Genomic DNA, 95,412 nt, shown 5'->3' with positions numbered 1-95,412 from the left:
CTCCCCTACTCCCCTACTCCCCTACTCCCCTACTCCCCTACTCCCTGCGAGCATCATGCCCTACCAATCCCCGATCTCCCCCGGCCGGTCCTGGTATGAGGACACAGCCGGTCCGAGACCTGAATACCCGGCGCTGGATGGCGACCGGGCATGCGATGTCGTCATCGTCGGCGGCGGCTTTACCGGTTTGTCGGCGGCGGCGCATCTGGCCAAGGCAGGCACCAATGTCGTGCTGATCGACGCTTACCGCTTCGGCGATGGCGCCTCCGGGCGCAATGGCGGGCAGCTCGGCACCGGCCAGCGCGTCTGGGCCGAGGACCTGGAAGCCGAGTATGGCTTGGCCCGCGCCAAGGCGCTGTTTGATCTTGCCGAAGAGGCCAAGGCGCATCTCCTCGAATTCACTGCCGCCAACCAGATCGATATCGACTATATGCCGGGCCAGCTCTCGGTGGCGCACAAGCCGCGCTATGTCGACGACTACAAGGCGCATGCCGAGATCATGGCGAGCCGTTTTTCCTACCCGCATATCTCGTTCATGGATGCCAGGGAGACGGCGGAGCGGTTGGGCTCGACCGCCTATTTCGGCGGCACGCGCGACACCGGCACCGGCCACATCCATCCGATGAAGCTGGTGATCGGCACGGCGCGGGTGGCAGCGCTTGCAGGCGCGCAGCTGTTCGAGGGGACGCCGTCGACCGGCATCATCTCCAGCGGCGGCAAGGTCAAGGTTTCGACACCGAGGGGGACGGTGACGGCGCAGAAATGCCTGATAGCGGTCAACGCCTATGGCGGCGCGCTCGAGCCGGTTAGTGCGGCGCACATCATGCCGATCGGTTCCTTCATCGGTGCGACCGTGCCTCTGGGAGCGGACTCGAACGTTTTGCCGGGCGGCGAGGCGGTCGACGATTCCCGCTTCGTCGTGCGCTATTTCCGCAGATCGAAGGACGGACGGCTGCTGTTTGGCGGACGCGAGGTCTATGGCGTCAACGATCCGAAGGATATCCACATTCACATCCGCCGCCAGATCGCGGAACTCTATCCGGCGCTCGGGGATGTCGAGATCACGCATGGCTGGGGCGGCTATGTCGGCATCACGGTGCCGAGAAAGCCTTTCGTGCGCGAAGTGATGCCCAATGTGATCTCGGCCGGCGGCTATTCCGGCCACGGCGTCATGCTGTCGAACTACTTCGGTAAACTCTATGCCGAAACCGTTGCCGGCAACCGCGACCGGCTGAAGCTGATCGAGGATCTGAAAATCCCGCCGTTCCCCGGCGGTCGGCGCTTCCGCACGCCGCTGCTGTTCCTGGCGCTCAACTGGTTTGCGTTGCGGGACAGGATCTAGCCGACCGACCTGGTGTAATATTGTAATATTCATTGTAACATTTGTTGCCCGTGCGACGCATTGCGCAATTTCCCGCAAAGGCGCAGAATCCCCTATAATGGCGTACTGATGCCACAATCGCAGGCGAAAGCTGCCGGTTCTGGGCGATTGTTCGGGGATTGTTGCGGGACTGCCCGCGTTGTTTTTTTGACCTATGCGGATCAGACGCCGGACTTCCGGCACCGACCGATAGAACGTCGGCCCGCTTATGGAGGTGGCAAGAGTGAGAGAGCCCTTCAGTTTCGGTACGCCGGAACGTCGGCGCTTTGCCATGCAGTTCGGATACGACATGCGGCCGTCCTTCTGGCAGGAAATCCGTTCGAACTCGCATCTGGTGATCGCCGCGATCGGCACCGCCGCACTGCTTGGCGTCGCCGCCGTGGCGCTGTGGCTGGCATTGCCGGCCAGCGACAGACAAGCGGCAGCGAGCCCCGAGCAGACCATTCCAACGGTTCCGGTGAAGACGACGAAAATAACCCCGGTTGGGGCCGCGGTCGCCGCGGCAGCCGTGCCGCAGGCGCGCAAGTCCGACGCTATTCCGACAACCGTGGCGGCCGCGCAAGCCAACATCCCCGCACTCGCCGCCAACGATCCGCGCTGGACCGGTTCGCAGCCGAAGGACGCCGCCACTTCCGATTCGACTGCTCCCAGCCAGGCAGCGGACAAGCAAGCTGCGGCATTCGCACAGCCGGCAGCCGATACCGATGCCGCCACCGAACTTGCCAAGGTAGCCGCGCCCAGCGCAGCCGCGGGCAACCACCCCGACGGCGCACAAACCGCCGCCATCCCCGCGGTGCAGCCGCAAGAGCCAGCGGCAGAAGGCGATGACAGCCAAGCCAAGGCGAAGCCCAGGAAAGCCGCAGCCGCCGGAACAGGGCGCATCCTGAGGGCCGTGACCATGCGAAGCGGCCCGAAGAAAAATGCCGCCGCCATCGGTACGGTGCCAGCCAAAACCTCGGTGCAGGTGATGAGCTGCAAGAAATGGTGCCAGATCACCTACAACGGCAAGACCGGCTGGATCTACAAGAGTTACATCAAGACTGGCGCGTGACGTACCCCGCTCTGCGTGAGGCAGGCCTGTTGTTCTGATGCATGTCGTTCTCCCAAACCGGGGCCGCTTTCGAGCGACATACATCAGGCTTTCAGATGCAGCGGCCGCCATCGACCTCCAGCGCCACGCCGGTGATGAAGGCGGCCTCGTCCGAGGCCAGCCAGAGTGCGGCGTTGGCGATGTCGAGCGGCGTCGAAAGCCGGCCGAGTGGGATCGATGCGCGGAACTTCTCGCGGATCTCGGGCGTGTCGGCGCCCATGAATTTCTCCAGCATGCCGGTCTCGCCGGCAACCGGGCAGAGGCAGTTGACGCGGATGTTCTTCGGCGCCAGTTCCACCGCCATCGATTTGGTGGCGGTGATCGCCCAGCCTTTCGACGCATTGTACCAGGTGAGGCCGGGGCGCGGCCGCAGACCCGCGGTGGAGGCCGTGGTCAGGATGACGCCGCCGCCCTGCCGCTCCATGATCGGCACCACGGCAAGTGCCGCGTGATAGATCGCCTTCATGTTGACGGCGGTTATCAGGTCGAAGGTGTCCTCGTCGACGTTGAGCATGTCGCCGTTGCGATGGGTGTAGCCGGCATTGTTGACCATGATGTCGATGCGGCCGAAGGCGCTTTTCGCGGCATAGACCATCTCGTCGAATTCGGAGCGCAGCGAGACATCCGTCTGGGTCCAGATCGCCGCTTCTCCGATCTCGCCGGCGACGCGCTCCGCGCCCCTGGCGTTGAGATCGGCGACAACGACCCTGGCGCCCTCCTGCGCAAAACGCCTGGCAATGCCCTCGCCAAAGCCCGACGCAGCGCCGGTGATGATCGCAACCTTGTTTTCCAGACGCATGTTTTTTCCGCTCACTATTGGTGACCATCAACGGGCACGTCATTGGCGCTCATCCGCGCAAAGCCACGGCTTCTGACCGGATTGGCCGAAAGATGTGGGTCCATCGCCGATTTCTCCTTTGGCTTTCGCGTCGATCCCGCTCTATGCTGCAACTGCGAAGGCTTCCGGAGCCGCGCCTTCGACAAGCCTCCGGGTCATCGGACTGTCAAGGGGCCGGCGCATACACCCAGATGTGACACCATGGCACTGGAAAATTTAAATCGATTAGATTATATCAGCCGCGTCACAGCGACCGGCGTCAAAGCGGACAGACCATGACCAGCCAGATCATCCCCGTCGAGCCTTTCGACTTCATCATTTTCGGCGGCACCGGCGATCTGTCGGAACGCAAGCTTCTGCCGTCGCTCTATTATCGCCAGCGCGACCATCAGTTTTCGGAGCCGACACGCATCATCGGCACGTCGCGCTCGAAAATGAGCGATGAGGAATTCCAAGCCTTCGCCAAACAGGCGATCTCCGAGCACGTCAAGCCGGCCGACATCGACGCCAAGGAACTGAAGACTTTTCTGGCGCGGCTGTCCTACGTCTCCGCCGATGCGACGAGCGGCGCCGGCTTCGACAAGCTCAAGAAGGCGATCGGAGACAGCGACCGCATCCGAGCCTTCTACCTGGCGGTGGCGCCGGCGCTGTTCGGCGACATCTCGCACAAGCTGAAAGAGCACAATCTGATCACGCCGAACTCGCGCATCGTGCTGGAAAAGCCGATCGGCCGCGATCTCGATTCGGCACGCAAGCTCAACGACCTGGTCGGCGACGACTTCCACGAAAGCCAGATCTTCCGCATCGACCATTATCTCGGCAAGGAGACGGTGCAGAACCTGATGGCGCTGCGTTTCGCCAACGCGCTCTACGAGCCGTTATGGAATTCAGCCCATATCGACCATGTCCAGATCACAGTCGCCGAGACCGTCGGTCTGGAAGACCGCGTCACCTATTACGACAAGGCCGGCGCGCTGCGCGACATGGTGCAGAACCATATGCTGCAACTGCTGTGTCTCGTCGCCATGGAAGCGCCGTCATCGATGGATGCCGACGCCGTGCGCGACGAGAAGCTGAAGGTGCTGCGGGCACTGAAGCGCATCAACGGCAACGAAGCGCCGAAGCACACCGTGCGCGGCCAGTACCGCGCAGGCGCCTCGGCCAGCGGAGCTGTAAAGGGCTATGTCGAGGAGCTTTCCCACGACAGCAATACCGAGACCTTCGTCGCCATCAAGGCCGAGATCGGCACCTGGCGCTGGGCGGGCGTTCCGTTCTACCTCAGGACCGGCAAGCGGCTGGCAACCCGGGTTTCGGAAATCGTCATCGAATTCAAGCCGATCCCGCATTCGATCTTCGGCGACAGCGCTGGTCCGATCTTCGCCAACCAGCTGGTCATCCGGCTGCAGCCCGACGAAGGCGTCAAGCAGTTCATCATGATCAAGGATCCGGGTCCGGGCGGCATGCGGTTGCGCCAGATCTCGCTCGACATGAGTTTTGCGCAGTCCTTCGATGGCCGCGCGCCGGACGCCTATGAGCGGCTGATCATGGACGTCATCCGTGGCAACCAGACCCTGTTCATGCGCCGTGACGAAGTCGAGGCGGCGTGGAAATGGATCGACCCGATCCAGAATGCCTGGGAAAGTGCCAGGCAGGAGGCGCAGGGCTACACGGCGGGCACCTGGGGCCCATCGGCCTCGATAGCACTGATCGAACGTGACGGGCGGACATGGCACGAGAGCAATTGAACAGCGCCGCCTATAGCTGGAACGGCTTCGCCGGGCGCCAGGAACTGGCGGCCGCCCTTGCCGGCCATGTTGCAGGCAGACTGACCAAGGCGATCGCCGAGCGCGGCACGGGGCTGCTCGCCGTCTCCGGCGGCACCACGCCGGCAAAATTCTTCGCCGCCCTTTCGGCGATACCTATCGCCTGGGACAAGGTGATCGTGACGCTGGTCGACGAGCGTTTCGTGCCGGCCTCCTCGCCACGCTCCAATGCCGGGCTGGTAGCCGCCAATCTGTTGCAGAACGCGGCCAAGGCGGCTCGTTTCGTGCCGCTCTATCACGAAGCCACCAGCATCGAGGATGCGGCCTCGTCCGATGATGCAGCGCTCCGGTCCTTGCCATGGCCGCTCGATGTCGTCGTGCTCGGCATGGGGCCGGACGGCCACACCGCTTCGTTCTTTCCCGATGCCGACGATCTGGCAACGTTGCTCGACCCGTCTGGCGACAGGATCGTGCTGCCGGTTCATGCGGCAAGTGCGGGCGAGCCGCGGCTGACCCTGTCGCTGGCGCGCATCGTCGAAGCCGGCTTCATCGCGCTGCACATAGAGGGTGAGGACAAGCGTACCGCCTTCGACGGCGCGGTTGCGCCCGGGCCGCGAAAGCCAATCCGTGCCGTGCTCGACGCAGCACATAAGCCCGTAGAGGTTTTCTGGGCCCCCTGAATCTCGATTTACTCTGGTCCCGGCAAACGGCGGGAGGATGTTTCCGGGACCTCGCCTGAAAGGACCGACCGCCATGACCGCCAGACGCGACATCGAAGCCATCACCGAACGCATCCGTCAGCGCTCAAAACCAGGCCGCGAGCGTTATCTCGGCCGCATCGTCGAGGCATCGAACCGCACCGCCAACCGGGCTGTGCTGTCGTGCGGCAATCTCGCCCACGGCTTTGCGGTGTGCAGCCCCTCGGAAAAGCTCGCGCTTGGCGCCGACAAGGTGCCGAACCTGGGCATCATCACCTCCTACAACGACATGCTGTCGGCGCATCAGCCGTTCGAGACCTTCCCGGCGCTGATCAAGGACGCGGCCCGCGAAGCCGGCGGCATCGCCCAGGTGGCCGGCGGCGTACCGGCAATGTGCGATGGGGTCACGCAAGGCCAGCCCGGCATGGAGCTGTCGCTGTTTTCGCGCGATGTCATCGCCATGGCCGCCGCGATCGGCCTGTCGCACAACATGTTCGACGCCGCCGTCTATCTCGGCGTCTGCGACAAGATCGTGCCGGGGCTGGTGATCGCAGCGCTCACCTTCGGCCATCTGCCGGCGGTGTTCATTCCGGCCGGACCGATGACATCAGGCCTGCCCAATGACGAAAAAGCCAAGGTCCGCCAGCTCTTCGCCGAGGGCAAGGTCGGACGCGCCGAACTGCTGGAGGCCGAGTCCAAATCCTATCATGGGCCGGGGACCTGCACCTTCTACGGCACGGCGAATTCCAACCAGATGCTGATGGAGATCATGGGCCTGCACACGCCGGGCGCTTCCTTCGTCAACCCTGGCACGCCGCTGCGCGAGGCGTTGACCCGCGAGGCGACGAAGCGGGCGCTGGCGATCACCGCGCTCGGCAACGCCTATACGCCTGTCGGCCGGATGATCGACGAACGCTCGATCGTCAACGGCGTCGTCGGCCTGCACGCCACCGGCGGCTCGACCAATCACACCATCCACCTGATCGCCATGGCGGCGGCGGCCGGCATAGCCATCACCTGGCAGGATATTTCCGACCTGTCGGAGGCGGTGCCACTGCTGGCGCGGGTCTATCCGAACGGCCTCGCCGACGTGAACCATTTCCACGCCGCCGGCGGGCTCGGCTTCCTGATCCGCGAGCTGCTCGACGAAGGCATCTTGCATGAGGATGTGCAGACGGTGTGGGGCGAAGGCCTGCGGCCCTATGCGGTCGAGGCAAAGCTCGGCGCCGACGGAGGCGTGGTGCGCGAGGCCTCGCCGAAGGCAAGCGGCGACGAAAAGGTGCTGGCGCCGTTCAACAAGGCATTCCAGGCGACCGGCGGCCTGAAGGTGCTGTCAGGCAATCTCGGCCACGCCGTCATCAAGACTTCCGCGGTGAAGCCGGAGCGGCGTATCATCGAGGCGCCGGCCAAGGTCTTCGACAGCCAGCAAGGGCTGAACGATGCGTTCAAGGCCGGCACGCTGATCGGTGATTTCATCGCCGTCATCCGCTTCCAGGGGCCCAAGGCCAACGGCATGCCGGAGCTGCACAAGCTGACTACCGTGCTCGGCATCCTGCAGGATCGCGGCCAGCGCGTGGCGCTGGTCACCGACGGACGCATGTCGGGCGCCTCCGGCAAGGTGCCGGCGGCGATCCATGTCACGCCGGAAGCGGTCGAGGAGGGTCCTATCGCCAGGATCCACGAAGGCGACATCATCCGGCTCGACGCCGAAGCCGGCACACTCGAAGTGCTGGTGCCGGCCGGCGACTTCGCTTTGCGCCGGACGGCGGATGCCGATCTCATCGGCAACGAGTTCGGTTTCGGCCGCGAGCTGTTTGCCGGCTTTCGACAACTGGTCGGCCGCGCCGATCATGGCGCCAGCGCCTTCGGCACGGCTTGACGGCAGTTCTGCGTAGTTCACAAAAAAGGGCGGCACATGGCCGCCCTCTTGCGGTTGTGCATACGATTCTATTGCACGGTTAGCTCGGCTCGCTCGCCGGCCTTGACCGTCACGTTGCCTTCTTTGGAACTGTTGTCGGATTTCTCCGAGACGACGGCGTAGTCGCCCGCAGGGATCGCTGCCTGATACTTCTGGTCGAATGCATAGCCAAGCGACTTGCGGTTGCCGTTGATGTCCTTCTTGGCCTCGAAAATCTCGATCTTCGAGGCTCCGGGCGCGGTGATCGCCAGCACGCCGGCATTCATTGCGACCTTCAGATCCTGAAATTCGCCCACCTTGACAGTGAACGGCTGCTCGACGACGGCGAGATCAACCGTCGCAATCAACACATAGTCATCGGGTGGCAGATCGAATTTGCTGTCGGGTCCGTAGGCATAGGTCACCTCGTCCCTGGTTCCATCGATCTTCTTTTTTGCCTTGAGCACCTTGAAGCCGATGCCTGAACCGTCCGCCTTGTCGCCGCCGGCAGCATAGTAAGCATTGGCAACGACATGGCCGACACCGGCAATCATGTCCTTTTCCACGGTCTTGCCGGCAGCCAGCGGGATCGTATCGGTAGCCACGCCCTGCCCGATCGTGACAGTCACCTTCTGGTCGCCGGCCGGCAACACGGCTTTCGTCGTCCCATAAAAGGTCGCGGGCATGTCTGCACCCGGATAATCGATGACGACAGCCGCGCCATCGACGACATCCGCCCCCGCGTTCGGTCGCGGGTGGATGATCAGCGTGCCGGCATTCAAGTTGAAAAGCGGCTTGTAGACCTGGCCTGCCTCGATCTTGACCTTCTGCTCGGTCTTCGCCTGGCCGTCACTGGCCACGACGATATAGTCGCCCGGTTCCAGATTGGCCTTGTAGGCGCCGTATTCGGTGCTGACGTAGTCGCCGCGCGTACCGTCGGGTTTCGCCTTGTAGATTTCCCAGGCGTTGCCGTCGGTGACGGGATCGCCGCCCTCGGCAAGCACTGCTATCGGCTGGAAATTGAAGTCCGGTTTGGCCGGCTCCGGTGCGGGCGCTGGCTCCGGTGCCGGAGCGGGTGCCGGTTCCGGCACCGGCGCCGCCACGGTCTCGGCAAGCGCCTCCTGCAGCGCCTTCTCGTCGGAGGCCTGGATGTATTTGCCGCCGGTGTTGTCGGCGAGGCAGGCGATCTGCTTGCCCTCGTCGGCGGTGAGGCCGAAGCCGACGACATCGGCGGTGAAGTCGACGCCGGATGCCTCGAGCTCCTTGCCAAGCGCGCAGGGGTCGCCGCCGCATGTTTCGAGCCCGTCGGTGATGAGCACGACGGTCGCCTTGTCCTCGGTGTATTTCAGCGCCTCGGCCGCCTGTTTGACCGCCGCCGTCAGCGGCGTCTTGCCGAGGAATTTCAGGCTGTCGGCGGCGGCCGAAATGGCGCTGCCCGAACCTGCCTGAGGCGGCACGATCAGCTGGATGTCGTCGCAGCTGCCCTTTTCACGATGGCCATAGGCCATGAAGCCGATCTCGTCGTCGGTGGGGACCGATTGAAGCACGGTTCGAAGCGACTCGCGGGCGATTTCGAGCTTGGGCTTGCCGTCGATCTGCGCCCACATCGAGCCGGACGCATCGAGAATGATGATGACCTTGTTTGCGGCGAAGCCGAACGTCGTCATCGACAAAAGGAGGACCGCCGCCGCGACACTCCGTGCAAGTCCCGCCATCGAAATCTCCTAAATCCACCCCTGATCCGGGCGGCAAGCTATTTGACGCGGCGCCGGTACACAAGCCCCGGCGCCCGGTGCGTAGGGCTCCGAACCCAGCTTGACAAGGACCTGACGACAGCCAGTTCGGTGGTGCCGGCAGTGCCGGCAGTTTTTGCGATAGGAATTTTTTCTTGACTCTATGCCCTCAGCTATGATACATTTTCGCCCATGGTGCTGATTTGCGCCAAGTGACCCGCCGCACAGGCGGGTTTTTCGTTTGATGCACCGTCAGCCTACGCGGCGAAGGCACCGAAGGAACCCGTTAACCCGAAGTCGCTGCCCTGGCCCGATGCGCCGGGCCGAATGCCGAACTTTTCAGCGGAAGCGGAATTCAATAGGTCGTGCGGCGCTCTTCCGAGGGCGGCCTGCCGAATTGCAGCCGGTAGCTCTGGGCGAAGTAGGAATGCGAGGTGAAGCCGGTCGCGATCGCCACGTCGAGGATCGGCATGTTGGTCTGGCGCAGCAGTTCGCGCGCCCGCTCCAGCCGCAACCGCATGTAATAACGGCCGGGCGTGACGCTGAGATGGCGCAGGAACAGGCGCTCGACCTGGCGCACCGAAAGGCCGGCGGATTTGGCCAGCTGTACCGCCGACAGCGGCTCGTCGAGGTGGTCGGCCATCAGTTCGACGATACGCCTAAGCTTCTCCGACTTGCCGGTCAGGTCGCGTTCCGGCCCGACGCGCTGACGGTCGCCGGCCGAGCGGATGCGTTCGTGCTGGAACTGGTTGGCGACGCCATTGGCGAGGTTCGAGCCGAAATCGCCGCGCACGATCTCCAGCATCAGGTCGATCGAAGTGGTGCCGCCGGCACAGGTGTAGCGCTTGCGATCGATCTCGAAGACGTTGCCGGTGCAGTTGATGTCGGGGAAGCGTTCGACGAAGCCGGCACGGTTTTCCCAATGGATGGTGCAGCGATAGCCTTCGAGCTGGCCGGCCTCGGCCAGCAGATAGGAGCCGACCGACAGGGCACCCAGCGCATTGCCGCGCCGGCCCCAGCTTCGCAAAGCCGCCAGCACCTTGCTCTTGCCGGGGAATTCCGTCGTCAGCCCAACCGAGACGAACAGGATATCGACCGGCGGCAGGTCGGCAACGGCATAGTCGATCTTGAGCGGCAGGCCGTTGGAAGCCATCACCGGATCGCCATCGGCCGACACCGTCGTCCAGCCGTAGAAGTCACGGCCGAGCAACCGGTTCGCCGACCGGAACGTATCGATCGCGGCAGCCAGCGAGAACATGGAGAACTTGTCGACCAGCAGGAATGCGAACTGCCGGCCACCTTGAACGGGGTCCGCGATGACCGGCCGTTCTGAGGGAACACTGGGGTTCGGCAAAGCTGCGGCTTTCTGGCGGGTCAGAAGGACGGCCGTTTCAATCCGGCCGCAAGGTAGGCCGAGGCTAACGTATTGGCCATCAGCATGGCAATGGTCATAGGCCCGACACCGCCAGGCACCGGCGTGATGGCGCCGGCGGCCTTGGCCGCTTCGGCATAGGCGACATCGCCGACGAGACGGGACTTGCCCTCGCCCTTTTCCGGCGCCGGAATGCGGTTGATGCCGACATCGATGACGGTGGCGCCTGGCTTGACCCAATCACCCCTGATCATCTCCGGCCTGCCGACGGCCGCGACAAGAATGTCGGCGGTGCGGGCAAGTGCCGGCAGGTCCCTGGTGCGGCTATGGGCGATGGTGACGGTGCAATTGGCGGCAAGCAGGAGGTTGGCCATCGGCTTGCCGACGATGTTGGAGCGGCCGACGACGACGGCGTTGAGACCGGACAAATCCTTACCGCGCACCCGCTCGATCAGAAGCATCGAGCCGGCCGGCGTGCAAGGCACGAAGGCTGTCTCGAGTTCACCGGTGCCGAGCTTGCCGACATTGATGAAATGGAAGCCGTCGACATCCTTTTCCGGCGCGATGGTCTGGATGATCTTGCCGGCGTCGATGTGGGCCGGCAGCGGAAGCTGCACGAGGATGCCATTGATGGCCGGATCGGCGTTCAGGTCGCCGATGATCTTCAGCAGTGCCGGTTCCGAGGTTTCGGCCGGCAGCGTGTGCTGAACGGAATGAAAGCCGCATTCCTTGGCGGTGCGCGACTTGGACGCGACATAGACCTGGCTGGCGGGATCCTCGCCGACGATGACCACTGCAAGACCAGGCTTGGCCTTGCCCTTGGCGACAAGTTCAGCCGTCAGGGTCTTGACCGTCCCCACAACGTCCCCGGCAACGCTCTTGCCATCAATCACTTCGGCCATGGACTACCCTCAACACCAGAATGCCCAAGTGCGTCGCGTACGAAAACGACGCACTTTTAGATATTTCACAGCGCGGCATTTTCACGAAAATTCCAACATGCAATCCCGCCAAAGCGCCGTCCCATGCCGTTTACGCGAAACCGGCATGTTTTTGTACGGCACCTGGAAGAATTTTCTGGCTCAGAAGTAGCGGCGGCGCGCGCGGCTCTCGGTCAGTTCGCGAACCGCTTCGCGGAATTCGCGCAGGCTGGCGCGGATTTCCTCGATTGGCGCTTGCTGCTCGGCATCCTCCACGGCCCGCGAAGGCTCCGCCGATCGCTGATGAGGCTGAGGCGTCTGCTGCTGCGGGAGGGGCGGCTGTGGATAGGACTCGGAAGCAGGCTGAGCCGGATCGGGCTGCTGCCCGGCATTGGCGGCCGGCATGGATTGCGAATAGGGATAGCCCGGCGGCTGCGCGTAGCCCAATGGCTGCGCGTAGGGATAGAGCTGCGGCCCGGAATATGGCCGCTGCTGCACCATGGGAGGCGGCAGTGGCGGCTGCGCCGCCTGCTGCGGATGGCCGCCGGGCTGGAAAGGCGGCGCCGGGGATGCTGTCGCGGCCGCCTGCCGAGGCTCGAAGGCCGGCGCCGACTGGGGATAAGCGCGGTATTGCGGATCCTGCATTGGTTTCGCGTTTTCGGCAGAGGCCCATTCAACGGTATCGAACGGCTCCTCCCGGGATGGCCTGCGGGAGACGGACTTATGCAGTCTCGACAGCAAGGCACCGATCCGGCCGGGACCTTCGGCCGGCGAGACCTCGGCTTGCTGGACAGGCGGTGGCGCGGCCGGCGGTGGTGATGCAGGCGGGGGTGTCGATGGCTGCGGCGCTGGTGTTTGTGGCGGCGCCGGCGGCGCTGCCCGATATGCCTTGTCTTCGTAAGGCGTCCGGCGTTCGTCCGTGCCATGGTCGCGGCGCGAGCGCGAATTGGCGGTGTCACGCAGGCTCTCATAGGCGCCACGCATGGCTCCGAGGCCAATGCCGGAGGCAAAGCCCAGCAACAGGCCGCCGAGCGCGACCACGACCCGCGACGGCCCGTTTGCCTCGAGCGGCGCGAAGGCCTTCGAGATCACGTTGATGTTGGCTGTGTTGATGTCCTTCTGCTCGCCGGTTTCCTTGGCGCGCAGCAGATACTGTTCGTAGACGGAACGCTTGGCGGTCGCCTCGCGCTCCAGTTCGCGCATCGACACCAGGTCGCTGTTGACGTCGCCGCTGCGGACCTTCAGCTGCGCCAGGCGAGAGGCAAGGTCCTGTTCGAGCTGGACCGCGCGCTTGAGGTCGACCTGCAGCGACGAGCCTATACGGCGCAGCTCCGCGGCGATGCGGTCGCGTGCGCCGGCAATCTGGGCATTGAGCGCCTGGAGTTCGGGATGACGCGGGCCGAACCGGATGGCGGCGCGGTCAGCCTCCTGCTTGAGCGACGCATATTGCGAACGCAGATCGCTCATCGTGTTGGAGTTGATCTCCTCCGGCAAGGTGCCGGTGAGGACCGAATTGACGTCGACCGACCGCGCCGAAGCGGCCCGGGCATTCAGCTCCAGCGTGCGGGCGCGGGCAATCGACAGTTGCTCGTTGAGCTTCAGCATCTCGTCATCGCTGATGAGATGGCCCTGCGCGTCGACAAGGTCGTGCGTGGCCCTGAAATCTTCGACCTTGCGCTCGGCGGCCTCGACTCCCTTGCGCAACTCGTCAAGCCGGGCCGTCAGTTCGTCGGTGGCGCGGCCTGCGGTGTCCGACTGTATCTGGCCGAAAGTCTGCAGAAAGACATCCGTCATCGTGTTGGCGATGAGGGCCGATTTCTCGCCATTCTGCGTGGTGGCACTGACGGTGATGACGAAGGTCTTGCCGCCGCGCTCGACCGAAAGGCTCTCGGCCAGATTGCCGACAGCAAGCGCGCGGCGGCGGGCGTCGTCGACACCGCCCGGCCCGTCATTGCGGGACAGGACGGAGCGGATGAGCGACATGACGCTGAGGCCGCCGCCGCCTTGCCCATTGAATTCCGGATCATTGACCAGATTGAGCTTGTCCACGACCTTGTTGAGAACGGTGCCTGATGTCAGCACCCGGACCTGGTTCTCGACGATGGCCAGCGTTGCATCGGAAGCCACGACCGACTGGGTGAGGTCGCGATCGGTGAGCTTCAGGTCGCGTGGGTCGACGATCAGTTCGGTGGTGGCTTCGTATTTCTTCGGCGTCGACAGCGCGATGGTGATGCCGAGCGCGGCGCCCAGTATCGTCGTCGTCACGATCAGCAGCTTCGACTTGCCGACACCGCGCACGACCTGCATCGGGTCGATCAGCGGCTTCCACTGCTGGCTGTCCATGCCGTCGTTTCGGGATACCGACGCGTCGCCCGCAGCGTAAGGTTCCGATGCATGATCGGCGCGACGGGCGCCAGCGGTTTCGGCGGCACTGATTTGTGTCCGTGGCGTGGTTTGCGCGCGGTGCGGCGATGAAGCCCGCTCCTGATCCCCGTCGGTTGCGACCGGATCCGACAGTTTCGGGTTGCGCGCCTCGCGCTGCGAACGGGCGAGGCGATGACGGGTGGCGGCATCCTCGCGCCATGACGGGTCTGCCCGATCGCCTATCGAGACCAGGGACGCGTCGGGTTCGTCGCCGCGCACAGCCTGGCCAAGCGCCAGCAATGAGCGCTCGCGCTTCCAGTCTTCGCGGTTTTCCCTGTCGACCATCGTCTGGAACTTTACCTTTGGCGACCTGCAAACGGCGATTGGCCATTCGTTAAGCCACGCTAAACAGGCATGGAAAACAAAAGGTTAATTTTCCCGCGCCGAAGCGTCGGTTTCTCGCTTCGGTTGCATCTATTTTCGACACAAGCCCAAGCTCCAGAACGGCACGTTAAGTTTTCCGGCCTAGGCTCTCCTCGAGACATGACGCAGGCCAGTGACATACCGCAAAGGCGGCCCCTCGCCCGGATCGGCAGCTTTTTGGCCGAACGACGGGGGCTGCTTCGCGACTATTTCTCGGCGATCAGCGGCGCCGGCGGGCGACTGGTGTTTTCGCTGGCCTATTTCATCGCGTTGGCCAACACGCTGTCCATTTCCGAATTCGGCATGTTCGCCACCGCATCGGCGGCCGGTGTCATGCTGTCGCGCATCCTCGCTTTCGGGTTCATCTCGGCGCTCTACCGCACCGCCACCATCCGCCCCAATCTGATCGGCATCTTCTCCGCCGGCTTCCTGCTGCTCGGCGTGCTGTCGCTGCCGCTGCTGGCCGCGGCCTCGTTCGGCGTCTATCTGCTTTTCTTCGCCGACACCGTGCCGCTGTCGGTGTTTGCGGCAATCGTCTTTGCCGAAGCGCTGTTGTGGCGGCCGGTCGAGGTAGCACTGATCGTCAACAACGGCCTGGGCAAATTCGGCCGCGCCGCGCTGCTGGCCATCCTGGCGACCGCGCTGCGGGCGCTCGGCGCGGTGCTGTTCATGTTCTCAGCACAACACAGCGTCTGGATATGGTCTTGGTTCTATATCGGCGCCAATGCCGCCTCGCTGCTGATTGCCTTCGGCTTCTTCTACCCGCGCCAGAGGCTGCGGCTGCGGGTCGCTCTGTATCTTCGGCGATTGGCCGATTCCATCTATGTGGCCGGCGCCGAAGTGCTGTTCTACCTGCAGATGGAGTTCGACAAGCTGCTGGTGCTGGCGATCGGCGGCCCGCATCTGGCTGGCATCTACGCCATCATCATGCGGCTGGTAGACCTGACGGCCATTCCGATCCGCACCTTCTCGATGATGCTGGTGCAGCGCATGATGCGCGCACCGGAACTGTTGTCACGGCTGGCGGTCAAGAGCGGCATCGAAGGCGGTGTGTTCGCGGTCTCCACGGCAGCGCTGCTGACGCTTGGCATCGTGCTGCACTTCTTCCCCAACGCACTCGGCAAGAATGTCGCCGAGGCTGCCCCGCTGGTGGTGCTGGCGATCTGCGTGCCGGGACTGCGCAATCTTGTCGAATACCAGGCCGAACTTTTGTTCGCGCGCGGCCAGACGCTGGTACGGGCGCTCAATCTCGGCCTGCTCGCCGCGCTGAAGGCACTGTTGCTGACCTATGTGCTGACGACCATCCTCGACACGCCGAATCTGGTGCTATCGCTCAATGTCGTCTTCCTGCTTCTGTATCTCGCCTCGGCGCTGCTCACCTATTCGGCGATGCGCAAGCCGGCAAAGGCGATTTAGCACTAAGAGCGGACTAGCCCGATCAGTCGGCGGATGCGGCCGATCTCGGTGCCGATAAAGGACTGCATGCCGATCGCCACCTGCTCCGGCGCCATGGCGGCAACGAAGCGGCGGAACTCGTCATCCGAAAGCGCTTCGCCGGTCCAGTGGACGCGGCAGAATTCTTCCGAACCGTGGAAGTGGCCGGCGCCCTCCAGCAGATCGTCGACATAGCGGCCGTAGATCATGCATTCGGAGAATTTGCGCGCCGAGCCGACGACCTCGATCCAGTCGCGGCCATGGACCTTCTCGATCTCGGCGCACATGGCCAGCACGGTGTCGCGCCGCCAGGCGATCAGCGTCGAGATATAGTCATGGATCGACGTCCGGGACGGGTCGATGCCGAGTGCCGATCCCGCATTGCGCGACCAGATGCGATGCTCCTCATGACCTTCGTCCGCCAGGACACCGTCGCGGCGAAACAGGCGCACCTTGCCGTCGCGCCAGAAGGCGCCGCAGTCGAAAGGTTTGAGGAAAGCGACGTCTGAATCGCAGAAGATGAGCACGTCTTGAGATGCATGCCCCGAGATGGCGATGCGGCGCAATTGCTGCACATGCCAGCCGCGCAGCGGCTGGGTCTTCAGGCTGAGCCAGACGCGCCGGCGAAACAGGCTGAGCGGATCGTCGACGGCGTGCAGCCAGCGCGGCAGCAATTCACGCTCGTCGACGACCGTGCGGCGGCCGGTTTCCAATTGGCGAAACAGACTGACGTCGCGATGTTCGACCAGGATGTAATGGTGCGCCGCGCCCGAAACGTGGCGATCAAGTGTCTCGCACAGCAGGCGGCAGCGCTCGAAGTCGGGCGCGTAGCTTGCCGTCACGATTGCCGCCGTCGGTGTCTGCCGCAGCGGGCTTGGCTCGACAGCGGCACCTGGCACGAACCTGCTGTTCACTTGATATCCCTCGCTGCTTCGGGTGTCCGCGAGAATTTCTGCCTGACGACGCGCAGCAGGAACAGGGGGTTGCCGACCACATAGCGGCGCCACAGGCGGCTCGGTTCGACAGCCAACCGGAACAGCCATTCGAGCCGCAGCCGGCGCATCCACAAGGGCGCGCGGGGCACCGCGCCGCTCAGGAAATCAAGCAACGCGCCGACGGCGATCGGCAGCGTGCAATGGCGCGCGTCGATGTGGCGTTCGATCCACAATTCCTGGCGTGGCACGCCCATGGCGACGAGCAGCACGTCGGGCCGAAGCGCGGCGATCCGGTCGACGATTTCCTGCTCCTGCGAAGCAGGGAAATAGCCGTCATGGATCACCACGAAGCTGTGCTGCACCGCCAATGCGGCCAGCTTGACCGACGCCGCTTCGGCATTGACGCGCGTCGCGCCGAGCAGGCCGACGGTGAGCGGCGTCGTTGAGGCCTGCAGGAAGGCCGGGACGAAATCGGTACCGTTGAGATTGTCGGGAAATGGCGCCCCGTAGAGGAGTCTCGCCGCCAGATCGATACCGATGCCGTCGGGCAGGATGAGGAAATCATCGAGTGCCTCGGCGAACACCGGGTCGGTATAGGCGATGTTGGCGTTGTGGGCGTTGAGGAAACTGACCTTGGTGAAGCGCCGCTCGGCAATCAACCGGTTCAGCAGGGCGATGGCATCGTTCCAGCGGACCGCAACCACCGGGATGCCAAGGATCGTCTTCAGCTTGTCGAGCCCGGACGCGGCGCGGGCGGAATGCATGTTCACGCAAACGCCTCCTGCCTGACGGGAGCGAGTTTTTCGAGGCCGAGCCGGATGGCGGCGTCGAGCGCCTTGACCTGCGAGCCCCGGAACGCGCTGCCGTCAACGTCGCGGATGTCGGCCGCCGCGGCCTCGAGTGCCCTGGCGAAGGCGGCGGGATCGTCGGTGACGACGCAATTGGACGGACGGTGGTCGATGCCGCGCAGCGAACGGCTGGTGGCGACGGAAGGCAGGCCGAGCTCGAAGGTTTCGATTGTCTTCAACTGGACGCCGCTGCCTGCGGTGCTGATCAGCGGAATGACGGCAGCACCGCGCACGAACGCCTGCGCGTCGGGCACGCGGCCGACAAATTCAACACCCGGATGCTTCGACGTGACGCCCGAAGGCATGTGGCCGGCGAGGCGGATGCGAAAGTCGGGCCGCAGATGCGGCACGACTTTGCCCAGGAACCAGTCGAGGCCGATGCGGTTCGGCTGCCAGGTCCAGGTGCCGATCAGGGCGGCGTCGCAGTCGATGCGGCGCGGGCCTTTCAGGGTTGGCGCGTGGGCACCGGTCACCAGTGGCAGCACCGCCGAGCGGTCGTGCGAGGCGACACCGAGGGCGGCGCGGTCTTCTTCGGCCAGGGTGAAGACGAAGCGCGCCCGGCGGCAGAGACGCTCTTCGACGATCTTGAGCAGCCTCGCCTCGCGGCGAAACAGCAGGCGCTGGAAGAGGCTGCCAGCGGCAGCGGCATTCTCCCGCGCCGAAAGATGCTCGACATTGTGGGCAACGAAGATCGAAGGCCGGTCGGTGAACAGTTTTTCGAAGGCACCGGCGAACTGCACGGAATTCAGGACATAGCCATCAACCGGTCCAGCGCGCTCAATGGCAGCGAGAACATCGCTGTCGGACACGGCGCGCAGCTTGACCGACGCGAAGGTGAGACCCGAAAGCAGCGCCTTGCCGACCCAGGCCAGCTTTTGCCGCGCGGAGGCATTGTCCGTGCGCACGTCGATGGCACCCAGCACCACGGTGTTTTCGGGGTCGGCCGCGGGCTTCCCCGGCCAGGTGAAGCCGATGACGGTTACGCGCGCGCCAGCGCGCCGCAAGGCAGCGATGATCGCAGCGTTGGCGATCTCGTAGCCCGAGGCGAGTGCGCCGTCGGGCACGATCGATGTGGCGAACAGCAGATGCATCTCACCTATCCTGTGGTGTAGCCGGTAGCAAAGTGCGGTGAACCCTTGATTAAGCCAGCACATTCGACGGCCGAAAGTCCCTGTCTGGCGGGCTTCTCCGTGCAAGGTGATTAACGAAACCTTATCACCGTGGTGCTACCAGAGCCCAACTCACCATGTGGCTGGACACGGATGATCCCTTTGCCATCGGACGGTTCGGTATCGATCGCTGGACGCACGCCGCGGCTTGACGTCGAGGCCGTCGAAGCCGTCGTCACCTTGCCTACCTTCAAGCGCCCCGAGCAGGTGCTGGAAACGCTGGCGTCGCTGCGCGCGCAGCAAACCGGCAGGCGCTTTGCCGTCATCGTCATGGAAAACGAAGCCGAGGCGCGGGCCGGTGCCAAGGCAGCGCTGCCGCTGTTCGAGCGGGGCGAAATGTCGGGCCTGGTGATCATCGCGCATGAGCGCGGCAATTGCAGCGCCTACAATGCCGGCTGGCAGACGGCCATCCTGCAATTCCCGAACTTCAGACACCTGCTGGTCATCGACGATGACGAAATCGCCGATCCGCAGTGGCTGGAGCGGATGTGCCGGGCTGCCGAAACGCTCGGCGCCGATATCGTCGGCGGCCCGCAGGTGCCCGTGTTTGCCGACCCCGCCCATGCGCGATGGGCAGAGCATCCGGTGTTCGCGCCGCCTTACCGGGAAACCGGACGCGTGCCGGCGCTCTATTCGTCCGGCAATCTTCTGGTCGGGCGCAACGTGCTGATCGCCATGGGTCCGCCCTTTCTCGATCTCAGATTCAACTTCATGGGCGGCGGCGATTCCGACTTTCTCAGCCGATCGGCGCAAAAGGGCTTTGTTCTGGGTTGGTGCGCCGAGGCCAAGGTGCTGGAAACCGTTCCGGCGCGGCGTATCGAAGCCGACTGGATCCGTGCCCGCAGCCTGCGCAACGGCGTCATCTCGACACTGGTCGAAAAGAAGAAGCGCGCCGGCACGCCAATGGCCGGCGCCAAAGTGTTGCTGAAGAGCCTGGCACTGCTTGCCGCCTCGCCGTTTCGCGGCCTGATCCGGCTGGCGCGGACCGGATCGCCTGATATCGCCATCTACCCCGTCCATGTGGCGCTGGGCCGCGTGCTGGCCGAATTCGGATATGCCAATGAGCAATACCGCCAGCCTGAGAAAAACTGAGCGCGCGCCGCTCAGCGACGCGTTCACGCGCGAAGGCGTGGCCACCGCCATTGCCGCGCTGCTGTTCACCGTCATCATGGTGTCTTTCCGGCCGTTCCAGCCGGGCGGCGCCGAACTCACCGGTCAAGGCGGCGACATCGTCAACCAGCTTGGCTTCGGTTCGCTCGGCGCCATGTCGATCTTCTCGCTGATGGCCTTTGCCGATCCGCGCGTGGTGCGCTCGCTGCTCAGCCCGTCCTGGGTGCTGATGCTGGGTTTCTTTTTCCTCTCGGTGATCCTGTCGACCGATCCGCCTTCGGCGATGCGCGCCGCCTCCTTCACCCTGATCGGCATCCTGACGATGGCGACGATCCTGGTGCTGCCGCGCGACGCCGAGGCCTTCTCGAAGGTGATCATCTTCACCGCCGTCGTTGTCATGGGCCTTTCCTATCTCGGCCTCATCGTCTTTCCGCACGAGGCGATGCACACCGCCGACTCGCAGGAGCCCGAACATGCCGGCCTGTGGCGCGGCGTGTTCACCCATAAGAACATCGCCGGGCCGATCATGGCCTGCCTCAGCTTCGCAGGCCTCTATCTCTACCGGCGCGGGCAGCGCTACTGGGGTGCCGGGATCTTCTTCGCTGCGATGATCTTCATGCTGCACACCGGCTCCAAGACGACAGCCGGCCTGGTGCCGTTCTCGATCCTGATCGTCATGTTCCCGAGCCTGATAGGCATGCGGCTCGGCACGCCGATCCTGTTTGCGCTGGCGATCGTCGCGACAGCGGTCGGCACGCTGGGCATCGTCTTCCTGCCGCCTGTAAAACATCTGGCGGCGATCTATTTCCCCGGCATGACCTATACCGGCCGCACGACGCTGTGGGAGTTCGCCGGCAGCATGCTGGCGAAGAAGCCATGGACCGGCTACGGCTATGAAAGCTTCTGGGGCACGCCGCTGCTGCTCAACCAAGATCAGCCCTTCGACCGGCCGTGGGACATCAGGGCCATCGTGCACGGCCATGACGGCTATCTCGACATCGCCGTGCTGATGGGCATTCCGGCACTGTGCGTGGCGGTCTACACTTTCCTCATCGCGCCGCTACGCGACTACATGCGAATTCCGTTGCGCAGGGAAAACATCTTTCTCGGCGACTTCTTCATGATGGTGGTGCTGTTCACGGCGCTGAACGCCTTCCTCGAAAGCTTCTTCTTCCATCGCGGCGACCCGGTCTGGCTGTTCTTCGTGCTCGGCGTGCTTGGCCTCAGGCAAGTGTCGCTGCAGCCAATCGCGGTACGCGATCCCGATCGTGGCTCGCGATCTTTCCGTCCATCCTGACAGGGCTTCCCCAGGGAAGCGCCAGCGTCTATGTGATGGCTTCCTTCGGAGGGCTTTCGATGACGATCAGACTTGTTCTCGCCGGCTGCGGCAATATGGGCTACGCCATGCTCTCGGGCTGGCTGAAATCCGGCAAGCTTGCGCCATCAGCGGTCTTCGTGGTCGAGCCCAATGCCGATCTGCGCAATCGCGCCGCAGCGTTGGGCTGCGGCACATCAGCCGATGCCGGCGATATTCCAGCAGACGCCGTGCCCGATCTCGTAGTCATCGCGGTGAAGCCGCAGGTGATCCGCGATGTCACCTCCGCCTACAAGCGTTTCGGCGACGGCCGCACCACCTTCGTCAGCATCGCCGCTGGCACGCCTGCCGCCACCTTCGAGGAAATCTTGGGCAACCGCGCGCCGATCGTGCGCTGCATGCCCAACACGCCCGCGGCGATCGGCAAGGGGATGATGGTGGTGTTCTCCAACAGACTGGTGTCCGACGATACCAAGCGTTTCGTCGCCGACCTTTTGTCGGCGAGCGGCGAAGTGGCCACCATCGACGACGAGGGCTTGATGGATGCGGTGACCGCCGTGTCCGGATCGGGGCCGGCCTATATCTTCCATTTCATCGAGGCGCTGACCGTGGCCGCCGAGAAGGCCGGGCTGCCAGCCAAAACCGCCAAGCTGCTCGCCATGCAGACCGTCTACGGCGCCGCCTCGCTCGCCGCCGAAAGCGGCGAGGAGCCGGGCGTGCTGCGCCAGCAGGTGACCAGCCCCAAAGGGACGACGGCCGCGGCGCTGGAGGTGCTGATGGGCGAGGACCGGCTGACAAATCTGCTGACGCAGGCGGTGGAGGCGGCGCGGTTGCGGTCTGTCGAGCTCGGGAAGTAAGCCGGTAACTCCTTGCGTTGACGCCTTGGCGGAAACGCCCATCGCTTCGTCATCCTATGGCGGAGCAAGGAGCGAAGCGACGCGGCGCAGACCATAGGATCCATGCCGTGACATCCGAGCGCCGCTACGGCGCAGAATTCTGCTCCGCTGCATTCCTCGATCAAGGTCGCGGCATGGATCCTCGGGTCTGCGCTGCGTCGCTCCGCTCCTTGCTCCACCCGTGGATGACGAAGGGGAAGGCCTCGGTCAATCCCGAATGTTTATGCTGATCAATCCAAACGAACGACGAAATCCGGGCCGCCAATAGGCTGTCCAACCCATCAGCCCCGTGTGCCCCTGGTCAGGCCTCGTTCTGGCTGCCGCCCCACATGTCGTCGATCTCGTTCTTGCTCACGACGCGACCGCCCTCACCCGCCTTGGTCCTCAAATCGACGGCAATGTCGGCCAACCGCTCCGCCAGAGGCGCGCGGCCTTCAGCCCCGTACAGCATCTCGTCCTGCAGCCGGCGCAAGGCGCACAGCCTAGTCGACTGGTCGGGCGCCGCATTGTCTGACGTCAGCAACTCACCTTTCCTGACCGGTTTCAGCACCTTGCCGCCCTCGAGCAGGCCGACCGGCACGGCGCGCCGGGCGCGGGCTTCGCCGACGGTCATGGTCCAGGAGCGGTAGCAGGTCTCGCCGATCGCATCGAAGGTCTCGCCGGCGGCAAGGTCGCGCTTGGCGACGGCGCAGACTTCGGCGACCGGCCGCGGCAGCGGCACCATGTCGGGCTTGCCGAAAAGCACGATGCGGGCGGCGGTCAGCGGCACCTCCAGCGACGTCAGATGATAGGGCCGGAACAGGCTGTAATAGGGGCCGTGGCCGATATGCAGATCGTCCATGCGCTCGATGATGCGCGGATGCGTCGCCTCGACGATGACGAAGACGCCAGGCGCGACGCCTTTGCCGACCGTGTAGTCGACGACGCCTTTCTTCAACAGCAGACCGCCATCCTCGCGCGGGATCAGCACCTTGGCGAGATCATCGCGGTCGGCCTTGGGGCCGTGCATACCGGGCACGTCGGGCACCAGCCCGGTGGCGTTGGCGATGGCGCACATCTCGACCATGGTCTTGGAACCGTCGACGAACTCGACCAGCATGCGCGGGTTCATGTTGCGGCGGATGGCTTCGGCGCGATAGTCGTCCGGTACGGCATCGTGGTTGAGCGGGTTGTTCTTGCCCTTGCCGGCCGAGACGATGGTCAGCCCGAGCGCCGACGCGAATTCAATCAGTTCCATGCAGCTCGACGGCTCGTCGCCTGCACCCACCGAATAGACGACGCCAAGCCGGTCGGCCTGCTGCTTCAGATAGCAACCGATGGTGACGTCGGCCTCGACGTTCATCATCACAAGATGCTTGCCGTGCTCCATCGCCATGAGGTCGAAGTCGGCGGCGACACCCGGCTTGCCGGTGGCGTCGATGACGACGTCGATCAACGGATTGGTGACCAGCATCTCGTTCGAGGTGATGGCGATCTTGCCGCTCTCGATGGCGCCGGTGACTTTCGACGCGGTGTCGGCTTCGACCGCCATGGCTTCATCGCCATAGGCGATGCGGATGGCATCGCGCGCGGTGTGCGGGCGGCGCGTCGAGACGGCGCAGATCGAAATGCCTGGCATCAGCATGCCTTGGGTGACCAGATCGGTGCCCATTTCGCCCGAGCCGATGACACCAATGCGCACCGGGCGGCCCTCGGCGGCACGCCTGGCGAGATCACGGGCAAGGCCGGTCAGGGCGACGTTGGTCATGCAGGAATGTCCACAGCTTCGTGATTTGGGATCGGATAGCAGGGAACGGGTTCTATTTGCCAACGAAACCCGGTCGCGACCGGCAATTTCCACGAAATCGCCTCGGAAGGGACGTCCTTCGGGGCTCGATTGGCCGAAGCGCAACCAATTGACATCGCAGCGAACAACCCCAATAAAACATTCGTTTGTCAACAAAGGCAAATGTTCACCGACGCGACAGTCGGGAAGCATTCGCCTCTGGGGCAAATTGGGGAGTGTCTTTGCGCCACGGCGTCAAAGGCTGGATGGAGCATCATTGCGAGGCGTCGAGCGAAGGCTCGCGGCTCCAGGGGAGGAAAAATGGATACTGTTCTCGCGGGCCTCAAAGGGGCCATCGATACGCTTGGCCCGACGATCCTGCTGCCGATCGTCATTTTCATCATCGCCGTGGTTCTGGGCGCCAAAGTGAGCAAGGCTTTTCGCGCCGCCGTCACCATCGGCGTCGCCTTCATCGGCATCAATCTGGTGCTTGGCCTGATGTTCACGTCGATTGGCGACGTCGCCAAGGCCATCGTCACCAACACCGGCATCCATCGCGACATCATCGATGTCGGCTGGCCCTCCGCGGCCGCGATCGCCTTCGGCTCGTCGGTCGGCCTTTGGGTCATTCCGGTCGGCATCCTGGTCAATATCGTGCTGCTGCTGACACGCATGACGCGCACGCTCAATGTCGACGTCTGGAATTTCTGGCACTTTGCCTTTGTCGGCTCGCTGGTGGTCGCCGCAACCGACAATCTGGCCTATGGCATCGCGGTCGCAGCACTTGTCGCAGCACTCTCGCTGCTGTTCGCCGACTGGTCCGCGCGCGCGGTGCAGCAGTTCTACGGCGTGCCCGGCATTTCGGTGCCGCATCTCGCCTCGGCACAGATTCTGCCGATCGCCATTGTGCTCAACTGGATCATGGACCGCATTCCCGGGATCAACCGCATCAACATCAACACGGACACGATCGAGCGCAGGTTCGGCGTGTTCGGCGAACCTGTCGTGATGGGCCTGATCATCGGCCTCGTGCTTGGTGCGATCGCCTTCTACAATGCGGGTGACCTCAGTGTGGTGCTGGCAAAGGTTCTGGGCACCGGCATGACGCTGGCCGCGGTGATGCTGCTGCTGCCGCGCATGGTCAAGATCCTGATGGAGGGGCTGATCCCCGTCTCCGACGCCGCACAGGCGTTCGTGCGCAAGCGCACCGGTGACCGAGAGCTTCTCGTTGGTCTCGATTCGGCGATCCTGATCGGCCATCCGGCCGCGATCTCGTCGTCGCTGATCCTGGTGCCGATCGCGATCATCCTGTCCATCATCCTGCCAGGCAACCGCGTCATCCTGTTCGCCGACCTCGCGGTCATCCCCTTCATCGTCGCCATGACCGCGCCGCTGGTCAAAGGCAACGTGTTCCGCATGGTGGTGATCGGCACGGTGACGCTGGCCATCGGCTTCTACGTCGCCAACGCGCTGGCGCCGCTGTTCACAAGCGCTGCTGTCGCATCGGGCTTCAAGCTGCCGGCGGACGCGCTGCAGATCACCTCGGTGGTCGACGGCTTCCTGTGGGTGCCTTACGTGGTCATCGAGGCGATCCAGGGGATGGGGCTTGTCGGCATCATCGTGATCGCGGTGGTCATCGCGGCATTGTTTGTCCTCTACCGCCGCAATCCGCTCGGCTGGGAGCGGGCCGCGGGCGCCGAGGACGAGCCGGCCGAAGAGACGGCCTGACCTGATAGCGTCCACCCTTTAAACCGATCGTGCGCCCTTTCCGGGGCGCACGATTTCATCGACGGAGCAAAGAATGTCCGACGTCCTCATGCAGCTTCTGGACCCCGACGCGATCGTGCTCGGATCCGATGCCTCGACCAATGAGGAGATCATCCGCATCCTGGCGGGCCGGCTGGAGAGACTTGGCTATGTCAAAAGCAGCTATGCCGACGCGGTCGTGCGCCGCGAATTGACCATCCCGACCGGACTGCCGCTGGAACGCTCCGACAATGTCGCGGTGCCGCACACCGATCCGGAGCATGTGCTGAAGCCTGGCATCGCGATGGGCACATTGAAGCAACCAGTCACCTTCGCCAACATGGAGGATCCCGACGAGATGCTGCCGGTCGGCTTCGTCTTCCTGCTTGCCATCAACGACAAGGACAAGCAGATTGAGGCGCTGCAGGCCGTCATGGCCACCATCCAGAACCCGCAAGCCTTGGATGATTTGAGGTCGGCCAGAACCCTCGAAGACGTGCGAGCCGTACTCGGCTGAAACAAGGAGAAGCAGAGATGTCCAGACAGAAAACCATTCTCTTTGCCTGCGGCACGGGCATCGCCACCTCGACCGCGGTCAATGTCGCCGTCACCGAGGAAATGAAGAAACGCGGCCTCACCTTCAACGCCCAGCAGGCAAAGGCCACCGAAGTGCCTGGACTGGCCGACAATGTCGACTTCATCGTCGCAACCACACCGATCTCCGCTTCGGTGACCAAGCCGGTGATCAAGGGCCTCGCCTTCCTCACCGGCATCGGCAAGGACAAGGTGCTGGACGAGATCGAGGCGCAGTTGCGCAAATGACGGCACAGACGCTACGCGCAGGCTGACGCGGCTTCACACCACCCTGACATAGCTCGTCATTCCCGATTTCTGGTGCTCGATGATATGGCAGTGCAGCAGCCAATCGCCGGGATTGTCGGCGACGAAGCCGAGCTGAACCTTTTCGTTGGGCTGGATGAGATAGGTGTCGGAAATAGCCGGCTGAACCTGGCGCGTCGAGGATGACAGCACCTTGAAGCTCATGCCGTGCAGATGCATCGGATGGGATTGCGGCGTCAGGTTCTCCATGTCGATGACGTAGCTTTGGCCAAGCTTCAGTTCGGCCAGAGGCGCGGTCGGATCCTTGGTGTCGCCGGGCCACGGCACTTTGTTGATGGCCCAGAAACTGTAGCCAAGCGAACCGCAGATGCCATCGCTCGGGACGTTTTCCGCCGTGGCGCTCAGTGCCAGGGAAATATGCCTGGCGCTGGCGAGATCCACTTTCGCCACCGGATTGAGCTCCAGCGGAGCAACATCCCGAATGTCCCGTTTGAGGGATTTTCCTGTCGCGTGCAGGGTTGCCAGGATTTTAGGCTTGGTGCCCCTGACATCCCTCAAGCTGACGATCGCGCCTTCCTCGTCGGGCATGCGTATGGCCAGTTCCATGCGCTGTCCAGGTCCAAGCAGCAAGGCGTCGGGCGAAAAACGTTCAGGCACCGGATTGCCGTCGAGCGCCATGACACTCGCCTCCGCACCGTCGACGCGAAAAGCGTAGATACGCGTCACGTCGGTGATGGCGACGCGCAGCCGCACCAGTCCGCCGGCCGGCGCATCATATTGCGGCTGGTCGAGCCAGTTGGCGGTACGCACCGTGCCGTAAGTGCCGGTTCTTGCGGCATCGCGCGGCCGGAACTGATCGATGAACTGACCGTCGTCGCCGAGGCGCCAGTCGCGCAGGTTGAGGACGATTTCGGCATCGAATTTCGGATCGCTTGGATTTTCGACCACGATCACGCCGGTCAGGCCGTGGCCCATCTGCTCCAGCGTGTTGCAATGCGGGTGGTACCAGAAGGTGCCGGCGTCCGGCGGCGTGAAGGCGTAGTCGAAATGATCGCCGGTGTAGACGTAGGGCTGGACCAGGAACGGGACGCCGTCCATCTTGTTTGGAACGCGAATACCGTGCCAGTGGATCGTCGTCGGATCGTCGATCGCGTTGACAAGGCGTGCGGCGAAGGGCTCGCCTTTTTTCATCCTGAGCACGGGCGGCATTCCGGCGTTGCCATAGGTCAGCACATCCCTGGTCTGGCCGACATCCATCAGCTTCGCCTGGATCTTTGCCGTCTGCAAAACCACCGGCTCAGGCGTGGCAGCGGCCCAGCCGCCAAGCCGACCCATGGCCGAAAGCCCGACCCCGCCCGCGCCGGCTATTGCTGCCGTTTTCAAAAGCCTGCGGCGTGTGAGTAAGGTCATTCGGCGCTCCAACTGCAAAGGCGACTGCCCGCGAAGGTGTAACCGCCGCGCCATGGATCACAAGCCGGGAACCCGCGCAAATTCTGTTGAACGCATGGCGTAAGCCAGACTGCGCCATTCAGCCTCCTCATCCTGGCTGAATTCGAGGATGAAAAGGACGGCAACGGGGCGGCTCGGAACGGAACTTGGTCGACCGGGAAGATGACACCAGGGCGGTTAAGCGCCGTTAGCCACACCTTCAGATTTAGGACCCTTTGCGGACACGTTCCGAGTTGGTAAGGGCTTCACCCAGTCGTCCCACCGTCTGCTTCAAAGCCTTTTCAGCTGAATCAGTGAGCGTTTTTGCTCCGCCTTCGCAGAATCCGCCAGCGTCACCTTGAGCATTTCCTTCGCCTGCAACAGTTGAACCCAAGAGCCGACCTTTAGGTCCATCGACGATAATAGATGCCGCAAGTTGAACTTCTGTTTCCATTCCGGCGGTCCAGAATCCAGGAACGACGCGAAGTCGGCCATCGAGTTCTTCGCCTTTGACGATTATCATGCCCTTGGCACTCTGAGCGGCTAAATCAGCCCGGTCGACGGGCTGTTCAACGATCTGCAATTCCGTGACAAGGGTCTCGAAGGTCTTGGTGACCGAGCCCTTGAAGCCGGACCGCAGATCGAGCGGGAAGGTGTGAGCTGCGCAGTTCATGTCAGATGGCTTGATGTCGCGGCTCAAGGCACTCGGATCCACGTACAAAAGGTATTTGCCCGGTAGCTTGTCACCGTACGACGAATACACGTTGTATGAGGCAATCGGCAGCGGCTCGGCCTTGTATTGGCAGCCGGTGACCGTCGCGGCCAAGGCCGCGAATACAGTAAATCGTAATTTCATGATTATCCCCCCAAGCCCTTTTATACAAAATCAAAGGGCGAGGAGAATGTCTAGAAATCTTTGATCCCCGAAATGTCGGCGGCTCCAAGTAGCTCCGTCAAACTGCAATAACACAAAAGCTATTCAGCCGCCTCGGCATAGTGTGCCGGCACGTAGTTGAGGATGGGGCCGAGCCAGCGCTCTACCTCGGCCAAGGGCATTGCCTTGCGGCGTGCATAATCCTCGACCTGGTCGCGTTCGACCTTGGCGACGCCGAAATAATAGCTTTCGGGATGCGCCAGATAGATGCCGGAGACCGACGAGCCCGGCCACATCGCATAGCTTTCGGTCAGGCTCACGCCTGCATTGCGCTCACCGTCGAGCAGCCGGAACAAAGTCGCCTTCTCAGTGTGATCCGGCTGCGCCGGATAGCCGGGCGCCGGACGGATGCCGCGATAAGGTTCGCCGATCAGCTCGTCCGGTGCCAGCGCTTCATCTGAAGCATAGCCCCAGAACTCCTTGCGCACCTTCTCATGCATCCGCTCGGCAAAGGCTTCGGCGAAGCGGTCGGCCAGCGCCTTGACCATGATCGAGGAATAATCATCATTCGCCCGCTCGAACCGTTCGGCGATAGCCACCTCCTCGATGCCGGCGGTGACGATAAAGCCGCCGATGTAGTCTGGCTTGCCGCTGTCCGCCGGCGCGACGAAATCCGACAGCGCGACATTGGCCTTGCCGTCGCGCTTGGTTAGCTGCTGGCGCAAGGTGAAGAACGTCGCCAGTTCCTGCGACCGCTTTTCGTCCGTGAACAACCTGATGTCGTCGCCGACGGCATTGGCCGGCCAGAAGCCGATGACACCGCGCGGGGCGAACCATTTTTCGGCGATGATCTTTTTCAGCATCGCCTGCGCATCCTCGAACAGCTGGCGGGCGGCGGCGCCTTGCGCCCCGTCTTCGAGAATTTTGGGATAACGGCCCTTCAGCTCCCAGGTCTGGAAGAACGGCGTCCAATCGATGTAGCGCGCGAGTTCGGTGAGATCCCAGTTCTCGAAGATTTTCACGCCGGTAAAGGACGGCTTCGGTGGTTGATAGGCGGACCATTCGATCCGGTGCGCATTGGCCCTCGCCTTGGCCAGCGGCAGCCGCTGCTTGTCGGCTTCGGAGCGGGCATGCGCGTCGGCGACCTTCTTATATTCGGCGCGCACCGTATCGACATAGCCGCCCTTGGTCTCGTTCGACAGCAAGGACGAGACCACGCCGACCGACCGGCTGGCGTCGGTGACATAGACCGTCTGGCCCTTGCTGTATCGCGGGTGGATCTTCACCGCCGTGTGCACCCGGCTGGTCGTCGCGCCGCCGATCAGCAGCGGAATGTCGAAGCCTTCACGCTCCATCTCGGCGGCCATGTGCGCCATCTCGTCCAGCGACGGCGTGATCAGGCCTGACAGGCCGATGATGTCGACATTTTTCTCGCGTGCCGTCTGCAGGATCTTGGCCGCCGGCACCATGACGCCGAGGTCGATGATCTCGTAATTGTTGCAGGCCAGTACGACGCCGACAATGTTCTTGCCGATGTCGTGGACATCGCCCTTCACCGTCGCCATCAGGATCTTGCCCGCCGTCTGGCGCTCGCCATTGTCGATGCCATTGGCGGCGTTGGCCAGCTTCTCGGCCTCCATATGCGGCAATAATCCCGCGACAGCCTGCTTCATCACCCGCGCCGATTTCACCACTTGCGGCAGGAACATCTTGCCCGCGCCGAACAGGTCGCCGACGACGTTCATGCCGGCCATCAGCGGGCCTTCGATGACGTGCAGCGGGCGCTCGGCGGCAAGCCGCGCTTCCTCGGTGTCGGCGTCGATGAATTCGGTGATGCCGTTGACCAGCGCATGGCTGATCCGCTGTTCGACAGTCCATTCGCGCCAGGCGAGATCGCGCTCCTGCGCTTCCTTGCCCGCCGTGCCCTTGAAGCGTTCGGCGATCTCCAGCATGCGTTCGGTGGCGGTGCCGCCGGCCTTGGGCACGCGGTTGAGCACGACATCCTCGCAGGCCTCGCGCAGCGCCGGCTCAATCGTGTCGTAGACGGCAAGCTGGCCGGCATTGACGATCCCCATGTCCATGCCGCGCTGGATGGCATGGTAGAGGAACACGGCATGCATGGCCTCCCGCACCGGCTCGTTGCCGCGGAACGAGAAGGAGAGGTTCGACACACCGCCGGAAATGTGGACATGCGGCAGCGTCGCGGTGATCTCGCCCGCCGCCTCGATGAAGTCGACGCCGTAATTGTCGTGCTCCTCGATGCCGGTGGCGATGGCGAACACGTTCGGATCGAAGACGATGTCCTCGGGCGGGAAGCCGGCCTGTTCGGTCAAAAGCTTGTAGGCGCGGGTGCATATCTCCACCTTGCGCGCTTTGGTGTCGGCCTGGCCATCCTCGTCGAACGCCATGACGACCACGGCGGCGCCATAGGCGCGCACGAGCCTTGCATGATGCAGGAATGCCGCCTCGCCTTCCTTCATCGAGATGGAGTTGACCAGCGGCTTGCCCTGCACGCATTTCAGGCCAGCCTCGATGATCTCCCATTTGGAACTGTCGACCATGACCGGGACACGGGCGATGTCCGGTTCGGCGGCGATCAGGTTGAGATACTCCACCATCGCCTTCTTCGAATCGATCAGGCCTTCGTCCATATTGATGTCGATGATCTGCGCGCCATTGGCGACCTGGTCGCGCGCCACGTCGAGCGCGGCGACATAGTCACCCGCCGTGATCAGCTTCCTGAACTTGGCCGACCCGGTAACATTGGTGCGCTCGCCTACATTGACGAAGGGAATTTCGTCCGTCAGCGTGAACGGCTCCAGCCCGGACAGGCGCATCTTGCGCTCGATGTCCGGAATGACGCGCGGCGGATACTTTTTCACCGCCTCGGCGATGGCGCGGATGTGGTCCGGGGTCGAGCCGCAGCAGCCGCCGACGACATTGACCAGCCCTTCCCTGGCGAAATCCTCGATCTGCGCGGCCATGAAGTCCGGGCTCTCGTCATACCGGCCGAATTCATTGGGCAGGCCGGCATTCGGATAGGCGCAGGTGAAGGTGTTGGCGACACCGGATATCTCGGCCAGATGCGCGCGCATGGCGTTGGCACCGAGCGCGCAGTTGAGGCCGATGGTGAAGGGGCTGGCGTGGCGCACCGAATGCCAGAAGGCCGTCGGCGTCTGGCCCGACAGCGTGCGGCCGGAGAGGTCCGTGATGGTGCCCGAAATCATCACCGGCAGGCGCACGCCCTTCTCGATGAAGATCTCTTCCGCTGCAAAGATCGCCGCCTTGGCGTTCAGCGTGTCGAAGATGGTCTCTATCAGGATGATGTCGGCGCCACCGTCGATCAGGCCGCGCAGCTGCTCGCCATAGGCGAGGCGCAGATCGTCGAAGGTCACGGCGCGATAGCCGGGATTGTTGACGTCGGGCGACATCGAGGCGGTGCGGTTGGTCGGCCCGAGTGCACCGGCGACAAAGCGGCGCTTGCCGTCCTGCTGCTCGGCCCGAACAGCGGCGCGCCGCACCAGCCGCGCGCCATCGCGGTTCAGCGCGTAGACGGCATCCTCCATGCCGTAATCGGCCTGGGCGATCGAGGTCGAGGAGAAGGTGTTGGTTTCGAGGATATCGGCGCCTGCGATGGCGTATTGATAGTGAATCTCCTCGATCGCCTTCGGCTGCGTCAGGATCAGAAGATCGTTGTTGCCTTGCTGGTGGCAGGCGCAGCCGGCGAAGGCCTCGCCGCGAAACTGGTCCTCGTCAAAGCCGAGGCCCTGGATCTGCGTGCCCATGGCGCCATCGAGGATGAGGATGCGTTCGCGTGCTGCTGCCGTCAGCGCGGCAAGCACTTCCGAGCCGTCCGGTTTTGCCGCGACGGGGCCGAACAATGTGTCCAGCGATGCAGAATTCTGCGACATTTTTTATCCCTTTGGCGACAGGCCTTTTCATGTCACATAAGGATATCTTTATGTCAATATACGGTAGGTGCGCGTGATTGTCACCCACCTGTCTCGAAGGCGGGGTCTGTGGCGCCGGTTTTCCGACGGACCTACGCTCTGTCGAAGCTTGCCAGGAAGCGGGCGAAGACCGGATTGAAGCGATCCGGCGAATCCCAGAACGGCGCGTGGCCGGATTTGTCGAGCAGGTGGGCCTTGCCTTCCCACAGATTGGAGAACTTCACAGCGGAGACGAAATCGATGTTGACGAATGGCTCGTCGATGCCGTTCAGAACGGCGATCGGCGGCGTCTTGCCGGCCACGATCTCGCGCTGGTTCCGCCCGGTGCCGGCCGCGAACTTTTCGAACATCAGGCGCCGCGCCCTTCCATCGGTGCGCGCCACCGTGTCGATAAGAAAGGGCTCGAACGGCTCGCCGCAGGTGCTGCGCGCATAGGCCTCGACATCCGCGTCAGTGAAGGTTTCCTGCCCGGCAAGGTGCATATGCGGGCTCGGCTTGAAGCCGTTGCCGACCTCCTCGGGCGAGACGGGCGGCGTGCCGGTGATCATCAGGCCAAGCAGGCCGGGAAAGCGGTCGATCATCTCAAGCCCGATATGGCCGCCGAGCGACCAGCCGAAGACGATGGCCTTGTCGATACCGAGCAGCCCGAGCACTTCGGTCATGGCATCGGCATAGCCTTCCATGCTGTAGGAACGCTCCGGGTCGATCGCATCGCCGGACGCCCCATGGCCGGGCAGGTCGGGAGCGATGAGGTGGTAGCGCTCGCCTAGCGGGCTCTCCAACTGGTTGCGGAAAACGGCGCTGGAAGATGAATTGCCGTGGATCAGCATAACAGCGGTTCCCTGGCCACTGGTTTGGCGAACAGCGATCTTGCCGTGGCTGGTTTCAAGGGTCTTCTGCGAGATCGTCATTGTCCGCTCCGTCGGGAATTGCCCTGTTTTAGTGCAGTTGCGCAGCAAAGCGCCACGGCTTCCATACCTTGCGGGAACCATCTTCCCGGCTAGGTTGCGTTGAAAAATCCTTTTCAAATAAGAACAATTATGCGTAGATTGTCAATTATCCAACTCCCGATGAACGGGAGGAAAACAGGGAACAGCACGATGAAGCCCAAATCCGCCGCAAGTCGAATCCGCCATATGCTGATGAGCACGACGCTGATTGGCATGTTTGCCGTCTCAGGCGCACCCGCCTTTGCCGAAATCGTCAAGATCGGCCTGCTTGCGCCGCTGACCGGCCCTGCCGCGGCGGACGGCCAGGAATTCCAGCGCGGCGTGCAGATGGCCATCGACGAGGCCAACGCAGCCGGCGGCGTTGCCGGGGATACGTTCGAACTGGTGGTCGGCGACGTCAAGGATCAGTCCGCCGGCAACGTCACCAGCGCGGTCGAGCGCCTGCTTGGCGATCCGGGCGTGCACTTCATGCTGACCGGCTATGCCAGCCTGACCAATTTCGAGATCGACAACATGGCCGAAGCGGAAATGCCCTATATGCTCGCGGCCACCTCGCAGCAGACCAGGGACATCATCGCGCCGAGCCCCGATAAATACATGTGCTGCTGGTCGCTGACGCCTTCCTTCGACGCCTACAACACCGACGTCACCCTGTTCGTCGAGAAGCTCGCGGCCGACGGCAAGATCACCTTGCCGACCAAGAAGGTCGCCATCATCTCGTCCGACAACGCTTATTCGAAGACCATCTCCGAAGGCATGAAGAAGACCTTCAAGGAGAAGGGCTGGACCATCACCGTCGACGAGATCGTGCCCTTCGGCGAAGTGACCGACTGGCGTTCGATCCTCGCCAAGGTGCGCGAGAACGTTCCCGACGTCGTCATCAACACCGACTATCTGCCGGGCAATTCGGCGTCCTTCCTCAACCAGTTCCTCGAGCAGCCGACCAAGAGCCTCGTCTTCCTGCAATACGCACCGAGCGTTCCGGAATTCGTCGAATTGACCGGCAAGAAGTCGGATGGTGTCATCTACAACCTGCTCGGCGGCGCGCTGACGACGCCGAAGAACCCGCGCGCCGACGAGGTGGCAGCCAAGTTCAAGGCAAAATACGGCGTCGAGAGCGGCACCTACGGCGTCGGCCTCTACGAAATGACCAATGTCTATTTCGACGCGGTCAAGAAGGTCGGCGGCGCATCCGACCATGCGGCGATCATGAAGGCGCTGTCGGAGACCGACAAGCAGGTCGCCGAAGGGCGGCTGAAATTCGATCCCGCCACCCACCTTGCCACACAGGGCGACGACTACATCCCAATCACCTTCTTCCAGATTTGGGACGGCCAGCGCACGCTGATCTCTCCGGAGAAATACGCCACCGGCGCCTTCAAGATCCAGCCCTGGATGAAGTAGGGAATGGCCCTGCTTGAACTGGACGACGTGTCGAAGGCCTTCGGTTCGCTGAAGGCCGTCGACGGCGTGTCGTTCAAGGTCGAGGCCGGCGAGATCTTCGGCATCGCCGGCCCGAACGGCAGCGGCAAGAGCACGCTGTTCAACATCATCACCGGCATACCGTTCGGCCCCGACCGGGGCCAGATCCGCTTTGACGGCATTGCCATAAACGGCAAATCGGGACACGCCATCGCGCGCCTCGGCCTCGCCCGCACGTTTCAGCGCGAGACCAGCTTCGACGGGCTGACCGTGTTCGAGAACGCGCTGATCGGCGCCAGTTACGGCAAGCAGGAAAAGACAGCGGCCACGGGCCGCAATGCCGCCGCCGAGGCGCTGGAGTTCGTCGGTCTGGGATCTCAGTCGTTCGGCCGGCTTGCCGGCGAATTATCCGTGTTCGAGCGCAAATGCCTGATGCTTGCCACCGCGATTGCCATGCAGCCGCGCATGCTCTTGCTCGACGAGCCGGCATCGAGCCTGACCAAGCCCGAGATCGAGACGTCGATCGGCCTGATCCGCCGCACCGCCGACCGCGGCATCACCATCCTTCTGATCGAGCACGTGCTGACCTTCCTGATGAGCCTTTCGCAGCATCTGCTGGTGCTCAACAATGGCCGTGTCCTGGCCGCCGGCGATCCGGCAGGCGTAATCGCCGATCCGCGCGTCATCGAAGCCTATCTCGGCACGAGGAGGTCGGCGGCGTGAACCCCATTCTCAGCGTCGAAGGCGTCACCGCCGGCTATGGCCGCGTCACCGTGCTGCACGATATCTCGCTGGAGGCCGGCCGTTTCGGCAATGTCGGCCTGTTCGGCCCCAACGGCCATGGCAAGACGACGCTGCTGCGCGCAGTCTCCGGGCTGCTGCAGCCGAAGAGCGGCCGCATCCTGTTCGACGGGCAAGACATTGCCGGCCGCAGTGCACGCGCCATCGTCGGCGCCGGCCTGATCCATGTGCCGCAAGGCAACCGGCTGTTTCCCGATCTCTCGATCGCCGACTGCATGGCGCTTGGCGCCTATTCGCCGCGTGCCCGGCCACATGAGGCCGAGAACCGCGAGAAGGTGATCAAGCTGTTCCCGAAACTGGCGGAACGCTGGCGCCAGCGCGTGCGCACGCTGTCGGGCGGCGAGCGCCAGATGGTGTCGATCGGCACCGCGCTGATGAGCCATCCGCGCCTGCTGATCCTCGACGAGCCGACGCTTGGACTGGCGCCCAAGATCAAGGACGAGCTCTGCGCCTCCGTCATGGACATTTCGCGCGGCGGCGTGCCGCTCATCGTCGTCGAGCAGGACATCGAATTCCTGCTGGAGCTGACGCAGCAACTCTACCTCGTCAACCATGGCGCCGTGGCGACCGAGATCAAGCCGGGCGAAAGCCTCGACCACGGCGAGATCATGTCGATGTATTTTGGCCATTAGGAAAATCCGAAGATGAGCGCATTGGCGGAAATCCTGTTCGGCGGCCTGTTCCAGGGCTCGCTCTACGCCATGATGGCGGTCGGGCTGGCTCTGGTGTGGACAACGATCGGCGTGTTCAATTTCAGCCATGGCGTGTTCATGATGCTGGGCGCCTACATCGCCTGGCAACTGGTCGAACTCGGCCTGCCAGCGGCGGTCGCCTTTCCGATCGCCGTCGTCGTCATGGCCGGCGTCGGCTGGATCCTGCAGGCGAGCGTCGTGCGGCCGCTGATCGGCCGGCCCAACATCGTGCTGGTCGTCGTCATCACCACGCTGGCGGCCGGATCGCTGATCGAGAACGGCGCCTTGACCATCTGGGGACCGCGCTCGAAGCAGATCCCTGCCCTGATCGCCGGCAACGCCACCATCGGCGGCGTCGGCGTTTCCCTGCACCAGATCGCCATCATCGTCATCACGCCGCTGATCCTGGCCGCACTTTGGGTGTTCCTCAACCGCACGCGGCTGGGACTGGCGCTGCGCGCCGTGGCGCAGAACGAAGATGCCAGCCATCTTGTCGGGCTGAACGTCACCGCGCTCTATGGGCTGGCCTTCGCCATCGCCGCTTCGCTGGCCGGGCTCGCCGGCATCTTCATGGGCGGCTACCGTTTCATGTCGCCGGTGATGGGCAGCGACCCGCTGCTCAAGGCGCTGATCGTCGTCGTTTTCGGCGGCATATCGAGCATATCGGGTCCGATCTTCGCCGCCTATCTGATCGGCTTCTTCGAGGCCGCCTGCAGCTATTATTTCGGCTTATACTGGACACCCGCGCTGCTGTTTGGCGTGCTCATCCTGACCCTGATGGTACGCCCCGAGGGCATCTTCGCCAGCCGCTCCCGAGGCCTAGCATGACCAACACGACATCGCCGATCACCCTTGGCCATGCAGAGGCGGCAACCCCGATCGCTCCCGGCCGCACGCCGTGGAAGCAGGAGGCCATCGGCTTCGTGATCGGCTTCGCCTTGCTGGCATTGCTGCCGCTGATCTTCGGCGACACCTATGCCCGCCACATCCTGATCATGGCCTTCATCTATGCGATCGTCGCCTCGAACTGGGATCTTAGCCTCGGCTATGGCGGCGTTTTCAATTTCGGCCATCTGGCGCTGTTCGGCATCGGCGTCTATGCCTACAGCCTGCTGACCAAGCTGGCCGAATTCGACCCGTGGATCGCGCTGTTTGCCAGCGGTGTCATCGCAACCCTGGCGGCGATCCTGGTGACCATCCCGATCCTGCGGCTGAAGGGCATCTACATCATCCTGGTCACTTTCGGCTTCGCGCAGTTGGTCATGCAGGTGATCATCAGCCAGTCCGCCATCACCGGTGGCACGCAAGGGCTGGTGCGCATTCCCGGACTTTACGTGTTCGACCACAATATGGTCCGTGACGGCAAGTCAGCCTATTTCTACATCGCGCTGGCGCTGCTGGTGGCGAGCACGCTGTTCCTGCGCGTGTTCGTGCGCTCACGCGCCGGGGCCAGTATCGTCGCCTTGCGCGACAATGAGGAATACGCCGTCAGCCGCGGCGTCTCGATCGTCCGCCAGCGCATGCTGACGCTTGCCGCGAGCGCCTTCTTCACCGGCATCGCCGGCGCCTTCTACGCCGCCTACCAGCGCAATGCCTCGATCGACGTCTTCGGCATGAGCCTGGCGACCATCATCCTGTCGATGGTGCTGCTCGGCGGCACCAGCACCATTTACGGCGCCATCATCGCCTCCTTCGTGCTGACGATCTTCGCCGAATGGATGGCCGATTTCGGTGCGTGGCGGCCGATGATCACGGCGGTGCTGATCATCGGCGTGATGCTGGCCTACCCGAGCGGCCTGGTCGGCATGATCAAGGCTTCATGGGGCGCCGTCGCCGGACGCCTGAAACGCCCGGCCTGACCGTTTCGGAATAGCAGCTCCGCCTCAGCGGATGCCGCACCAGTCGATGACCGAAGCAGCGATCACCTTGGCGGTCTCGACCACCGATTCGACCTCGACATATTCGTCGGAACCGTGAAAACCGTCGCCCGACGGGCCGAAGATGACACCGTCGACGCCGGCGCCGGCATAGTGCGCGGCATCGCACACAGCGACGAAGCCGCGCGCCTGCGGCGCCTTGCCGACCATGGCCTTGCGCTTCATCAGCGAGGTCACCAGCGGATGATCGACCGGGGTGTTCATCGGCGGGAAATACAGCCCGCCGAGCTCCCATTGGATCGCAGGCGGGTTGTCGCGCAGCCACGCATCGGTCTGGGCGAAATGGTGGACGAACGTCTCGAAATCGCGGCGGTAGTCGGCCGAGTTCTCATCGGGCAGGAATTTCATGTCGAGATCGAGCACCGCGACGTCGGGAATGATGGCCGGGTTGGTCATGACGGTCGGCAGGCCGTGTTCGCCAAGGCCGGTGCCGCCATGCATGACGCCGATGTTGATCGTGTTCATACCGAGCGGCAGCAATGGATGCGATTTCGCCCGCGTCCGGTCCAGTTCATACTGGCGCACGGCGGCGATGAAGCGAGCGGCGATCTCGATGGCGTTGACGCCCGGCTCGAGCCGGTCCTTGTCGTGGCGCTGCGGATAAATCTCGTTGTAGCGCAGCGCCGAATGGGCGTTGCGGCCGCGGATCGTCACCCGCGCCCATTCGAGCCCGCCTTCGACGGGCAGGACATCGCCCCAGGTCGGTTCGGCGACCAGCACCGCCTTGGCGAGCTTGCCCTTCTTCACCGCGTCCATGGCGCCGAAGCCGCCGGCTTCCTCGTCGACGACGGAATGGATGGCCAGCCGGCCCTGCAGCGTGATGCCCGCCTTGCGGATCGCATGTGCTGCGGCGACGCAAGCGGCGACGCCGCCCTTCATGTCGACGGCGCCGCGGCCATAAAGGCGGCCATTGGTGATCTCGCCGCCGAACGGATCCACCGACCAGTCCTTCATCGCGCCGACCGGCACGACGTCGATGTGGCCGCACAGGATCAGGCTGCGGTCCTCGTCTCCCGCCCATTCGCCGACCAGATTGGGCCGGCCGGGCAAGGCATCCCATTGCTCGGTCTTGAACCCGTCCTGCCTGAGGATCGGTTCGAGCAGCGCCTGGACATCCGCCTCGCGGTTGATCGCCGGGTTGGGCTCGAATTTGGGGTTGACCGAAGGGATGCGAACCATGTCGCGGGTCAGGCCGATCAACCAGTCGCGATCGGTCTCGATCTCAGCCTGCACGGCATCGATGATGGTCTGGTTGTCGGGCATTGTCGCTTCCTTCTCTGCGTCGCGGCGCTTTGCAATCGCTGCACTGGGCGCAACGACACTATTTCCTTGTGGTTTTGGATTTGGCGGCGTCGTCGGCCGATGACGACAGGGCGGTATCGAGCGTGACCGCATTGGCGCTGCGGATCCTTTCGATGTCCTCGATGCGCTTGCGCACCCCGGCGCCGTGGCTCTCCAGCGCGTGGGCAAACACGGTTTCCATCTGGGCAACGGCCGTCGCCAGCGTGTCGAACGGCGAGTTGGCGTCGATCGCGGCGACCATGGTCAGGTCCGCTATGTCAGATATCGGCGACAGCCAGACATCGGTGAACAGCAGGATGGAGACGCCGCGCTCCTTGGCCTGCTGGGCAAAGCTCACCACGTCCGACTGGTAACGCCGGTAGTCGAACACGACGAGGAGGTCGCGCTTGCCAAGGTCGATCAACAGGTCGAAATCGGCGGGGCTCAACGAACCGATGTCGCGCACGCCGGAGCGGAACTGCAGGAGGTAGCCGGCCAGCATGGAGGCGATATGCCGGCTGAACCGGCCGCCCAGCAGCACGACCTGGCCCTTGCTCTCCAGCAGCATGTTGACGGCGCGCGTGTAGGCCTGCACCGGCACTGCCGTGCGGGTGCGCTCCAGGCTGTCTGAAACCGAATGGAAATAGGTAAGTGCGGTGCCTTCGCTGGAGCCGCCCGGACGCTTGGCCTCCATCATCAAAAGCGGCGAATGCAGCCTGGATTCGACTTCGGTGAGCAGGCGTGCCTGGAAGTCGGCAAAGCCGACATAGCCAAGCTTGGTCATCAGCCGCGTCACGCTCGGGTCGCTGACGCCGGCGCGCCGTGCCAGCCGGGTCGCGGTGCCCAGCCCCGACATCGGATAATCGGCGAGCAGGACCTGGACGATCTTCTCTTCCGCGGAGGTGAACGCCACGGTCGTATTGGCCAGTTCTTCGCGGATCGACATTGTCATCGCCTATCGTCGACGGAAAGACAATTATCTTACAATTTCGCACATGTTTGTCAAATTTGGAACTTTTCTTACAGAACCATCGAGAGTTCGGCATGACTTGCAATCCCATGACAGCCAAGCCAGTCGTGCAACACATCCACGTCGGCTCGAACGAGGGCTTGCGTCTATCTGAAGCTGGCGATGGGCAGGAACTTGACCGCTGAACCGGTGAAGCGTCGGTGATCGGAGGTCTGTCCTCGCGGCTGGAATCCATCGAGATAGATGTGCTCCGGCGCTGTGCGGATGAGATTGGCGGCAATGACGGACGCCGCCGCAGGGCTAGCTCCGCCGGCGATGCCACGACCCGTCTCAATCAGCCGGCCGGACAACGCTGCCGGCACGATGACCGCGGTGGCTTCGGGATCGAGATTTGGCTGGACACGGTCGGCCTTCGGGCTGGTCCTGACGCGATCTTCGGGCTTCGATTGGGCAACCGAGACCCGCTGGCCGGCCAACCCATTGTGGCCGTCATCGGCGTGGTTCAAGGCCAGCAAGGCAGCGACCGCATCGCCGGCTTTGTCTGCTTCAGGCTGGCGCATCGGGCTTGTCAAGCTTTCCGGTCGCCATGTCGGCAACGGGATGTTGAGCGCCACAAGGTCCGGCGCGCCGCTCGCGGGGCCGGCATCCGACTTGCCCGAGGGAATTTCAGCATCGGTTGCCGCTGGATTGGCCAGTTCGGCCCGCGCCGTGGAAGCGTTGGCTGTTGCAAGTTGCGCGATTTGCGGGGTCGGAATGCTGGTCGTTGGCCCGGTGCGCGGGGCGAAGGCTGGCAGCGGCACTGAGCCCGGCGCCATCGCCATGACGATCGCTTCAGGCGTCTTTCCTTCCGGCCCAATCGACGATCTTCGACCCGATCGACGGAAGCCATCTGGATGTCAGCGCGCTGGGCATCCTGCGGCGGCACGATCGCGATGCCGGCGGGCCTGGGTTCAACGGACTTGGCCGGCTTGCGTGGCGCCGGCACCGCTTCGGCGACATCATCGGTCTCGTCCGCGCCGCGCCCGCCCAAAAGCGTCGCCAGCAGGCCGCGCGGCCTGCGTTGGCCGCCGTCGGCACTTGCCAGGTCGATGTTGGGCGCGCCGGTGCCCTTGCGCGACTTGTAGGCGGCAAACGCCTGCCCATAACCGGGCAGCGGTTTGCCGTCGCTCGGCACATGCAGCGTATTGCCGTTCGGGAATACCCTTGCGAGTTCCTGGCGGCTGATGCCAGGCCAATGCCGCACATTGCCGACATCCATATGTATGAAAGGCGAGCCGGAGGTCGGGTAATAGCCTACGCCGCCGCCCTGCATCTTGAGGCCGATGTCGCGCAGCTTCTTCAGCGGCACATCCGGCAGGAAGAAGTCCATCGCGCGGCCAACCATGTGTTGGCTTTCCCGAGCCACGCCCTTCGAGCGGCTGCGCAGCATGGCGTTCGTCGCTGGCGACCGATAGGCGCTGACCACGTGAATATAGGCTGTCGAGCCGCTGGCGCGATAGGCCTGCCAGACAAGATCGAGCAGGCGCGGATCCATCTTCGTCGGTTCGTTGCGACGCCAGTCGCGCAGCATCAAATTGATCTTCTTCAATCCCGCCGGATCATAGCGCCCATTGCGCTTGAACACGATTTCAGCCTTCTCGCCCGTATGGAGATGTTGAATCTTCAAAGCACGCGTCTCCGCGAACGCGCCGGTAACGAACAGACATAAGAACGCTGCCATGATGGCCGGCAGTGTCCAAAGACGGGAAGCACCGGGGGCGTTTTGCACGTTTTCGCTCACGTTCATGCCTTGCACGTTCTTTTGTTTCGGGCGGTTTTAGGTTCCGCCCAGATCAGGAGCCTTTCGGCCCTCTTCCTGACAAGCATGGACTTGACCGACGCAGACGGGCATCCATGCCACAATACGTCATGTCGATGAACAGCATCTTGGTTAACGAATCGTGTCTTGCCGGGAATGCGCTTCGGCTGGAGTTGCCTGTGGCAGCCATTTTCTGGAGCAATGCACCGCTGATGAGGTCCGCCAGCACGACGGCCGCGCCGTTCCCGTGTAGCCGCCTCGCCCTTGCAAATGCAGAGGACGAATGTGCGGCAACAAGGATGTTGGAAACTGGTGCTGCGAGAGAGGATTGAACTCTCGACCTCTCCCTTACCAAGGGAGTGCTCTACCACTGAGCTACCGCAGCCGCTGATGGCGGGGCTTCTGCCATATCGAACCGGCAAGCGCAAGGCCAAGCGCAACGCTTCTGTGAAAGCCTTTGCCGGATAGCTTTTAATGACATGGGGGCGCCACAATGTTGGCTATCCCTGAATGGCGGGCTGGCTGCTCACGGGCCAGAGCGGGACAATGGATGACAAGGCAATTCCAGTGAAAAAGGATGGTCCACCGAATAACAGCGCAACAATCCGCAAGGATCGGCTGGCAGAGCAATTGCGCGCCAATCTGCAGAAGCGCAAGGCGCAGTCACGCTCGCGGCGCACCGGAGATGCAGATCAACGGCCGGACGGGCTCGCTGCATCGAAGGAAATACAAAAAGATTAACTCAAATCGGCCACTCTTGGCCCGGGGTGGGCGAAATCCCATTTCTTGAACCAGCGTAATTCTTGAACCAGATCGGCCAATGGTCTAGACGGGCCGCTACTCAAACGATTGAACCGGCCCTGTTTGGCCGAGAGGGACTTTCTTCCATGGATCGCATCAGAATTGTCGGGGGCAACCAGCTCTCCGGAAGCATTCCGATCTCGGGCGCGAAAAACGCGGCGTTGCCTTTGATGATCGCCTCGCTTTTGACCGACGACACGCTGACGCTGGAAAACGTGCCGCATCTGGCCGATGTCGAGCAACTGATCCGCATCCTGGGCAACCACGGCGTCGATTATTCGGTCAATGGCCGCCGCGAGAAGCAGAATGAGGGCTATTCGCGCACCATCAACTTCTCCGCCCGCAACATCGTCGACACCACAGCGCCCTACGAGCTGGTGTCGAAGATGCGCGCCTCGTTCTGGGTGATCGGCCCGCTGCTGGCCCGCATGGGCGAAGCAAAAGTGTCGCTGCCGGGCGGTTGCGCCATCGGCACGCGGCCGGTCGATCTGTTCCTCGAGGGCCTGCAGGCGCTGGGTGCCGACATCGACGTCGACACCGGCTATGTCATCGCCAAGACAAGGAATGGCCGCCTTGTCGGCAACCGCTATATCTTCCCGAAGGTCTCGGTCGGCGCCACCCATGTGCTGATGATGGCCGCGGCGCTCGCCAAGGGCGAGACGGTGCTGGAAAACGCGGCTTGCGAGCCCGAGATCGTCAACCTCGCCGAGTGCCTCAATGCCATGGGTGCGAAGATTTCCGGCGCCGGCACGCCGACAATCACCATCGACGGCGTCGAATCGCTCTCCGGTGCGCGCGTACGCGTCATTCCCGACCGCATCGAGACCGGCACCTATGCCATGGCCGTCGCCATGACCGGCGGCGACGTCGTGCTCGAAGGTGCGCGTCCGGATCTGCTGCAGACCGCACTGGACGTGATCGCCCAGACGGGTGCGGAGATCACGCCGACCAATTCCGGCATTCGTGTGAGGCGCAACGGCGCCGGCATTGCGCCGGTCGACGTGACGACGGCGCCGTTTCCGGCCTTCCCGACCGATTTGCAGGCGCAGTTCATGGGCCTGATGACGATGGCCAAGGGCAAGTCGCGGATCACCGAGACGATCTTCGAGAACCGCTTCATGCATGTGCAGGAACTGGCGCGGCTCGGCGCTCACATCACCCTTTCGGGCCAGACGGCGATCGTCGACGGCGTGCCGAAACTGAAGGGCGCGCCGGTCATGGCGACCGATCTTCGCGCCTCTGTCTCGCTGGTCATCGCCGGCCTGGCGGCGGAAGGCGAGACCACGGTCAACCGGGTCTATCATCTCGACCGTGGCTTCGAGCGGCTGGAAGAAAAGCTATCCAACTGCGGCGCGGTGATCGAGCGGATTTCCGCATAGGCCAATCGCAAGGCCTCGCGGTGCGGTTGCGCGGACGGGAAAGACCGCCTAACAGAAGGTTCAGTTATCAACCTTCAGGTGCGAAATCCGCATGACTGCCCTTAAGCTTATCGCGCTCGACGATCAGGATCTGAGCATCGTTTCGGCCCATGTCCAGGATGCCGTGATGAAGGTCAGCGACCTCGAATTCCTGCCTGCGGCCAAGCGTTTCCTGCTGACCATGAACCGTTTCGTCTGGGAGGCCAAATCCGGCCTGTTTCGCCAGCACAATGAGCGGCGGCAGGCGGTGCTGCATTTCGACCGGGTGCTCGGCGCCAAGACCAACGGCATCGCCCGCGACAAGCCCAATGAGGTCCTGTCGCTGCTGGCGATCAGCTTCATCGAGATCAGCAAGCCGGCGGGCATCGTCGAGCTGATCTTTGCCGGCGGCGGCACGATCATGCTCGACGTCGAATGCATCGAGGCGCGCCTTGCCGATATTGGCGGGGCGTGGGAAGCCACCTCGCGCCCCATCCACAAGGCCTGAGCGTCCGATGGCCATCAAGCTTCGTCAGTCCGACGCCGATTTCGAGCAGCGTTTCGCCGCCTTCCTGTTGACCAAGCGGGAAGTGTCCGCCGACGTTGATGCCGCGGTGCGCGACATCATCGCGCGCGTGCGCGCCGAAGGCGACGCGGCGCTGATCGACTATTCACAGAAATTCGATCGCGCCGATCTGACTGGATTGGGCATCGCCGTCTCGAAGGACGACATCGCCCAGGCCTACACGGCCGCCGATCCAAAGACGATCGAGGCGCTGGAATTCGCGCGCGACCGCATCCGCTCGCATCATGAGCGGCAGCGACCAAAGGATGACCGCTATACGGATGCCGCCGGCGTCGAGCTCGGCTGGCGCTGGACGGCGGTCGAGGCGGTCGGGCTCTATGTGCCGGGCGGCACGGCGAGCTATCCAAGCTCGGTGCTGATGAACGCCGTGCCGGCCAAGGTGGCCGGCGTCGAGCGCATCGTCATGGTCGTACCGGCGCCGGGCGGCATCATCAATCCGCTGGTGCTGGTGGCGGCCGACATATCAGGCGTGTCGGAAATCTACCGAGTCGGCGGCGCGCAGGCGATCGCCGCCCTTGCCTACGGCACCCGGACTATAAAGCCGGTCGCCAAGATCGTCGGCCCGGGCAATGCCTATGTCGCGGCGGCCAAGCGCCAGGTATTCGGCACCGTCGGCATCGACATGATCGCCGGTCCCTCGGAAGTGCTCGTCGTGGCCGACGGCAGCAATGATCCGGACTGGATCGCTGCCGACCTGCTCGCCCAGGCCGAGCACGACACATCGGCGCAGTCGATCCTGGTCACCGACGATCCGGCCTTCGGCATCGCTGTCGAACAAGCGGTCGAGCGCCAGTTGCAGAGCCTGCCGCGGGCCGAAACGGCTGCGGCGAGCTGGCGCGATTTTGGCGCCGTGATCCTGGTTCCAACCATTGAATCCGCGCTGCCGCTGGTCGACCGCATCGCCGCCGAACATGTCGAACTGGCCATCGACGATGCCGAGGGTTTCCTGGCGCGGATGCGCAATGCCGGTGCCGTCTTTCTCGGCCGCCACACGCCGGAAGCCATCGGCGACTATGTCGGTGGTTCCAATCATGTGCTGCCGACGGCCAGATCGGCGCGTTTCTCGTCGGGCCTTTCCGTGCTCGATTTCGTCAAGCGCACGTCGATCCTCAAGCTTGGACCGGAGCAGTTGCGTATCTTGGCGCCGGCGGCGATTGCGCTCGCCAAGGCGGAAGGCCTTGAGGCGCATGGACGCTCCGTCGCCATACGGTTGAACATGTAGGCGGCGATGTCTGGCCCCGATCAAACCCGCGCCAGGCTGATCGATGTCGAACTCGATGAATCGATCGGCCGGTCGACACCCGATGTCGAGCATGAACGCGCGGTGGCGATCTTCGACCTGATCGAGGAGAACAGTTTTCAGCCCGTCAATGACAGCGGCGACGGCCCTTACCGGCTGAAACTGTCGCTGGCCGAGCAGCGCCTGGTGTTTGCCGTGGCGCGCGAGGATGGCACCGCCGTCGTCACTCATATCCTGTCGCTGACGCCGCTCAGGCGCATCGTCAAGGATTACTATATGATCTGCGAAAGCTACTACGACGCCATCCGTTCCTCGACGCCGAGCCACATCGAGGCGATCGACATGGGCCGCCGCGGCCTGCACAATGAAGGTTCGCAGACGCTGATGGACCGGCTATCCGGCAAGATCGACATAGACTTCGATACGGCGCGCCGGCTGTTCACGCTGGTCTGCGTACTGCACTGGCGGGGCTAGCCCTGGCACCCGGCGCCCTGCCCCGTTCGATCCTGTTCCTGTGCGGCATGAATGCCGTGCGCTCGCCAATGGCAGAGCAGCTGGCGCGCCGCATGCTGCCCGCCGCCATCTTTGTCGCTTCGGCCGGCGTTCGCGCCGGCGAGCGCGATCCGTTCGTCGATGCGGTGCTTGCCGAGGAAGGCCTGTCGTTGGGCGAGCGTCACCCACGGACCATGGACGATCTCGAGGACGATTATTTCGACCTCATCGTCACGCTGGCGCCGGAAGCGCACCACGCCGCACTTGAACTCACCCGCTCGCTCGCTGTCGAGGTCGAATACTGGCCGACGCCGGACCCGACCGACGCCGCCGGCACGCGCGAACAGATCATGGCGGCCTACCGGGACGTGCGCGAGCGCCTGAAAGCGCGGATCGGGCGTCGATTCACACCTCCGGAGGCCGCCGATTAAGCGTGTTCACAAGCGGACGATTATCATATAGGTTCCGCCGAAATTCCGGCCAGGGCGCTGGAACTACCATCCAAGCAAAGGTATCGAATGCCGAAGGAAGAAGTCCTCGAGTTTCCGGGTGTCGTGACGGAATTGTTGCCGAACGCGATGTTCCGGGTAAAGCTCGAAAACGAACACGAAATCATCGCCCATACGGCCGGCCGCATGCGCAAGAACCGCATCCGCGTGCTGACCGGCGACAAGGTTCTGGTCGAGATGACGCCATACGACCTGACCAAGGGCCGCATCACCTATCGTTTCAAGTAAGCAAAGCCCGACTGGTCCGCGATGAGCATTTTGCAGAAGCTGGTGCTTGCCTCGGGTTCGCCGCGCCGAATCGAGCTCTTGCAGCAGGCCGGCATCGAGCCGGACCGCGTGCTGCCGGCCGATGTCGACGAAACGCCGCTGCGTGCAGAGCATCCGCGCTCGCTGGCCAAGCGGCTGTCGAAGGAAAAGGCCGAGAAGGCGTTCGCGTCGCTGAAAACCGAAGCCGACTACGCGCCGGGCTTCGTGCTGGCCGCGGATACGGTCGTCGCCGTCGGGCGGCGCATCCTGCCCAAGGCAGAAACCCTCGACGACGCCGCCAACTGCCTCGGGCTGTTGTCGGGCCGTTCGCACCGGGTCTATTCCGGCATCTGCCTGATCACCCCGGGCGGCAAGCTGCGTCAGCGGCTGGTCGAGACGCGGGTGCGCTTCAAGCGGCTGCCGCGCGAGGAGATCGACGCCTATGTCGCGTCGGGCGAATGGCGCGGCAAAGCGGGTGGTTACGCCGTCCAGGGCCTCGCTGGTGCCTTCGTCGTCAAGCTGGTCGGTTCCTACACCAATATCGTCGGGCTGCCGCTCTATGAGACCGTGGCGCTGTTGAGCGGCGAGGGCTTCAAGGTGCATGGCGGCTGGCTGGCGGGACCCCGGCTGTGAATTCCGACTCCAAGGTCACACCCTTGCGCCCGAAGCGCCCCTGCCCCGAATGCGGCAAGCCCTCGGCGCGCGACACCTTTCCGTTCTGCTCGACGCGCTGCAAGGACATCGACCTCAACCGCTGGCTGAAGGGCGCCTATGTCATCAAGGCCCGCGACGACGAGGAAGAAACGGACCCCGACGATCCGAAATAGGTCGTCAGGCGGCTTCGATCTTGCGCCTCACACGCGCCCAGGCTGGCAGCCAGTCGCCGTGGGCGGCGAGGAGATCGTCGACCAGTGACCAGATCTGATCGAGATCGAGTTCGGCCGCAGTATGCGGATCCATCATCGCCGCATGGTAGATGTGCTCGCGGTTCTCCGTCATCAGCGCCCGCACCGTCAGTTCCTGCACGTTGATGTTGGTGCGGATCAGCGCGGTCAATTGCGGCGGCAGCTCGCCGATATAGGTCGGCTGGATGCCGGAGGCATCGACTAGGCACGGCACTTCGGCGGCACAGTCCCTGGGCAGCGACGTGATGCAGCCATTGTTGCGGACGTTGCCGTAGATCACCGAAGGTTCGCCGGTCCAGACAGAATTCATGATCGAGGAGGCATATTCCCGGGACTGCTCGACCTCGATGCGGTCGGCCGAGCGATAGGCTTCCGCCTGCCCCTTCCAGCGCTCGATCTGCTCGATGCAGCGCTTGGGATATTCGTCCAGCGGGATGCCGTACTTCTCGATCAGGTCCGGGCGGCCTTCCTTGATGAAATAGGGCGTGTATTCGGCGAAATGTTCCGAGCTCTCGGTGACGAAATAGCCGAGCCGGGTCAGCATCTCGTAGCGCACCTTGTTGGGACAGCGCGGATTCCAGCCGGGCTTGGGCGCGCGGCCTTCGCGATAGGCGCGCACGAGATCGGGATAAAGGTCGCGGTAGGAACCGTCCGGCTGGCGATGCTCGAACTTCAGATAGAACGCCATGTGGTTGATGCCGGCCGAGCGATAGCGGATCTCTTCGTACGGAAGGTCGAGATCGTGCGCCAGCTCCATTGCCGTACCCTGCACCGAATGGCAGAGACCGACCTGCCTGATGTCAGGGTATTTCTCCGCTATCGCCCAGGTGTTGATCGCCATCGGGTTGACATATTGCAGCATGATCGCCTGCGGGCAGACGGCGAGCATATCTTCGCAGACCTTCCAAAGATGTGGCACGGTTCTCAAACCGCGCATGATGCCGCCGACGCCCAGCGTGTCGGCGATCGTCTGGCGCAGGCCGTATTTCTTCGGCACCTCGAAGTCGGTGACCGTGCAGGGCTCATAGCCGCCGATCTGGAAGGCGACGACGACGAAATCGGCGTCGGCCAGCGCCTTGCGCTGGTCCGAATGGGTCTCGGTCTTCGCCTTGACGCCCAACGTCGCGATCAGCTTGTTGACGACAATGGCGCTCTCTTCCAGCCGTTGCGGATTGATGTCCATCAGCGCGATCGTCGCGCCGGAAAGCGACGGGCGCTGCAGCACGTCGCCGACAATGTTCTTCATGAACACCGTCGAGCCGGCGCCGATGAACGTGATCTTGGGACTTCTTGCCATGCTAACCTCCGGCATATGTTCAGGCCACGTCGAAAGCGGCCCTGACGAGCCGTTCGGTGTAGGCGGTCTTGGGATTGGACAGGACGTCGTCGACGGGGCCCTGCTCGACGATCTTGCCGTTCTGCATGACGATGACGCGGTGGCACAGTGCGCGCACCACCTTGAGGTCGTGCGAGATGAAGAGGTAGCTGAGGCCGCGCTCGTCCTGCAGCTTGCGCAGGAGGTCGACAATCTGCGCCTGGACGGAGAGGTCGAGCGCCGATGTCGGCTCGTCGAGCAGGATGAATTCGGGTTCGAGCGCTATGGCGCGAGCGATGGCGATGCGCTGCCGCTGGCCGCCGGAGAATTCATGCGGAAACCGCGACAGTATATCGCCCGGCATGCCGGCGCTGACCAGCGCGTCGCGCACCCGTTCGACCCGCTCGCGCCGCGTCGCCCCTATGCTGTTGACGATCAGCCCTTCCTCGATGATCTGGCCGATCGTCATGCGCGGGTTGAGCGAGGAGAACGGATCCTGGAAGACGATCTGCATGCGCGAGCGCAGCGGCCGCATCTCGGCACGCGATAGGCCATGGATCGGCTTGCCGTCGAAATGGATCTCGCCGCGCTTGGCGTCGATCAACCGGAGCAAGGCCTGGCCGAAGGTGGTCTTGCCGGAGCCGGATTCGCCGACCAGCCCCAGCGTCTCATGGCGACAGAGTTTCAGGCCGAGATCGTCGACGGCGACCAGCTCTCGCCAGTCCGGTTTCAGGAAGGTGCCGTGGCGCAGCATGAATGAGACGCGCACGCCGCTGGCTTCGAGAATGATGCCGCAGCCCTCCGGCAGCGGCTTCGGCTGCCCATGCGGCTCGGAAGCCAGCAGCCGTCTCGTATAGGGGTGCTGTGGATTGGCGAACAGCCGTTCGGTGACGTTGTGCTCGCACATTTCGCCATGCTGCATGACATAAACGTAGTCGGAGAACTGGCGCACCACGGTCAGGTCGTGGGTGATCAGGATCACCGCCATGCGCAGCTCTTTTTGCAGGCTGCGGATCAGGTTCAGGATCTGCGCCTGGACGGTGACATCGAGCGCTGTGGTCGGCTCATCGGCGATCAGCACATCGGGATTGTTGGCCAGCGCCATGGCGATCATCACCCGCTGGCGTTGCCCGCCCGATAGCTGGTGCGGGTATTGCTTGAGCCGCGCGGCGGGATCGGGAATCTGCACATGCTGCAGAAGTTCCAGTGCGCGCGCCCAGGCCTGCTTGCGGCTGACTTTGCGATGCACCCGGATCGCCTCGACGATCTGGCTGCCGACCGTATAGATCGGGTTGAGCGAGCTCATCGGCTCCTGGAAGATCATCGAGATGCGGTTGCCGCGCAGCTTGCGCCGGGCGCTCTCGGGAAATTTCAGGATGTTTTGCCCGTCATAGCAGACGCTCGATCCGGGGGACACGGTGGCGCGCCGCGACAGAAGGCCCATGACGGTGCGCGCCGTCACCGACTTGCCCGAACCGGATTCGCCAACGATGGCGATCGTCTCGCCGCGATAGAGCTGAAACGAGATGTCCTTGACCGCGTCGACGACGCCATGCTCGACCTTGAAGGCCACGGCGACGTTGCGGGCGTCGATGATCGGCTGGCCCCGGCGTCCGTCATGGTCGTGACGGACGGTTGGTGCGAAGGATTCGGCGAGCGCGACGGACATCTCAGGCACCTCAATAAGGGTCGACGGCGTCGCGCAGGCCATCGCCCAGCGCGTTGAAGGCAAAGACGGTGACGAGCACGAAACCGACCGGCGACAGGATCCAGGGATAGGTGCCGATGACGGAATAGGTCGCGGTGTCCTGCAGCATCAGACCCCACGAGATCAGCGGCGGCTTGACGGCGAAGCCGAGGAAACCGAGGAAGGATTCGAGCAGCACCACCGTCGGGATCGCCAGCGTCACGGCGACAATCACATGGCTCATCACATTGGGAAAGATGTGCTGCATGATGATGCGACGGTCGGTGGCGCCGACCGCCATGGCGGCGCGCACATACTCGATCCGCGCCAGCGCCAAAGTCTTGCCGCGCACCTCGCGAGACATCTGCGCCCAACCCAAGGCCGACATGACGATGATGACGAAAGCGAGGAAGACGTTGGTGGGAGCGGTGACCGGGATCAGCGTCGTCAGCGCCAGATAGAGCGGCAGCTGCGGGAAGGCGAGCACCAGTTCGACGAAGCGCTGCATCCAGACATCGAACCTGCCGCCAAAATAGCCGGAGACCATGCCGACGGTGGTGCCGATGACGGTGATGATGAAGACGACCGTCAGCGCGATCATTAGCGAGACGCGCGAGCCATGGATGGCACGCGACAGCACGTCGCGGCCGAACTTGTCGGTGCCCAGGAAATGCACCGGCTGGCCGTCCAGCGAGCCGAACAGATGCCGGTCCGCCGGCAACAGCCCGAAGAGCTTGTAAGGCGCGCCATGCACGAAGAAACCAAGCAGCCTTGGATGATCGTAGTCGGGACCGACGACGGGCTGGAAAGTGACCGGATCGAGGTCCGCCGAATCGGCCAGCGCATAGACCCTCGGCCGCGCGACGAAACCGCCATCTCTGTCATGGAAAACAGGCACCTGCGGAGGCGCGAAGCCGACATCCGTCACCTTCGGGTCCATTGGCGCGATGAACTCGGCGAACACGGCCATCACCAGCAGCAGCACGACGAGCCAGAGCCCGGCCATGCCGGTCCAGGAGCGCTTCAGCCGGCGCCAGACAAGGGCGAGGTAGCTTTCGTTACCGCGCGCCGGTTTGGCTACGATGCGACCTTCGGCCGGCAGCGGTGGAGGGGATGGATCGCGCGCCAGCATCTCAGCGCTCCCCGAACTGGCGCACGCGCGGATCGAGCAGCACGAGCAGCATGTCGGCGATGATGTTGCCGACGATCAGCGTCGCCGACAGCACCATCATGAAGGTGGCGGTGACATAGACATCGCCGACAGCCATGGAGCCGACGATCGCCGGGCCGACAGTCGGCAGCGCGAAGATGATCGCCGTCTCGATTTCGCCGGTCAACATGTAAGGCAGCACCACACCCTGATACATGATGAGCGGGTGCAGTGCGTTAGGCACGGCGTGGCGCATGACGACGGCGGCGCCGGTCAGCCCCTTGGCCCTTGCCGTCTCGACATATTGCGCGTTCAGCGTATCGAGCAGATTGCCGCGCATGACGCGCATATTGTAGGCGAGCCCGCCGAAAGTCGCGATCGCCACCACCGGCCAGACATGCTTGACCAGATCGACGAATTTGGCCCACGACCACGGCGCGCCCCCATATTGCGGCGAGAAGAATGAGCCGATCTCCGACACGTTGAATTGGAAGACCAGGAGATAGACGATGATCAACGCCATCAGGAAGCGCGGCACCGTCATGCCGAGGAAGGAGATGGCCGACAGCGCCGAGTCGATCCAGGTGTATTGCCGGGTCGCCGCCCATATGCCGAATGTTATGCCCAGCACCGAAGCCAGCAGATGGCAGACCAGCGCCAGGAGAAGCGTGCGCGGCAGGCGCTCGCCGACCACGTCGGCGACCGGTTTGTTGTAATAGAGGCTGTAGCCGAAATCGCCTCGGGTGACGATGCCGCCGATCCAGTTGAGATACTGGAGGGGAAGCGGCTTATCGAGACCATGCTCGATGCGGTAGGCCTTTGCCTGCGCGTCGGCCTCGGCGAAGGAGGCTCCACCCTGGTTGATCGCCTGCGAGCGGATGTAGTCGGCATAATCGCCCGGCGGCGCCTGGATGATGGCAAATGTGGCCAGGCTCAAAATGGCGAGGACCGGGATTGCCGACGCTATTCGCGTGAGCAGGAATCGCAGCATGGACGGTTCGTTTCCTCGTCTCGCCGATCGCGCCCTTGGTTGCGTCCGGAGGTTGGTTTGTCCGGCCGCGCCAGCGGCGCGGCCGGAGGTCTCTCAGTCAGGGAGGTAAACCTAATTCATCGGCCCCTTCTCTCCGGGTTTGCCGGGCAGTTCTTGCGGGAACAATTCGTATTTCGCCTGCTTGTCGGCCGCGACAAAGACCCGTTCGCGGATGATCGAATCCTCGGCCCAGTTGAACATGAAGATCGGCGTGCCCTGTGGGATGTTCGAGAAACGCTTGTTGACGATCAGCGCGCCGGGATACTCCGTCAGGCCGACATTGTAGACGTGCTCCGTCGAGATCTTCTGGAATTGTTTCATCAGGCTGGCGCGCTGGTCATTGTCCTGGGTGGAGACGAACTTGTTGACGATGTCGACGAGGTCCTTTTCGAACGGCATCACATCGACCTCGCCGTTCTCCGGCGCACGATGGTCCCAGCTGGTGCGCGGACCGACCGGGGCAAGCTGCACGGTGTTCTGCACCACCGACGTCAGTTCCTGTTCGTTGCGACGGACCAGCCAATCGAAGCGGCCGGAATATTGCGAAGCGTCGCGTTGGGTCCCGTTGAGGCCGTTGAGCACGACCCGAAGCCCGAGCTTTTCCATCTGGGCGACGACGCCTTCGGCAAGGCTCTTGTCGGTCGTGTAGTCGTTGTTGACCAGCATCACGATCTCGACATTCTTGCCGCCGGCGGTGCCGGAAGGGAAATTCACGAAGCCGTCGCCGTCCGTATCCGTGAGGCCGGCCTTGGCGAGTTCGGCCTTGGCGCCCTCGAGGTCGAAGGGGTAGTAGACCGTCGAAGCGCGGTCGTAGAAGCTGGTTCCTGACGACAGGCCGCCGGGATAGATGGCGGTGAACGGTCCCTTGACCAGCGAGTCGCCGAGCGCCTTGCGGTCGAGCGCCATGGTGACGGCCTTGCGGAAATCCTCGTTGCGGTTCAACTCGCGGATCGCCTGGCCGCGTTCGTCCGGATTGCCCCAGCCATTGGCGGAAAAATTAAAGCGCAGATTGTAGCCGATGAGCCGCGGGCCGAAAGCAAGACGGGCCGGCGCGTTCGCCTCTGCCGCACGCTTCAGCGAGGCGACGAAGTTTTCCGGCTGCTCCAAATTGGAAAAATCGGCCGCGCCGGCCACCGCCTGGACATCGCGGTCGGCCCAGGTCGACAGCTTGTAGTGCAGTTCGTTGAGATAGGGCAGTTGATTGCCCTTTTCGTCGACCTTCCAGTAATAGGGATTGCGGCGCATGACGATGATGTCGTCCGGCCGGTATTCGACCGGCACCCAGCCACCCATCACCGGCATGTTCATGAATTCCGGCGGGAAGGCATTTTTGAACTGATCATAGGTATTCTTCGAGTATTTCGGATGCTGCGGCTTCAGGATGTGCGCGGGGCCCGGACAGAAGGTGCCGTAGGCCATGGCGTACAGGTACTGCTTCGGGAAGGCATCCTTGAAGGTCCATTCGACGGTGTAGTCGTCGATCTTCTTCAGCGTCGTGCCGACGCCGAAGGTTTCCGGCGTCGCACCGTTCAGCGGCGAGACGTTAGGATCGACCACCTCGTCGTCCCAGTAGAACATGACGTCGTCGGCATTGAAGGGCACGCCGTCCGACCACTTCGCTCCTTCGATGAGGTGCATGGTCAGCCTGTGGCCATCGCTCGACCAATCCCAGCTCCTGGCCAGGTTCGGCAGCGGCTCGGTGTCCTTGGCCTCGACCTGGAACAGCGGGGCGGTGCGCGTCAGGCATTCGGAGAGGCCGATGTCGATGCCGCCCCAGCCTTGCGTCTGACCGGCGCCGTAGTTCCAGCCTTCCGGCCGCCCGCCGATGACGTGGCGCATCGTATCGCCATAGACGCCGATGCCGTCCTGCATGTTGCCTGTCTTGAAGACCAGCGGATCTTTCGGCAGCCTGTCTTTCACCGGCGGCAGCTTGCCGGTCTTGACGTATTTCTCGGTGACCCAGTCGGGCTCGTGATATTCGGGGAGCGGCTTGAACTCCAGGATCGAGTCTCGCGCGACATAGTTGATCTTGCCTTCGGCGGGAAACGGTGTCGGCGCCGGCGGAACCGTCGGCTCGGAAGCGTAAGCACTGAGTGCCGAGACGCTCAGCGTCAGTCCGGCAGCAAGGCCGATATTGCGTAAATTCCTCACGGTCTCTCTCCCTCTTGTTTGTCCGGAGCGTTTGCACCCGCTCCGCCTCTTCTCGAATTCAAACGGCTTCGTGGCAGTGGATCCGCCTCCCATGGATCCACCATCACCGCATGAATTTTCAGCCGGCCCGTCTCAGCCGGCTTGCTTCAGCGCGGCTTTTTCGGCGCGCAATTCCTCGATCGAGCGAACGCTGCGCCGTGCGGCGCCCGCCCACTCGCGGGTCTTCACCTGAGATGTCGACAGCCGCTCCCTTGCGGCCGGAACCGCATGGGCATATTGCGGCAGCCAAGCCGCCTGGGCGACGACCATTTCGTCGACCATCTGCCAGACCTCCTCCGGCGTCGAAACCGCGCCGACCAATGGGTCATGCAGCACGGCGAGCTTCAGAAGATCGATGTCGCCTGATATCGCGGCATGCACCGACATGCGCTGGACGTTGATCGAAGCGATGCAGGTGGCGGCGCAGGCTTCCGGCAACGTGATGCCGGCGGCCATGTTGATGCCAAAACGGTCGACGAAGCCCGGCGACTCGATGATGGCGTCCTGCGGCAGGTTGGTAATCACGCCATTGTTCTTGACGTTGAAGTGGCCGCGATAGACCCGGTTGGTCTCCAGCGCCTCCAATATGTGGCTGGCATGCTCGTTGGAGCGCTTCTCCCGGTCGATCGGCTTGGACGCCGCTTCGAGGAACTGCGGATATTCCGTCTCGAACCAGTTGCGGGTTTCGGTGGAGTAACGGAGATAGCCGCCAGTCTCGCCATGGATCCAGTCGGACATATCGATCCAGCGCGTGATCTCGTCGGGACGTTTGCGGTACCAGGGCAGATATTCGGAAAGATGGCCGTTGCTTTCGGTCGAATAGACGCCGAAGCGCTTCAGGACATCGATGCGCAGTTTCTCCTGCCTGGAATAGACGGGATGCGCCTCGAAGGCAGCCACCAGTTCGTCCTTGCCGATGGAGCGGCCGTTCAGGCGCAGGCCGATGAACCAGGTCTGGTGGTTGATGCCGGAACAGACATAGTCGAGCTCCTGCGTGGACTTGGCGCCAAGCACCTCGGCGATCTGCTCGGCGCCGTGCTGGACGCCGTGGCAGAGCCCAACAGTGTCGACCTTGCCGTATTCGATCGCCGCCCAGGTGTTCATCGCCATCGGGTTGGCGTAGTTCAGGAACTTGACGTTCGTCTCGGCGACCTCGCGCATGTCCTTGCAGAAATCCAGGATCACCGGGATGTTGCGCTGGCCATAGAGAATGCCGCCGGCACAGATCGTGTCGCCGACGCATTGGTCGATGCCATATTTCAGGGGAATGCGGATATCGTCGGCATAGGCTTCGAGACCGCCGACCCGCACGCAGCTGATGACGTAGCGAGCGCCTTCGAGAGCCTGGCGGCGGTCGGTCGTCGCCGTCACCCTGGTCGGCAATCTGTTTGCCTCGACGATCTTGTCGAGGATCGCCTTGATCATCTGAAGGTTGTGCTCGCTGACATCGGTCAGCGCGAATTCGATGTCCTCGAATTCGGGCACGCACAGGATGTCGGTGAACAATTTCTTGGTGAAGCCGACGCTGCCCGCGCCGATGATAGCGATTTTGAAACTCATCAGCCGCACCTCATTCCACTTCGAATTGCAGGCAAGGAATGACAATGGGAAGCTGTAGCCACATGCCGACATGTATGCAGGACAAGCCGGAATCGGGCTCGCCAACCTCCCCGTCCGCTCCTCGACTGCGGATCTCTCTCGCTTTTCGACGGGGATTATGCGCTTATTCGCGAGCGCGACCAGAGAAGGATTATGCTTTCGGGGGTAATTTTGTGCTGCAGGATTTGATACAAAACGGACAGTCCATGCGCACGATCTCGCTGCCGCGCGGCCGCCAGCGCCTGCATGCCATGCCGACGAGCACGGGCTATGAAGTGCGCGAGGACGAGATCTACGACTGGGATGGGCGAAAGCGCGGCCAGACGCCGTTCACCGTGCTCCAGCACACGATCAGCGGGACTGGCCGGCTGCGCTACGAGAACCGCAATTACCGCCTGCAGAAGAACGACACATTGCTGGTGCTGGTGCCGCACAACCACCGCTACTGGCTGGCTGAGGACGAGCGCTGGGAGTATTTCTGGATTTCGATGAACGGCGAGGAGGCGTTGCGCATTCACAAGTCGATCCTCAGCGTCTCGGGTCCTGTATTTCGGCTGCAGCCGGCGACGATCGATCATCTTGCCGATTGCAGCCTGCGCCTGATCAAAGGCGCCGCTTCGCCGGGCGCTGCTTCGGCGATAGCCTACGAGGCTGCGATGGCGCTCTATGACGATGTCTTCGGCTCCCATGCCTTTGCCGAAAAACAGAGCGTTATGCAGCCGGTCATCGATCACATCAACGCAAATCTCGACAAGCCGCTGCCGGTGGCGGATCTGGTGCAGATCAGCGGCCTCAGCCGGGCCCATTTCTCACGCTGTTTTGCTGAAAGCGAAGGCTTGCCGCCTGCCGAGTTCGTGCTGCAGCAGCGTCTGCAACGCGCGGCGAAGCTGCTGACCAAGGCGGATTTTCTGCCGGTGAAGGAGGTCGCTATCCTGTGCGGCTTCGAGGACGCGAACTACTTTTCAAAGGTCTTCCGCCGCTGCTACGGCATCACGCCGAGCCAATTCCGCACCACAGGCATGTACGCCAATTTGCGGACTCCGGCCAGGCGTGGCGTCAGGGCGCCTGATGACGAGACCTGACGCCGCGACCGTTAAGCCGGCAGCCAGCTAGGCAGCGCGCAGACTGCCGCCATCCAGCCATTCGAGATCGGCTTGCGAAAGCGTGATGTCGAGAGCGCGCAGGCTGTCGTCCAACTCATCCAGCGTGCGTGGCCCGATCAGCGGGATGGATGGGAAGGGCTGAGCGAGCACATAGGCCAGCGCAATTTGGATCGGGCTCTTGCCCAGTCTCGCGGCAAGTTCGATCGCCCGGTCGCGGCGACCGAAATTCCGCTCGGAGTACCAGACCCGCACCAGTTCCTCATTGTCTTGCTTGTCCCGACCTGCGCGATCGGTGAAGAAGCCGCGCCCCTGGCTCGACCAGGCGAAATTCGGCATCTGCCTGGATGTCAGCCAGGCCTTCCATGCATCCGTGGAGGACGTGACGCAGCCTGCCCAGATCGGCTCCAGCATTTCAGCCAGCGAGAAATTGTTGGACAGCGCGCCGGGCTTTTGCTTGCCGGTGCGTTCGGCATAGGCGATCGCCTCATCCATGCGTTCCATCGTCCAGTTCGAGCCGCCGAACGGGCCGCGGATGCGGCCGGCCTTGACCTCACGATCCATCGCATCGACGAATTCGCCGACCGGCACATCCGGATTGTCGCGGTGCATGAAGTAGACATCGACATGGTCGGTCTGCAGGCGTTCGAGCGACTGGTCGAGCTGCTTGCCGATCACATCGGGATAGCAGAGCGGTGAATGCGCGCCCTTGGCGATGACCACCGATTGCGCGCGCACGCCACGGTTTTTCAACCACTCGCCAAGCAGCTTCTCGGTATAACCACCACCGTAGACGTAACCGGTGTCGAAGAGATTGCCGCCGGCCTCGAAAAAGGCATCGAGCAGGATCGAGCCTGAGGAAAACGTGCGGAAATCCTCAAAGCCGAGCGCCAGCACCGACGCCGGCTTCGACAGGCCAGGGATCGTGCGCTTGGCGATCGCCGTGCCGCCCGATCGCAAAGGCCGGCCGGAGATGGTGTTGGTACGCTGCTGGGCCTTCTCGATCCCGTATTCGAGGCCGGCGGCCGCCCGCCATTTGTCCAGCACGCGCAACGTGCCGAGGCTTTCCGCCCATGCCATGCCCGGCCAGGCGAATTCTTGGCCGCCGGCGCGGATGGCCTCACCGGCTGCGTCGACCTCGAAGGAATAGACATGGCGCTTCTCGTTGACGCTGATGGTCTCGCGCGTGCCATCGGATGCAATGACGTCGATCTGGCCGAGACCAACGTCGCGGTTGCCGCCGGCGAACCAGAAGTCCGGCACTTCGATGCGGCCTTTGGTGCCGAGGATGCGCAGAACATTGTCCTGGTTGAGCGAGATGCTGCAGGAGGCTTCGGCGACAATGCCACCCGGGAACTGCAGCAGCGCCGAGGCCCATTCGTCGACGCCGGACTGGCCAAGATGGGCAGTACCGACCACCTTGTCAGGCTCGGCGAAGGGTTTTCCGGCCGCGGCGCCGGCAATCAACCGCACCATCGAGACGGGATAGCCGCCGACGTCAAGAATGCCGCCGCCGGCGAGATCGTTGGCGTAGAGCCGGTGCTCCGGCATGAAGCGCGGCATCGCAAAACCAAAGCTCGACTTGATCATTCTGATCTCGCCGATGACGCCCGATCTGATCAGTTCCACCAGCTTCAGCGTCTGCGGATGCAGCCGGTACATGAAGGCTTCGCCGAGAAACGTGCCGGCCTTGCGCGCGGCATGCATCATGGCGTCGGCCTCGAAGGCGGTCAGCGCCAGCGGCTTTTCGCACAGCACATGCTTTCCTGCCTCGGCCGCCTTGATCGCCCATTGCGCATGGCCGGGATGCGGTATCGAAATGTAGACGGCATCGATTTCGGGATCAGCAAGCAGCGCATCGTAGCCATCGAGGATGCGGGCGCGGGGGAAACTCTCGGCGAGGCCAGGCTTGGCGGGATTGCGGGCACCGATGGCGACCAGCTTTCCGGTGCGCGAATCGGCCACGCCACCGGCAAAGGACTGGGCGATGCTGCCCGGTCCGAGGATGCCCCAGCGAATGGGCGTGGTTGCGGTCATTGTCATTCTCCTTGAAGGCTGGAAACGGCGGCCGGTCAGCGCAGCCGCAGTCCTTTTTCGTCGAACAGGTAGGATTTGCGGATTGAAACGGTGATCTCTGATGTGTCGGGGACCTTTGTCGCGTCGCGCTGGATCACCACGTCGTCACCATTGGCCGTTCTTGCGTAGAGGAAACTTGTGCCGCCCAGGTGCTCGACCACGTCGATGGCAACCACAAGGTCGGCGTCGCCCTCTCCGGCATTGCCGAAATGTTCGGGCCGCACGCCGACAATGACCTTGCTGCCGATTTTTGGGCTGCCCATTTCGGGTGCAGCGCCGGTCAGCGGTTGCGTGATGCGGGTCTTCTCCTGACCCGCCAGATCGACCACGACGCCACCCGCATCGTGCCCGACAACCCGGCCCTTGATGAAGTTCATCTTCGGCGACCCGACAAAGCCCGCAACGAACTGATTGTCGGGGTTGTCATAGAGATCGAGCGGCCGGCCGATCTGCTCGATATGGCCGGCGCGCATCACGACGATCCTGTCGGCGAGCGTCATCGCCTCGGTCTGGTCGTGCGTGACATAGATCATTGTCGTGCCGAGTTCCTTGTGCAGCCGGGAGATCTCGACGCGCATCTGGACGCGCAATTCGGCGTCGAGGTTGGAGAGCGGCTCGTCGAACAGGAACACCTGCGGTTCGCGCACGATGGCGCGGCCGATGGCGACGCGCTGGCGCTGTCCGCCGGAGAGTTTTTTCGGGCGCCTGTCCATCAATTCGCTGATGCGCAGGATCTCGGCCGCCCGCGTCACCCGCCGTTCGGTGTCGGCCTTTGGATTGCCGGTCATGCGCAAGCCGAAAGAGAGGTTCTGTTCGACGCTCATATGCGGATAGAGCGCGTAGGACTGGAAGACCATGGCGATGCCGCGGTCGGCCGGCTCGACATCGTTGACCACCTTGCCGCCGATGGCGATCTCGCCGCCGCTGACGTCCTCGAGCCCGGCGATCATCCTGAGCAGCGTCGATTTTCCGCAGCCGGAGGGGCCGACGAAGACGACGAACTCGCCGTCCTTGATGTCGATGCTCGCGCCATGGACGACCTCGAAGACGCCGAAGCGCTTGACGACACTGTTAAGCGTGACCGTTGCCATGCTGCCCCTTACTTGACCGCGCCGGCGGCGATGCCGGCGATGAAATGGCGCTGCAGCAGCACGAAGACGACGAGCATCGGCACCGTCAGCATCACCGCACCCGCCATGATGCCGCCCCATGACACCTTGGTGAGGCCGATCAGCGTGCCGAGCGCTACGGGTGCTGTCATCGAACCCGGCTGGCTGTTGATCAAAAGCGGCCACAGATAATTGTTCCAGGAGGCGAGGAACAGGATGATGGCGAGTGCGGCCAGCATCGGCCGCGCCAAAGGCAGCGCGACGAAGAGGAAGATGCGCCATTCCTTGACGCCCTCGACGCGCGCCGCATCGAAGAGATCGTCCGGCATCATCGAAAAACTCTGCCGCATGAACAGCACGCCGAGCGAATTGAACAGCGGCGGGACGATCAGCGCCACCCAGGTGTTGGCGAGCTTGAAGTCGCGCGCCACCATGATGAATTGCGGGATCAGCACGACCGCATAGGGCAGCGTTATGGTGCCGAGGATGATGGCGACAACCGCGCCCTTGCCGAAAAACTGGTAGCGGGCCAGAGCCCAACCGGCCATCGACGTCAGCAGCACCGACAGGAATGTGTAAGTCACCGCCACCGATACCGAGATGCCGATGGCGCCGACGAAGTTGGTGTCACGCTGCAGATTGTTGAAATTGTCGATGAAATTGCCGTGCGGCAACAGCTCGATGCCGGGGCTGAAGATGCCGTTGTCCGGCATGGTCGAGAACACGACCATCATCCACAGCGGAAACAGCCAGATCAGCGCCAGCGGCGTCAGGAACAGATGCAGAGCGATGCTGCGTCCCAATCTGGCTGCGGAGCGCGAACTCATTTCGGTTCCCTCGTCAGCCACAGCTGCGCCAGCGTGATGGCGATCGCCAGCCCGGCCATGGTGTAGGCGACGGCCGAGGCGTAGCCGAAATTGAGCGACCGAAAGCCCTGGCGGTAAAGCAGCAGGCCAAGCGTCTCGGTGCCGCCGCCCGGCCCGCCGCGCTCGGTGATCAGGAAGGGCTCGGTGAACAGCTGCATGGTGCCGATGATCGACAGCACGAGGCAGAACACGATGACCGGCTTGAGCAACGGCAGGGTGATGTAGAAGAACTGCTTGAGCTTGCTGACGCGGTCGAGCGTCGCCGCCTCGTAGACATCTTCGGGAATGGACTGCATGCCGGCGAGCAGGATGATGGCGTTGTAACCGGCCCAGCGCCAGGTCACCGCGATCATGATCAGCGCCATCGCCGGAGTGACGTTGGAAAACCAGTCGACCTTGGGCAGGCCGATGCTGTTCAGGAGCTTGTTGATGATGCCGAAATCGAGGTTGAACATCAGCCGGAACACCGCCGAATAGGCAACTTCGCCGACCACCACGGGGGCGAAGAAGGCAAAGCGGTAGAGGCCGCGCGCCTTCAAGAGCGGCGAGTTCAAAAGCACCGCCATGACGAGCGCCAGCGAGATCATCACCGGCACCTGGATGACCAGGATGAGCAGCGTGTTCTTCAGGGCGTTGAAGAAGGCCGGATCGCCGATCAACCGGCCCCAGTTGAAGCCGGGCGCGAACCGCCACGGCACGGTACGCGTCGCCTGGAAGGAAATCATGAAGGAGCTGATGATCGGCCATACCCAGAAGATCGCGAAGATCAGCAGATAGGGCGTGAGGAAGCGATAGGCCGTGGCGTTGCGATTGCGCATCTTCCTCCTCCTTCATTTCGTTGCCGCTTCGGCCATGGCCCGCAGCAGCGGAGCCGGTTTGCCAGCAAATACAGGTCCCGTGGGAGAACCCCACAGGCCGCGACCAGGTCCGGGCGGCGCAAACGCCTGTCCCGGACCCGGCTTGGGAGGTTATGACTTGACGGGCAGTCCGGTTGCCGCCGCGATCTGGCTTGCGGCATCGTCGAGTGCCGTCTTGGCGTCGGGGTAGCCGCCGGCCAGATACTTGGTCTGCACGGCGCGGACGATGATTTCGGCGTCGCTCTGGAACTGCGTGCCGCGGCTCGGAACAACCTTCGGCAAGGTGCCGAGAATGTCCTTCCACACCGCCTGGCCGCCCCAATAAGGCAGGCCTTGCGCGACATAGGGATCGTCAAGCGCCGAGATCAGGGACGGCACCAGGCCGAACTCCTTCAGCATCGTGATCTGGCCTTCATTGGTTCCGAGCGTGTATTTCAGATAGGCGTAGGCGGCCTCCTTGTTCTTCGACGCCGAGGTGATAGCCAGTGAGGAACCGCCGAGATTGGCGGCGCGCGGCCCGTCGGCGGTGAGGCTCGGCATCAGATAGACGCCCCATTTGCCGTTTTCACCGGCAGATTCGGTGCGAATGGTGCCCTCATACCAGCCGCCATAGATCTGGGTGGCGACGGTGCCGGCGGTGTTGTTGGTGATCTTGGTGCCCCAGTCGGCCGACGAGATGATGCCGGCGTCCTTCATCTCCTTGACCTTGGTCATGGCGTCGACGCATTTGGGCTGGTTGACCGTGATCGATTGTCCGTCCTCGGAGAAATAGGCGCAGCCCTGTTCGTTGGAGATCATGCGGAAGAATTCCGAGTCACCGTTGAAATCGGCATCGGTCATCGAGACGCCTGGGTTGGCGGCCTGGATTTTCTTGCCGGCGGCGATGAAATCATCCCAGGTCTTGATCGAAGTCGGATCGACGCCGGCCTTTTCGTAGAAGTCGCGGCGATAAAAGGCGGCCACCGGGCCGGAATCCCACGGCATTGCGTAGGCCTTGTCGCCCACTTCCAGCTCGGTGCGCTTGAAATCGGGGAACTTTTTCTGGTCGTCGGCTGTGTAGCCCAGCGTATGCAGGTCGACGAAGCAGTCGGGGAACTGGCTCCAGTAATTCTCGGCCTCACCGTTCTCGACGGTGACGATGTCGGGCAGGCCTACGCCGCCGGCGGCGCAGCCGGCGATCGACTTGTCGTAGGTTGGCTGGTTGCCGAGATCCTGGACCGTGACCTTGACGTCGGGAAATTGCTTGTTGAAGCCGGCAATGGTCGCCTTCAGCGATGAAGCCGCGACATTCCAGCTCCAGATGGTGATTTCGCCGGATTGCGCGAAGGCCGGGGCTGAGCCCAGGGCAAGCGCGAGCGCGGCGCAGGTCATTGTGATGCGCATTGAAATCCTCCCATTTCATTTGCTCTCTCACTGTGAGCGTGGCTAGACTATGCAGTGGGCAAGGCCTGTCGCCGTCAAAGGGAATATGAAATTGGCGGAAAGTAAGATGCCTGAACGGCCGTTCTACCAGCCTGGGGCCAGCAGCGTGGAAGGCCTGCCGCTGCTCCTGCAGATGTTTCACACCAATCCGCTGGTGATGCTCAAGCCGCACTGGCACGCCCAGGTCGAGGTTAATTTCATCGTGCGCGGCAGCGTGCATTACCGCATGAACGACCACGAGATTTCGCTTTCGGCCGGCGAGATGTGCCTGTTCTGGGGTGGCCTGCCGCACCAGATGGACGATTTGTCCGACGACGCCATCTATGCCGGGGCGCATCTGCCACTGGTGCACTTCTTCCGGCTGCACCTGCCCACCGATATAAGGCACCGGCTGATGACCGGCGCGACACTGGTGACATCAGCCACCGACCAGTCCGACAACCATAATTTCGAGCGCTGGAACCGCTACGCCCGGTCCGGCGACCAGGCCAAGGCCGAACATGCCGTCAACGAATTGCTGCTGCGGCTGGAGCGGGTGCGGTTCGAGCCCTACCGGCTGGTATCCGCAACTCCGACCGACCAGGAAACAGGCAGCCCCTTCGACCAGCAATCGTCGCGCAATGTCGGACGCATGTGCGATTTCATCGCCGAAAACTTCCTCTACGACATCGATTGCGTGAACATCGCGGCGGCCGCCGACATCCATCCCAAATATGCCATGAGCCTGTTCAAGAAATCCACCGGCATGACGCTCAACGAGTATGTGAATCTGTTGCGGCTGAGCTATGCGCAGGCGCTTTTGATGCATCAGGACGCCAATGTGCTGCGCGTCGCCATGGATTCAGGCTTCGGCTCGCTCAGCGCCTTCAACAAGTCGTTCCGCAAGCTCGCCGGCATGTCGCCCTCCGATTTTCGCCGCGGCGTGACCGGCGTCAGATAGGCGGCGGCGACCAGTGGCGCGTCTGAGCCGCAAATGCATTGGTGCGCCTCGATCGCCGGCTAAAGGCAGTGCCACGGCATGTCAGCCGGCAATAGCGGCACGGACAGGGATGGCGAAGGCCGCATCGTGCCATGCCGTGCCCGATTCCGGCCTGCAAGCGGCATGGAAACCGGGGCACCGCACGGCATCGCTTTTCCTGCCCGAAATCGCCCACTAGGCGCTGGACAGGCCGAATTCCCGTGCTATAACCCACGCGCTTTCAAGGGGCGCCCACGGCGCCTCGATGAAATCCGGTCAACGCGTTTTCGTTTGCCGGAACAGGCCCAGATAGCTCAGTTGGTAGAGCAGCGGACTGAAAATCCGCGTGTCGGTGGTTCGAATCCGCCTCTGGGCACCATCCCCTCTTCTCCCGACACTCCCTTTCGCCGAACCTTCTACGCTGCAATTTCTGCAAGCGACTGGAATTGTTGATCTTTTGCGGTCGCCTTGCGCAATTTAGCGGGACAGGGAGCGCTTCGGGCGCATTTGGTCCAACGAGGCGGGGGGATGGTATTTCCGTTGGTATTCGACATCCTGATGGTATCTAAACAGCCAAGGGAGACCTGACGAATGCCCCTCTCCGACGTGAAATGTCGAAACGCCCGCCCTGCTTCCAAACTCGTGAAATTATCTGACGGAGGCGGGCTGCAGCTATGGGTACAGCCCACGGGCTCTCGCCTCTGGCGGGTCGCCTACCGCTTTGAGGGCAAGCAGAAACTGCTCGCGCTGGGCAGCTATCCCCTTATCTCTCTCGCCGAGGCACGGGAGGCGCGCGATGATGCTAAAAGGCTCCTGCTAGCTGGCGTCGACCCTGGAAAGGAACGCAGCTTGCGGAAGGCCGATTCGGCTAAGGACTCCTTTCGCGAATCGCGGACGAATATGTCGACAAGCTAAAGAAGGAGGGACGTGCCGACCGGACGATCAGCAAGGTCAAATGGCTGCTCGACTTTGCCTATCCGATTATCGGCGATAAGTGCATTCGGGAGATCGATACGGCCACCATCCTTGCCGCCCTCCGTCGCGTTGAGGTTCGCGGTCGATACGAGTCGGCCAGGCGACTGCGCTCCACCATCGGCAGCGTGTTTCGATACGCAATCGCCACCGCACGCGCCGAGACAGATCCGACCTTCGCCCTCAGAGGCGCACTCATCAGTCCGACGGTAACGCCTCGCGCCGCGATTACCGATCAGAAGGCCTTGGGCGGTTTGCTGAGGGCGATCCATGCATTTGACGGACAGCCTACAACCCGAGCCGGTCTGAAGTTGATGGCTCTGATGTTTCCCCGCCCCGGCGAGCTTCGCTCCGCTGAATGGGAAGAGTTCGATTTTGAAAGCTCGGTATGGACCATCCCTGAAGCACGCATGAAAATGCGACGTCCGCACCGCACACCCCTGTCAAAGCAGGCGATCAGCGTCCTGACTTCACTGAGAGAAATCTCTGGTGATGGATCGCTGCTGTTTCCTAGTGTTCGATCGGCTTCGCGTCCGATTTCCGACAATACCCTTAACGCCGCACTGCGTCGTATGGGTTACAGCAAGGAAGAAGCTACCGCGCATGGTTTTCGAGCAACGGCATCAACTCTGCTGAACGAATGCGGCAAGTGGCATCCGGACGCGATAGAGCGGCAGCTGGCCCACATCGAGAACAACGACGTTCGGCGCGCCTACGCCCGGGCAGAGCACTGGGACGAGCGCGTCGAGATGATGCAGTGGTGGGCCGATTATCTGGATGAACTCAAGAGCAAAAACCTGCGGGTGATCTCAATCGAGGGACGCCGCAAGCCTGCTGTCCACACACCAACGCGACCATCCACTTTGAACCCAACAGCCGCCGTTCATCAAACGCCGATACAAACCTCCAACCGGCGGAAATCATACTGACCGTCGAAAAACGCCACAACTCGACGCCAAATCGTAGGCCCGCATTGTCAGATTTTCCGGAGAGAAAGTTGACAGCGTTCGGCGGGAAGCTGCCGTTCTGCAGCCGACCCCATTTCCGTCATTCAAGCTGCCGATGGCCGGTTCCGAAACCGGCCATCTACCCGGCCCGGGGCCGCGCGCTATTAGAGCGAGAATCCCGTGGGCAGTGTGCGGTCCGTCCATTTCGCCGGCATAGTCCGTGGATCCGCTATCCCCGCCCGACTTTAACCTCCACAACCTTCCTCTCCATAGATCCGGGACAAGCCCTTGATGCGCGTCGCGATCGCGTCGACGAGGCGACAAACGATCTCATGGATGATCCCCTCCTGGCGAAGCTCTTGGGCGCACTCCGATGCCATATCGGGCATCACCGCGAGCTGATGGCGGATGGTCCGCACCGTGTACTCGCCGCCAACCTTTGCTGAGGACGCACAGCGCCCCCAGTGGCGCGGCATGATCTCCTCGATGGGATAGACTCTGTCGATCTTCATCGCCAGTTTAAGGTCGCGCATCTCAGATTGGATCTCTCCCCCGAGGTGCGGCAGAATGGAGGAGATGTCGTAGAGCGGAGCTAGGCGGGCCTCGCCCTGGGCACCGAGCAGTATCGAGTAGTTCTTTGCATGCGCGTCCGTGCCGACGATGATCCAGTTGAAGACGTTCGCGGCCATGAAGATCTGACGGTCTTGGACGGGGTCGAGGGAGGCCGACAGCACCCTTCTGGAGATCGTCGTGATACCTGGCCCACCCTGGTTCTCGTACTTGAGCGTCGGCATCACCGACAGGGCCTGGCACATGTCCTCCTGATGGATGCGGATGGTCTTGCCCTCGATGTTGCGGCGGTCGTAGCGCTCGATAACGATCGCCTTTTCGCCTGCGAAGTCGAGAACCTGGCTATGTGCAGCGTCCATGCCGAGCTTGGATGCAAGCTGCAGGCAGAAATGCTCGTTCTCGGTATGCCCGTGCAAGTGCGGCAAAGGCGGCTTGAAGATGTGTGTCGTGGGTGTGTCGCCTAGAGGGATCCCCCAGCGATTGCTGCCCTTGTCGAAATGGAACGCCGTCTTTGCCTGCGCACCAGCGAGACTGAACTGACCAGGATCGCCAATTCGCCGGGTCGCTGCACCATCCTTGCGCAGGTCGCGCAGGCGGTCGCCGATCTGCGCCTCGGTGAGCAACTCCACGTTCTCGCCGCGGGAAACCTGGTCGCCACGAGGAAGGAACTGGACGGCGCCGGCGCAGTCGCGGCCGACATTCTTGAGCAGGGCAAACGGGTTTCGCGCGGAGACCTGGAACCTCTGCGCCCATCTGGCGAGGGTCTGCTCATTATCCGGCAGCAGACCCCAGAGGAATGCCTCGACGACCTTGCCCTCGTATGTCCTGGTGATCGTCGGCATGGACAGGGAGAGCGGGATCGCCACCCGGCCCTCCATCCATGCCTCGTGATAGGAAAACGAAAGCTTGCCGCCCTGCAGGTGGTGGAGCCACCCAACCAGTCTGCCAGCGATATAGACGTCGAGGGTGTCGATGGGGTTCACCATGATCATCGTCACCTAGAGCTTGTAGGGAATCTCGTCGTCGTCATCGTCGACATGCCGTTCATCGGCATTATGATGATGATCAGCAGCCGACGTCGGCGCCGGCGGGATCTGAAAGTCCAGCTCCACACCAAGCGTGGTCAGCGCCAGCAGCACGTTGCCGATCTCGGCGCTGGGCTTGCCGTTCTCGATCCACGACACCCACGTCTGCGTGGTGTTGATCATCTTGGCCAAGGCAGCCTGGGACAGGCCGCGCCGGGTGCGGGCCTCCTTGATCAGGATACCAATGTCGCGAGCTGTTCTGATCTTCATGGCCTATATGATTTTTCTGCCTGAGCTAGCCCGATATAGGACCCTATATGACGGGTGTCAATATACGCTGGTATATCAATTTACCGCTATATATAGGTTGCCATATCGGCAGTCCCCATATACGAGCCGATATAAACTGCGCCATGCAAACATTTTCGGCATGTGCGATCAAACCTTTCGACACGGTACCATCGAGAATGACCGCGCGCTGGTCGAGAACTGGAACGACGTTGTTGGGCCGGGAACGGACCGTCCCCATTTGGAGGAGATCGCAACAAGCTGTCGTTAGGCAGCTGACTCTGATCAGAGGCGAGCGCTTTCACTACCAATCTCGAGCAGGTCTTCACAATCATGTAGCCAAGCTGACAATGTCGCGACAGAAACTTCAACATCTGCAGCTGTCCTGAGGGCGCACTCCCAGACGATGGCGACCCGCCACTCCATTTCCCGGAGCACGGTGACCGCTGCAGCATCACGACGCACATTTTTGGCAAATTTCTCCTGCCAGAATTCGGGACGTGTCGCGGGCATGGTCGCATAACGGCATCCGGGGTGGCGATGCCAGAAGCAGCCATGAACAAAGATGGCGGCGCGAAAGCGAGGCAGGACGACGTCTGGATTGCCCGGCAATTCCTTCGCGTGGATTCGGAATCGCAGCCCTCGTGCATGCAGCGCGGCACGCAGGCGACGCTCCGGCCGCGTGTTCCTGCCGCCGATTCCCGCCATCATGCGCGACCTTGTATCGTTGTCGACGATATCGATCATTTGACGCCTGGATTTATTGAGGCCGCCTACCGGGCTTGGGACAACTTCACAAAGCAGCCCTAAACCATTACCTCAAGGGCTGCAGAATGGGCCTGCACCGGTCCCCAACTGGAGCCGGTGGCTATTGCGGAGTGCCCTGCCTGCCTGCTGACCCCTGTTTCGCACTAGCGCCGGCATTGATCAAGCAAATGCGTGGCCTTCTCACGTAGGACGCTCGATCGCCGCCGTCAGTCTTGTCGATCGGCCTTCAACCTGAGCCATTCCGCCTCGATGACGCCCACTCGCGCGAACGATGTGCCGATGTCCTGAGCGATACGCTGGGCATGAGCCGGTTTGAGCTGCGCGATCCACTGCGGGTCCCTACTCTTTCCGGTAAAAGCGAAATCCTTGCCGCCACCGGCGGTCACCATGCGCTGGTCACCGGCCTGAAAATCATCAAGCCATAGCTGATCACGTGGCTTCCCCAGGCTGAACAGTTCGACGAAGCCCTCTTTTGCCGGCAATTCGACCACGATGCCCTTGCCCTGACCTTTGCCGACACTAGGTCGAAGGTCCCAGAACGGGAACTGGTACCAAGCGCCGGGCTTCAGCCGGACACAGTCACAGAGCGGCATCAGACATATCGCATACCGTATCTCATCGGGCTTGCCTTCCACCGGCTTGGCGTACCGCACGATAGTCCCGAAATCGAGGTATCGATCCTTACCGTATTGGGTCCGAGAGGCGTAGAGGGCGGCCAATCGTTGCGCCGCGAAGGCTTTCCCAGGGTCGAGCTCGTCGTGGAGATCCTTCAGCTGCTTCGGGTTCAGCTCAATTTCCTTGCGAACGTGAACCGGCCCCTCCTTCAGAAGCTTAATAGGGTACTCACCCGGCTTGGTCGCCGCCTTGGCCTTGGTCACCCAGGCAGTTCTGATCGTCATGGCGTCGATCGCGTCCTCGGCAATCTTGGTAGCATCGGTCAGACTGATGCTGGTGTCGATCATGACAGCGAGCGCTTCCTCGGCCAGGAGCTCTGGAATCTGCTCGAAGGCATCGTCACCGGGATAGATGAGGCCACGGTGGGTGAGGAATGCGCCGTCCATATCCTTGCGGAACTTGTCCAGGATCTTCTTGGTATTGGTCCGGACGCTCGCCAGCCCGTGCAGGGCCATGGAGGGTAGGATACCCTCGTGCATACGCGCGAATTCGGTGATAATGCGGTCTGCTAGGTCGACTTCCTTCACCTCGGCCTTATTCTGATCAGCCGGGCGTCCGGTGGTCGACGGTTTGCCGAGAACGATGATGCGCGACGACCCGGCATTCAGGTCGAAAGGACCGTCAGTCTTGATGTCGAGCCCTTGCTGTTTGAGTGTGTCATACAGCTGAGAGGCGACATGTTGAAGGTTGGGGGTGGAGGTGTAGACGGCGCATAGTCTCACGTGATGCGGCACCGTAGTCTGAGCCGCCGTCATGAGGTGGCCAAGCAATTCGATGACCTTCTTGCCGGGCTCGCCGTGAAAATCCCAATCTAGGATCACAGCATCGGCGCGCTCGCATAGCTTAAAAATCTCCGATTCCGGGTCGGTATCGAAATTCCTCGACGGCTCGTAAAGGGCGCAGACCATACGCTGCCTGGCAAAGCTCTCCACCAACTGCTTCGGATGGTACAGGCCGCCCGCCGGATCGACTGTCTTGACCGCCTTCTCGTCATCCGCTGGCCGTGCCGCATGATCCGCCGGTTCGGAAGGCTGCATCACCTTGGCGTAAACCTGCATACGCCGGGGGCCGATATCGCCGACTTTGACGTCTTCTGTCGCCTCGCGCACGGGCACATATATCTCGTCATCAACGAACACCACGCTTTGCAAGTATTTGCGCGCGGCGGTCAGAGCGAATTCCTGTGCTGACGTCACTTACGGGCCTCGATGTTCTTAATGCTGATGGCGAAGGTGATGGCGTAGTCCGCCCGCGGCGGTTCGCTCAGAGCCAGGGACAACCCTTCGGCTTCGAGGGCTTTGGCGGAGATGAACAGGCCGAGACCCCGACCGCCGGTCTTGCGACTGAAACCCCGCTCGAAGATGCGCTGGCCGTCAACCGGCTCGATCGCTGGCCCGTTGTTCGAAATATAAATCCCATTCGCATCCGCATGGAGCTCGATCCGTCTGTCCGAGGATACCGAGTTCAACCAGTGGAGGGCGTTGTCGACTATGTTGATGACCGCCGGATACAGCGTCGAAGGGTAGCACTCGACAACGGCATCGACGAACGCGTCCGTGGGGATCAATTCTACCTTGTGGCGTTCGAGCCGGTTGGCGAATAGGTCGTTGCAGTAGTTCAGAATTTCGCGCCCGTCGATCCTTACCGCCGCTCGTTGCAAGCGGCGTTGCAACGGAGTGAACAAATTCAGATGTCCGTCGAGGTGCTCGAAATTGGATCTGATCGACTCGTAAAGCGGCCGCAAGCCGTCGCTTCGGCGTGAAATCTGGCCCAGTTCCTGAATGCTTCTCCGGACGCGTTTAATCGAGGCGGCGAATTCGTGGTTGATGATGGCGACGGCCAGGCCTAGCTGAACCATCTCGAAATCCTCGTCGGCCTGCTCTTCGAGCGCCAACATCCGCTCTTCCATTGCCTGCATGACCTGCGCCGGTTCCTCACCGTCGGAGGCCCGCAGGTTTTCGGCCAAGGAAGCCAGCATATCGCGCGCAGCCATCAATGCATCGCGATGGCGCCCTTCAATTTCCGTCAGTTGGTCTTCCCAACGGCGTCTCATTTCGTCGATGCGCTCGGGGTCCATACCCGCGAGATCAGTTCGATTGAGGTCCGCCTCGATGGCACGAACGGTTTCATCGAGGGCCAGGCGGGCTCGCTCGGTAATCGTCAAAACGGTCTGTCGTGTATCGGCCGCTGTGGCGTTGGCCTGACGGCTCGCTTCGGCCAGGTCTTTCTTGCGTTCGTTGGCGAGCGACTTGATTCGCTCCTCGAGCCGCTTGCGCTGGTCGACATAGACCCGTGCCTGTTCGGCTACCGCGCCGAGCGTTCTGGCGACCTGCTGCTCGAACGGAGCGAACACTTCGGCCTCAAGGCGTTGCCTCTCAAGGGCATAGCCATCCCAATCACGCTGCAGTTCCTTACCTAGAGCCACGCCGGCGGGTCGTTTCTTGGTGTATTTCTGCCTCAGCTCGGAGATCGACTTGATAGCTTCCTGCTCTGCGCGGATAAGCGCAGTTGCGGCTTTATCCTGATCGGGAAGTTTGGCAGCTGCGTCCATGCGCGATTGGGTCAGGTGCATCAGGTTCGCGACTTCCGACGTCGGCAGGCCTGAACGAAGGTCCTCCGAAAAGGCGTCCAGGGAGTTGGCGAAGTTCCGCCTCTTCGTTGCCGACCGTTTCTGCTGGCGCTCAAGGGCGGCGGAACGCTTACGGATTTCGCCTTGGGCCGTTTCGAATGCTTCGGCATTGGCACCCGATTTTCTGAAGAACTCGGCGGCCAAGTAGATCAGTAGGTTGATCAGGATGTCACGGATCTGCCGGTAGGCTTCATTCTGCTGGAACCCCTCACGTCCGGCCTTTTCTTGCAGTTCGTAGTTATCGGCGCGGGTCAGCTGAACCGCACCGAACATGCGCCTTGCCGAAAAGAAATAGTAGCCCGCGCCCTTGTTCCGGCGCTTCTCCGTATCGATCCAGTCGAACGAATAGTCGCCGTAAGGCAGAATTCTCACGCCGTCCCGATAGACGTAGAGACCGCCCATATGGTCCAGCTTGTCGTTGAGCGGATGATAAATCTCGGGTGGAAGCAAGGATTCCGTCGGTCGTCCCATGAGGTAGCCGAAATTGATTGCGAAGGGGCCGCACTTCGTCATCCGCCCGTTGGCGGCGCCCCATGGAATGACAAGATCATAATCCTTGTCGTAGACCCGCAGCATTCCCTTAAACTGGCCGAACGCATCGACCCTGCCGTCCAATAGGTGATCGGACAGTTCGAGAAGCTCGTGCCGAGAGAAAAAAGTTTTGGGGTCGAGAAGTTCTTCGCCTGCCGTGTCGCCTCCGCGCCAGCGCCGGAATGAAGTGGTCAGGCGAGGCGAGCTGTCTTCCGCGAACACCGCGTCGGAGAATCCGAGGAGTTGCTTGCGGAACCCGTAATCGTCCTCACGCTCTTCGTTGGCTAGATCCAGCTTGATGACGGGATTGCTCGGGGCAATCAGAAAATGTGTGCCGAGCCCGCCCGCATCCAATGTGAGATGGTCGTCCTCAGTCTCTTTTAGATAACTGTACACGCTGCCGAGATCTGGTTGGAAGCCCTCGATATCTGAGATGATCCGATCGACATCCGCATCTGGATGGTCAGCATGAATTCTACGCGCGCAGTCAATGAGTTGCCTGCGCATGCATTCGAGCACGTCTACACTCGGCAAGCCGCCGCCGACAACCGTTTCGACGGGCACCTCGATCTCCTCGAGGTTGAGGCCGGGAATCTCAAATAATCCCCAGTGCAAGAGGCCCGCAACCAGGTCATGCGTACCATCGGCACGTACGGCCCGGGTGAGGACGAGGGTCTGTTCGCCGAGCAAGGCGATGGCCAGTCGCCCGATGCCTTTCTCGCCGGTGATCGGTCTGGGCCACGCATCCGTTGGCCGATAGGGTGGGGTGCTCGCGATCGCCTTGCTCTCCGTCCCGAGGACCAACCACTTGTTGACGAAATCGGCCTCTGTCATTCCGATGCCGTTGTCGCGCACGATCAGGAAGCCTTCACCGTTCGCGCCGAAATCCTCGAAGAAATCGACGGCGATCCGTTCGGCGTAGGCGTCATGGGCATTCTTGAACAGTTCGACCAAAGCGTTTTGTACGCCGGCAATCTGTTGCCTGCCTAACATGTCGACCGCACGTGCGCGCGTCTGGATCCTAGCCATTGCGGACCGAAATCAGGTGCTCGCCGATACGCTTCGCCAGCGCCGGTGGCACAGCGTTACCGATCTGGCGAGCCAAGCCATTGAGGTTCTTTGAATAGAACTTGTAGTCTCTCGGGAAGGTTTGAAGAACGGCGCCCTCCCTAACGGAAATGGCTCGATTTTGCTCGGGGTGACCGAAGCGGCCATTGGAGAGACTAATAAAGCGGGTGGTGATTGTAGGCGCAGGACGATCCCACGCCATCCGCCCGTAGACATCCTTGAAGATGTCGTCACGACCACGATAGGCGTCGATCTGCAGCTCAGGATCCTTGGACCAGGCCGATCTGTCGCCTCCAGACGATGGCGTCATGGCAATCCGTCTGACATTTAATTCCGAGAGCGCAGCAGAGCTGTGGTTGAAGATTGTGCTATCGCGGTGCCCAGGCCCGATCGGTGGGAAGCCTTTGTCCGCGCCGATGAAGTCCGCTACCGTCAGCGAGGTGGTTGCATCGACCGAAGTTAACGGCGCGACCTCGGAGAAGCGTGACGCGATCAGCAGGTATCTCATCCTATTTTGAGGGACACCGAAGTGGGCTGCATTTACTATCCCGTCCTGCATACGGTAGTCGAGGTTGGTTAGGAATTCGATGAAGCCATGCAGAATGCGATTGTCCTTGCGGCGATAGAGGCCGGGGACATTTTCAACTATCACGAAGGCAGGTCGAAAGTGCCTAATGAATCGTTGGAATTGACCTAACAGGAATGCCGTCTGAACCGACTTTGTCCTATCGGTTGGGATCTTTGACCAGAACTGGCAGGGACTACAGCCGCTGAACACGAGATCTGGATCGTCCCGTTCTAGGCCCAACCGGCGACCGAGTTCGGGGGCGGTCAGTGTCGTGATGTCGTGGCGGATATACTTGGCGCCAGGGACATTCGCTTCATAGGTACGCTTACAATCGACGGCGTTGTCGACACCACCAAGCACTCGGATGCCGGCCTGCGAGAGACCGAATGACATACCGCCCGCACCACAAAAGAAATCCACCGCCCTAAGCCCATCACGGGCGGAGACTGAATCAGTATCTGACATATTCGACCGACAACTCAAAAATCATCAAGGGCCAAGGACATGGCTCGGGATCTTGGTAACAGAACAGAGTGAATTTTGCCCTACCTCCCGCGTCAGCGGATGCGCAATCCGCAAAGAACACATCTAATGTATTCACCCCACCCCCGATATCGTGGCCTGTTTCGAGAATCGATTGGCCGAGCAAACCGCTGTCGCAACGACAATAGATCGTAAAAATCCGCCAACCGGAAGATCGAGTGGCGAGATTAGTCGGCGCGGACCGATGTCCGCCGGCCGCACGAAAAAGCAAACGCTACTAAATTCCTGCACCGTCTTTTTCCTCATGGGGCGCAAAGCTGACCTCAGCCAGGCCAGCAGAATGTCCGCTTCCAGGCGAAGGTAAAATTTGTCTCTATGACCGACATTGTGTAGGGTTACGGATGCCGGCCAACAACGTGTTGGCTTGGCGCGAGGGCCGGCGTCCGAAAGCCTCCAGGGAAAGAACCCGCGGGATGGAGGCTCGGTTTCGGCGCTATGGGGATTTGACGGTTTCGCTTGGTCCGCGGTGGGTGCACTGATGCGCCTGACAGGTGGGACTGCTCAGGTTGACGGGCGCGCGCGGCCGGCCGAGGCGACGCATGATGCGGTGTGGCGGTTGAAGAGCGGGCGATTTCGGTGCGGTTGGGCGGCGGCGCGCGAAGCCGTCCATCCGGGGACGATAAGGTCCCTCGGCAGAGATGATGCGCGGTGATGAGCGGGGCCCGGTCATGATGCTCGGGCTTCGCTTGTCGAGCTGCCGGACGGGGGTGCTCTGGCATCGCTGCCGCGCTCGAAGGTTTCGATGATGATCATGCGACCGCCGCAGCACGGACATGGCGGCCGCCAGTCGGTTGGGGCGGTCGCATCGGCGCTATTGGATCCGCCGCATTCGTCCTTGGGCTGGGGTGCGGCGAGCAGTTCGCGAGCGCGCGCGATGTTGGCCTTGCGGTTGGCGCTGGCAAGCAGCCCATAGTGGCGGATGCGGTGGAAGCCCTTGGGCAGGACATGGAGCAGGAAGCGGCGCATGAACTCGGCCGGCTCGAGCGTCATGGTCCGGTAGCGCTCCTCCCCGTTGCGACGGTAGTCCTTGACGCGGAACGTCACGCCGGCCTCGTCGAGCGCGATCAGCCGGCTGTTGGAGATGGCGACGCGGTGGGTATAGCGCGACAGGTATGCCAGCACGGCCTCGGGTCCGGCGAAGGGTGGCTTGGCGTAGACGAACCAGTTCTTCCGTCTGAGCGGTGCCAGGAAGGCAGCAAAAGCGCGGTGGTCGCAAAGGCCAGCATTGTCGCCGAAGAACCTCAGCCGGCCGGCGGCATGGGCATCAGTAAGCTTCGCCAGCAAGAGCCGCCGGAACAGTTTTGAGAGCACGCGCACGGGCAGGAGGAAGCCGGGCCGGCAGGACACCCAACGCTCACCTTCGAGCGAGATGCCGCCGCCGGGCACGATCATATGGACATGCGGATGATGGGTCATCGCCGAGCCCCAGCTATGCAGCACGGCGGTGATGCCGATGCGGGCGCCGAGATGTTTTGGATCGGCCGCGATGGTGAGCATCGCTTCCGAGGCGGCGCGAAACAACAGGTCGTGGATCACCGCCTTGTTGGGATAGGCGATATCGGCGATCTCGGCCGGCAGGGTGAAGACGACGTGGAAGTAGCCGACGGGCAGCAGCTCGGCCTCGCGCGCGGCAAGCCATTCCCTGGCCGCCGCGCCCTGGCATTTGGGGCAATGTCTGTCGCGACAACTATTAACGGCGATCCGTCTGTGGCCGCAGTCCTCGCAGGCCTCGACATGACCGCCGAGGGCTGCGGTGCGGCAGGTCTCGATCGCCGACATCACCTTCAGCTGGCCGAGGCTCAAGTGGCCGGCCTGGGCTGCGCGCCAGGCGCGCCGTGGCGATGGAAGATGTCGGCGACCTCCAGGGACGGGCGGCGCACCGCCGCCGCGTCAGCCGTCCGGTCTCGTCTCCTCGTCTGTCTCTGCCTGCAGCGTGATCCGGTCGAGCGGGCTTATCACGGTGTGGATCGTCTTGGTGGCCACGTGCGCATAGAGCGCGGTGGTATTGAGCCGGGCATGTCCGAGCAGGACCTGGATGACGCGGATGTCGACGTCCTGCTCCAGCAGATGTGTGGCAAAGGAATGTCTCAGCGTGTGCGGCGTCACCCGCTTCTTGATCTCGGCGGCCTCGGGTGCCGCATGAACGGCGCGGTTCATCTGCCGCGTGGAGAGCGGCGGATCGGGTTGCGGCCCGGAAACAGCCAGCCCCGCGGCAGCATCACGCCGCGGCGTTTGCCCTCGCGCCACCAGGTGCGCAGCAGGCCGAGCAGTTGCGGCGACAGCATGGCGTGGCGGTCCTTGCCCCCTTGCCCTGCTCGACGCGGATCAGCATGCGCGTCGAGTCGATATCGGTCACCTTGAGCGCCACGATCTCCGAGACCCGCAACCCGGCGCCGTAGGCGGTGCCGAGGGCGGCCTTGTACTTCGGACCCGGTGCGGCTTCGAGCAGCCGCGCCACCTCCTCGACGCTCAGCACCAGCGGCAGCTTGCGCGGCTCGTGGATGATCGTGAGACGGCGGGAAAGATCGGGCCGGTCGAGCGTCACGGTGAAGAAGAAGCGCAGCGCCGAGACCGAGCTGTTGATGCCGGGCGGCCGCATGCCGGCTTGCGTCTGGTGCAGTTGGAAACGGCGAAGATCCTCAGTCGTTGCCGTGTCGGGCGAGCGCCCGATGAAGGCTGCAAACGCCTTCACGCAACGGATATAGTCACGGCGCGTATCCTCGGTGAGGCCGCGCATGGACATGTCTTCGATCATGCGCTCGCGAAGCGCGCTGCTGGATGGATGCGTAGGGACGGTCATCGGATGCTCCTCTCAAGCTGAAGGTTGACACTTCATGCTCGGAGGCCGATGGCCGTCCGTCACCCCTGATCGATCAAAGCCTCACCGACGCTGCCGACGAAGCACACACCCCAAAGCCCGCGCCCCTCCCGCGAGCGGGTTCGTTCTCTGGCGCAAAGCGGACGCGAAGGCCGGCGCTTGGAATGTCGATTAGACTAGCTAAGGTAAAACATCGAACGGCACGGTATGTCAGCAACGCAAGTATAATCTCATCCGAGATTATGAATCGCTACGCCAGGCACAACAGTCTTGGCGATCTCGCACAGGTGCTGATGATGCGTGAGGTAGATTACCTGACCGGCACTCGCCATCTCTCCAAACAACCGGAAAACCTCCTCTGACCGGAAATGGTCGAAGGTTTCCGTGATGTCGTCGGCAATGAAGGGCACGGAGGGCCGAAACTGTGCGAACTCGTAATATCCTGCAAGCCGCAGGGCCAGATAAAGCTGAAAACGCGCGCCCTTCGACAGCCCGTCCGCGACCTTGGACTGCCCGTCGCGCTGTAATGCGATGAGCACTTCGCCACCCTTGACCGGTTGGGTTGTCAGGCCTGAGTACTGGCCACGCGTCATAAGCGCGAAAGCGTCGGATGCCCGCGCCATCATTCCGGATCGATGGCGCTCCCGATAGACGCGCAGAGCGTTCCCGGCGGCCATGACGCCCAATTTCAGCTCGATGTAGCGGATGGCCTTTTCTTGGATCTCCAGAAGGACTGTGCGTCGTTCGGCATCTATGCGGGCAACAGCGCTGTCGCCGCCGATATCGTCCAGCTTGTCGGCCGCTCGCGTCTGCCGAATGAGTTGTTGCTGTATCGCTTCGACAAGATCCCGAAGCCGTTGCTCGCCTTCAGCCTTCTCGATGGCCAGGCTATTCAGATCGAGAACATCCAATATCGAACGCGCCTGCTCGAACCCTTCCACCGCGAGCTCGGCCGACACCTGTTCCTCGAGTTCGGCGACCGTAGCGCGCAGACGATCCCTGTCGCGCAGGAGTTCGTCTCGTTGCACGACTTCGGATAAGGTGGATACGCCAAAGACGCTCAGGACCTCGTTCTTGCTGCGCTCATGGCCGAAATTTCAGCATCGAGGATCTCGCGACTATCCTGCAATCGCTTCAGGTCGTTGGCGAGGTTTGCTTTCGCCTCGCGCGTACGATCGGCACGCTCCAGGCGCTCGGCAAGCCGGATTGGCCTGCTGCCGGTTTCGTGGACACCGAGATAAGGTGCCTGGCGAAGGACTATCCCATGGTCGCTCCGAACTATTCGGCCGCCCGATCAGCGCTGGCAAAATCGTTAGGTTTGGGAAGGAAGGCTGCTCCGGCCAAGAAACCTTCCTAAAGCGTAAAGCGAAAGCCTGATCTCAAATTGTGCGAAACGCTCGCTGGGACCGGCGGCAACGCGGTCAGGATCAAGAACCTAGCTGCTCCAAAACGACACCAAGCGCTAACCTTTGTCCAGTGTGGAAGATGATTGCCTTCCTGGTTTCTCAGACGCGCCGGCGCCCGGCAGACCTTCCTTTCTGGCCTTGGCAAACGCCCGGTCGCCTTCCAGGAACCCGACCAGCATAAAGGGGATCAGTTCCGCCACCGTTTCGGACTCGCCATAGGTCTCACGGTAAAGTGCGGCATAGTCGTTGAGTGCTTGGCTCAAGTCGGCGGCAACGGTGATGGTGATCTTCGAAGGTGTCCGGTCCGGAAGTTTTCCGAGTTTCAGGTTAGCCATGAAGTCCTCCTGTTCACCCCGTGTATGGCCGCAACACGAGGTCCTTGTGCACGATGACGCGCAACGGCCAACCAGGGCGGACGGTGATCGTGGGTTGGACGTTCAGGTTCTTTTCAGTGATCCGTTGGCCGGCTTGACTGACGTTCTGCTGGGTGGATTCACGAATCGCCTTGACCAAGTCGCTTTCGTTTTCCCCAAAGGTCAACTCGGTACCAACCCCCAGCAATGTGGCCACGGCGATGCCCTTGATCAGCTGCCAAGTATGGAAATCCACCTTGTCCTCGAGCCCGGCATAGCCGGCCGCGTCGGTCACGGGCAGATTGTCGATTTCGATCGATGAGCCGTCCGGCATCACAATGCGTTGCCACACCAACAGAGCGCGCCTTTGGCCAAAGGCTACAACGCTATCGTAGGTGCCGATCAGCCGTGAGCCCTGCGGGATGAGCAGGATGCTGCCGGTGACGCTGTCGCGCACATTCTCGGTAACCTGCGCGACGACGAGGCCGGGCAAGTCGGAATTGATGCCGGTGATCAGGCTTGCCGCAATCACGCTGCCGGCCATGATCTGATAGGGCGAGGCCGGCGTCTGCCGCGCATGCGGATTGTAGATCCCGCTGGTGTTCCGTTGATCGATAAAATCGAGCTTGCGCTGTTGGTTGTTCTGGTCGCCCTCGGCCGGGGCGACGGAAGCTCGCGTGCCTTCGGTATCTGGCTGCTGAGGCGCCGTCTCGAAAGGTGAACGTCCGCCCCGCCCATTGCCAAAAGCTTCCGTCTGCTGGGGCCGGTTTTCGATGCGGAAGAGGACTTGCGACTCGCGCGCTTCAATGGCTTGTTGTGCAAGCCGCTGCGCCTCGGCGGAAACGTCTTGCCCGGGCGCGATGCCAAGCTGGCGCTGGTGCTCGAGAATAGGACGGCCGAGATCCCCGGGCAGCGGCGGTCCAAGCACCGGAGCCTTTGGCTTAATCCCGGAATAGTCCTTGGGCAGCGATTCAAGTCCCTCGGCGGTCGGCTTGCGGTCGGTGCTGTAAAGCTCTTCGGCCTGCTGCTTCAGGCGCAACGCAGGCCCCTGCAGCGCCATCATCGTGACGCCAAAAACGGCGCCGGAACCAACAGCAGCGATCGCGACGATTATGCCGCGCCTGAACCGCACCGCTCGGCGGGGCGAGGCTCGCAGCTGCAGCTGTTCGGGATTGAGCTTCGGCGGAGCATTCGGATGGGAAGTATCGGTCATGAGCCTCCCCTCACCTGCCAAAACGCGAAAACAGCGAAACCCGCCGCGGAGGTTGCCGACCGTCGGTTCTCGTAATGCGCACCACCTGCTGCTGTTTGGTGCCCAGCCTTAGCTCGGCCGCAGCAAAGAGGCGATGGACGATGTAGTAGTTGCCGTGCATCCGATAGTTGACGAGCTGGTTGTCCCCGTCAGCACCGACGATGAAGAGCGGTGGCGCCTCGCCCTGATCGATGCGCTTCGGGAACTCTATGTAGACCTTGCTGCCATCATCGAAGGCGCGGGTCGGTCTCCACGGCGGCGTGTCGCCGGTGATCGAATAGCGGAAGCGGATGTTTTCGAGTGCTACGTTCGAGGCCGCGGGCATTTCAGCCTCGGCCTGAGCGTTGCGCCGCCGAAGCGCCACGAGTTGGTCTTCGCTGTAAATCCAGGAGAGCGCCGCCATGGCAGTTTTCTCAGTGCTTTGAAGCTGCAGGTGATAGGATCGCCTGTCCGTCGTGATGACCAGATTGGTGGCAAGCCCCGGCGCGAATGGCTTCACCAGCACATGAGTGCGCTGGTCATCGCCTGAGCCACTAACGGTGTCACCGATCACCCAACGGACCGTATCGCCGGCTGAGACCGAGGTCAGCTTCTCGCCCCGCTGCAATGAGATATCGGTGACGCGCTCCGGCGCGGCGTAGAGCTGGTAGAGCGCGCCGTCGGCAAAGGGGTAAACCTGCACCGCATTGACATAGCCAAACTTGGTGGGTTGTTGCGTCGCCGCCTTGTTGGCATCGGCGACCTGTTCTTCCGGCGAGCGCTTATCTGGGGCGGGCTTGCCGGGTGCGGGCATCAACTGACCAGGCAACGGTAACGGTTTCGGCACTTCCACGACCTTGACCGGCTTCTCCGGCGCCTTCTCGATCGCGGCTGGTTTGAAGTCCTCGTGGTCATAGGAAATCTGAGGCGGCGGCACTGGCTTCGAGGCACAGGCCGAAAGAACCGCAGCAGACGCCGACAGGATCAAGGCAGCACGAAGCAATGGGGGTCTATTTGTCATTGGCGGGCTCCTTAGGGGAAAGGGGGGTTGGCGCGGCGCTGTCGAGCTCGCGCGACCAGTCGATGGCGTTGATGAAGACGCCGAGCGGGTTCTTGCGCAGCTGCTCGGTTGTCCTAGGCGGGCGGATGAGGATGGTGAGAATCCCAATCCAGCGCGTCGTGCTGGCGAGGCTGCCGCGCTCGAACACCTGCTCGGTCCATTTGACCTGGAACGAGCTGTCGGAAGCCCTGACCACGCTGGTCACCTGCACTGATACGCTGCGCGTGCCGATTTGGCCGAAAGGGTCGTTCGCCTTGGCATATTCGTTGAGGAAGAGCGCCGCTCGGTCGGTGGCAAAGTCGTAGGCCGACAGCCAATTCTGCCGCACCAGAACCGCATCGGTGGAAACCGAACGAACATTCTGGATGAAGCGGCTGAGATGCCAGGCGATCTGGGCATCGTCGGGCTGGTAGTTTTGGACTGCCGGCGCGACCGCGTGCGCCTCGCCAAAGCGGTCGACCTCGACGACATAAGGCACGACGCGGCCCTGCATCGACTGCCACAGAAGCCCACCGGAAAGCCCCGTCGTCAGAGCCAGGCAGCCAAAGGCCATGAAGCGCCAGTTCTTGGCCTGCACGCGCGCCGCGCCGATGCGCTCATCCCAGAGTTGGCTGGCCTTCTGGTAGGGTGTTACGGGTTCGGGCGTCTTTCCATAGCGCTGAACGGGTCGCTTGAAGAGCATCTAGTCTTCCTTGTCATTGAGGGAGGGATTGGCGCCGCTTCCGCCCCGATCTCCATCGCGCACCGCCTGCGTGGCAGCATTGCGATGGGCGCGTGCGGTCTGTTCGGAACGCAGACGCCTTGCCCAGGCAGGCGCGGCCGCGGGAGCTATAACTGGAGAGCTTCCGCTCATCGAGCTGGTCGGCATGCCGCCGGTCGCGGTCCAGCCGGCATCGCGACCGGCGTCGGCACTACGGCGGAATGGTTCTGCTGCGGATCGCATTCCCCGCATCGCGGCGCCGCTAGCGGCACTCGCAACCCCCTGCAGCCCAGCAGCTACCCCGGACAGCCCGGACTCGGGCGATGTCGCGCGCCCCGTCTGCCAAGCGACGGTGGCAGCGGACCCCACGGCGGCGCCGGCACGGACTGCGGCGAGGCCGCCGCCTGTTGCCATGCGCGCGCCGGCAAACGCAGCGCCTCCGGAAACGAGCGTTGATCCAGCTGCGGCCGCCGTTGTTCCAAGTGCCGCGCCGGCGCCAAGCTGCGGCGCGCCGGAAACAATGCCCGAGGCAATCCCGGGGCCGAAAATGCCGAGCCCAAGCAGCGCCAGCGCACCCAGCACCTGAGACATGGCCGCCGCCAGGTCCGGCTCCTGGCCCTGCAGGGCGGAAGCGAACTCGCCAAAGAGCGTGGAGCCGATGCCGACGATGACGGCAAGCACCATCACCTTGATGCCCGACGAAATCACATTGCCGAGCACGCGCTCGGCCAGAAACGCCGAGCGGTTCCAGAGCGCGAAGGGCACCAGGACGAAGCCGGCCAGCGTGGTGAGCTTGAACTCGAGGATGGTGATGAAGAGCTGGATGGAAAGAATGAAGAATGCGATGAGGACCAGGAACCAGGCCAGAAGCAGCACGAAGATGGTGAGCGCGTTACCGAAGATCTCGGGGAAGCCTACAAGCTGGCTCGCTTGATTGAGGAGCGGCCAGGCGCCCTCGAAGCCGGCCGCGGCAATGCGGCCTGGCCGCAGGAGACTGTCGGCGGACAGGTTGCCGGCCGATGCGTTGATGCCGAGACCGGCAAAGGAGCGGTAAATTATGTCGGCGAGGTTCTTGAAATTGTTCAGGACGAAGGCGAAGGCGCCGACATAGAGCACTTTGCGAACAAGCCGGCCAAGTATGTTGGGCTCGCCGCCGAACGCCCAGACCAAGCCCGCGAGCGTGATGTCAATGCCGATCAGAATGGTGCTGAGAAAGGCGACGTCGCCCGAAAGCAGACCGAACCCACTGTCAATGTAGCGGGTAAAGGTCTCCATGAAGCGATCGATGACTCCGAGGTCGTTCATGTCGCCGCCTTCCTCGTTGTCTTGAAGAACTGCCGCTCAGTTGCCGGGATAAGCCGTGCCGGTGCCCAGGAAACGCTTCGTCGTCTCGCGAGCGGCTTCCTCAGACTGCGCCTTGCGCGCCGCATCCTCGGCCTCGGCCCGGAACTGGGTCGCAAGCAGCGTCTGGATCTGCATCTGCTGCTTGGTCGAAAGCGCGATCAGCTGATTGGTAGCCTGGCTTGCCTCGAGGGCACCTGCCGCGCCCTGACTGCGATTGACGAGATCGGTAAGCAGGTCGCCATCGGCCTGCACGTTCTCGACGATCTGCGACTGCGCGCTCATGGTCTGGCGGAACGCCTGCATGGCGCTCTGCCAGCGCTCGCGCGCGGCGCTCGCCACATCGCTGACCTTGATGGTGGCGTCGTAGCTTTCCGGATATTGCTGGCGCCACTGGTCCTGCAGCTTGTCGAGATCGAAGCTCAGGCCGCTCGCCTGGGTCATCAGCCCGTCAATCCGTTGGAGCGAGCCGGTAAGCTGGCCCACGGAAGAGAAATCCAGGCGCTGAAGGTTGCGCGCCATGTTCTGCAGCATGGTCGCCTGGTTCTGAAGCGACTGGATTTGGTTGTTGATCTGCTCCAATGCGCGTGCTGCCGACAGCACATTCTGCGTATAGTTGGACGGGTCAAACACGATTAGCGCATAGGCCGGCTGGACGTAGTCAGCCATCGGTTTGGCGATCAGGGAAACGGTGACCAGGCTAGTAAAAAGGCGGCGTCCGATCATGACGATTGCTCCTTGTTAGGTTGAGGAAATTGCTGGAGAAGCTCGGCAGCCCAATCCAGGTCGCGCGCACTGAAGAAACGGGCGGCAAAGCTGCCCTGCCCTTCTTCGGAAAGAATATTGTCGATCAGGTTCTGGGCGGCCGGGTCGGAGGCGCCGCAAAGCGCAAGAGCGATCGGGCCTAGCCCGAGCTCGAAGAGGCGATTGCCGCGGCGCGACTGCAGATAGTAGTGGCGCTTCGGCGTGGCGCGGGCGACCAATTCGATCTGTCGCTCATTAAGACCGAAGCGCTCATAGGCTGCCCGTGCCTGCGGCTCCACCGCACGATCATTGGGGAGAAAAATGCGCTGCGGGCAGCTCTCGACGATTGCGGGTGCGATAGAAGAGCCGGCGATGTCGGCAAGCGACTGCGTCGCGAAGATGACGGAGACGTTTTTCTTACGCAGCACCTTAAGCCATTCGCGGATGCGGGCGGCAAAGAGCGGGTTGTCGAGATAGACCCAGGCCTCGTCGAGCATGAGCAGCGTCGGCCGCCCGTCAAACCGGTCCTCAAGACGATGGAACAGATAGGTAAGCACAGGCAGCACAGCGCCTTGGCTGTGCATCAGCTCCTGGGTTTCGAAACACTGCACATCCGAGATGGCCAGCCGGTCGTCATCGGCATCGAGCAGGCGGCCGAATGGACCGTCGAGCGTGTAGGGCATCAACGCCGATTTGAGCGCATTGGACTGAAGCAGGACCGACAGGCCAGTCAGCGTGCGTTCCTGCGCCGGCGCGGTGGCGAGGCTGGTGAGCGCCGACCAGATTGCCTCCTTCACCTCCGGGGTGACGGTGACATTCTCGTGGGCAATGAGGCCGGCGATCCATTCGGCCGCCCAGCTCTGTGTGGCCGGGTCGTCGATGTGGCGCAGCGGCTGGAAAGCAAGCCCACCATTCGCACCCAACGCATGGTGGTCGCCGCCCATGGCAAACGCGGCGGCGCGGGCCGAATTGCCTTTGTCGAAGACATAGATTTGCGCGCCAACGTAGCGCCGGAACTGCAAAGCGATCAGGGCAAGCAGAACCGACTTGCCGGCACCGGTCGGCCCGACAATCAGCATGTGGCCGACATCGCCGATATGGGTCGAAAGCCGAAACGGCGTCGAGCCGCTGGTTTCGGCGAAAAGAAGCGGCGGAGCGTAATCGCCGGTGACCTCGGCAAGGTGCTCGTTCTCCGCTGGACCTGCCCACACGGACGACAGCGGCATGAGATGGGCAAGGTTAAGCGTGTGAACGAGCGGCTGGCGAACGTTGGCGTAGACATGACCCGGCAATGAACCAAGCCACGCTTCGACGGCATTGATGCTTTCGCGAATGGTGGTGAAGCCGAGCCCGTTGACGATCCGCTCGACGGCGCGAAGCTTTTCCGCGGCGGCTTTACGGTTCTGATCCCACACCGTCACCGTTGTGGTGAGATAGCCGAAGCCGACATGATCGCCGCCCAATGCCTGCAGTGCTGCATCGGCATCGAGCGCCTTGTTGTCGGCGTCGCTGTCGACGAGAGGCACCGGTTCGTTGGTCACCACCTCGCGCAGAATAGCCGCGATCGATTTGCGCTTGGCAAACCACTGCCGGCGGAGCCGAGTCAGCGTCTTCGTGGCTTCCGCCTTGTCGAGTGGAATGAAGCGCGTCACCCAGCGATAGGCGAAATCCTGGTTATTGAGCGCATCAAGGATTCCTGGCCGGGTGACGTTCGGAAAGCCGAGAACTGTCAGCGTGCGCAGATGCTGTTCGCCCAGCATCGGCTCTAGGCCGCCGGTCAGCGGCGCGTCAACCAGGACGCCGTCGAGATACATTGGCGTTTCAGGCACGGCAACGGGATGACGGCGGGTCGAGATCGTGCCGTGCAGGTACGTCAGGGTCTCGGCATCGTCGAGCGCGCGCACCTCGGGCACGAAGCCCGAAAGAAGATCGAGAACGCGGTCAGTCTCGTCTCGGAACCGGGCAAGCTCCTGGCGCCAGTCTCTTTCCCCTCCCAAGTGATGCGAGTCGACGAGAGCACTTTCCGCGCGCGCTTGGCCATCGGGCCCTGGCATGAAGACCAAGGTCAGATGATAGATGCTCTCGAAATGCGCGACCTTGCCCTCGAAGGCCGCGCGCCGTTCCTCATCGATCAGCCATGAGGCAGCATCGGGAAGGGCCGAGCTCGGATAGCCCAGCGCTTCGATGCGCTCGGCCTCGAAGAACAGCGCCCAGCCAGAGCCGAGCCTTCTCAGCGCATTGTTTGCCCGCGCGCATATGCCGATAAGTTCGGCCTCCGTCGCGCTTTCAAGGTCGGGGCCACGAAACCGCAATGTCCGTTGGAAGCTGCCATCCTTGTTGAGCACGATGCCGGGCGCGACGAGTGCTGCCCAGGGCAGATGGTCGGCAAGCCGGTCGGCTTTGCCGCGGTATTCGGAAAGCTTCAGCATGCAAGCCAGCCCTTCTGACGAAGATGACGGACAAGTACGCTGGCAAAGTCCGGGTCGCGCCGTGCGGCAAAGACCGCGAGCGTGTGGCCGGCGATCCAGAGCACTAGACCGCCAATCCACTGCTGCAGGCCAAGGCCGATTGCGGCGGCCGCGGTGCCGTTAAGGATCGCCACCGCCCGCGGCGCGCCACCGAGCAGGATCGGCTCAGTCAGCGCCCGGTGGACGGGCACCTCGAAGCCTTGGATATGCTTCTCTCCCATGGCCATCAGACGAGCGCCCCGCCACCAAAGGAGAAGAAGGAGAGAAAGAAGCTCGAGGCCGCGAAGGCAATCGACAGGCCAAAGACGATCTGGATCAGCCGGCGGAAACCGCCGGCCGTGTCGCCGAACGCAAGGGTAAGGCCAGTGGTTATGATGATGATCACGGCAACGATCTTGGCCACCGGCCCCTGCACCGATTCCAGGATCTGCTGAAGCGGCTGTTCCCAGGGCATGCCGGAGCCGGCAGCGTGAGCCTGGGCCGTGAGAAGAAGCGCGACGGCGGCGGACGAAAGAAAGCAAATTTTCTTGCGCATGAGATGACCTTTCAAAGCTGCTGGAGTTGCGGAAGAGTGAGCTGGCCAACGGCGTAGTCGCCACTGCCGTCGAGGCCTGTGACCTCGGCAATCGCGTCTATGCGGCGCGACGATCCGCGTCCGGCGATGAAGACAATCAGGTTGACAGCATCGGCGATCAGCCGGCGGGGAACGGTGACGACCGCTTCCTGGGCGAGCTGCTCGATCCGGTAGAGGGCCGAGCGCGCCGAACTGGCGTGGACCGTGGTGATGCCGCCGGGGTGACCGGTGTTCCACGCCTTCAGCATGTCGAGCGCTTCCGCGCCTCTGACTTCGCCGACGATGATGCGGTCGGGCCTCAGCCGTAGGGTCGAGCGTACGAGATCGGCAAGTGTGACGGAGCCCCGCCTCGTCCTCAGCGCAACACAGTCCTTGGCCGCGCATTGCAGCTCGCGGGTGTCCTCAATGAGGATCACCCGCTCATCGCATTCGGCGACTTCTGCCAGAAGAGCATTGGCAAGGGTCGTTTTGCCCGATGATGTGCCGCCGGCGACCAGGATGTTGCGCCGCTCGCGTACCGCCTTCCTCAGGGCATCAGCCTGCAGCGGGAGCATGATGCGATCGGCGACATAGTTGGCCAGCGTGTAGAGTTTAGCTGCCGGCTTGCGGATCGCAAAGCATGGCGCCAAGACGATTGGCGGCAACAGGCCCTCGAAACGCTCGCCTGAGGGTAGTTCGGCACTGACGATTGGGTTGTCCGCATGCGCCTCGGCGCGCACGTGAGAGGCAACGAGGCGGACGATGCGTTCGGCCTCGGAAGGATGCATATGCACGCCGGTATCGACCCGGCCTTCTCCCAACCGGTCGAGCCGCAGCGCGCCGTCGGGGTTGACCATCACCTCGATGACGGTCGGATCGGCAAGGGCCTCGGTGATCGCGTGGCCCATGGCTGTGCGCAGCATGGCGCGGCGGCGGTGGTCGGCTGCGGGATGAGAGCTCATCCTTCGCCTCCATTGCCATTGCCGTTGCCAAGCGAGCGCTTCCCGGAGGCGATCTGGCGACCGACCTGCTCGACGAATTTGTCAAAGCGCTCTTGGGCAATCGCCTGTGTCGCCCGATCCGGGACCGGCGTGTGGGAATGAAGCGTAATCGAAAAGCGTATGAAGAGTGCGAGGCTCTCCAGGATCACCTCGACATCGGTTCGGATATGGTCGAGGTCGCGGGAAAGACGGTCGAGACGCCTGCCATAACGATTGTCGAGTTCGTTCTCGCCACGCCGCTCGATGAAGGCCTCGACCGCTTTCGCAACGATCGCCGATTTTGTGGTCGACGGGTTGCGGCTGAGCGTTTCCAGCTTCTCGCTTAACGCGGGTTCGAGCAGAAACTGGTGGCGAATGCGATGGGGCTTCATGGGGCTCGTTCCGACTGGCCGGCGCTGATGCGCCGGCGGCGGGAACGAACATCGCCGATATCTGAAAAATCGCTTATGGGCGTTATCTACGCTGAGATACGCCTGAGCTGCGAAAGCGCTTAGAAGCCGGGGATGATGTCCTTTTCGTCGCCCCTTCCCTCGTTGATACCGTAGGCGCTGGCTGCGGTGGAAACCCGGTCCATGACGCGCTTGTCTGCGAGTGCCTCGGCGTCATCGTCCGCCAGATTGAAGAGGTCGTCTTGATCAGGCTCCTGAGAGACGACGACGTGGTCTTCAGGCAGGCCGGGATGACGCTGCTGTTGCACGCCGCCGTCTTCTTCGATTGCCGCGCCGGCGTTTTCGTCATCTGCAGCGAGACGGCGGTCAACACTGCGGACTAGTCCGCTCCAATCGTCGGGGCGCGACGCAGGACAGTCCGCGTACAGACCGTCGCGCAACACCGGCGCCGGCAGCACCCGTTCGGTGAAATTCTGGTCCTCGTAGTAGCGGAGCTTGTTCGCACGGATCGGCGGCAATCCTGATATCAGCACCAGCTCGTCCGAAGGCGGCAATTGCATCACCTCGCCTGGTGTCAACAGCGGTCGCGCAGTTTCCTGGCGGCTCACCATGACGTGCGAAAGCCAGGGTGCCAGCCGATGGCCGGCATAGTTACGCATGGTTCTGAGTTCCGTCGCTGTACCGAGCGCGTCCGAGATGCGTTTGGCCGTGCGCTCGTCATTGGAAGAAAAGGAAATCCGCACATGGCAATTGTCGAGAATGGCGTTGTTCTCGCCATAGGCCTTGGAGATCTGGTTCAAGGATTGAGCGATCAGATAGGCGCGGATGCCGTAGCCTGCCATGAAGGCAAGCGCGGTCTCGAAGAAATCGAGGCGTCCGAGCGCCGGGAATTCGTCGAGCATCATGAGGAGTTGATGCCTGCGGCTCTTCTTCGGGTCACCCTCCAGGCGCTCAGTCAGCCTGCGGCCGATTTGATTGAGCACCAGTCTCACCAGCGGCTTGGTGCGCGAGATGTCCGACGGCGGCACGACCAGATAGAGCGACATCGGCCGCTCGGCATCCATCAGGTCCGCAATGCGCCAGTCGCAGGTCGATGTTGCCGCGGCCACTGTCGGATCACGATAGAGCCCGAGAAACGACATCGCGGTCGAGAGCACGCCAGAACGCTCATTTTCCGACTTGTTCAGCACCTCGCGCGCTGCGGAGGCCACGACCGGATGGACCTGGGGCTTGTCCGCCGTGCCGAGGTGATTGGTCGTCATCATCCGCTGCAGCGTCGCGACAAAGGAGCGTTGCGGATCCGACAGGAAGGTGGCGACGCGGGCGAGCGTCTTTTCCTCTTCGGCATAGAGCACGTGCAAGATGGCGCCGACCAAGAGTGAGTGACTGGTCTTCTCCCAATGATTGCGCCGCTCGAGCGCACCTTCCGGATCCACCAAGACATCAGCGATGTTCTGGACATCGCGGACCTCGTTCACGTCTTTGCGCACCTCAAGTAGCGGATTGTAGCGTGCTGACCTCGGATCGGTCGGATTGAACAAAAAACAGTACGAGAACTTCGACCGCCAGCCGGCGGTCAGCTGCCAGTTCTCGCCTTTGATGTCGTGAATGACGGCCGAGCCGGTCCAGGAAAGAAGCGTCGGAACAACCAGTCCAACACCCTTGCCCGAGCGCGTGGGAGCAAAGGCCATTACGTGCTCCGGCCCGTCATGGCGAAGATAGCGGTCCTTCAGCTTGCCAAGGAAAACACCGGCTGGTCGAAACAGCCCTGCCTTCTCGATCTCCCAAGACACGGCCCATCGCGACGAGCCATAAGTGGTGACTAGGCCGCGCTGCCGCGCACGCCAGAGGGAGCCAGCGATGGCGGCCGCGCAGCCCATGAAGCCTGTGGTGGCCGCAAGCATCCCGGCCGTGTCGAAGACCTCGGGCGCGTATGCGTCGAAATGGAACCACCACTCGAACAGTTGCCACGGCTTGTAGATCGGCCATCCGGCTGCGACAAACCATGGGAGCCCGAGTTGCGGCTGATAATCTAAAGTTTGGGCGCACCATTGAGTCGCTGTCCATACGCCGAGAATGACGATGGCGAACACAATGACTATCTGACCGACAAGGAGCTTCGTCGGTGTCATGGGCGCAGCCTCCGAGTTTTGTTAAACGGAAGCAGGATGGCGTGACGTTTCAGAATATTGAAGATACCCAATATACGCGCCCGTGCGATGCAGTGAACGTAGCAGCTTGGAAGATTGGGGGCGCCAAGAAATGTCATCGCGAAGGCACGAGCGAATGACTTGTATGGGCCGATAGCCGTCGGTCCGCTATCCGAGCGAGTTCAGCGGATTGCTGCCATTCGGCAACAGACTCTTGCTGATATCAACTCAACCTGACATCGATGGATCACATGGCCATGCGCCTACCCACCTCTGCCGCATCCTCCATGGTGACAGCATTTATGGTGCAGAGGGCAGAGCTCTAAGCCTCGGACTAGTGGTCGTCTCCGTGGGCATCGCGCCATGCCAACCATTCCGTATGCGTCTGGCCTTCACTTCCGTTAGCACGATACCATGCCACCCACTCGGCATGGGTAGGCAACTTGTCGAGGTCTGGCGTGTGGCCTCTTTCCACATAGTCGCTGTTCGGCAAAATCATTGAGTTTTGCTCGTAAAGAACCATCACGGCGTCGTCGCTAAAGCGATAAAGACCTTTGGCCATTCCTGACTGTCTCCTCGGTTGCCTGACGACCGCTTCGGGCCGTAACCTGATCGTCCGCTGTCAAAACATATTTGGCTGAAGCTGCCGTTCAGCAATCGACCGCATTGCGGTCGTTTATCTGGCATTGTGACCTACCTAGAAGCCGCCATTGCCCGACCACCAGCTCGACCCTTCCCTCTTCGTCCTGAAAACGTGGGGTGAGGTGATCGAGAATAGTTCGCTGTTCCTCATCGGTAAATTGCAGGGCGAAGCGTTCGAACAACTGCTCGCGTGAATTCTTGGTAAAATAGGGCTTTGCCACCTGTGGATTATGCAGTGGCCCGAGACTCTCGGCCAATAACTTGCGTATGTTGCAGTCACCGTTGAAGTCCTGAGAGGGCTGATGTCATACGACGATGAAACGTACTTCTGGGGCCGCAACCCTCACTTCACGTACTACTCCAAACGAATAACCCTCCGCAGCCTCGACCAAGACTTGCCGCTGCGGAGGTTCATGTATCGCGTTGTTGAGGGCAAAGGGGGAACGGTCGCCGTGAAAGAGGGCAAGGAAGTTGTTCTCCGCAGGAGCCATGCAGGGAGATACCAGTTCAAGGCGACGCTACATGAGGACAGCCACAAGATCAGCACGCTGACCTTCCAGAAATGGAACAGTAAGGACATGCCTTACGCCGTGGACTCCTTCCCGCTGTACGGGAAGGAAATTGACGAGCTGCTGACCTTCATCAAAGCCTGCGAGACTATGATTTTCGTGAACGAGGACGGCGGTCGGGTTGCGGACCGCACCATGGTTCAGTCTTCTTTCGACCGGCGCCAGATAGCCAAGCTGCTTGTCGAAGATCCCGCCCTGCTCAGCGCTGTTCTAGAAACCGAGGTGGAGGCGCAGGAGCTTTACAGCATCGCCAAACGCAAGAAGGAGCTGACATACTTCCGACGTATGCTGGCCGATGCCGACTTCAGGGAGAGCGAAAAGGCAGCTGCCAACGGACGGATGGAGGATGCTTGGCAAGCATTCTTTGAGCGCAACACGTGGATATTTGGATACGGCCTTTCCTACATGGCGATGTCGGAGCTGGAAGGACGAGCCCTCCGCACGAAGGTTGCCGGTTACAACATGACCGGACGAGGCAAAGAGGTAGACGGCCTAATGAAGACCGTAGCCGCGATCAACTCCCTCTGCTTTGTCGAAATCAAAACATCTGAAACCGACTTGGTGAGGCGTTACCGCGATGGAGTGTTCTCGCCCAGTCTGGAATTGGCCGGCGCCGTGTCGCAGATACAGGTCACTGTGCAGCGGGCACTTGAGGATCTTTCGGCAGAGTTTCGCCCCACCGATTTCGAAAGCAGCAACCCAACCGGCGAGGTTCTGTTCCAGTTCCAGCCCCGGTCTTTTCTGGTTATCGGCAATCTTGGCGAGTTCCAGACACCAGAAGGCACGAACAAGGACAAGTTCAGGTCATTCGAGCTATTCCGCCGCTCGCTGCGCTGGCCAGAGGTCATGACGTTTGACGAGCTTTACGCCCGGGCGAAGTTCATCGTGGACGATGCGGAGCCGACGACGGTTCAGGGCTGAAGTAGAGCCCGCTGACTTTCGCCAGCGGGCCTATCGGCCCCACTTTCGCCGGTCGTCAAACGTCTGCTTTTCTTATCGGCCGAACCAAAATCCGACCGTCTGCGGTCCACCCCTTTCGGTCATCACCTGCGGCCTGATTGGATGGCAGGTTTTGGGAAGGAGCGGCACAACCCGCAACTGCTGAAATGAGGGCGCATTGCGGCCGGCAGCCTTTGGGCCGCAAGCGGGAGGTCGGCTTTCGGGCATCGAGCTGACCTAAGCAGTCATTCAACTCATGGCCACAAGTAGCTCATACACGCTCCTCTTG

76 protein-coding genes, 2 tRNA genes and 5 pseudogenes are annotated in these 95,412 nt (G+C 62.5%); 33 read left to right on the top strand and 50 right to left on the bottom strand.

What is annotated here, in order from left to right:
* Nucleotides 1-55: 55 nt before the first annotated feature.
* A complete protein-coding gene (locus NKJ11_RS27675) occupies nucleotides 56-1,342 on the top strand; it encodes an NAD(P)/FAD-dependent oxidoreductase (RefSeq protein ID WP_352441043.1) in 1,287 nt (428 codons plus the stop codon).
* Nucleotides 1,343-1,604: 262 nt separating this feature from the next.
* A complete protein-coding gene (locus tag NKJ11_RS27670; protein WP_352611482.1) occupies nucleotides 1,605-2,432 on the top strand; it encodes an SH3 domain-containing protein in 828 nt (275 codons plus the stop codon).
* 91 nt (nucleotides 2,433-2,523) lie between these two features.
* Here the strand turns inward: NKJ11_RS27670 and NKJ11_RS27665 are convergent, their stop codons facing one another.
* Nucleotides 2,524-3,270 carry an SDR family oxidoreductase gene (locus tag NKJ11_RS27665; protein WP_128302651.1) on the bottom strand — a complete coding sequence of 249 codons (747 nt, stop codon included), beginning with the start codon at nucleotides 3,268-3,270 and terminating at the stop codon, nucleotides 2,524-2,526.
* 314 nt (nucleotides 3,271-3,584) lie between these two features.
* Here NKJ11_RS27665 and zwf point away from each other — a divergent pair, with 314 nt between their 5' ends.
* The 3 genes from zwf (at nucleotide 3,585) to edd (ending at nucleotide 7,649) form a co-directional block, all read left to right on the top strand.
* Nucleotides 3,585-5,054 carry a glucose-6-phosphate dehydrogenase gene (gene zwf / locus NKJ11_RS27660; protein ID WP_023809187.1) on the top strand — a complete coding sequence of 490 codons (1,470 nt, stop codon included), beginning with the start codon at nucleotides 3,585-3,587 and terminating at the stop codon, nucleotides 5,052-5,054.
* A complete protein-coding gene (pgl, locus tag NKJ11_RS27655) occupies nucleotides 5,036-5,752 on the top strand; it encodes a 6-phosphogluconolactonase (protein ID WP_352794747.1) in 717 nt (238 codons plus the stop codon). Before zwf ends, pgl begins: the two co-directional genes overlap by 19 nt.
* Nucleotides 5,753-5,825: 73 nt before the next feature.
* A complete protein-coding gene (gene edd / locus NKJ11_RS27650; protein WP_352611480.1) occupies nucleotides 5,826-7,649 on the top strand; it encodes a phosphogluconate dehydratase in 1,824 nt (607 codons plus the stop codon).
* Between the two features lie 68 nt (nucleotides 7,650-7,717).
* On the opposite strand, the gene NKJ11_RS27645 is transcribed toward edd, so the two are convergent.
* The 4 genes from NKJ11_RS27645 to NKJ11_RS27630 all read right to left on the bottom strand — a co-directional run bounded on the left by NKJ11_RS27645 (nucleotide 7,718) and on the right by NKJ11_RS27630 (nucleotide 14,401).
* Nucleotides 7,718-9,382: a vWA domain-containing protein gene (locus tag NKJ11_RS27645; RefSeq protein WP_352632560.1), complete on the bottom strand. Its 1,665-nt coding sequence runs from the start codon at nucleotides 9,380-9,382 to the stop codon at nucleotides 7,718-7,720.
* 373 nt (nucleotides 9,383-9,755) lie between these two features.
* Nucleotides 9,756-10,754 carry a GlxA family transcriptional regulator gene (locus NKJ11_RS27640; RefSeq protein WP_032908654.1) on the bottom strand — a complete coding sequence of 333 codons (999 nt, stop codon included), beginning with the start codon at nucleotides 10,752-10,754 and terminating at the stop codon, nucleotides 9,756-9,758.
* 20 nt (nucleotides 10,755-10,774) lie between these two features.
* Nucleotides 10,775-11,674: a bifunctional methylenetetrahydrofolate dehydrogenase/methenyltetrahydrofolate cyclohydrolase FolD gene (gene folD, locus NKJ11_RS27635; RefSeq protein ID WP_352611478.1), complete on the bottom strand. Its 900-nt coding sequence runs from the start codon at nucleotides 11,672-11,674 to the stop codon at nucleotides 10,775-10,777.
* A gap of 180 nt (nucleotides 11,675-11,854) precedes the next feature.
* Nucleotides 11,855-14,401: a GumC family protein gene (locus NKJ11_RS27630; RefSeq protein WP_352611477.1), complete on the bottom strand. Its 2,547-nt coding sequence runs from the start codon at nucleotides 14,399-14,401 to the stop codon at nucleotides 11,855-11,857.
* 198 nt (nucleotides 14,402-14,599) lie between these two features.
* Here NKJ11_RS27630 and NKJ11_RS27625 point away from each other — a divergent pair, with 198 nt between their 5' ends.
* On the top strand, nucleotides 14,600-15,895 hold the full coding sequence (locus NKJ11_RS27625; protein ID WP_352611476.1) for a lipopolysaccharide biosynthesis protein: 1,296 nt from the start codon (nucleotides 14,600-14,602) through the stop codon (nucleotides 15,893-15,895).
* Nucleotides 15,896-15,897: 2 nt separating this feature from the next.
* Here NKJ11_RS27625 and NKJ11_RS27620 read toward each other — a convergent pair whose 3' ends face one another.
* From NKJ11_RS27620 to NKJ11_RS27610, 3 genes are read right to left on the bottom strand one after another with little or no spacing between them, the layout of a single operon-like run.
* Nucleotides 15,898-16,827: a DUF6492 family protein gene (locus tag NKJ11_RS27620; RefSeq protein WP_352611475.1), complete on the bottom strand. Its 930-nt coding sequence runs from the start codon at nucleotides 16,825-16,827 to the stop codon at nucleotides 15,898-15,900.
* Complete coding sequence (locus NKJ11_RS27615; RefSeq protein WP_023809196.1) at nucleotides 16,824-17,618, bottom strand: WecB/TagA/CpsF family glycosyltransferase; 795 nt, start codon at nucleotides 17,616-17,618, stop codon at nucleotides 16,824-16,826. Before NKJ11_RS27615 ends, NKJ11_RS27620 begins: the two co-directional genes overlap by 4 nt.
* Complete coding sequence (locus NKJ11_RS27610) at nucleotides 17,615-18,787, bottom strand: glycosyltransferase family 4 protein (RefSeq protein WP_352794746.1); 1,173 nt, start codon at nucleotides 18,785-18,787, stop codon at nucleotides 17,615-17,617. The genes NKJ11_RS27615 and NKJ11_RS27610 overlap by 4 nt, the downstream gene beginning before the upstream one ends.
* Nucleotides 18,788-18,958: 171 nt before the next feature.
* On the opposite strand from NKJ11_RS27610, the gene NKJ11_RS27605 reads away from it, so the two are divergent.
* The 3 genes from NKJ11_RS27605 to proC are packed head-to-tail and all read left to right on the top strand — an operon-like array spanning nucleotide 18,959 to nucleotide 22,147.
* Nucleotides 18,959-19,957 carry a glycosyltransferase family 2 protein gene (locus NKJ11_RS27605; protein WP_352611473.1) on the top strand — a complete coding sequence of 333 codons (999 nt, stop codon included), beginning with the start codon at nucleotides 18,959-18,961 and terminating at the stop codon, nucleotides 19,955-19,957.
* A complete protein-coding gene (locus NKJ11_RS27600; protein ID WP_352794745.1) occupies nucleotides 19,926-21,272 on the top strand; it encodes an O-antigen ligase family protein in 1,347 nt (448 codons plus the stop codon). The genes NKJ11_RS27605 and NKJ11_RS27600 overlap by 32 nt, the downstream gene beginning before the upstream one ends.
* A gap of 59 nt (nucleotides 21,273-21,331) precedes the next feature.
* Nucleotides 21,332-22,147: a pyrroline-5-carboxylate reductase gene (gene proC / locus NKJ11_RS27595; protein WP_352794744.1), complete on the top strand. Its 816-nt coding sequence runs from the start codon at nucleotides 21,332-21,334 to the stop codon at nucleotides 22,145-22,147.
* Between the two features lie 340 nt (nucleotides 22,148-22,487).
* Here the strand turns inward: proC and NKJ11_RS27590 are convergent, their stop codons facing one another.
* On the bottom strand, nucleotides 22,488-23,933 hold the full coding sequence (locus tag NKJ11_RS27590; protein ID WP_352794743.1) for an NAD(P)H-dependent oxidoreductase: 1,446 nt from the start codon (nucleotides 23,931-23,933) through the stop codon (nucleotides 22,488-22,490).
* A 339-nt stretch (nucleotides 23,934-24,272) separates the two neighbouring features.
* Between NKJ11_RS27590 and NKJ11_RS27585 the strand changes: the two genes are divergently transcribed.
* The 3 genes from NKJ11_RS27585 (at nucleotide 24,273) to NKJ11_RS27575 (ending at nucleotide 26,519) form a co-directional block, all read left to right on the top strand.
* On the top strand, nucleotides 24,273-25,679 hold the full coding sequence (locus NKJ11_RS27585) for a PTS galactitol transporter subunit IIC (RefSeq protein ID WP_352553700.1): 1,407 nt from the start codon (nucleotides 24,273-24,275) through the stop codon (nucleotides 25,677-25,679).
* A gap of 73 nt (nucleotides 25,680-25,752) precedes the next feature.
* A complete protein-coding gene (locus NKJ11_RS27580) occupies nucleotides 25,753-26,214 on the top strand; it encodes a PTS sugar transporter subunit IIA (RefSeq protein ID WP_352794742.1) in 462 nt (153 codons plus the stop codon).
* A gap of 17 nt (nucleotides 26,215-26,231) precedes the next feature.
* Nucleotides 26,232-26,519, top strand: a complete 288-nt coding sequence (locus tag NKJ11_RS27575; protein WP_023809203.1) for a PTS sugar transporter subunit IIB — start codon at nucleotides 26,232-26,234, stop codon at nucleotides 26,517-26,519.
* A gap of 33 nt (nucleotides 26,520-26,552) precedes the next feature.
* Here the strand turns inward: NKJ11_RS27575 and NKJ11_RS27570 are convergent, their stop codons facing one another.
* The 4 genes from NKJ11_RS27570 to NKJ11_RS27555 form a co-directional block, all read right to left on the bottom strand.
* Nucleotides 26,553-27,947 carry a multicopper oxidase family protein gene (locus NKJ11_RS27570; RefSeq protein ID WP_352722959.1) on the bottom strand — a complete coding sequence of 465 codons (1,395 nt, stop codon included), beginning with the start codon at nucleotides 27,945-27,947 and terminating at the stop codon, nucleotides 26,553-26,555.
* Between the two features lie 244 nt (nucleotides 27,948-28,191).
* Nucleotides 28,192-28,821 carry a hypothetical protein gene (locus NKJ11_RS27565; protein ID WP_023809205.1) on the bottom strand — a complete coding sequence of 210 codons (630 nt, stop codon included), beginning with the start codon at nucleotides 28,819-28,821 and terminating at the stop codon, nucleotides 28,192-28,194.
* Between the two features lie 119 nt (nucleotides 28,822-28,940).
* Nucleotides 28,941-32,750, bottom strand: a complete 3,810-nt coding sequence (gene metH, locus NKJ11_RS27560) for a methionine synthase (RefSeq protein WP_352794741.1) — start codon at nucleotides 32,748-32,750, stop codon at nucleotides 28,941-28,943.
* 131 nt (nucleotides 32,751-32,881) lie between these two features.
* Nucleotides 32,882-33,700: an alpha/beta fold hydrolase gene (locus NKJ11_RS27555; RefSeq protein WP_128302670.1), complete on the bottom strand. Its 819-nt coding sequence runs from the start codon at nucleotides 33,698-33,700 to the stop codon at nucleotides 32,882-32,884.
* A gap of 189 nt (nucleotides 33,701-33,889) precedes the next feature.
* Between NKJ11_RS27555 and NKJ11_RS27550 the strand changes: the two genes are divergently transcribed.
* The 5 genes from NKJ11_RS27550 to NKJ11_RS27530 are packed head-to-tail and all read left to right on the top strand — an operon-like array spanning nucleotide 33,890 to nucleotide 38,513.
* Nucleotides 33,890-35,143 carry an ABC transporter substrate-binding protein gene (locus tag NKJ11_RS27550; protein ID WP_352794740.1) on the top strand — a complete coding sequence of 418 codons (1,254 nt, stop codon included), beginning with the start codon at nucleotides 33,890-33,892 and terminating at the stop codon, nucleotides 35,141-35,143.
* Between the two features lie 3 nt (nucleotides 35,144-35,146).
* Nucleotides 35,147-35,884, top strand: coding sequence for an ABC transporter ATP-binding protein (locus tag NKJ11_RS27545; protein WP_128302672.1), 738 nt, complete (start codon nucleotides 35,147-35,149; stop codon nucleotides 35,882-35,884).
* Entirely contained in the window at nucleotides 35,881-36,594 is a 714-nt protein-coding gene (locus NKJ11_RS27540; RefSeq protein WP_127269236.1) for an ABC transporter ATP-binding protein, read from the top strand. Before NKJ11_RS27545 ends, NKJ11_RS27540 begins: the two co-directional genes overlap by 4 nt.
* A 12-nt stretch (nucleotides 36,595-36,606) precedes the next feature.
* The gene (locus NKJ11_RS27535; protein WP_127296621.1) at nucleotides 36,607-37,482 is read left to right on the top strand and encodes a branched-chain amino acid ABC transporter permease; all 876 of its coding nucleotides are present in this window, start codon (nucleotides 36,607-36,609) and stop codon (nucleotides 37,480-37,482) included.
* Nucleotides 37,479-38,513, top strand: a complete 1,035-nt coding sequence (locus tag NKJ11_RS27530; RefSeq protein ID WP_352794739.1) for a branched-chain amino acid ABC transporter permease — start codon at nucleotides 37,479-37,481, stop codon at nucleotides 38,511-38,513. The genes NKJ11_RS27535 and NKJ11_RS27530 overlap by 4 nt, the downstream gene beginning before the upstream one ends.
* Before the next feature lie 24 nt (nucleotides 38,514-38,537).
* On the opposite strand, the gene NKJ11_RS27525 is transcribed toward NKJ11_RS27530, so the two are convergent.
* From NKJ11_RS27525 to NKJ11_RS27505, 4 genes and pseudogenes are all read right to left on the bottom strand, one after another.
* On the bottom strand, nucleotides 38,538-39,854 hold the full coding sequence (locus NKJ11_RS27525) for a M20 family metallopeptidase (protein WP_352441067.1): 1,317 nt from the start codon (nucleotides 39,852-39,854) through the stop codon (nucleotides 38,538-38,540).
* A gap of 58 nt (nucleotides 39,855-39,912) precedes the next feature.
* Nucleotides 39,913-40,818 (bottom strand): MurR/RpiR family transcriptional regulator, encoded by a 906-nt coding sequence (locus tag NKJ11_RS27520; protein WP_128302676.1) that lies wholly within the window; start codon nucleotides 40,816-40,818, stop codon nucleotides 39,913-39,915.
* A gap of 170 nt (nucleotides 40,819-40,988) precedes the next feature.
* Nucleotides 40,989-42,628 (bottom strand): annotated as a pseudogene (locus tag NKJ11_RS27510) (peptidoglycan L,D-endopeptidase MepK).
* A 322-nt stretch (nucleotides 42,629-42,950) separates the two neighbouring features.
* Nucleotides 42,951-43,025 (bottom strand) — tRNA-Thr (locus tag NKJ11_RS27505).
* 161 nt (nucleotides 43,026-43,186) lie between these two features.
* On the opposite strand from NKJ11_RS27505, the gene NKJ11_RS27500 reads away from it, so the two are divergent.
* The 9 genes from NKJ11_RS27500 (at nucleotide 43,187) to yacG (ending at nucleotide 48,738) form a co-directional block, all read left to right on the top strand.
* Nucleotides 43,187-43,381 carry a hypothetical protein gene (locus tag NKJ11_RS27500; protein ID WP_023809256.1) on the top strand — a complete coding sequence of 65 codons (195 nt, stop codon included), beginning with the start codon at nucleotides 43,187-43,189 and terminating at the stop codon, nucleotides 43,379-43,381.
* Nucleotides 43,382-43,527: 146 nt separating this feature from the next.
* Complete coding sequence (murA, locus tag NKJ11_RS27495; protein ID WP_023809257.1) at nucleotides 43,528-44,820, top strand: UDP-N-acetylglucosamine 1-carboxyvinyltransferase; 1,293 nt, start codon at nucleotides 43,528-43,530, stop codon at nucleotides 44,818-44,820.
* Nucleotides 44,821-44,911: 91 nt separating this feature from the next.
* Nucleotides 44,912-45,346 carry a DUF2948 family protein gene (locus NKJ11_RS27490; protein ID WP_023809258.1) on the top strand — a complete coding sequence of 145 codons (435 nt, stop codon included), beginning with the start codon at nucleotides 44,912-44,914 and terminating at the stop codon, nucleotides 45,344-45,346.
* 7 nt (nucleotides 45,347-45,353) lie between these two features.
* Nucleotides 45,354-46,646: a histidinol dehydrogenase gene (hisD, locus tag NKJ11_RS27485; protein WP_128302678.1), complete on the top strand. Its 1,293-nt coding sequence runs from the start codon at nucleotides 45,354-45,356 to the stop codon at nucleotides 46,644-46,646.
* A 6-nt stretch (nucleotides 46,647-46,652) separates the two neighbouring features.
* Nucleotides 46,653-47,138: a UPF0262 family protein gene (locus NKJ11_RS27480; protein ID WP_013530198.1), complete on the top strand. Its 486-nt coding sequence runs from the start codon at nucleotides 46,653-46,655 to the stop codon at nucleotides 47,136-47,138.
* Nucleotides 47,126-47,587 carry an arsenate-mycothiol transferase ArsC gene (locus NKJ11_RS27475; RefSeq protein WP_081734750.1) on the top strand — a complete coding sequence of 154 codons (462 nt, stop codon included), beginning with the start codon at nucleotides 47,126-47,128 and terminating at the stop codon, nucleotides 47,585-47,587. Before NKJ11_RS27480 ends, NKJ11_RS27475 begins: the two co-directional genes overlap by 13 nt.
* 87 nt (nucleotides 47,588-47,674) lie before the next feature.
* A complete protein-coding gene (gene infA, locus NKJ11_RS27470) occupies nucleotides 47,675-47,893 on the top strand; it encodes a translation initiation factor IF-1 (RefSeq protein WP_006200926.1) in 219 nt (72 codons plus the stop codon).
* Nucleotides 47,894-47,914: 21 nt separating this feature from the next.
* A complete protein-coding gene (locus NKJ11_RS27465; protein ID WP_128302679.1) occupies nucleotides 47,915-48,544 on the top strand; it encodes a Maf-like protein in 630 nt (209 codons plus the stop codon).
* Nucleotides 48,541-48,738 carry a DNA gyrase inhibitor YacG gene (gene yacG / locus NKJ11_RS27460; protein WP_128302680.1) on the top strand — a complete coding sequence of 66 codons (198 nt, stop codon included), beginning with the start codon at nucleotides 48,541-48,543 and terminating at the stop codon, nucleotides 48,736-48,738. Before NKJ11_RS27465 ends, yacG begins: the two co-directional genes overlap by 4 nt.
* 4 nt (nucleotides 48,739-48,742) lie before the next feature.
* On the opposite strand, the gene NKJ11_RS27455 is transcribed toward yacG, so the two are convergent.
* The 6 genes from NKJ11_RS27455 to NKJ11_RS27430 all read right to left on the bottom strand — a co-directional run bounded on the left by NKJ11_RS27455 (nucleotide 48,743) and on the right by NKJ11_RS27430 (nucleotide 57,748).
* Entirely contained in the window at nucleotides 48,743-50,113 is a 1,371-nt protein-coding gene (locus NKJ11_RS27455) for an alpha-glucosidase/alpha-galactosidase (RefSeq protein WP_128302681.1), read from the bottom strand.
* A gap of 19 nt (nucleotides 50,114-50,132) precedes the next feature.
* Nucleotides 50,133-51,800: an ABC transporter ATP-binding protein gene (locus NKJ11_RS27450; RefSeq protein WP_128302682.1), complete on the bottom strand. Its 1,668-nt coding sequence runs from the start codon at nucleotides 51,798-51,800 to the stop codon at nucleotides 50,133-50,135.
* Nucleotides 51,801-51,810: 10 nt separating this feature from the next.
* The gene (locus NKJ11_RS27445; protein WP_128302683.1) at nucleotides 51,811-52,950 is read right to left on the bottom strand and encodes an ABC transporter permease; all 1,140 of its coding nucleotides are present in this window, start codon (nucleotides 52,948-52,950) and stop codon (nucleotides 51,811-51,813) included.
* Nucleotide 52,951: 1 nt separating this feature from the next.
* On the bottom strand, nucleotides 52,952-53,959 hold the full coding sequence (locus tag NKJ11_RS27440; RefSeq protein ID WP_127296635.1) for an ABC transporter permease: 1,008 nt from the start codon (nucleotides 53,957-53,959) through the stop codon (nucleotides 52,952-52,954).
* A 111-nt stretch (nucleotides 53,960-54,070) separates the two neighbouring features.
* The gene (locus NKJ11_RS27435; RefSeq protein ID WP_128302684.1) at nucleotides 54,071-56,149 is read right to left on the bottom strand and encodes an ABC transporter substrate-binding protein; all 2,079 of its coding nucleotides are present in this window, start codon (nucleotides 56,147-56,149) and stop codon (nucleotides 54,071-54,073) included.
* 132 nt (nucleotides 56,150-56,281) lie between these two features.
* A complete protein-coding gene (locus tag NKJ11_RS27430) occupies nucleotides 56,282-57,748 on the bottom strand; it encodes an alpha-glucosidase/alpha-galactosidase (RefSeq protein WP_352441086.1) in 1,467 nt (488 codons plus the stop codon).
* Between the two features lie 212 nt (nucleotides 57,749-57,960).
* On the opposite strand from NKJ11_RS27430, the gene NKJ11_RS27425 reads away from it, so the two are divergent.
* Entirely contained in the window at nucleotides 57,961-58,869 is a 909-nt protein-coding gene (locus tag NKJ11_RS27425) for an AraC family transcriptional regulator (RefSeq protein WP_352441087.1), read from the top strand.
* A gap of 27 nt (nucleotides 58,870-58,896) precedes the next feature.
* On the opposite strand, the gene NKJ11_RS27420 is transcribed toward NKJ11_RS27425, so the two are convergent.
* The 5 genes from NKJ11_RS27420 to NKJ11_RS27400 all read right to left on the bottom strand — a co-directional run bounded on the left by NKJ11_RS27420 (nucleotide 58,897) and on the right by NKJ11_RS27400 (nucleotide 65,178).
* Nucleotides 58,897-60,924, bottom strand: coding sequence for an aldo/keto reductase (locus tag NKJ11_RS27420; RefSeq protein WP_352611467.1), 2,028 nt, complete (start codon nucleotides 60,922-60,924; stop codon nucleotides 58,897-58,899).
* A 35-nt stretch (nucleotides 60,925-60,959) separates the two neighbouring features.
* The gene (locus NKJ11_RS27415) at nucleotides 60,960-62,054 is read right to left on the bottom strand and encodes an ABC transporter ATP-binding protein (RefSeq protein ID WP_352611466.1); all 1,095 of its coding nucleotides are present in this window, start codon (nucleotides 62,052-62,054) and stop codon (nucleotides 60,960-60,962) included.
* An 8-nt stretch (nucleotides 62,055-62,062) separates the two neighbouring features.
* Nucleotides 62,063-62,899: a carbohydrate ABC transporter permease gene (locus NKJ11_RS27410; protein WP_023809271.1), complete on the bottom strand. Its 837-nt coding sequence runs from the start codon at nucleotides 62,897-62,899 to the stop codon at nucleotides 62,063-62,065.
* Entirely contained in the window at nucleotides 62,896-63,756 is an 861-nt protein-coding gene (locus NKJ11_RS27405) for a carbohydrate ABC transporter permease (protein ID WP_352441091.1), read from the bottom strand. Before NKJ11_RS27405 ends, NKJ11_RS27410 begins: the two co-directional genes overlap by 4 nt.
* Before the next feature lie 150 nt (nucleotides 63,757-63,906).
* Nucleotides 63,907-65,178, bottom strand: a complete 1,272-nt coding sequence (locus NKJ11_RS27400) for an extracellular solute-binding protein (RefSeq protein ID WP_352794736.1) — start codon at nucleotides 65,176-65,178, stop codon at nucleotides 63,907-63,909.
* A gap of 85 nt (nucleotides 65,179-65,263) precedes the next feature.
* Here NKJ11_RS27400 and NKJ11_RS27395 point away from each other — a divergent pair, with 85 nt between their 5' ends.
* The 3 genes and pseudogenes from NKJ11_RS27395 (at nucleotide 65,264) to NKJ11_RS27385 (ending at nucleotide 68,076) form a co-directional block, all read left to right on the top strand.
* The gene (locus NKJ11_RS27395; protein WP_206516848.1) at nucleotides 65,264-66,157 is read left to right on the top strand and encodes a helix-turn-helix domain-containing protein; all 894 of its coding nucleotides are present in this window, start codon (nucleotides 65,264-65,266) and stop codon (nucleotides 66,155-66,157) included.
* A 321-nt stretch (nucleotides 66,158-66,478) separates the two neighbouring features.
* A tRNA-Phe gene (locus tag NKJ11_RS27390) sits at nucleotides 66,479-66,554 on the top strand.
* A 212-nt stretch (nucleotides 66,555-66,766) separates the two neighbouring features.
* A pseudogene (locus NKJ11_RS27385) lies at nucleotides 66,767-68,076 on the top strand (tyrosine-type recombinase/integrase).
* A 263-nt stretch (nucleotides 68,077-68,339) separates the two neighbouring features.
* Here NKJ11_RS27385 and NKJ11_RS27380 read toward each other — a convergent pair.
* The 9 genes and pseudogenes from NKJ11_RS27380 to NKJ11_RS27340 form a co-directional block, all read right to left on the bottom strand.
* Entirely contained in the window at nucleotides 68,340-69,650 is a 1,311-nt protein-coding gene (locus NKJ11_RS27380; protein ID WP_352794735.1) for a type II toxin-antitoxin system HipA family toxin, read from the bottom strand.
* 12 nt (nucleotides 69,651-69,662) lie between these two features.
* On the bottom strand, nucleotides 69,663-69,959 hold the full coding sequence (locus NKJ11_RS27375) for a helix-turn-helix domain-containing protein (RefSeq protein ID WP_352576291.1): 297 nt from the start codon (nucleotides 69,957-69,959) through the stop codon (nucleotides 69,663-69,665).
* A gap of 303 nt (nucleotides 69,960-70,262) precedes the next feature.
* On the bottom strand, nucleotides 70,263-70,724 hold the full coding sequence (locus tag NKJ11_RS27370) for a very short patch repair endonuclease (RefSeq protein ID WP_352794734.1): 462 nt from the start codon (nucleotides 70,722-70,724) through the stop codon (nucleotides 70,263-70,265).
* Nucleotides 70,725-70,951: 227 nt separating this feature from the next.
* A complete protein-coding gene (locus NKJ11_RS27365; RefSeq protein WP_352794733.1) occupies nucleotides 70,952-72,616 on the bottom strand; it encodes a response regulator receiver domain in 1,665 nt (554 codons plus the stop codon).
* Nucleotides 72,613-75,573, bottom strand: coding sequence for an ATP-binding protein (locus NKJ11_RS27360; protein ID WP_352794732.1), 2,961 nt, complete (start codon nucleotides 75,571-75,573; stop codon nucleotides 72,613-72,615). Before NKJ11_RS27360 ends, NKJ11_RS27365 begins: the two co-directional genes overlap by 4 nt.
* Before the next feature lie 28 nt (nucleotides 75,574-75,601).
* The gene (locus NKJ11_RS27355) at nucleotides 75,602-76,681 is read right to left on the bottom strand and encodes a DNA cytosine methyltransferase (protein ID WP_352794731.1); all 1,080 of its coding nucleotides are present in this window, start codon (nucleotides 76,679-76,681) and stop codon (nucleotides 75,602-75,604) included.
* Nucleotides 76,682-77,425: 744 nt separating this feature from the next.
* Nucleotides 77,426-78,639 (bottom strand): annotated as a pseudogene (locus NKJ11_RS27350) (IS91 family transposase).
* Nucleotides 78,640-78,649: 10 nt separating this feature from the next.
* Nucleotides 78,650-79,559: pseudogene (locus NKJ11_RS27345) on the bottom strand (tyrosine-type recombinase/integrase).
* 248 nt (nucleotides 79,560-79,807) lie between these two features.
* Nucleotides 79,808-80,605 (bottom strand): ATP-binding protein, encoded by a 798-nt coding sequence (locus NKJ11_RS27340; RefSeq protein WP_352794730.1) that lies wholly within the window; start codon nucleotides 80,603-80,605, stop codon nucleotides 79,808-79,810.
* A 218-nt stretch (nucleotides 80,606-80,823) separates the two neighbouring features.
* Here NKJ11_RS27340 and NKJ11_RS27335 point away from each other — a divergent pair.
* Nucleotides 80,824-80,934: pseudogene (locus NKJ11_RS27335) on the top strand (MucR family transcriptional regulator); the annotation flags it as partial.
* A 105-nt stretch (nucleotides 80,935-81,039) separates the two neighbouring features.
* Here the strand turns inward: NKJ11_RS27335 and NKJ11_RS27330 are convergent.
* From NKJ11_RS27330 to NKJ11_RS27270, 13 genes are all read right to left on the bottom strand, one after another.
* Nucleotides 81,040-81,318, bottom strand: a complete 279-nt coding sequence (locus NKJ11_RS27330; RefSeq protein WP_352794729.1) for a DUF2274 domain-containing protein — start codon at nucleotides 81,316-81,318, stop codon at nucleotides 81,040-81,042.
* 13 nt (nucleotides 81,319-81,331) lie between these two features.
* The gene (locus NKJ11_RS27325) at nucleotides 81,332-82,549 is read right to left on the bottom strand and encodes a TraB/TrbI/VirB10 family type IV secretion system protein (RefSeq protein WP_352794728.1); all 1,218 of its coding nucleotides are present in this window, start codon (nucleotides 82,547-82,549) and stop codon (nucleotides 81,332-81,334) included.
* Nucleotides 82,550-82,559: 10 nt separating this feature from the next.
* A complete protein-coding gene (gene trbG, locus NKJ11_RS27320) occupies nucleotides 82,560-83,588 on the bottom strand; it encodes a P-type conjugative transfer protein TrbG (RefSeq protein WP_352794727.1) in 1,029 nt (342 codons plus the stop codon).
* Nucleotides 83,578-84,309 (bottom strand): conjugal transfer protein TrbF, encoded by a 732-nt coding sequence (gene trbF / locus NKJ11_RS27315; protein WP_023772758.1) that lies wholly within the window; start codon nucleotides 84,307-84,309, stop codon nucleotides 83,578-83,580. The genes trbG and trbF overlap by 11 nt, the downstream gene beginning before the upstream one ends.
* The gene (trbL, locus tag NKJ11_RS27310; protein ID WP_352794726.1) at nucleotides 84,310-85,632 is read right to left on the bottom strand and encodes a P-type conjugative transfer protein TrbL; all 1,323 of its coding nucleotides are present in this window, start codon (nucleotides 85,630-85,632) and stop codon (nucleotides 84,310-84,312) included.
* 36 nt (nucleotides 85,633-85,668) lie between these two features.
* On the bottom strand, nucleotides 85,669-86,394 hold the full coding sequence (gene trbJ / locus NKJ11_RS27305; RefSeq protein ID WP_023669263.1) for a P-type conjugative transfer protein TrbJ: 726 nt from the start codon (nucleotides 86,392-86,394) through the stop codon (nucleotides 85,669-85,671).
* On the bottom strand, nucleotides 86,391-88,841 hold the full coding sequence (gene trbE, locus NKJ11_RS27300) for a conjugal transfer protein TrbE (RefSeq protein ID WP_352794725.1): 2,451 nt from the start codon (nucleotides 88,839-88,841) through the stop codon (nucleotides 86,391-86,393). Before trbE ends, trbJ begins: the two co-directional genes overlap by 4 nt.
* The gene (locus NKJ11_RS27295; RefSeq protein ID WP_023735761.1) at nucleotides 88,835-89,107 is read right to left on the bottom strand and encodes a VirB3 family type IV secretion system protein; all 273 of its coding nucleotides are present in this window, start codon (nucleotides 89,105-89,107) and stop codon (nucleotides 88,835-88,837) included. Before NKJ11_RS27295 ends, trbE begins: the two co-directional genes overlap by 7 nt.
* Nucleotides 89,107-89,415: a TrbC/VirB2 family type IV secretion system protein gene (locus tag NKJ11_RS27290; RefSeq protein WP_023735762.1), complete on the bottom strand. Its 309-nt coding sequence runs from the start codon at nucleotides 89,413-89,415 to the stop codon at nucleotides 89,107-89,109. The genes NKJ11_RS27295 and NKJ11_RS27290 overlap by 1 nt, the downstream gene beginning before the upstream one ends.
* Before the next feature lie 11 nt (nucleotides 89,416-89,426).
* Nucleotides 89,427-90,395, bottom strand: coding sequence for a P-type conjugative transfer ATPase TrbB (trbB, locus tag NKJ11_RS27285; RefSeq protein WP_352609757.1), 969 nt, complete (start codon nucleotides 90,393-90,395; stop codon nucleotides 89,427-89,429).
* Nucleotides 90,392-90,805 carry a hypothetical protein gene (locus NKJ11_RS27280; protein ID WP_023711820.1) on the bottom strand — a complete coding sequence of 138 codons (414 nt, stop codon included), beginning with the start codon at nucleotides 90,803-90,805 and terminating at the stop codon, nucleotides 90,392-90,394. The genes trbB and NKJ11_RS27280 overlap by 4 nt, the downstream gene beginning before the upstream one ends.
* A 119-nt stretch (nucleotides 90,806-90,924) precedes the next feature.
* Entirely contained in the window at nucleotides 90,925-92,955 is a 2,031-nt protein-coding gene (locus tag NKJ11_RS27275) for a conjugal transfer protein TraG (RefSeq protein ID WP_352794724.1), read from the bottom strand.
* Between the two features lie 352 nt (nucleotides 92,956-93,307).
* Nucleotides 93,308-93,535 (bottom strand): hypothetical protein, encoded by a 228-nt coding sequence (locus NKJ11_RS27270; RefSeq protein ID WP_352794723.1) that lies wholly within the window; start codon nucleotides 93,533-93,535, stop codon nucleotides 93,308-93,310.
* A 148-nt stretch (nucleotides 93,536-93,683) separates the two neighbouring features.
* Between NKJ11_RS27270 and NKJ11_RS27265 the strand changes: the two genes are divergently transcribed.
* Both NKJ11_RS27265 and NKJ11_RS27260 read left to right on the top strand, forming a co-directional pair.
* Complete coding sequence (locus NKJ11_RS27265) at nucleotides 93,684-93,809, top strand: hypothetical protein (RefSeq protein ID WP_352794722.1); 126 nt, start codon at nucleotides 93,684-93,686, stop codon at nucleotides 93,807-93,809.
* Nucleotides 93,810-93,917: 108 nt separating this feature from the next.
* Entirely contained in the window at nucleotides 93,918-95,105 is a 1,188-nt protein-coding gene (locus tag NKJ11_RS27260) for a Shedu immune nuclease family protein (RefSeq protein ID WP_352794721.1), read from the top strand.
* The last annotated feature ends 307 nt before the right edge of the window (nucleotides 95,106-95,412 follow it).

Origin of the sequence: Mesorhizobium sp. M0243 (assembly GCF_040321775.1) — a bacterium.
Taxonomy (GTDB): Bacteria; Pseudomonadota; Alphaproteobacteria; order Rhizobiales; family Rhizobiaceae; genus Mesorhizobium.
The sequence above is the reverse complement of the archived record's forward strand: the minus strand, read 5'-3'. Positions and strand labels throughout refer to the sequence as shown.

Coding starts and splice junctions, on each gene's coding strand:
- NKJ11_RS27675 (WP_352441043.1), top strand. CDS start 56: ATGCCCTACCAATCCCCGATCTCCCCCGGCCGGTCCTGGTATGAGGAC.
- NKJ11_RS27665 (WP_128302651.1), bottom strand. CDS start 3,270: ATGCGTCTGGAAAACAAGGTTGCGATCATCACCGGCGCTGCGTCGGGC.
- zwf (WP_023809187.1), top strand. CDS start 3,585: ATGACCAGCCAGATCATCCCCGTCGAGCCTTTCGACTTCATCATTTTC.
- pgl (WP_352794747.1), top strand. CDS start 5,036: ATGGCACGAGAGCAATTGAACAGCGCCGCCTATAGCTGGAACGGCTTC.
- edd (WP_352611480.1), top strand. CDS start 5,826: ATGACCGCCAGACGCGACATCGAAGCCATCACCGAACGCATCCGTCAG.
- NKJ11_RS27645 (WP_352632560.1), bottom strand. CDS start 9,382: ATGGCGGGACTTGCACGGAGTGTCGCGGCGGCGGTCCTCCTTTTGTCG.
- folD (WP_352611478.1), bottom strand. CDS start 11,674: ATGGCCGAAGTGATTGATGGCAAGAGCGTTGCCGGGGACGTTGTGGGG.
- NKJ11_RS27630 (WP_352611477.1), bottom strand. CDS start 14,401: ATGGTCGACAGGGAAAACCGCGAAGACTGGAAGCGCGAGCGCTCATTG.
- NKJ11_RS27625 (WP_352611476.1), top strand. CDS start 14,600: ATGACGCAGGCCAGTGACATACCGCAAAGGCGGCCCCTCGCCCGGATC.
- NKJ11_RS27610 (WP_352794746.1), bottom strand. CDS start 18,787: ATGCATCTGCTGTTCGCCACATCGATCGTGCCCGACGGCGCACTCGCC.
- NKJ11_RS27605 (WP_352611473.1), top strand. CDS start 18,959: ATGATCCCTTTGCCATCGGACGGTTCGGTATCGATCGCTGGACGCACG.
- NKJ11_RS27600 (WP_352794745.1), top strand. CDS start 19,926: ATGAGCAATACCGCCAGCCTGAGAAAAACTGAGCGCGCGCCGCTCAGC.
- proC (WP_352794744.1), top strand. CDS start 21,332: ATGACGATCAGACTTGTTCTCGCCGGCTGCGGCAATATGGGCTACGCC.
- NKJ11_RS27590 (WP_352794743.1), bottom strand. CDS start 23,933: ATGACCAACGTCGCCCTGACCGGCCTTGCCCGTGATCTCGCCAGGCGT.
- NKJ11_RS27585 (WP_352553700.1), top strand. CDS start 24,273: ATGGATACTGTTCTCGCGGGCCTCAAAGGGGCCATCGATACGCTTGGC.
- NKJ11_RS27580 (WP_352794742.1), top strand. CDS start 25,753: ATGTCCGACGTCCTCATGCAGCTTCTGGACCCCGACGCGATCGTGCTC.
- NKJ11_RS27575 (WP_023809203.1), top strand. CDS start 26,232: ATGTCCAGACAGAAAACCATTCTCTTTGCCTGCGGCACGGGCATCGCC.
- NKJ11_RS27570 (WP_352722959.1), bottom strand. CDS start 27,947: ATGACCTTACTCACACGCCGCAGGCTTTTGAAAACGGCAGCAATAGCC.
- NKJ11_RS27565 (WP_023809205.1), bottom strand. CDS start 28,821: ATGAAATTACGATTTACTGTATTCGCGGCCTTGGCCGCGACGGTCACC.
- metH (WP_352794741.1), bottom strand. CDS start 32,750: ATGTCGCAGAATTCTGCATCGCTGGACACATTGTTCGGCCCCGTCGCG.
- NKJ11_RS27555 (WP_128302670.1), bottom strand. CDS start 33,700: ATGACGATCTCGCAGAAGACCCTTGAAACCAGCCACGGCAAGATCGCT.
- NKJ11_RS27550 (WP_352794740.1), top strand. CDS start 33,890: ATGAAGCCCAAATCCGCCGCAAGTCGAATCCGCCATATGCTGATGAGC.
- NKJ11_RS27545 (WP_128302672.1), top strand. CDS start 35,147: ATGGCCCTGCTTGAACTGGACGACGTGTCGAAGGCCTTCGGTTCGCTG.
- NKJ11_RS27535 (WP_127296621.1), top strand. CDS start 36,607: ATGAGCGCATTGGCGGAAATCCTGTTCGGCGGCCTGTTCCAGGGCTCG.
- NKJ11_RS27530 (WP_352794739.1), top strand. CDS start 37,479: ATGACCAACACGACATCGCCGATCACCCTTGGCCATGCAGAGGCGGCA.
- NKJ11_RS27525 (WP_352441067.1), bottom strand. CDS start 39,854: ATGCCCGACAACCAGACCATCATCGATGCCGTGCAGGCTGAGATCGAG.
- NKJ11_RS27520 (WP_128302676.1), bottom strand. CDS start 40,818: ATGTCGATCCGCGAAGAACTGGCCAATACGACCGTGGCGTTCACCTCC.
- NKJ11_RS27500 (WP_023809256.1), top strand. CDS start 43,187: ATGGATGACAAGGCAATTCCAGTGAAAAAGGATGGTCCACCGAATAAC.
- murA (WP_023809257.1), top strand. CDS start 43,528: ATGGATCGCATCAGAATTGTCGGGGGCAACCAGCTCTCCGGAAGCATT.
- NKJ11_RS27490 (WP_023809258.1), top strand. CDS start 44,912: ATGACTGCCCTTAAGCTTATCGCGCTCGACGATCAGGATCTGAGCATC.
- hisD (WP_128302678.1), top strand. CDS start 45,354: ATGGCCATCAAGCTTCGTCAGTCCGACGCCGATTTCGAGCAGCGTTTC.
- NKJ11_RS27480 (WP_013530198.1), top strand. CDS start 46,653: ATGTCTGGCCCCGATCAAACCCGCGCCAGGCTGATCGATGTCGAACTC.
- infA (WP_006200926.1), top strand. CDS start 47,675: ATGCCGAAGGAAGAAGTCCTCGAGTTTCCGGGTGTCGTGACGGAATTG.
- NKJ11_RS27465 (WP_128302679.1), top strand. CDS start 47,915: ATGAGCATTTTGCAGAAGCTGGTGCTTGCCTCGGGTTCGCCGCGCCGA.
- NKJ11_RS27455 (WP_128302681.1), bottom strand. CDS start 50,113: ATGGCAAGAAGTCCCAAGATCACGTTCATCGGCGCCGGCTCGACGGTG.
- NKJ11_RS27450 (WP_128302682.1), bottom strand. CDS start 51,800: ATGTCCGTCGCGCTCGCCGAATCCTTCGCACCAACCGTCCGTCACGAC.
- NKJ11_RS27445 (WP_128302683.1), bottom strand. CDS start 52,950: ATGCTGGCGCGCGATCCATCCCCTCCACCGCTGCCGGCCGAAGGTCGC.
- NKJ11_RS27440 (WP_127296635.1), bottom strand. CDS start 53,959: ATGCTGCGATTCCTGCTCACGCGAATAGCGTCGGCAATCCCGGTCCTC.
- NKJ11_RS27430 (WP_352441086.1), bottom strand. CDS start 57,748: ATGAGTTTCAAAATCGCTATCATCGGCGCGGGCAGCGTCGGCTTCACC.
- NKJ11_RS27420 (WP_352611467.1), bottom strand. CDS start 60,924: ATGACCGCAACCACGCCCATTCGCTGGGGCATCCTCGGACCGGGCAGC.
- NKJ11_RS27415 (WP_352611466.1), bottom strand. CDS start 62,054: ATGGCAACGGTCACGCTTAACAGTGTCGTCAAGCGCTTCGGCGTCTTC.
- NKJ11_RS27410 (WP_023809271.1), bottom strand. CDS start 62,899: ATGAGTTCGCGCTCCGCAGCCAGATTGGGACGCAGCATCGCTCTGCAT.
- NKJ11_RS27405 (WP_352441091.1), bottom strand. CDS start 63,756: ATGCGCAATCGCAACGCCACGGCCTATCGCTTCCTCACGCCCTATCTG.
- NKJ11_RS27400 (WP_352794736.1), bottom strand. CDS start 65,178: ATGCGCATCACAATGACCTGCGCCGCGCTCGCGCTTGCCCTGGGCTCA.
- NKJ11_RS27395 (WP_206516848.1), top strand. CDS start 65,264: ATGAAATTGGCGGAAAGTAAGATGCCTGAACGGCCGTTCTACCAGCCT.
- NKJ11_RS27380 (WP_352794735.1), bottom strand. CDS start 69,650: ATGGTGAACCCCATCGACACCCTCGACGTCTATATCGCTGGCAGACTG.
- NKJ11_RS27375 (WP_352576291.1), bottom strand. CDS start 69,959: ATGAAGATCAGAACAGCTCGCGACATTGGTATCCTGATCAAGGAGGCC.
- NKJ11_RS27370 (WP_352794734.1), bottom strand. CDS start 70,724: ATGATCGATATCGTCGACAACGATACAAGGTCGCGCATGATGGCGGGA.
- NKJ11_RS27360 (WP_352794732.1), bottom strand. CDS start 75,573: ATGTTAGGCAGGCAACAGATTGCCGGCGTACAAAACGCTTTGGTCGAA.
- NKJ11_RS27355 (WP_352794731.1), bottom strand. CDS start 76,681: ATGTCAGATACTGATTCAGTCTCCGCCCGTGATGGGCTTAGGGCGGTG.
- NKJ11_RS27330 (WP_352794729.1), bottom strand. CDS start 81,318: ATGGCTAACCTGAAACTCGGAAAACTTCCGGACCGGACACCTTCGAAG.
- NKJ11_RS27325 (WP_352794728.1), bottom strand. CDS start 82,549: ATGACCGATACTTCCCATCCGAATGCTCCGCCGAAGCTCAATCCCGAA.
- trbG (WP_352794727.1), bottom strand. CDS start 83,588: ATGACAAATAGACCCCCATTGCTTCGTGCTGCCTTGATCCTGTCGGCG.
- trbF (WP_023772758.1), bottom strand. CDS start 84,309: ATGCTCTTCAAGCGACCCGTTCAGCGCTATGGAAAGACGCCCGAACCC.
- trbL (WP_352794726.1), bottom strand. CDS start 85,632: ATGAACGACCTCGGAGTCATCGATCGCTTCATGGAGACCTTTACCCGC.
- trbJ (WP_023669263.1), bottom strand. CDS start 86,394: ATGATCGGACGCCGCCTTTTTACTAGCCTGGTCACCGTTTCCCTGATC.
- trbE (WP_352794725.1), bottom strand. CDS start 88,841: ATGCTGAAGCTTTCCGAATACCGCGGCAAAGCCGACCGGCTTGCCGAC.
- NKJ11_RS27295 (WP_023735761.1), bottom strand. CDS start 89,107: ATGGCCATGGGAGAGAAGCATATCCAAGGCTTCGAGGTGCCCGTCCAC.
- NKJ11_RS27290 (WP_023735762.1), bottom strand. CDS start 89,415: ATGCGCAAGAAAATTTGCTTTCTTTCGTCCGCCGCCGTCGCGCTTCTT.
- trbB (WP_352609757.1), bottom strand. CDS start 90,395: ATGAGCTCTCATCCCGCAGCCGACCACCGCCGCCGCGCCATGCTGCGC.
- NKJ11_RS27280 (WP_023711820.1), bottom strand. CDS start 90,805: ATGAAGCCCCATCGCATTCGCCACCAGTTTCTGCTCGAACCCGCGTTA.
- NKJ11_RS27275 (WP_352794724.1), bottom strand. CDS start 92,955: ATGACACCGACGAAGCTCCTTGTCGGTCAGATAGTCATTGTGTTCGCC.
- NKJ11_RS27270 (WP_352794723.1), bottom strand. CDS start 93,535: ATGGCCAAAGGTCTTTATCGCTTTAGCGACGACGCCGTGATGGTTCTT.
- NKJ11_RS27260 (WP_352794721.1), top strand. CDS start 93,918: ATGTCATACGACGATGAAACGTACTTCTGGGGCCGCAACCCTCACTTC.